The following is a 113932-nucleotide window of genomic DNA, read 5'->3' on the forward strand; positions in this document are numbered from 1 at the left end:
TGCCGCGCAGCACGATTTCTCCCATGCTTTCCCCGTCGGCGGGCACGTCGTTCATGTCCAGGTCCACCACGCGCGCGGATTCGGCGGTGATCATGCCGACGCCCTGGCGGGAGAGCCGCTCGGCGCGCTCGGCCGGCGCCAATTCGTCCCAGGCGTCCTGGTATTCGCAGATGGTGTACGGGCCGTAGACCTCGGTCAGCCCGTAGACGTGCACCACCTCGATGCCCAGCTTCTGCAGCTTGGAGATGATGGCAGGCGAGGGCGGGGCCCCGGCGGTGGTGATGCGCAGCGGCTCGGCCAGCTCGTGGGCGCGTTCGGCGTCGGCGATGATCGAGCAGACGGTCGGGGCGCCGCACAGGTGGGTGGTGCCCAGGTTCTCGATGGCGTCCCACACCGAGTCCTCGCGCACCGCGCGCAGGCACAGATGGGTGCCGCCGGCGGCGGTGACCGCCCACGGGGTGCACCAGCCGTTGCAGTGGAACATCGGCAGGGTCCACAGGTAGCGGGTGGCGGAGTTCATGCCCTGGTGCATGGCCTCGCCCAGCGAGTTCAGGTAGCTGCCGCGGTGCGAATAGAGCACGCCCTTGGGTTTGCCGGTGGTGCCGGAGGTGTAGTTCAGCGTGATCGGCGCGCGCTCGTCCTCGACGGAATAGGGCAGCTTCACTTCGCTGGCCTCCGCCAGCAGCTCGTCGAGCACCGCGTCCACCGCCACGTCGGGGCGCCGCCCGGTGAACTGGTCGTCGGTGAGCTCGATCAGCGCCTGCAGCGTGGGGTTCTCGGCGCGCAGCATCTTGGTGTTGCCCAGCAGCTCGGTGTCGGCGAAGAGCAGCTTCGCCTCGGAGTGGTCCATGATGTACTGCAGCTCGTGGGCGGACAGCCGGGTGTTCAGGGCGATCAGCACGCCCCCGGCCAACGGCACGGCATAGTGCGCCATGAGCATCTCAGGGGTGTTGGGGGCCAGCACGGCCACGCGGTCGCCGGGGGTGATGCGCTCGCGGATGACCTGGGCGAAACGATGGATCCGGGCTTCGAGTTCCGCGTAGGTGTAGCTGCGGGTACCGTGCAGGACTGCCTGCTTGGACGGGTAGACCTCGGCGGAGCGCTCCAGGAAGCGCAGCGGGGTCAGCTCGGAGTGGTTAGCGTGAGTCATGGCCATGGGGGTGACGTCCTTTGATCTCTGTACCTGTCACGTAGCACCGCCCGCGATCCTGTGAGCTGGCGCACGTCCAACAAATATCGTGGCATGAAACGCAGGTTCAATTCAAGAAACGTAGTTTCATGTCGGTAAGCGGAGGCAATGCCGCGCCGAACGCACCACCGCGCTCTGGGCGCTATGGAAGCAATGCCGCGCCGAAAAACAAGTCTTTTCCTGCGCATGAATGCGTGTCATCCTCTATGAATGACACCTGCCCGCCCTCCGGCCGCTCCGAGCCTTCAGGCAGCGCTTGGCGCCGGCGTGGATCCGCTGGGTTACGCCCGCCAGCTGCTGCCGCTGCACCGCAGCTGGTCCGAAGGAGCGCGCATCCAGCGCGAAGTTCGCCCGGTCATCGCGCGCTCCTGGGAGCGGGCGCAGGGCCGCGGCGGCGAATCCCGCCCGTTGCCGAGCGGCGAGCTGGCAGCGCGCCAACGGGAGAATAATGAGCTGTCGATCCTCGGCGAGCTGCTGAGCGACCGGCTGCTGCCGATGGCGGGTCAGGCAGAGAACCAGCTGGTCATCGCCGACGGCGAGGGCTACATCCTCACGGTGCTCGGACCCCGCGCGGTGCGCAGGCAGAGCGATGGGATCGGATTCGTGGCTGGCGCGCGCTGGCGTGAAGCGGATGTCGGGACCAACGGCATCGGCACCGCCATGGCCGAGCGGATTCCCGTGCAGGTTTTCGGCCCGGAGCACGCCCGCGAGGAACAGCATGCCTGGGTGTGCACCTCGGCGCCGATCGTCAGCCCGGCTACCGGAATGCTCACTGCCACCGTCACACTAGCCGGTTCATTCCGCACTGCGCACCCGCACACCCTCGCGTTGGTGTCCGCGACCGCCCGCGAGGCGGAGGGTGAGCTGCTGCGCGTGCACCAGTTGAAGCTGAACGAACTGCGCGACGCAGTGGACCAGCCGGCCGATAACTACGTGCTGGTTGACGAGCAGTACGCGGTAGCTGCCAGCCGTGGTTTCGACTGCCCGGTGCGGCTTTCGGCGATCGGCGGATTGCACGAGGGAAGCGTCTGGGTGCGCGGGCTGGGCGCCATGCACGCGGCACCGGTGCCGGGCGGATGGATGTTGCGCCCCATCGCCGAGCAAACCGTCTTGGAATTGTGTCCCAGCCCGATGCCGCGCGCGGTGATCTGGGTGGGATCAGAGCGTACCGAGGTGCCGCTGAACTCCCGGCATTGGCGGATCCTGCAGCTTCTGGCCCGCCGGGAGCAGGGGGTGGATGCGGCCGGGTTGCGCCAGCTCTGGCAGGAACCGGTAACCCCGGTAACCGTGCGTGCCGAGGTCTCGCGGCTGCGGGCCAAGCTCGGCGGGATCATCGCCGCGCGCCCTTACCGGCTGACCGTTCCAGTGGTTTTACCTGGTTGAGAAGAAGTTGGGATCGTACCTGCCAGCCGCGGCCGCGATCGGATGGGTGGTCGCTTCAGGCGCGGGAGAGCCGGTTCCGACCGGCTCGCAAGTCGGCCAACGAAACTGCTGGCTATCTGGGCATGGGCCGCAACCGGGGGAACAAGATGTCTACCTGTTGGCGTTCGCAGCGGTTGATAGTGACGCGTTCCGTCTTATCGGCAACGGGTAGCAAGCAGCTACGGTGTTTTGAGGCCGCATCGCGGCGCGCGTTGGGTCCTGAGGGCGAACGCCGCGGAGCGTGGATCCGTCGTCGGCTCGGGGGCTGGTCACAGGGTTTCGCAATCATGGAAGACATTTGGTTGCAGCAGAAATCGGCGTATTTTTCCTTAGACTGCTAGGGGATCGCTTGCTTATAGGATGGTGCTGGGTAAATCCTGAAATCCTTGACCTATACCCATTGCCGAGGAGTAGGGTCGAAGGGACTTGCTATCTAGTGAACAATCCTGAAACTTATGACAAATAGACCTCGTAAAGACATCCATCTTTCCCTTACTGGCGACCAATATGACGATCTGACTAGTGCCTTAGAAACACAGAGGAACAGCTTTGAGCAGTTCGCTACCGACGCGAATAACGGATTTGGGTATCTTGATACCGCGTATTGGACTCAGCGGGTTACCGAGGTGCAACAATTGCTTGATACAGTTCGCCGGCTGGCCCTGGGGGCGAATCCGGAGGTCGTGAGGCACGAGGCGCAAGAAAACGCGACCAAGCACGCGAGTCCGGATTCCGGGACCGAGATCGGCCCGCAAGGCTAGAGGCTAAGGACGGTGGCGGGGAATACTTACCGCCAGCCAGCCTGCAAAGCTGCGAGGGGGTAGCGCATGGGGCCGGCATTCCAGCACCTCGCGGTAATTGCCATGGCAGAACCGATAACAAGTCTTGATGTCCGCAGGCATAAGTGTCGCAGTTCGCAGGCTTTTAACTGCCTTGGTGACTAACCACTGAAACGGTGTGCGTAGGTGGGGCTCTCGGTGGCCGGACGGAACGCAGGGATCGGGTGCGCCACTGAGCTCGCATCCCAGTACTTGGCTCGGAAGGTGACTAGCCCATCTTCTTCGGCGCGCTCGAACAGATCTTGGATGTGGGTCGAATCTTTCTCGACCGCGGCGTTTCGCAGGGCTGGGTTGGGGGTCGAGACGTAGAGGAACTTCAACTCATCGAGCTTGGCACTGAGCATGGCTACCAAGACCGGGCGGCCGTGCATGGAGACTAGGCCCATAACATCATTGAGAGGCTCCGTGGGAATCGACATCACTATTGGCATTCCCTGGACCCATCCGTAGTTCGTCAGGTGTTGGCGCCCCTCGCGGGAACCGAGCAGTTCACTCACGCGCTCGGCGGTTTTGGTGCGTACGATACGTCCTGGCATTGGTACTACCTCCACTGTGTTCTTGAGTCTTCCGAGTGATCCCCATCAACTTGGAACAAGTCACCATGCAAACCGGCTACCTTTCATCCTGCCTGTTTGCGGTGTTATTTCTACCCTAAAAGATTAGGCCACTGAAGGATAGTTCGGCTTTATCGCTTAATAAGCATTCGTGAATGCGCCAAGGATCTTCCGTGGCCATACCGCTTTAAGAATGGAGGAGTCCCTGGTTTGATCGACGCGCGTAGCGCCTAGTCAGTAGATACTTCAGAATATGAGAGGCTTACGGATTAGGGGTGTGGTTTTACCATTCTTACGCGGCGCAACCCTTATCAGGATTCGCGCAGGTTAGGAATGATTTCGTTCTTCGTAATCTAATTGTGATAAGACGAAATTAATTTCCGCAAGTCATGTCAATTGGTATAGGGATGGAGTGGAATTTCATGGATGGCAGCACTGTGTGACCAGAATGCCACCCGGAACGGAGTGAGCCGGCTTTTGGGATGTCTGACGCAAAGGTCTTGAATTGTCGACTCAGGAGAGACCGGCTCCACGCGCGTGAAGATCGGACTCGGCACACTGATGTGCCATAACTGCAGATCATTGTTTTGGCCATCAATGCGTACCAGAAGTACAGCGCGCCCGTGCACGGAGACTAGCCCCATGATGTCTTCCACACGTTCACAGGCGTGGGCGAAAACTACTGGCATGCCTTCCATCCATCCATATGAGGTGAGATGCCTCCTGGCTTCGGGGCATCCGAAGAGTTCTTGCATGCGCTGGGCAGCAGGGGTGTGAAGTTCTGGGATATTCATTTGTTCCTCCGCCGACGGCAGCTTGCCGAGAAAGTGGTCGTTCACGAAGTCCGCTGTGAAGTTGCGGAAAGGTTCCCCGTGTTTCGCTTTTCGGCGCTCGGTGATCATCGTGGAGTTTCTCTCTGAGGGTACCGCTTAAGTTTATAAAATGAGATACCACGCCCTGGTGAATCACCTATGCCGTCTTGCCCGTAGGGCTCCGTCCTTTCCTGTAATACTGGGCGGTGGCGACGTGACGATGCCACGCAGGCCGAAGCGAGAATATACGCGGCGTAGTTGCCATCTGTGCACCCCGTCACCGACCGTGTCCAGCGCGGCTATCACGGAATTTTTCAATGCCTCAGCTGGCAGCGCGGCAGGGGTCTTTCGGCAGACTCCATCACCGTCACCCCGTGGCCCGCGATGATTGCATGATCTGTGCCTGCGCCCTCTTCGGGCCCTGGATTTCTGGTATCAGTGCTGGCGGCGTATTTGCGATGATCAAACTCCGTCCGGGCGAGATGGTCATTCCGGCGAAGCCAGGGCTGAAATCCCGTGGGCGAGCGCCCTGATCCACGCTCTTGCGGTTTCCTGCGCGCCGTCACGTTGCTTGGGGCAGACCGTGGATCCGCCGGAGTCAGATTGGCGCCCGGCCAGGGGCGCCAGTTGGCTGTGGAAAGTAAGCCGAGACCGGCTCTGGCGGCCCCGGGGCATTCAGCATCCGCGAGTACTGCCGGTTTTTCCAAGTCCTTGAATCCTTGGCGTGGCCATCGTTTTGGCCGGAGGAGCCACGCGACTGCTGGTGTCATGATTGTGCGGCCAAACGACGAGCAGCATCGCGGTCACTGCGCGGGGCAACACTGGCCCCGCGGGCGGTGTTCGCGCTCCGCCGACGAGCAGGAAACTGCTTGATGGATCTAGGGTGCCCTGTACCCGACCCGTCGGTGCTGCGTCGTTGGCTGCATGGTTTTCTGCGCTTGAACGAGACCAACGATTTGCCATCCATGAAGCCAATGGTCGCGAACGAGAGCCCTTCGGCGCGGTTGCAACCTTTTGCAACCCTTTCGAATTGTGATCCACCTCATATTCTGGATTCCACGCGGCACAGCTGGCGCCGCACCATCCCAATGGTTCCAGGAAGAAATGAAGTGATGACGATGGCTGAGAACTCCCCGGAAGTCCAGGCGCAAGCATGGCTGTCCAAGTTGCAGCAGGCGCTGGAGGCCGACGATTCCGCCGCCGCGGCGCAGTTGTTCGGCGAGGAATCCTATTGGCGCGATCTGACCGCGCTGACCTGGAATCTGCACACCGCCGAGGGGCGCGACGGCATCCAATCCATGCTGCTGGGCATCGACTCTGGCGCCTGGCCGCGCAACCTGCAGGTCACCGGAGCTTCGGAAGCCGACGGCATCATCGAGGCGTGGTACACCTTCGAGAACAACGCGATGCAGGGCAAGGGCCTGTTCCGGCTGCGCGACTCGCTGGGCTGGACTATGCTTTCCACCGCTCAGAGCCTGCGCGATTTCCCCGAACCCTCCGGCCCGCGCCGCACACTGGGCGCGGACCACGGCGCGGCCATGGTCTCGGAGAACTGGCTTGACCGGAGAAAGAAGGCGCAGCAGTCCCTGGGCGTCACCGAGCAGCCCTACGTGCTGGTCATCGGCGGCGGCCAAGGCGGCATCGGCCTGGGAGCACGGCTCAAGCGCATGGGCGTGCCCGCGCTGATCATCGACAAGCACCCCAAGCCCGGCGACCAGTGGCGTTCGCGCTACCACTCCCTGGCCCTGCACGACCCGGTCTGGTACGACCATATGCCGTACATCGAGTTCCCCGACCACTGGCCGGTGTTCACGCCGAAGGACAAGATGGGGGACTGGCTGGAGTGCTATACCAAGCTCATGGAACTGGACTACTGGTCCCTGACCGAGGCCGTCAGCGCGCGCAAGGACCCCGAGTCCGAAGGCTGGATCGTCCAGGTTCTCCGCGACGGTCAGCCGCTGACCCTGCGCCCTACGCACCTGGTCATGGCCACCGGCATGTCAGGCATCCCGAACCTTCCGCAGTACCCGGGCCAGGAGATCTTCGCCGGGGAGCAGAACCACTCCTCGACCCACCCGGGCGGCGAGTCCTACCGTGGCAAGAACGTCGTGGTGATCGGCGCGAACAACTCCGCTCACGACATCTGCGCGGACCTGGTCCACAACGGCGCCAAGCCGGTGATGGTCCAGCGTTCCAGCACGCACATCGTGCGCTCCGAATCGCTGATGAAAACCGTGCTCGGGCCGCTGTACTCGGAGGAGGCGCTGGCCAACGGGATCGATACCGATACCGCGGACCTGATCTTCGCCTCGATCCCGTACAAGGTGCTGCCCGAATTCCACAAACCCGCCTTCGCCCAGATCAGGGAGGACGACGCGCAGTTCTACCAGTCGCTGACCGACGCCGGGTTCGACCTGGACTTCGGCGACGACGACTCGGGGCTGTTCCTGAAGTACCTGCGCCGCGGCTCAGGCTACTACATCAACATCGGCGCCTCGGAGCTGGTGGCCGACGGGTCCATCGCGCTGGCCAAGGGCGAGGTCTCGCACCTAACCGAACATTCAGTGGTGCTGGCCGACGGCACCGAGCTGCCCGCCGACGCGGTGGTCTACGCGACCGGCTACGGCTCCATGAACGGCTGGGCCGCGCAGCTGATCTCCCAGGAAGTCGCCGACGAAGTGGGCAAATGCTGGGGCCTAGGCTCGGGCACCACCAAGGATCCCGGGCCGTGGGAGGGGGAGTTGCGCAACATGTGGAAGCCGACCAGGGTCAAGAACCTGTGGTTCCACGGCGGCAACCTGCACCAGTCCCGGCACTACTCCAAGTATCTGGGGCTGCAGCTCAAGGCACGCTACGAGGGGTTGGACACTCCTGTGTACGCGCTCGCCGAAAGCTTCCACCGGCTCTGACGCGGGGATGCGTCTGGAGGGTCCTCGGCCCGCCCGGTTCGATGGTGCGACCGGGCGGGCCGAGGGCTGCGTGCCAAAGGTCTGCGGGCTTATTCGGTCAGGGCGTCCTGATTCGGAGCCTGAGCCTGATCCCGTGTCGTGTCCTCCGGTCTCGGTCGGATCTCGCTGAGCAACGTCCCGGCCACGATGACCGCCGCGCCGAGCAAGGCCAAGGCAGGCATCCGGTCACCGGCCATGCGGCCGAAGATTCCGGCCCAGACCGGTTCCCCGGCATAGATAATGGTGGCCCGGGCGGGGGAGACGGACTTCTGCGCCCAGTTCATGGTCGCCTGGATCAGGAAACTTGCGGCTCCCAGGCCAATGGCAGGGGCGGCCCAGAGCCAGGAGAACTCGGGGACGGATTCACCGGCTGCCGGCATGGCGGAGAATCCGAGGCCGCCGGCAACAAGCAGCTGGATGACGGTGACCCTGCCCAGGTTGACCTTGCCGGCGTAGAAGCCAATCAACAGGATTTCTGCGGCCATAGGCAGGGTGCTCGCCAAGGTTGCGATCTCTCCAGGGCCCAAGCCCAGGGTGACGGCACCCGGTCCAGCCAGCAGCAGTAGTCCGACAAAGGCGAGACCCGCCCCGAGCAAAACCATCGTGTGGGGGCGCTGGCGAAAGACCAGCCATTGCAACAGCGGAACCATCGGCACGTACAGCGCTGTCAGGAACGCCGAAGTGCTGCTATTGATGGTTTGAAGCCCTTGGGTCTGCAGCCCATAACCCAGGAAGATCATCACGCCGATGGCCGTTCCGGCCCATAACTCCCTGCCGGTGATCCTGCGGAGCGACTTCGAGAAAATGGCCGCGGCGACCAAGCCTGCGATGACAAATCGGACGCCGACAAAGAACATCGGTCCGCTGTGGCGCATGGCCAAGTGAATCAGCAGGAAAGTTCCGCCCCAAACGGACGTGATGGCAAGGAGGGCGGCTTCTTGCCTGCTGAGTGAAAAATTTTCCCGTATGGCAGAAATGTGCACCATTCTGCACATCATATAGTGCAGAATAGTGCACATGCAAGATTCCAGTGACTCTCCGGTTCTCCGCAACGTTGGATCCAATCTCCGCGACTTCCGAAAACGCGCGGGACTGAGCCAGGCAATTCTTGCGCAGCGCTCGGGGGTCAGCCGACGCACGATCATCAACCTCGAAGCCGGCGAGGCGAATATCAGCCTGGCGGGACTCGACCAATTGGCGGAAGCGCTGGGAATTCGCTTCGTTGATCTGGTGACCGCGCCTACTGCGGCCCGTTCCGAAATCAATGAACTGGCGTGGAAGGGGAGTAGTCCGCAGAGTCGGGCGATGCTGCTGGGGTCGGCCCCCGCCAGCGAAGAGGTGCAATTGTGGACGTGGGTGCTTGCGCCCGGCGAACGATATGACGCCCAGCCCGATCCCCAAGGCTGGTCGGAAATGATCTTGGTAGTTCACGGCAAGCTGCTCATTGAGTTCGCCTCGACGGTCCTGGACCTGAACGCGGGGGAACATGCAACCTACCCCAGTTCGCAGTCCTATTCCTACGTGAATGCCGGCGCGGAACCGGTGAAGTTCGTTCGAAACGTCATTTCGTGACGGGCGGGCTGGCCGCCAGCGCGGCGGTACTTCTGGCGGAAGAATCGCTGTGGACCGCCCGGGGGTGTCCGGGGAGTCGGGTTCTGCAAGTCTGTGGGGGCTTGGGCGACGCCTGCCCTCGGCATGGCAGATGTACGAAGCCAGCGGCTTGATTGCCTTGGCCCGCTGCATTCTTTGAAATCAAACCGCACAAGTTGGCTGGAGATGCGTGCAAAATGACTGAAACTTCCGAATAAAAGGATGATCGAAACACGGAAATTACCGAAGGAGTCGAACAATTTCTTGAATATTGCGATTTGAGAAGTGAAATGTTTGACCGTGCGGCGTAACGAGCAATATGGTTTTAACCAGAATCAAGAGCGTCAGCTATAAGCCCTGGCTTGCTGGCCGGCAACCCTCTCAACGGTAGTGGGGTGCTCCAGGTGAGGATTCGGTCCCACGCAAGAACGCGTGGCACAAGTACCGCACATCGAGTGTGCAAACATCTGGCAGCGCGCAGAAGTGAACTCCACGGGCTGTTGCCGGACGTTCCCGCTCGTTGGGCACGACCCGAAGGAATCGAGCCATGTCTTTGAATCAGGATCTTGACCCGCTGACCCTGCGCAAGGTTTTCGCGCAGCACCCATCAGGCGTCGCCGCACTCTGCGCCGTCATCGACGGGGAGAAAACCGGCCTCGTCGCGTCGTCCTTTACCGTCGGAGTATCGCTGGAGCCAGCCCTGGTCATGTTCGCGGTGCAGAAAACCTCCAACACCTGGCCCAAGCTGCGTGCCGCGGAGCGTATCGGCGTCTCGGTGCTCAGCGAGCGCAACGACGGGATTTGCGGGCAGATCGCCTCAAAGCACGGCGACCGCTTTGCCGGCGTAGATACCCATGAGACTGAGCAAGCCGCACTGTTCATCCAGGAATCCACCCTCTGGCTGGAGACCTCGATCTACAACGAAGTGGAAGCCGGCGACCATTGGGTGATCTTCCTGGAGGTCCACGGTCATGACTTCTCCAACCATTCCCCGCAGATCTTCCACGATTCGCGATTTCACTCACTGCCAGTGCCCGAACTCGTTTAACTGACATCACCAGACGCTGCGGCGCGAAGAATCATCCTTCGCGCCGCAGCGTTTTTAATTCCAAACCGCGCAGCTTCGGGCCCGGATGCCCGGTATCCATGGACTGGAGTTCGCCGACCTGCGGGTTTCCACCGCTCATCACGCGATTATGACGGAGCTGCTATCCACAGCACTATCCACAGCTTTGTGGATAGCCTGTTGATTGGGGTTGATAACTTGTGAAAAACACCTTGATTCCGGGATTTTGGCTGTTGATAACGCTTTCGGAGCCTGTGTGCAGTGGAAAAAATTAACTCTCTATCCACAGCTGTGAAAACATAAATACCCAAGTCAAGTTCTAATGTCTGGCATTTAAGTGGGGTAATCCACAGGATTATCCCCACGTAGTGAACAGGGGAATCCACAGGAGGTTGTAGGTTATCCACATATTCTGTGGATATCAGGGTTTACCTCTGTTAATAACCCACCTAGTGTTGGCACTGGGAAAGACTATCCACAAGGGCTCCGGGCCCAACTGTCGGTTGGTGCTGACACGATGGACAGTTGCCGACATGGCAAAAGTGGTTTCCCGGCGGTTACATAGGGGATGGAAGTGTCTGTAATGAGCGCAGAGCCGATCTACGAAGAGCGAGCATCGGATGCGGGGCGCAAGCCGCCGCAGGATATCGAAGCCGAGATGTCGGTTCTTGGCGGCATGATGCTCTCCAAGGACGCCATTGCCGATGTCGTCGAAGTCCTTCGCGGCACCGACTTCTACCGTCCCGCCCATGAAGCAATCTACGAGGCGGTCATCGACCTGTACGGCCGCGGCGAGCCCGCGGATGCCGTGACCGTGGCCGACCTGCTGACCAAGCGCAACGAGATCGCTCGCGTCGGCGGAGCCGCCTACCTGCACAATCTGATCCAGCAGGTGCCGACCGCCGCGAACGCCGGCTACTACGCGGAAATCGTGCGCGAACGCGCCGTGCTGCGCCGCCTGGTGGACGCCGGAACCCGTATCGTCCAGATGGGCTACTCGCCCGACGGCGAGGTGGATGCCATCGTCAACGAGGCGCAGGCCGAGGTCTACAAGGTCTCCGAGAACCGCGGCAGCGAAGACTACGTGCGGCTGTCCGAAATCATCGAGGGTACCGTCGACGAGATCGAGAACGCCGCCAACGCCGGCGACGGCATCACCGGCGTGCCCACCGGCTTCTACGAGTTCGACGAGCTGACCCAGGGCCTGAAGGGCGGCCAGATGATCATCATCGCGGCCCGCCCCGCCGTGGGCAAGTCGACGTTCGCGCTGGACTTCGCCCGTTCCGCGGCTATCAAGCACAACATGGCCACCGTGTTCTTCTCCCTGGAAATGGGCCGCAACGAGATCGCAATGCGCCTGCTCTCGGCGGAAGCATCCATCCAGCTGCAGGACCTGCGCAAGGGCTCGGTGGAGGACGCGCAGTGGACCAAGATCGCGACCACCATGGGCCGGCTGAACGAGGCCCCGCTGTTCATCGACGATTCGCCGAACATGTCCATGATGGAAATCCGCGCCAAGTGCCGACGCCTGAAGCAGCGCAACGAGTTGCGCATGATCATCCTCGACTATCTGCAGCTGATGAGTTCGGGCAAGCGTGTGGAATCGCGCCAGCAGGAAGTCTCCGAGTTCTCGCGTAACCTCAAGCTGCTGGCCAAGGAGCTCGACGTGCCGCTGATTGCGCTGTCGCAGCTGAACCGTGGTTCCGAGCAGCGTACCGATAAGCGGCCCATGGTCTCGGACCTTCGCGAATCGGGCTCGATCGAGCAGGACGCCGACATGGTCATCCTGCTGCACCGCGACGATGTGTACGACAAGGAGAACCGTCCGGGCGAAGCCGACGTGATCATCGCGAAGCACCGTGCAGGTCCCACCAAGACCATCACCGTGGCATTCCAGGGACATTACTCGCGCTTCAGCAACATGTCCTCGGAAGGGTAGCCCCGGCCGGCATTTCCAGGGCACCTACTGGGTTGGCTGACCGCCAACTATAGTGGGTGTCATGTTCGTCTCCCTCCAAGCGTTGCTCTGGGGAACCGTGGCCGGATCAGCGCTGCTGATCGGGGCCGTAGCGGCCTGGTGGCTGCGAATTCCCCGGGTCTGGGTCTGCGCCGTCATGGCGTTCGGCGCCGGCGTGCTGGTCAGCGCGCTGAGCTTCGAGTTGGTGCTGGAGGCCTTCACCATGGGCGGGCTGGCGGCCACGGCCGCCGGGGTCGCTGCCGGCGCCCTGCTCTACTTCGGCGCCAACGCGCTGCTGGCCAAGCGCAGCCGCAAGAGAAGCCGCACCCAGGCAGGCAGCTCCGGATCCTCCTCCGGATCAGCCATCGCCGTCGGCGCGCTGATCGACGGCATCCCGGAATCCGTGGCGCTGGGCCTGGGGCTTGTCGCGGGAGCCAGCGTGAATCCGACCATGCTGATCGCCATTTTCGTCTCCAACATTCCCGAGGGGCTGGCTAGTTCGGCGGATATGAAGGCCTCCGGGCGCAGTAGCCGGTCTATCTTCGCCCTGTGGGGCTCGATCGTGCTGGCCAGCGGTCTGGCCGCCTTCATCGGGGCGATTGCCTTGGAGGGCATGCCTGCCGAGGTGCTGGCCTTCACCACCGCCGTGGCCGCGGGAGGCATCCTCACGATGATCGCCGACACCATGATTCCCGAGGCCTACGCGGTGGACCACGACTACACCGGGCTGCTGGTCACCGCCGGATTCCTCAGCGCCTTTTCGCTGCACGCACTGGGCGGATAGCCGCCGATCCCACGGGTGGACTGAAGCCGCCGCGGTTCTGCGAGAATGATTCCATGCCCCAGAACAAAAGCTCTCGTACCGGTGCGCCCGGCGTCGAGACCATCTACGCGCCGCAGTACCTGTCCACGACTCTGGGCATGTTCATCCTGGTGTTCCTGGTCGCGTTCGAGGCCATGGCGGTGACCACGGTGATGCCGCTGGTCAGCGAGGTGCTGGACGGGAAGCGGCTGTTCGCCCTGTCCTTCGCTGCGCCCATGGCCAGCGGCATGCTGGGCATGGTGGCGGCCGGCGAAATCACCGACCGCTGGGGGCCGAAGATTCCGCTGTTCGCCTCGGTGGCGGTATTCCTGGCGGGCCTTCTGGTGTGCGGCACCGCGGGCAGCATGGAGATCCTGATTTCAGGGCGCATCCTCCAGGGCATCGGCGGCGGCGCGATCACCGTGGCGATCTACGTGCTCATCGCGCGCGCGTACCCCGGCAGCCTGCATGCGAAGATCTTCGCGCTCTTCGCCACCGCCTGGGTGTTGCCCGCGCTGATCGGCCCCTGGCTGGCCGGGCTGATTGCGACGTTCATCGGCTGGCGCTGGGTGTTCCTGGGTGTCATGGGGCTGGTTGCCCTCGCCTTCTGCGCCATCATCCCGGCGCTGGACCGGCTGCCTCGGGAGTCCCACTCCGAGCTGGGCCCGGTCTCCTGGAAACGCCTGCTGCTGGCCGGGTTGGCCGGAGCGGCTGTCATCGCGATGAACCTGCTGGGCAACAGCGGCGGCGCCTGGTCGCTGCCAGCCCTGCTCGCGGCCTTGCTGCTGGCGCTGCTGACCATCCGCCCGCTGTTGCCCAAGGGTACCTTCAGCGTGCGCCGCGGGCTGCCCGCCACCATGAGCACACGCACGCTGGTCGCCGGCGCGTTCTTCGGTGTCGAGGTGTACCTGCCCTACCTGTTGCGCGAGGACTACCAGCTGAGCCCGGACCGGGCCGGACTGGTGCTGACCGCTTCGGCGCTGAGCTGGTCGGTGGGTTCGTGGCTGCAGGGCAAGCTGGGCGACAAGCTCTCGAATTCGCACAGCATCACCCTCGGAGCCCTGGCCAGCACGGTCGCGATCTCCACGGCGCTGCTCACCGCGGTGTACCACCCGCCGGTGGCGGTGCTGATCTGCGGCTGGGCCGTGGGCGGCTTCGGCATGGGGATGATCTACCCGCGCCAGAACGTGAATATGCTCAAGCTCTCGGCCGAGCATGAACAGGGATTCAACTCCTCGGCCATGACGCTGGCCGATTCGCTGGGTACCGCCGGCGCCACGGCGCTGGGCGGCGTCATTTTCGCCACGGCGGCCGCAGGGTGGGGCTTCATCTCGGTGTTCAGCTTCTGCCTGGCCCTGGCGCTGGTCCTCATCATCGTTTCGCCGCGCACCAAGCCTGCTGCCCGGCCAGCGGCTTGACTACGCTGGGGGCATGGATACGCAGCTTCCGAAGACCAGCAATCCCGCCGTCAGGGCTTTCGAGCAGGCCGGCATCACCAGCCTCGAGCAGGCGGGGCAGGCCGGCGCCGCCGCGCTGCTCGCGCTGCACGGCGTCGGACCGAAAGCCATTCGCATTCTCCGCGAGGAGCTGGCCGCGCGCGGCCTGGAGATGAAACCCTGAAATCCCCGGTTTAGCTGCGCGGAAGGATTTCCAAGTGGCTCGGGGTCGGCTGCACCAGATGCGCCTGGTATTCCGGATGCTTCGCGACATATCCCTTGACGTACGGGCAGACTGCCACGATCTTCGCGCCGCTGGAGATGGTGTTGTCCAGCGCGAACTTCACCATGACGCTGGCCAAGCCCTGTCCGCCGTACTCCTCGTCCACGGTGGTGTGGAAGAAAATGCGCTCCACGCCGTCGGTGCCGTCGTAGTCGCGGTAGTGGGCCGCGCCGATGCGCTTGCCGTTGTCGTCCAGGGAGAAGCGCTGGCGCTCGGGGAGGAATACCGGCTTGATCTCACTCATGTTCATGTTTCCTTTGCAGATGTACTAGGACGGGTTGACGCGCGGGCGCAGCTTGACGGTCGGCAGCGCTGGCGCCGGCAGCGCCGCGGGGGTGTTCGGAGGGAACGGCCCGAAGCGGTCTTCGCTGGCATCGCCGGGTTCGGCGCCGATTTCCGCCTGCCACTGGGCGCGGAAGGCCAGGACCTCCTCGTGGGACCGTCCCACGAAATTCCACCACATCAAGATGTCTTCATTCAGCGGTTCACCACCGATAACCAGGGCGAGGACTGGTTCATTCCCGGCCTTGAGGCGCAGGCACCTGCCGCCGGCCCGAACGTAGCCCAATTCGCGAGCCTCCAGCTGGTGCCCGTTGACTTCCAGGCTTCCGGAATCCAGCAGCACGCCGTGTTCGTGATGCTCCGGAACCACGATCTCGATCTCGGCGCCCGGTGCAAGGCGCAGCTCCGCGCCTGACAGCTCCGTGTGGGTCTTGACCGGCGAGGTCGAGCTCTGCGATCCGACGGCGAGACTGCCCAGGAAGACCGACAGCGACCAGCCATCGCCGTGCATCGGCTCCGGGCGGTAGTTCTCGAAGGTCGGCTCCATGTCGCGCGCGCCGTCTGGCAGCGCGGTCCACAGCTGGGCGCCATGCAGGATCGTGGTGCCCTCGGTGAGGATCTCCGAATGGCTGATGCCGTGACCTGCGGTCATCAGGTTCACTTCGCCCGGGCGGACGGTGGCCGCGAAGCCTGCCGAGTCAAGGTGGTTGATGGCCCCGGTGAACAGCCAGGAGACGGTTTGCAACCCGGTGTGCGGATGGCGCGGGACGTTCATGCCTCCGGTGATCGTGATGTCGTCGGGGCCGTAGTGGTCGAGGAAGCACCAGGCGCCGATGAGGCTGCGCTGCTTCTGGGGGAGCGTGCGGAAAACGGTCATGGCCCTCAATCCGCCCAAGGGGACCTCGCGCGGTTCGAGGATCTCAATTTCGGAGGGGGATTGACCCGCACAGCAGTCGATTTCTGCCGGCGCCTGCTCAAGGTTGCTCATAGGCACAAGGCTATGCAGTGCAACCGGGTTTCGCTACCTATTCCGCGGCGGCGTGGCGGATGAAGCCGGTCGCCGGCGAGGAAAGCCCTCGGCCGCCAAAGTCCGGCAACAGCGTACGATCAATAGGAGGACAGCATTGCGACGAGAAGAAGTAGGGGCCGTGGAGAGCATGAATCTGCAAGACGAAGAACTGCTGCAGCTGGAGAAGCAGGTGTGCTTCGGATTGGCGGTAGCCTCACGTACGGTGATCTCGGCCTACAAGCCGGTTCTCGACCCCATGGGGCTGACGCATCCGCAGTATCTGGTCATGCTGGCGCTCTGGGAATTCGCGCCGATGAGCGCGCGTGAACTGAGCGACCAGCTGCACCTGGATCCGGGAACGCTTTCCCCGCTGCTCAAGCGCCTGGAAACAGCCGGCCTGATCGTCAAGACCCGCAATCCGCAGGATGAGCGGGCCATTGTCATCACCACCACCGAGCAGGGGGCGGCGCTGCGCACCGAGGCCGTGAAGGTGCCGAAGGAAATGATGAAGCGCCTGAACCTGAGCCTGGAGGACGCGGTGGAGCTCCGCACGATCCTAGACCGGATGATTGCCGCCGGTTCGGCCGCGCCGAAGGGTTGAATCATTAATTAGTTGGTGCACCAACTAATATCGTAGACTTGGGGTTACCAGGGGATGCCGACTGCATGTCCGATAACACCGAAGAGGAAAGACCATCATGGATGAGTCACCGCTGCCCATCATCGAAGACACCACTGGCCTGGGGCTGGGTTATCGGGCACTGTGGCGCCTGAAGTACCTCGGCCTGAGCATCTTCGGCCCGGCGGAGCGCAACCTCAAGGACAGCCCCCGCGAACGCCACAAGTGGGACCGCGCCTACAAGGTGCTCAAAGCCCATGAGGCGGCCGGCACCCAGGCTGACGAGTTGACCGTTTATACCGCCAGCCGCATGGAACCGCGCCGCCGTCCGCAGCAGTAGATCTCACATCGACCCGGGCGGCCCGGACGCGATAATCTACTAGGCATGGATTCGATGACTGAACTGGTTATGTCCCGCCAATTTTCCGCACCGCGCACCGCGGTCTGGGCGGCATTCGTGGAACCGGAAATCATCTCCCAGTGGTGGGGCCCGCACGGCTGGGCCATCGAAGAGGACTCGATTGTCTTCGAGCCCATGGTCGGCGGCCGCCATGAATTGACCATGGTCCAGGTCGACAACCCGGAAGCCAAGGTCCCGCTGAAGGCGGTCATCACCGCCTTTGACGAGTACACCTGCCTAGTCAGCGACGACGGGCCGCATGAAATGACACTTGAACTGGTGATCACCACCCGTGTCGACTTCCAGGAATTCGCCGGGAAAACAAGCATCACGCTGACGCAGAGCCCGCTGCCCTACGAGGTCATCGAATCCAGCACCAAGGCCTGGAATTCCGCGTTCTCCAAGCTCGAGAACCTGCTGTCCGAGTTCTTCTAGGCCGCGCCGGATCGGACCAGGCAGGCCGTGGCGCTAGCCCCGCCCGATGTACGGCATGCCGCCGGCGGTGATGGTGAACTGGTTGATCGAGGTTCCCAGCGGAATGCCCGCGATGTAGGCCACTGCATCCGCCGCTTCGGCCAGCGGAAAGGTCGGTTCAACCAGGCGTTGGCCACTGGGCTGCAATGCCCCCTGCGTCGCCCCGAAATCATCAAGCAGGTCGCTGGCGGTATTCCCGATGTCCAGCTGGGTTGCCCGGATGCGGTACGGGCGCCCGTCGAGTTCCAGAGATTTCGTGAGGCCCGCGATCGCGTGCTTGGTCACCGAGTAGGCGACCGAATTCACCCGCGGAACCTGCGCGGAGATCGAGCCGTTGTTGATGATGCGTCCGCCGCCGTGCAGCTTGAAGTGCGCGAAGGCGGCCCTCGCCGCATTCATCGCGCCGGTGAGGTTGATGCTGCAGACCTCCTCCCATGCCTGAGGGGACAGCTCGTCGATGGGCACCGCGGGGCCGAAGACCCCGGCGTTGTTGAACAGCACGTCCACCCGGCCGAAGCGCTGCGCCGCCCGGGTGAAGAGCGCATCGACGGCATCCGGGTCCGTGACATCGGCGGGAACCACCAGGGCCTTGTCATGGCCGTCGGAGGCTTGGGCCAGCGTCGCTTCGGTGCGCCCGGCGAGCACCACATTCCATCCGCGGGCCAGCAGCAGCTGCGCGGTGGCCTTGCCGATGCCGGATCCGGCGCCGGTAATCACGATGGTGCGGGCGGCCGACGGGTTCTCAGGTGCCGAGGTCATCAATTCTCCTTGGAAGATTCAGCGGGTCATTGGTGAGGCGTCTGCTCCCATCCTAGGAACCGCGGCGGCCAGCTCCCAGAAACGCCCGGGATGTTTCGCCCGTCCGGTTAGACGGCCGTGCCCCGGGGGAAGTCCCCGGGGCACGGCTGGCGTTGAGGCGGCTAGACGCCCAGCGCGTCCTTCTCGAGCTCGTCATCGGCCAGGTGGCTGGCCTCATCATCGATCTCATTGGCGGATTCGGCGGCCAGGGCGGCCTTGTCCGCCGGAGTCTGGCCCCTGAGCTCGGCCAGCACCTCCTCAGGCACCGGATGCATGTGGCCGCGAACCGGCTTGATCTGGTCCAGGACCATGACCACGGCCAGGCTGATCAGGCCCCACAGGGCCAGGGTGATCAGGTGGGAACCGACGCCGACCGAATCGAAGTAGAGGATCGAGCGGATGGATTCTGTGGCGGCAGGCATCGGCAGGATCTCATGCAGCCATCCGAAGGCCTGCGGCACCATGTAGATCGACAGCGACGCATTGGAGGCGGGAACACCCAGGAACATCACCACTGCCAGGATCGGCAGCATGGCGAGCATGCCCATCAGGCGGCTGAAGATCGTGCTGAACAGCGCCACCGAGAAGATGGCCAGTGCTCCGGTGCCCAGCAGGGCCCAGAAGTGCCCGTGGACCGCACCGGTGAACGGGCCGGCAATCAGGTAGAGCACGGCGGACATGAAGACCGAGTAGCCTGCCAGCAGCGGCAGCAGGTTCTTCAGCCGGCGGGCGTGCGGGGCGGCGGTGTCGCCGACGATGATCACCATGAAGCCCGCCATGATCCAGCCCATGCCAAGGTACATGGCGGTCATGCCGACATTGTCACCCTCGGGCAGCGGAGCCAGTTCCTGGTGGTCAAGCGGCAGCTGCTGCGCGCCGGCCACTTGGCCGAAGACGGTGCTCAGCACCTGGACGTTGGAGTTGCCCGAGGCCTGGGCCGTGTACAGCACGGCCTGCGGGTTCTCCGCGGTGGGCAGCACAAATGCGCCGGCCAGGTCCTGCTGGGAGATCAGGGACTTGGCCTCTTCGGGGTCATCCAGCACGGTGAAGTCGAACATGCCCTCCATGTCGCCTTCCAGTCCCGCGGCGGTCTGCTCGGCCTGCTCGATGGTGGAACCCACCACGGCCACCGGCATGTCGCGCACGGTCGGGGACTGCATGGCGCCGAGCATGAAGGTCAACATGACGCCGACCATGCCCAGCGGGATGGCGCCCAGGGTGATGTAGCGCCAGGCATTGCTCTTCGGGCGCGGGCCGCCGTGCAGGCCTGCCACGTTGATCTCGGTGGGAATGGTGCTCTTGCCCTTGGCGGTGCGGGCGTTGTCGATCACCTGGGTCAGCAGCAGCGCGGCTACGGCGCCGATGGTCAGGATCAGCAGGTGGATTGCCGCCCCGTCGCCGTTGAAGTACATCACCGAGCGCAGGGCCTCGCCGAGGGCGGGCATCGGCAGGAACTGGTGCAGGAAGGTGTAGAACTCGGGCAGCACGTGGATGGACATGCCCAGGTTGGAGGCCGGCTGGCCGAGCACCATGAACAGGAACATCCCCGGAATCACCGCCATCGCGCCGAACAGGCGGGTCAGCAGCAGCTGACCGGCGCCCACGGCGAATACGCCGAGCGCAAGCACACCCATGACCTGCACGCTCTGCGCGCCGTCAAGCACACCCAGGATCGGTCCGGCGATCAGCGCGCCCAGCGCGGACATCAGCAGGGACCAGCCCGCCAGCAGCGGCAAGGCGCGGCGGCGGCGCAGCAGCTCGGGGGCGTTTGAGAAGGCCATCGACCACGGCATGTAGCCGGCGGTGACCATCGCGGTGGCCAGGAACATCGCGCCCATGCCGCTCGGGTCGTTCGCCGGAAGCGGGGCGACATCCTCGGCCGAGATCTTCAGGTCCTGCTCGAGCATCACCGGGGTGATCACTGCCTGGATGGAGGAGGCGGCTGATACGCCGGCACCGCCGGCGGTGTAGAAGGTGGCGTTCTTCCCGTCCAGGAAGACCGCGGCGCTGGCGTCGCGGTCGTAGACCTCGTCGCGGGCCTCGCGCTGGGAGTCGACAATGCTGATTTCCACTGCCTCGGCGTTGGCCTGCTCCAGCGCGGCGGCGAAGTCCTCGGCCTGAGCGGTGCTGGTTGCTGCGATGGCCACCGGCATGTCCCGGGCCTCCTGGTGGTGCATGGCACCGAGGTAACCCCAGATCATCATGCCGACGATCAGCAGCGGCATGATGAAAACTGCCGCGGTGCGCCCGATCTTCTCCGCCTTGGCGCGTTTGGCCGCGAGTGCCTGCGGATCGAGGGGTTCCCCCTCCGTCCTGGACTTCCGCCGGGGCGGAGCCTGGTGTCCGGGGCCGGTGGTGTGGTTGCTCAAGCTGTCGTGCTCCTCGATATTGATCTGTTTAAACTGCATTCGAAAAATGCCTTCGTTGCAGTCTATCAACTAATTTACGCCACATGGCGTAAAATTACCTGTGAAGGTCATGAGGATAGACTTGGCGACCGAAGCAAGCGGCACGGAGGAAGGGTCGTACGGGCATGAGCAGGCATAGCGACAAGGCGCGGGAGGCGCTGATGGATGCGGCGGAAGAACTCTTCGCCATCCATGGAATCGATGGCGTCTCGAACCGGAAGATCACCGAACATGCCGGCACGGCGAACCATTCGGCGATCAAGTACCATTTCGGGACCCGCGACGACCTGCTCAATGCGCTGATCCGCCGCGCCATCACCGAAGTTTCGGAATTCCGGGAGGCCCTGCCGGTCAGCGAGGACCTCGACGGCGGCCTGCGCGAAGTGGTAACCCATCGGGTGCTGCCGTGGATCTACTACCTGGCCGCCCAACCCGAGCCATTCTGCCGGGCGCAGTTCCTCTATCAGGTGCGCGGCTACCCGGGCCTGTCCGGAATCGGCGCAGAAATGCTCCGTGGTGATGAGCTGCAGGCCGATCTGGTGGGCAGGACGCGCCACGAACTGCGCGGCATTCCCGCTTCGGTGCTCCGAGCCCGCGCGGGAATCCTCGGCTATATGGTGCTCGGGATCAGCGCGGAGTTCGAGCGCCAGGTGGCCGAGGGGGAGCATGCGGCGACCTGGGAGGAGCTCGGCTACTTCCTGGTCGACTCCATCGTGGGCATGGTCGCCGCCCCGAGCACCGCGAAATCCGAGTTCCTCGATTTCGGCGGGCCATCCCGCGGATAGAAGCCGAGGACAATCCGCAGATCAACCGACGTATCGAAGGACACCATGAAAAGCAACGGAAAATCCCGAAGCGATGACCAGCCCTCGCCCCAGGAGATGGCCAGCAGGCTGAAGGAGCGCGTCTACGTGACCTTCACCGCGCTCGCGGTGCTGCTGGCCATGAACCTGCACAGCCATGACCCGAAACCCGGGGCATCGGCCGTGAGCCTGCTGGTGACCGTGGCCGCGATCCTGATGGCAGGACTGGTTGCCGACCTGATTTCCCACTCGACGGTCCACGCGTCGCTGCCCACACGCGCAGAGCTGCGCCACCAGCTGGAAGTCGCGTGGGGAGCTGGTGGAGCCATTGTCGGTCCGCTGATCCTGTTGGGTCTCAGCGCGCTCGGGGTCTTCTCCACGTCCACGGCGCTGATCGGGGGGCAGTGGATGCTCGTGGCGGCGTTGGCATTCTTTGCCTGGCTCTCTTTGCGCCGGAGCAAGCTCGGCTTCTGGCGCACCCTGTGGCTGATGCTCGTGCTCGTCCTGGTCGGCGTCGTGGTCATCGCGTTGCAGCTGCTGGCCCATTCCTAGGCGCCCTCGGGTGCGATATGTCTCGGTGTCCGGAGGGTGGATCGGCGTGAATTCCTTGACCAGCACCGAACTGCAGGACATGCTGTAAGCCAAGGTGCCGGGCGGAGTCTGACCTGCTCGGGGCATTGACGGCAGTATCGCCTGCGGAATGGGGATGACATGAAGAAATTTTCACTTGCGGCCATTGCGCGCACTGAATTGCGCGAAGCAGTGAACGCCAGCAACGGTCGTGCGGCGCGCACGGTCTTCGGCGGGCACGAGCACGTCATGCGGCAAACGGTGATGGCTCTGGCGCGGGGCACCGAGCTGCAGGAGCATGAAAACCCGGGCGAGGCCACCATTCTGGTGATTTCCGGAAGGATCCGCATCAGCTCGGGCGGCGAGCAGTGGGAAGGGCGCAGCCAGGACCTGCTGGTCCTTCCCGACGGCCGCATCCAGGTCACCGCGCTGGAGGAATCGAGCATTCTCTTGAGCGTGGCCAAGAACGGGCGGTGACTTCCCGTTAAATAACGCAGAGACCATGCCCGACGCCTCAGGAGAATGGTCTCTACGCAGTTTGTGGGTGCACCTAGGTGCAGTGCTGGTTACCGGCCGAAGAGCTTGGTCCAGATGCTGGGCGCCTGCGGGGTGATGCGGATGCGCGGAGCGATGTCGGGGTCCAGGTTCTCGATCGGTTGAAAGAGCCCTGTCCGCAGTGCCTCGGTGGCCGCGACCAGACGCTGTCCCTCCGGTGAGCAGTTGAAGTTGGCTGGATTGATAGCGGTCATTGCGACCCTCCTTCAGATGGTTCAACTTCCGAATTATGGAAGTTTTATTTTGCTTTACGAAACTAGTATGGGGGTCTCACTGCACTGATGGCAATAGTCCCGGGCAAAAAAACTTATCCATGGTGCGGAAAAAACCCTAAAGTCTGACTTATCCAAGTTTTTTTGGAACACGACTTGACGGCCATGGTGTGAACTGGCTTACAGTGGTGAACAAGTTCCACGGAGCCAACATCTAGTCGAAGCCGAATTTTTCGGTGGTAAGGGTGTTCAGCTAAAGCTCCCTGGGTTAACCCTTGAGCTAGAAATGAGCTGAGCACCCGATGCACCTCAACGTATTCAATGAAGTCTCCGCCGCCGAAGCGGCCGAAATTCTGCGTCCGTGCATCGATGTTGAGCGCTGGATCAATGATCTGGTTTCTGCTCGCCCCTTCTCCTCACTGGCTGCCCTCCACGAGTCCGCAACCCGCAGCGCCGCACCATTCAACCGCGACGAAATCGCCGCGGCCTTGGCTCATCACCCGCGCATCGGAGAACGAGCCGGCGGAAACAGCCAGGAAGCAACCCTCTCCCGCGGAGAGCAGGCGGCCCTGGACCTCAATGCGGACATCATCGAACGCCTTGCCGCGGCCAACCGGGCCTATGAACAGCGCTTCGACCGCGTCTTCCTCATCCGCGCCGCCGGGCGAAGCAGCGAGGAAATCCTCGCCGAATGCCAGCGACGACTGGAAAACACCGACGAGGCGGAGCTGGCCGAAGTAGCCGACCAGCTGCGCCAAATTGCCCTGCTGCGACTGCAGGACGCGGTCAAGAACTAACTTCCAGAGCACCTTCCCTCCAGCGACCGACTCATTAGTCAGGAGACGAACACATGGCAGATGCCAGCGCAGAGCGCAGCCACATCACCACCCACATTCTCGACACCGGGACCGGGAGGCCATCCTCCGGTGTCAAGGCCACGCTGGAAGCCAAGACGGCATCCGGCTGGCAAGAAATCGGCTCGGGGATCACCGATGCGGACGGCCGCATCAAGAACCTCGGCCCGACTCAGGTTGAAGCAGGCCACTACCGGGTTTCATTCGAAATCGGGGACTACTTCGGGAAGCAGGGAACGGAAAGCTTCTTCCCCGGGGTAACCATCGACTTCTACGTCAACAACGTCGATGAGCACTACCACGTACCTCTTCTTATCAGCCCGTTTGCATATTCCACGTACCGAGGGAGTTAGAACAATGACTACCGAAATCACCGCCCCAGCATCCACCGGAATCGTCCTTGGCGAGAACCAGTACGGCAAGGCCGAGGTCCGCCTGGTCAAGATCACCCGCGACACCGCCCGCCACCAGATCGAAGACCTGAACGTCACCAGCCAGCTGCACGGCGACTTCACCGAAGCCCACCTGGAGGGGGACAACGGCAAGGTCGTCCCGACCGACACCCAGAAGAACACCGTCTACGGCCTGGCCCGCGACGGTGTGAACAGCCCGGAGGAATTCCTGCTCCGCCTGGGCGCCCACTTCACCGGCGAGTTCGAGTGGATCACCGGCGGCCGCTGGGCGGCCCAGCAGTACTTCTGGGACCGCATCAACGACCACGACCACGCCTTCTCGAAGAACAAGAACGAGGTCCGCACCGCGGTGCTGGAAATCGCTGAAGACGGCTCCAAGAGCATCGTCGCCGGTCTGGAGGACCTGACCGTCCTGAAGTCCACCGGCTCCGAGTTCCATGGTTTCCCGGTCGACCGCTACACCACCCTGAAGGAAACCAGCGACCGCATCCTGGCCACCGACGTGACCGCCCGCTGGCGCTACACCTCGGAAGCCATCGAGGCGGGCATCGACTTCAACGCGGTCTATGCCTCGGTGCGCGAGCAGCTGCTGACGCTGTTCGCCAACACCCACTCGCTGGCGCTGCAGCACACCATGTTCGAGATGGGCAAGGCCGCGCTGGAGGCCAACGAGCAGATCGCCGAGATCAAGTTCTCGCTGCCGAACAAGCACCACTTCCTGGTGGACCTCGAGGTCTTCGGCCAGGACAACCCGAATGAAGTGTTCTTCGCCGCGGACCGTCCATACGGCCTGATCGAAGCCACCGTGACCCGTGAGGGCGGCGCAGCCAAGCACCCGATCTGGTCGAACATTCCAGCATTTATCTAATTTTGATAAGCGGCGAGGGTGTGCCGATGCGGACACATCGGCACACCCTTGGCAGCGACTGACTTAGGAGGTCAGCCATGAGCGCTACACAAGATGAATCTATCAAAGGGACGCGTCCCGAAGATGCCAAGTTACCACTAGGCAAGACTTTTGCCTACGGTTTGCAGCACGTCTTGACCATGTACGGCGGCATCATCGCACCGCCGCTGATTATCGGCAGCGCAGCCGGTCTATCACCCGAGGAAATCGGCCTGCTCGTCGCCAGCTGCCTGTTCGTGGGCGGCCTGGCCACCATCCTGCAGACCATCGGCATCCCGTTCTTCGGCGCGCAGCTCCCGCTGGTGCAGGGCACGTCCTTCGCCTCGGTGGCCACCATGGTCGCCATCGTCAACGGAGGAGGCGGCATCCAAGCGGTCTTTGGCGCGGTTCTCGTGGCGTCGCTCATCGGCTTCCTCATTGCCCCGTTCTTTGCGAGGGTCATCAGATTCTTCCCGCCGGTCGTCACCGGCACGGTCATCACGATGATCGGAATCTCCCTGACTCCCGTGGCCGCCAACTGGGCCATGGGCGGGAATGCCAAGGCGGATGACTACGGGTCGCTGGCCAACATCGGCTTGGCCGCCGGCACCCTGCTGGTAGTCATCCTGCTTTCGAAGATCGGCAATGCCGCGATCTCCCGCATGTCCATCCTGCTGGCGATCGTCATCGGCACCGTCGCCGCCGCCCTGCTGGGCATGGCGGACTTCTCCAAGGTCGGCAACGGCTCGATCTTCGCCTTCCCGCAGCCGCTGGCCTTCGGCATGCCGATCTTCGAAATCGGCGGCATCATCTCGATGACCATTGTGGTGCTCGTAATCCTGACCGAGACCACCGCAGACATCCTGGCCGTCGGTGAAATCGCCAATACCAAGGTCGACTCCAAGCGCATCGCCGACGGCCTGCGTGCCGACATGGCCTCCTCCGTAATCGCTCCAATTTTCAACACCTTCACCCAGTCCGCCTTCGCGCAGAACGTCGGCCTGGTCGCCATCACCGGCATCACCAGCCGTTTCGTGGTCGCCGCCGGCGGCGGCATCCTGGTGGTCCTCGGCCTGCTGCCCGTCCTGGGCCGCGTGGTGGCCGCGATCCCGACCCCGGTCCTGGGCGGCGCAGGCATCGTCCTGTTCGGCACCGTGGCCGCCTCGGGCATCCGCACCCTGTCCAAGGTCAAGTACGACGGCAAGAACCTGATCATCGTGGCGGCCTCCATCGCCTTCGGCTGCGTGCCGATCGTAAAGCCGGATTTCTACGAGAGCTTCCCGGTGTGGTTCCAGACCATCTTCCACTCGGGGATCTCCTCGGCCGCCGTCATGGCGGTGCTGCTGAACCTGCTATTCAACGTCCTGCAGGCCGGCAACACCAAGGACAACTCGGTCTTTGCCGCGGCCCCGCCGCGCATGGTGAAGGAAGAGGAAGTCTGCGGCCTGATCGAAGGAGACCACTTCGAGGGCGGCAAGCTGATCGACAAGGACGGCTACGAGATTCCCGTGGTCACTTCCGAAGACTACGAGAAGATCCAGACCGGAGCGATCCAGATGCCTGCACCCAGGCTCGCCGGGAGCTCGGAGCACTGAGTCTGACCCGGGGGATCCCGAACAAAACAAGAACGACCGCGAAGAGATGGACAAGGATCCATCCTGAGCGGGCTCAACGCCCGCAGGCCATGCGCCTGCGGGCGTTCGCCCGTGTTGGCGGGAGGAATGGTTTGCAATAATGACGGATGTGAATACTGTTCAGCCCACTGAAGGGCCAGCCGCGCACCGTCCGCCGTCCATGGCCGACGTCGCGGCGGTGGCCGGGGTATCCCATCAAACCGTCTCCCGGGTGCTGAACGACCACCCCAACGTCCGCCAGGGAACCCGCGAACGCGTGTTGGAAGCCATCGAGCAGCTCAGCTACCGCCGCAACCGCGCGGCCCGCACGCTGGCCACCTCCCATTCGAGCATCGTCGGGATCCTGACGGTCGGCAGCGAGTTCTTCGGACCGCAGTCCACGGTGCTGGCCATCGAGGCGGCCGCCCGCAGCAAGGGATACTTCGTGACCGTCACCGCGCTGGACCGCTACGACGTGCGTACCTCCATGGCAGCGCTGAACCACCTGATCGACCAAGGGGTGGACGGGGTCGTCGTGGTTGCGCCGTTCGAGAAGATCACCGATGCCATCGATGCAGCGAACTTGAAGGTGCCAGTGGTCGTGGTGGCCGCGCGCACCTCCGTTCCGGACGACGACCCGGCGCGCTACGTGTACGTCGACCAGCGAGAGGGCGCCCGGCAGGCCACCCGCCACCTGCTGGCGCTGGGCCATCGGAAGATCGCCCACGTCTCGGGCCCCACCGGATGGTTCGATGCGGTTGAACGCAAGATCGGCTGGCGCGAGGAGATGTCCGCCGCGAAGGCCCCCGCCATCGAGGTTCCGGCCGAATCATGGCTGTCTCCCAGCGGCTATGAAGCCGGCCAGCGCCTTGTGGAGCAGGTGCGCGCCGGCGAGGTGACAGCGGTGTTCGCCGCCAACGACTACCTGGCCATCGGCCTGCTGCGCGCCTTCTGGGAGGGCGGCGTGAACGTGCCGCAGGACGTGTCGGTCGCCGGGTTCGACGACCTGCAGGTATCCAACTACCTGATTCCGGCGCTCACCACGGTACGCCAGCCCTTCGAAGAGGTCGGCCAGGCGGCCCTGAACGAGCTGCTCAGCCCCGACCAAGGGAATTCGCTGCCGCGCGTGACCGCCCCGACCATGGTGATCAGGGCGAGCACCGCACCGCCTCCCTCCGCATAGGTTCCAGCCGCCGCGGTCTGAGCAGAATAGCTCCGAATGTATTGCGCATCTCATTTTGTTAGCGCTAACATTAAGTCCAAGTTCCCGTCAGCCCCCGTTTTCGCTCCCGAGGGGTTGACGCTGTAAAGACGCTGCCCCGCACCGGGGCCGAGGATGGAGTACCCATGGCTGTTGTGCCGACCGATCGCGCCGCGCGCGACTGCATTGCCGCCGGGCAGGCCGTATTGGGCATTGAATTCGGATCCACCAACATCAAGGCGAGCCTCATCGGGGCGGACCATGAGCAACTGGCCAGCGGCAGCCACGCCTGGGAAAACCAGTACGTGGAGCGCACCTGGACCTATTCGCTCGAAGCTGTCGCCTCCGGACTCCAGGAGGCAGTTGCCATGCTGCTGGCCGACGCCGAGAAGCGCCATGGCGTACGACCCCAGCAGTTCGCGGCCATCGGCATTTCCGCGATGATGCACGGCTATCTCGCCTTCGACCAGGCCGGCGAGCTGCTGGTACCGTTCCGCACCTGGCGCAACACCTCCACCGGGCAGGCCTCGGCGGCCCTGACGGAAGCCTTCGGCGTGAATATCCCGCTGCGCTGGTCGGTGGCCCACTACTACCAGGCGCTGCTGGATGGCGAGGAGCACACTTCGCGCATCGGGCACCTGACGACGCTCGCTGGCTACGTCCACCAGAAGCTGACAGGTCGCCGGGTCTTGGGGGTCGGCGACGCGTCCGGGATGTTCCCGATCGACAGCGCGACCGGCGGCTACGATGCAGCGCTGGGGCGGCGCTTCGACGAACTCGCTGCAGCCAGCGGAGCCAGCGGGCGGCTGTTCGACCTGCTTCCGCAGGTGCTGCCCGCCGGGCAGGACGCGGGGAGGCTGAGCCCCGAAGGGGCGAGGCTGCTGGATCCGTCCGGAACCCTCCAGCCAGGGGCCGCCTTCTGCCCTCCGGAGGGCGATGCCGGAACCGGCATGGTCGCCACCAATTCCACGGCCCCGCGCACCGGCAATGTCTCGGCCGGCACCTCCATTTTCGCGATGGTGGTGCTCGATGCCCCGTTGGCCTTCCCGCACCAGGAGATCGACCTCGTGGCCACCCCCGCCGGGGATCCGGTGGCCATGGTGCACTGCAACAACGGCGCCAGCGAACTGGCGGCCTGGGCAGGGGTCTTCGGCGAATTCGCGGCCGCGCTGGGTTCCCCGGCGGCCTCCGAGAAGGTGTTCTCGACCTTGTTCGCCGCCGCGCTGGAAGGCTGCCGGGACGGCGGGGGACTGCTGGCCTACAACTACCTTTCCGGGGAGCCGGTCACCGGGCTTCAGGAGGGCCGTCCGCTTCTCCTGCGCACCCCGGATTCTTCGCTGAACCTGGGCAACCTGATGCGCGCCCACATCTACGGGGTCTTCGCCACCCTCAGCCTGGGCATGCGGATCCTGGCTGCCGAACACGCGGCGGTTGAAAAAATGTATGCCCACGGTGGCATTTTCCGCACTGCCGGCGTGGCCCAGCGTTTCCTGGCGGCGGCACTCGACGTCCCCGTCGCCGTGGGGAGCACCGCCGGACACGGCGGTGCCTGGGGCATCGCGGTACTCGCAGCCTACCGCCTGGCCCGCGCGGAGCAGCCGCAGCTGGAACTGTCCGACTATCTCGCGGACCGCGTTTTCGCGGGTGCCGCAGTCAACACCGTCCTGCCCGACCCAACGGACGTGGCCGGCTACGCCGCCTACCTGCGCGCCTACGTCGACGGGCTGTCCGTCGAGCGCGCCGCCATCCACGCCATCTGAAGGAGCCATCGATGAGTTCAAGCCGTACCCTCCAGGACTACCCGGAGGCCATGCGCGATCAGGTGCGGCGCGTGAGGGAGGTCGTCGCGGGCCTGCACGCCGAGCTGCCGCGCTACGAACTGGTGGTCTGGACCGCCGGCAACGTCTCCCAGCGCGTGCGCCACCCTCAGGTGGCTGACGGCAGCCAGGACCTGTTCGTCATCAAGCCCTCGGGGGTCTCCTATGACGAGCTGACCGCCGAATTAATGGTGGTCTGCACGCTGGACGGGCAGCTGCTGGACGGCACGCGGGCCCCGTCCTCGGACACCGCGGCCCATGCCTACACCTACAGGCACATGCCCCACGTGGGCGGCGTGGTGCATACGCACTCCACCTACGCGACCGCCTGGGCTGCCCGCGGGGAACCGATCCCGTGCGTGCTGACCATGATGGCCGACGAATTCGGCGGACCCATCCCGGTGGGCCCCTTCGCGGTGATCGGGGACGACTCCATCGGCCGGGGCATCGTGGACACGTTGTCCGGCTCGCGCAGCCCCGCGGTGCTGATGGCCAATCACGGGCCGTTCACCATCGGCCCGGATGCCCGCGCCGCGGTCAAGGCCGCGGTGATGTGCGAGGAGGTGGCCCGCACGGTCCACATCTCGCTCCAGCTGGGCGAACCTACGCCTCTCGACGCCAGCCATATCGACTCGCTCTACGAGCGCTACCAGAACGTCTACGGACAGTAAGGACATCATGACCAAGGCCTATGACACCAAGGAGATCTGGTTTTTCACCGGCAGCCAGGACCTCTACGGCGAGGAGACGCTGCGCCAGGTGGCGCAGCAGTCCACCGAAGTCGCCGAGGCGCTGGACGCCTCGGCCCAGGTTCCCGCCCGCATCGTGTGGAAGCCGGTGCTCAAGGACTCCGACTCCATCCGCCGCGCCATGCTCGACGCCAACTCGGATGACAATGTTCTGGGCGTGATCACCTGGATGCACACCTTCAGCCCTGCCAAGATGTGGATCACCGGCCTGAAGGCGCTGGCCAAGCCGCTGCTGCACTTGCACACGCAGGCAAATGTCGAGCTGCCCTGGGAATCGATCGACTTCGATTTCATGAACCTGAACCAGGCGGCCCACGGCGACCGCGAGTACGCCTATCTGGCCACCCGGCTGGGCGCCGCGCGCACCACCGTGGTGGGCCACGTATCCAACCCGGCCGTGGCCAAGCGTGTTGGCGCCTGGGTGCGCGGCGCCGCCGGATGGGATGCGGTGCAGGGGTTGAACCTGGTGCGATTCGGCGACAACATGCGCAATGTCGCGGTCACCGAGGGCGACAAGACCGAGGCGGAGATCCGCTTCGGGGTGTCGGTGAACAGCTGGGCGGTCAACGACCTGGTCGACGCCATGGCCGCGGTGGACCAGGCGCAGGTCGACGCGCTGGTCGCTGAATACGAGCGCGACTACGACGTCGCGCAGGAGCTGCGTGCGGGAGGCGCGCGCCATGAATCGCTGCGCTATGCCGCGGCGCAGGAGATCGCGCTGGAAACATTCCTGCGCCAGGCCAACGCCTGGGCCTTCACCACCAACTTCGAGGACCTGGGCGGGCTGCGGCAGCTGCCCGGCCTAGCGGTGCAGCGCCTGATGGCCAAGGGCTACGGCTTCGGCGCCGAAGGCGACTGGAAGACCGCAGTGCTGGTGCGCGCGGCCAAGGTCATGGGTGCAGGGCTTCCCGGCGGCGCTTCGCTCATGGAGGACTACACCTACGACCTGACCCCGGGCAGGGAACTGATTCTCGGTGCGCACATGCTGGAAATCTGCCCCTCGCTGACCACCGTAAAACCCCGCGTGGAAATCCACCCGCTGGGAATCGGCGGGCGCGAGGACCCGGTGCGCATGGTCTTCAACGCCGGCGCAACCGAGGGAGCGGTGGTCGTATCAATGGCTGACATGAGAGAACGCTTCCGCCTGACGGCAAATGTGGTGGACGTTCTCGCGCCGCCGGCCGACCTGCCGAACCTGCCGGTGGCACGGGCGGTGTGGCGTCCGCGTCCGGACTTCAATACCTCGACCGAATCCTGGTTGGCTGCCGGCGGAGCGCATCACACCGTCATGTCCACGGGTGCGGGAATTGAAGAATTCGAAATCTTCGCCGAGATCGCGGGCACCGAGTTGCTGGTCATCGACGAGGAAACCACCCGGCGCAACTTCGCCCAGCAGATCCGGGTTAACCAGGCGTATTTCCGGCTGGCCCAAGGTTTCTGAAACTTCAGGCGGCATCCGGTATTCCCGGCTACCGGCAATCACCGCTACGCATTACGCGACAGTAACATCAGGTCACGAGATGGTTGGGCTCCACGACCTGCGCGTAATGTCGTGGATCACATTCGTTGCCTCGAACCCGGAAAGATATTTTTGTAAGGAAGGGTGGCTCATATCACTTGTTAGCGCTAACATAGTGTGAGCCGGGTCCCATTTCCGGGCGAGGCGGACTTTTCAAGGAGGAAAAATGGCATGGAATAACTGGGCCCGCAAGGCTGCGGCAACCCTCGGATCCGTCGCACTGGTCACGACCCTCGCCGCATGCGGCGGCAGCGGTGCAGGCGGCGGCGCCGGAGCCGGCAGCGGAGAATCCACCGCACCGGAGGACATCCAGGTCGGCGTGGCAATGCCCACCGAAACTTCGGAACGCTGGATCGCCGACGGCGATGCCGTGAAGTCGCAGCTGGAGGAAGCCGGTTATTCGGTGGACCTGCAGTTCGCCAACGACGACATCCCGACCCAGCAGCAGCAGATCGACCAGATGATCACCAAGGGCGCGGATATCCTCGTTGTCGCCTCGATCGACGGCACGGCGCTGTCCAACCAGCTGCAGGCCGCCGCGGACCAGGACATCCCGATCATTTCCTACGACCGGCTGATCAACGGCACGGAAAACGTCGACTTCTACGTCACCTTCGACAACTACAACGTCGGCGTGCAGCAGGCGACCTCGTTGCTGACCGGCCTGGGCCTGCTGGATGCCGACGGCAACAAGACCGACAAGAAGGGTCCGCTGAACATCGAGCTGTTCGCCGGATCGCTGGACGACAACAACGCCCACTTCTTCTGGAAGGGCGCCATCGACACCCTGCAGCCGTACCTGGATGACAAGACCCTGGTGGTCAAGTCCGGGCAGACCAAGATCGAGCAGGCAGCCACCCTGCGCTGGAGCCAGGAAGAGGCCCAGAGCCGCATGGAAGACCTGCTGACCGCGCACTACGCCGGCGGCAAGACCCAGCTGGACGGCGTCCTCTCGCCATTCGACGGCATCTCCCGCGGCGTCATCACCGCCCTGAGCAACGCAGGCTACGGCAAGGACATCAAGGCCGGGCTGCCGGTCGTCAGCGGCCAGGACGCGGAAATCGCCTCGGTGAAGCTGATCGATGACGGAGTCCAGTACTCCACCATCTTCAAGGACACCCGCAAGCTGGCCAGCCAGGCCGTCGACGCGGTCAAGGCCTACGCCGGCGGCGGCGAGCCGACCGCCAACGACACCGAGTCGTACAACAACGGCGTCAAGGCAGTTCCTTCCTTCCTGCTGGAATCGGACATCGTGATTGCTGACAACATCCAGAAGCTGCTGGTTGACTCCGGTTACTACACCGCGGACGAAGTGAAGTCCGGTCAGAGCAAGTAGCGCTCCTACCGGCTGGGGGGTGGCGGGCCGGCACGGCCCGCCAACCCGACGCATCGACCAAAGATCACAGCAAGGACCTGGGTACCCATGGACACCACTATCCTGCAGATGCAGGACATCACCAAGACCTTCCCCGGCGTCAAGGCGCTGGACGGCGTCAACCTCACCGTGCAGCAGGGAGAAATCCACGCCATCTGCGGTGAAAACGGCGCCGGGAAATCCACCCTCATGAAAGTGCTCTCCGGGGTCTACCCGCACGGCAGCTACGAGGGACGGATCCTGTTCGAGGGCCAGGAGCTGAAAGCGTCGAACATCAAGGATTCCGAAGCGCAGGGCATCGTCATTATCCACCAGGAGCTGGCCCTGGTGCCCTACCTGTCCGTGGCGGAGAACATCTTCCTGGGCAACGAAACCCAGCGCGGCGGCTTCATCGACTGGAACGAAACCAACCAGCGCGCCGCCAAGCTGCTGGCCCGCGTGGGACTGGACGAACTGCCGGTCACCCCGGTCGGCCAGCTGGGCGTAGGCAAGCAGCAGCTCGTTGAAATCGCCAAGGCACTGAGCAAGAACGTGAAACTGCTGATCCTCGACGAGCCCACCGCGGCCCTGAACGACGAGGACTCCGCCCACCTGCTGCAGCTGCTGCGCGGGCTACGCGAGCAGGGAATCACCTCGATCATCATTTCCCACAAGCTCGGGGAGATCGAAGACATCGCGAACACCACCACCATCATCCGCGACGGCCAGTCGGTGGAAGCCCTGGACATGTCGGACCCGGCCTCCACCCAGAACCGCATCATCCGCGGCATGGTCGGCCGCGAGCTCTCCGCCCGCTACCCGGACCGAACCCCGCAGATCGGGGAGGTCGTTTTCGAAGTCAAGAACTGGTCGGTGTACCACCCGACCCAGCAGGACCGGAAGGTCGTGGACAACGCCTCGCTCCAGGTGCGCGCCGGGGAAATCGTCGGCATCGCCGGGCTGATGGGGGCCGGGCGCACCGAACTGGCGATGAGCGTCTTCGGGCACAGCTACGGCCGCGCCATCACCGGCGAGGTCCACATGGACGGCCGGAAGGTGGACACCTCCACCGTCGGGAAGGCCATCAAGGCAGGCATCGCCTATGTCTCGGAGGACCGCAAGAAGTTCGGCCTGAACCTCATCGAGGACATCCGCGTGAACACCACCGCGGCAGGACTGGCAAAGATCTCCTCCAACGGATTCGTGGACGGCAACAAGGAAATCCAGATCGCCGAGCACTACCGCAAGTCCATGCGGATCAAGACCCCGAACGTCATGGCCAAGACCGGGAACCTTTCCGGCGGCAACCAGCAGAAAGTCGTGCTGGGCAAATGGCTGCACACCGCGCCGGAGCTGCTGATCCTGGACGAGCCCACCCGCGGCATCGACGTCGGGGCCAAATACGAGATCTACACGATCATCAACGAACTCGCGGCCGCCGGCAAGGCGGTGCTGGTCATCTCCTCCGAGCTGCCGGAACTGCTGGGCATCTGCGACCGCATCTACACACTCGCCTACGGCCGGATGACCGGCCAGCTGCCACGAGCCGAAGCCACCCAGGAACGCCTCATGGAGCTCATGACCATTGAGAGGGAGAGCGCCCGATGACGATCTCATCCGAGCTGAAAGACATCTTCACCAAGAACCTGCGCACCTCGGGCATCTACATCGCCTTCGTGCTGATCGTGCTGCTGTTCACCGTGCTGACCAACGGGCTGCTGCTCAGCCCGACGAACATCACCAACATCGTCCTGCAGTACTCCTACGTGCTGGTGCTCGCGCTGGGCATGATCATCGTGATCGTCGGCGGGCACATCGACCTGTCGGTGGGATCGCTGGTCGCGCTGACCGGCGCGGTGTCGGCGGTGCTGGTCATCAAGGGCGGAATGCCCTGGTGGGTCGGCATGCTCGCCGGCATCCTCACCGGCGCGCTGTGCGGGGTGTGGCAGGGTTTCTGGGTGGCGATCGTGGGGATCCCGTCCTTCATCGTGACCCTTGCCGGCATGCTGCTCTTCCGCGGCCTGACCTACGAGGTGCTGAACAACATCTCGCTCTCGCCGTTCCCCGCCGGATACCAGAAGATCGCCGGCGGCTTCCTCAACGGCCTGCTCGGCGGCTACGGCTTCGACACCTTCACCCTGGTCATCGGCGTGATCGCGGTGGCCGGCCTGGTCGTCTCGGCCTGGCGCACCCGTCAGGGGCGCGTGAAGTACGGCCAGCAGGTCGAGTCGATGGCGATGTTCCTGGGCAAGAACCTGCTCTCCGCGGCGATCATCCTGTGGTTCTTCTGGCAGATCGCCACCAGCCGCGGCATGCCGATCGTGCTGATCATCCTGGGCGTGCTCATCATCGCGTACCACGTGCTGACCACCAAGACCGTGTTCGGACGCCATGTCTACGCGATCGGCGGCAACCTGTCCGCGGCGAAGCTCTCCGGCGTGAACATCAAGAAGATCAACTTCTGGATCTTCATCAACATGGGCATGCTCGCCGGCGTGGCCGGCGTGGTGTTCTCCTCGCGCTCCAACGGCGCCCAGCCGGGCGCCGGCAACATGTTCGAGCTCGACGCGATCGCCGCCTGCTTCATCGGCGGCGCCTCGACCACCGGCGGCGTGGGCCGCGTGACCGGCGCGATCGTCGGCGGCCTGGTCATGGCGGTGCTCTCCAACGGCATGCAGCTGATGGGCGTGGGCGCCTCCGCCCAGCAGATCGTCAAGGGCATCGTGCTGCTGCTGGCAGTCGCCTTCGACATCTACAACAAGCGCCGCGTGGGCCAGGGCAGTTGAGCCCGGACGCCATGCGCACCACCGCGAACGGAAAAATCGCCACGCTGGAAGCCCACGGGTTCACCGCGCGCATCGCCAGCGTGGGCGCCGCCTTGGCCGGCCTGGAATTCCGGGGCAGGCCCTTGGTGCGCCCCTTCGACACGGATAGGGCGCGCCCGGTCTACTCCGGGGCGCTGCTGGCCCCCTGGCCCAACCGGGTGGTCGATGGGCGCTACGGCTGGCAGGGCCGCGAACACCAGCTGGCGCTGACCGAGCCGGCGCGCGGGCATGCGCTGCACGGGCTGGCGGCGAATACCGATTTCACCGTCACCGCCGAGGACGCCTCGTCCCTGCGGCTTGCGGCGCTTCTCCCGGCGCAGGAGGGATACCCCTTCGCGCTGGAGCTGGCCGTCGAATTCCGGCTGGATCAGGACGGGCTGCGCACGCTGGTGACCGCCGCCAACATCGGCCGGGACACCGCGCCGCTGGGCTGGGGGTCGCACAGCTACCTGCTCGCCCCCGGCCGGCCGGAGGACTGGGTCCTTACGCTGCCCGCCGCCGCCGTGCAGGAAACCCGCGGCGAGCGGCTGCTGCCCGGGCGGCTGGTGCCGGTGGAGCAATTCGATCACGGGGCGCTGGATTTCCGCGCGCCGCGGGCGCTGGGGCAGACCTTCATCGACCACGCCTATACCCGCCTGCAGGCGGATTCCTCCGGCCTCTTCCACGCCAGCGTCACCGACGCCCAGGGGGTCGGCGCCCAGATCACCTGGGACGAGGCCTGCCGGTGGGTCCAGGTGCATACCGCCGACCGCCCGGAGCCGGAACTGGACCGTACGGGACTGGCGCTGGAACCGATGACCTGCCCTCCTGACGCCTTCAACAGCCACCAGCACCTCATCGCGCTGGAACCCGGGGCCAGCCACCAAGCATCCTGGCTCATCGGCCCGGTCCAGCCGCGCTGAGAACCGCCACCACACCGTGCACCGTCAATGGGAGAACACGCCATGCCGCAGGGCACCGCACCTCACGAACACCACCACCGCGTCCACCACCTGGCCGACGGCCGCGAGGCGATCTTCTTCGCCGATGCCGGAAACCTGCCGCCCCGCCAGGTGCACGACCTGCGCCCGCTGGATCCGCGCGGCGAACCGGGCCAGCTGCGCTACGACCGGCTGACCGGGGACTGGGTGGCCGTCGCGGCGCACCGGCAGTCACGGACCTACCTGCCGCCGAAGGAAGAATGCCCGCTGTGCCCGAGCACCGGCGGAAGGCTGAGCGAAATCCCGGCCGAGCAGTTCGACGTCGTCGTGTTCGAAAACCGCTTCCCGTCGCTCGGGCCGCTGCTGGGGCAGATCCCGCCGGAAGCCTCCGCCGCCGTGCCCGAAGCCGCGGTCGGGCGCTGCGAGGTCGTGGTGTTCACCCCGGACCACGAAGGATCCTTCGGCTCGCTGGACGAGCGGCGCGCCCGCACCGTGGTGGAAGCCTGGGCGCAGCGCACCGCGCAGCTGACGGCCATGGAAGGAATCAAGCAGGTCTTCGTCTTCGAGAACCGCGGGCAGGACATCGGGGTGACGCTGCACCACCCGCACGGCCAGATCTACGCCTACCCGTACCTCACCCCGACCGCTCACAAGATGGCGCAGCAGGCGCAGGCGCACCTGGCGCAAACCGGCCGCACCCTGATGGGCGACATCCTGGATTTTGAACAAAAAAACGGTTCACGGATGGTCGAGCAGGGCGAGCACTTCTCGGTTTTCGTGCCCTACGCGGCCCGCTGGCCGCTGGAAGCGCACCTGGTGCCGCACCGCCACGTCGCGGATCTCGCGGCGCTGTCCGAGGAAGAAAAGGACGAGCTGGCGCTCATGTACCGCGGCCTGCTGCGGCGCTTCGACGCGCTGTACCAGACTCCGACCCCCTATATCGCCGCCTGGCACCAGGCCCCGCTGGTCGACGGCGCCCGCGAGGCGTCGCGGCTTCACCTGCAGCTGACCAGCCCGCGGCGCGCGGCTGACAAGCTCAAGTACCTGGCCGGCTCCGAAGCGGCCATGGGTGCGTTCATCAACGACGTACCTGCAGAGCAGACCGCCGCACGGCTTCGCGAGGTGGGATAGTGAGCGCCAGCAACTCCCGCCGGACCGCTGTGCGCATCCAGGCCCTGCGCGCCGGCTTCGCGAAAATCTACGGCCAGGAACCGGAGGGCGTGTGGCGCGCGCCGGGGCGCGTGAACCTGATCGGCGAGCACACCGACTACAACCTGGGTTTCGTGCTGCCCTTCGCCATCGACAAAAACGCCCTGGTGGCAGTGCGGCGCCGCGATCCGCAGGGCGCGGATCCGCAGCTGCTGCAGTTCGCCTCCACCTTCGGCGGCGAGCAGGTGACCAGCGTGCGGCTCGAAGACCTCGCCCCCGGGGCCGTGCCGGGGTGGGCCGCGTACCCGGCCTCCGTGGCCTGGGTGCTGGGGCAGCAGGAAAACGTCGAGCTGACCGGGTTCGACTTGCTGGTCGACTCGGACGTTCCGGTGGGCTCAGGGCTGTCATCCTCCCATGCGCTGGAGGTCGGGACCATCGTGGCGCTCAACGACCTGCTTGGGCTGCAGCTGGAGAAGACCGGCATGGCCCGGCTGACCCAGCGCGCGGAGAACGAGTTCGTCGGCGCCCCGACCGGCATCATGGACCAGAGCGCCTCGCTGATGTCCCATGCGGAGCACGCGCTGTTCCTCGACTGCCGCAGCCTTGAATCCACCGCGGTGCCGCTGCCGCTGGAGCACTGGAATGCGGTGGTGCTGGTCATCGACACCCGGGTGGAGCACTCGCACATCGACGGGGGCTATGCGGCCCGCCGCGCCAGCTGCGAGCAGGCAGCCGCCGCCCTGGGGGTCGCCTCGCTGCGCGAGATCAGCTCGGTGCCGGAGCTGGAAGGGCTGGATCCGTTGGTCAAGCGCCGGGCCCGGCATATCGTCACCGAAAACCGCCGGGTGCTGGATGCCGTGGCCGCGCTGCGGGACTCGGATCTGCAGGAGGTGGGCCGGCTGCTCTACGAATCCCACGAATCCATGCGGGACGACTACGAGATTTCCGCGCCCGAGCTCGACGTCGCGGTCCAGGCGGCGCGTTCCGCGGGCGCCGTCGGGGCGCGCATGACCGGAGGGGGATTCGGCGGCAGCGCCATCGCGCTGATCGACCGGGGGAAAATCCAGGAAACCAGCGAGGCGGTGTACCGGGCGTTCAGCCGGGCCGGCTTCCAGCGGCCGTCGATCTTCACCGTCAGCGCCGACGAGGGGGCGGGCAGGGCATGAGCTGGCTGGTGACCGGCGGCGCCGGATATATCGGATCCCACGTGGTCCGCGCGCTGGATGCCGTGGGGCTGGCCCCGGTGGTGGTGGACTCGCTGTCCAGCGGGCTGCGCGAATTCGTCCCGGACCACGTGCCCTTCATCCAGGCGAGCATCCTCGACGAGGACACGCTCACCGCGCTCCTGGTCGAGCACCAGGTGGCCGGCGTGATCCATCTGGCCGGCTACAAGTACGCGGGGGAGTCGGTGTCGCATCCGCTGCTGGCCTTCGAGCAGAACGCCACCGGCACCGCACGGCTGCTGGCCGCCATGGAACGGGCTGGCGTGGACCGCATGGTGTTCTCCTCTTCGGCCGCCGTCTACGGAACCCCGGGCGAAGCGCTGGTCACTGAGCAGACCGGCACCTTCCCCCAGTCCCCGTACGGGCAGAGCAAGTTGATCGGCGAGTGGCTGATCCGCGACCAGGCGGTGGCCGCCGGACTGAAGCACACCTCGCTGCGCTACTTCAACGTGGTCGGCTCGGGCAGCGAGGAGCTGTTCGATACGAGCCCGCATAACCTGTTTCCGCTGGTATTCCGCGCGCTGAACTCGGGCCAGGCCCCGAAGATCTTCGGCACCGACTACGACACCGAGGACGGCACCTGCGTGCGGGACTACGTGCACGTCGCGGACCTGGCCCTGGCGCATGTCGAGGCGGCGAAGCAGCTGGCGGCCGGATCCGGGCTGGAGCCGGTGTACAACCTGGGTTCCGGCGACGGGGCCTCGGTGCGCCAGATCATGGATGCGGTCGCAGCGGTCACCGGCATCGGATTCACCCCGCTGCTCGAGCCGCGGCGCCCTGGGGACCCCGCGCGCATCGTGGCCGACGGCACGCTGGCCGCCCGGGACCTGGGCTGGAGAATGCGCCACAGCCTGCAGGACATGGTGGACAGCGCCTGGCGGGCTTCGCGCGCCCGGTAGGCACGCGGCCCGCCCCGGGGCTTACCGGCCGGGCAAAGGCTGCGGTGGACTATTCCATCGAGGTGCTCGAAGGGTCCGGAACCATTTAGCCTCGGGCCGGTCGAGGAGGAATCGGGTCCGGGCGACCGGCGTTCAGCTTTTGCCCGGTAGCGCGTATCGCCCGTTGCATGCACCAAGCGGCGACCGCTGAGCCCAAGGCGACGAGCGCCGCGGCCGGCAGCAGGTACCCTGCGCCTTCCCAGCCGGCGAGCCCGGTCGTCATCAGACCCGCAGGAATGCAGAGGACCGCCGCAGTTGCGGCGGCTGTCGGAACCAGCCGCTGCATGACGCCCCCGGGCCTGCGCCGATGCCCGAAGGCGAGCACGGCGTAGACCCCACCGGCAACCAGCAGTCCGTACAGCGCACGAAGGGTACGCCATACAGGAATGTGATGACGGTATACTCACGCAACTCAAGAATCACGATGCACAACACAGCGACGGCAACACCGGCAACGGTTCCGCGGGTCAAGAGCGCGAACAGCAGCTCCGAAGGATGCGTCAGGCGAAGGCGGGTCATCTGCCCAGACTAGGCCATCACGCCTCCGCGATGCGCGCTCGCCGGCAGGCTGCCTGCCTGCCGTTGCTCAGGCGGTCAGCAGCGGGTCGCCGGCGTTGACCGGCTGCCCGTCGAGGTACGTTCCCAGCACGTCGACCGTGCACAGCTGCTCGGGAGCCAGCGAGAGCGGATCTTCCGCGAAAACTGTCAGGTCCGCAGGCGCGCCGAGCACGATCCGCCCGCCAACAGCACCGGTGCTGGCGTGCACGTTCACGGTGTACCCCTCCAGGGCCTCGCGTGCGCTGAGCTTGTGGCGGGGCTGGGCCGAATCGCTGCCCGGCACCTCGGTACGCCGGCGGGTCTGGGCGTCGGCCAGGATCAGGCGCGGATCGTACGGCGCGATGGGCCAGTCGGACCCCAGGGCCAGGACCATGCCTGCGTCCTGCACATCGCGCAGGCGGAAGGCGAACGACGCGCGGTGGCCGCCCAGCCGGCGGGACCAGGCGTCGGAGCCGTCGGCGCGCACGAAGTGGGTGCAGTGGGTCGGCTGCATGCTCACCGTGGCGCCGCTGGACTTGAGCGCGGTGAAGTCTTCGTCGTTCATTTCCTCCAGGTGCTCGATCCGGTGCAGGACCCCGTTCCCAGGCAGCTCGCTGATGGCCTTGATGACGAACCCGATGCCTTGGTCGCCGATGGCGTGGGTCGTGGTGGTGATGCCGGCTGCGGCCAGCGTCCGCAGGTTGTCGACGTACCGCTGGGGCTCAAGGTACAGGGACTCCGTGGACTCGCCCTCGGTGTCCGGTTCGTAAAGCCAAGCGGTGCCGTTGTCGACGGTGCCGTCGATCATCAGCTTCACGCCCCGCACCTGCCAGCGCCTGCCGTGCTGTCCTTGCAGCTCGATCAGATGCCGCAGTTGTTCGGGAGCGTCGCTGGCCATGATCCAGGGAGCGACTCGCAATTTGATCGGCAGTTCCGTGCGTTCTTCGAGCCTGCGCAGGATCTCCAGCGAGTCGGGATCCGCCAAATCCAGCATTTCACCACCGGTCAGGCCGCTGGCGGCCATGCCGCGCAACAGGCGTTCCAGTCCGTCGACCTTGCCCTCGATGGTCAGCGGCGGCAGGGCCTCTTCCACCAGGGCCATGGCGGAGAATTCGCGGATGAAACCCGTAGGCCGGCCCTCGGAATCCACCACGATGCTGGAGGCGTCGTCAAACGTCTCCGTGCCGGTGATGCCGGCTGCTGCCAGCATGGGCTGCGAAGCCAGCGCCGAGTGTGCATCAAAGCAGGTGACGTAGCTGGCCCGGCCGGGAGCTGCCTCGTCGAGCAGCCCGCCGTGGGGTTCGGCTTCGCCGAAGACCGCTACGTTCAGTCCGTAGCCGAGCACCGGTGCATCTGCAGGCTGTGACTCGGCATGGCGGGCGAAGATCCTGCGTGCGTCGTCCAGGTCCTTGGCATCGCCCAGGAATACTCCGCGGGCGACCGACTGGCCGAATATCGGATGAATGTGCGCATCGACGAGGCCGGGAGTGATGGTTGCCGTCCCGTGGTCGATCACCTTGGTATCCGGTCCTGACCACTCCGTTGCCTCGGAGCGGGAGCCGAGGTGCGTCACTACTCCCGCGGTGATGCCTATGGCGGTGTACTGCTTTTCACCGTCCAGGCTGTGAATGGTGTCCGCGAAGATCACGGTTTCGGGCGTCTGCATCAGCTCGACTCCTAAATGAATAGTGTTAATTATCGTTGAGTCTAACCACTGGGCCCTCTACTGTCCATGATTGGATAGGAAATAACCAAGGGAGTTAGTGCATGTCTTCTACGCCGCATCGTGTTGCCGGACGCCCGGCCACGCCGATCCTCACTCAGCAACGCATCGTCGAGGCCGCCTTCTCGCTGCTCGATGAAGGTGGGGCCGAAGACTTCTCGATGGGTAAGCTCGCCCGTTCGCTGGGCGTGCGGACTCCGGCGCTTTATAACCACGTGGACAACCGGCAGCACCTGATTAACCTCATGCGTCGCGACATGATTCGCTCCATTGACCAGAGCCTGATCGCCGAGCTCCCGTGGCCAGAAGCACTGCTCCATTTCGGCCAACTGTTCCGTGACGCCTTGCTGCGGGTTCCTGCGGCCGTCGAGCTGATCGTGGCCACGCCGATCACGGAAGAATCCGAATCAGGGCTCATCTATGAGGAGCTGGGCGGCATCCTTCGCAGGGCAGGGGTGGCCGTTCCCCGGATACTCATGATCATGATTGCCTTTGAGTCCCTCGTGGTTGGCGCAGCCTTGGACATCGTGGCTCCCGGAGCCCATGTTGCCGTAGTGCCCGAGGGGGATTCGGGGGCCCGCCAGACCCGCCATGTGGAAGTCCTGGAGCTGGGGGAGAAATTTGCGCGGCAAGCGCGCTCGACAGTCAGCGAGCAATCGTTCGACTTCGGGCTGCGCGCCATCATCGCGGCCGTTGAGCGAGAAGTGGGACAGCGCGATCACGTAGGCATGTAACACCAATGTTGCGTGGAAATTAACAATATAAATTTCCTTTTGCGGCCGAACATTCGATGTCCACCGGCCGGTTCGAGTGTCAACAATCCCCTGTTTCGCCTAGTGGGGGGCTCTTTTGCCTTGCAATTAAAGCCTTGCTCGCGATGTCAGGCGGGCTTTTCGGCGCCCTTTGCGCTGGCGGTTGCGCCAGCCCGCCCCTTGCGCCAAGTGACTCCAGTCACTACCTTTAGTGAACGTTCTTCATTTAAATCTGGCCCTTGGCTTCCAGCCCCTGCACCTCTGGCAGGTGGATTATGCCGGGTAGCGGACGGAAAGGTGCTCATCATGTCGAAATCTCCACTCAAGCCACCGGGTGGCGCAGTGCTTGCCACCGACCAGATGAACCGGGTCCTGGGCCTGCCCAATCTGGTGCTCTTCGGCATGGTCTACATGGTTCCGCTGACTATTTTCAGCACCTACGGCATCGTCACCGAGATTACCGGTGGGCGATTGCCGCTGGCGTACCTGATTACCATGGTGGCGATGATCTTCACCGCACGCTCCTATGGGCTGATGTCGCGGGCTTTCCCGGTGGGCGGGTCGGCATATGTGTACACGCAGCGATCCTTCGGCCCGAATATAGGGTTCATGGCCGGCTGGGCGCTGCTGCTGGACTACCTCTTCTTGCCGATGATCAATTACCTGCTGCTCGGGATCTACATGCATGAGTTCTTCCCGGCGATCCCACCATGGGCGTTCATGCTGGCTGGAATGGTCGTGGTGACGGTGCTGAACGTCGTTGGAATTGTCTCCGTGGCGCGGACGAACATCGTGATCATCGGCTTCCAGTTTCTCTTCATCATCCTGTTCGTCATTTTTTCGGTGGCCTACCTCAAGGAGCAGGTCTCCGTGGATCTCTGGGCACCGTTCCGGGGGAACGGAGAGCCCGGCGGCTTCGCGCCACTGGCTGCGGGAGCGGCGATCTTGTGCCTGTCGTTCCTCGGGTTCGACTCCATCACGACCTTCGCCGAAGAAGCACGCAACCCGAAACGGGACATGCCGCGGGCAATTCTGCTGACCACATTGATCTGCGGACTAATGTTCGTGGGCCTGGCTTACCTGTCTCACTTGGTATACCCCAGCCACGAATTCGAAAATGCTGACTCCGCATCGATCCAGGTGATTTTCGCGGCGGGCGGAGATTTCCTGGCCATCTTCTTCACGGCAGGATTCATCTGCGGCGCACTCGGATCCGCCCTGATTTCGCAGGCATCGGTGGCGCGTATTCTCTACAGCATGGGCCGGGACGGAGTTCTGCCGCGCAAGGTGTTCGGCTATCTGCACCCGCGATTTAAGACACCGACCTTCGTGATCCTGATCGTCTCGCTCATTTCGCTCACGTCCTTGTTCGCCAGCCTGGAAATGGTGTCGGCGATGATCAGCTTCGGCGCTTTGGTGGCATTCTCCGCAGTCAACCTTGCCGTGATCAAGTACTACTTCCTAGCCCACCGTCAGCGAGGTCTGGCGTCGACCGTGAACTACCTGTTGCTGCCGCTGGTCGGCCTATGCCTGACCATCTGGCTCTGGACCAGCCTGAGCCCGTTGTCGCTCCAGATCGGCCTGGCGTGGATTGTATTGGGTCTTGCCTACCTCGGCTACGTCACCGGCGGATTCAAGCGCAAGGCGCCAATGCTGGATCTATCCGAGTAGCGGGAGCGCATCGCCTGCCCGGGTAAGGCCAGACCGGGGATCCATGCAGCGCTATTGAGCAGGCACTTGGCAATCGCCGGTGCCCGCTCCGCGGTGTTGTCCAGGGGTTCTGAGCGAGCGAGCCTAGAGGTCGACGGCGTTGGCCAGCACCGGAAGCTTCCTGCGGGCTTCCTCGATCAGGCCCAGGTCCAAATCCACGATCAGCAACTCGGGCGCGGGTCCTGCCTGAGCGATGACGCGGCCCAGCGGGTCGACGGCCATCGAGTAGCCCACGCCCAGCGGAGCGGCACCCTTCAGCGGCCGGCCGACGCTTTCGGGATCGGCCTGGTCCACGGCGATCACGAAGGTGGTGGTGTCCAGTGCGCGGGCCTGGGCCAGCGCCTTCCACTGCTCGGCCTTGCCCTCGCCGCCGCCCCAGGACGCGGTCACGATGTTGATCTGGGCGCCGGCGCGGGCATGGCGCACAAACAGCTGCGGGAAGCGCAGGTCATAGCAGATGGCCATGCCGATGGTGGCTCCATCTAGCTCGAACTGCACCGGGGTGTCGCCAGGGGTGACGGCCTCCGACTCCAGATAGCCGAAGGCGTCGTAGAGGTGGATCTTGTCGTAGTGCGTGTCCACGCCGCGGCCCACGACCAGCAGGGTGTTGCGCACCCGGCCGCCCTCGCCGGGGGTGAACATGCCCGCCGCGATGGCGATGCCCAGGTCGCGGGCCTGCTGGCGCAGCAGCCCGGCCCAGCGGGCGTTGACCGGCTCGGCGAACTTTTCCACGGGGTTGCCGAAGGCAACCTGCATAGCTTCGGGGAAGACGATCAGCGATGCGCCAGCCTCGGCGGCCTGCTTGGCATGGTCGCGGATGATCGCCAGATTGCGCTGGGGATCGCCGGTGCTCAATACCTGTGCCAGCGCGATCTTCATGATGTTCCCGTCCCTTCGCCGGCGGCGCGTGGAGTACGCCGCATCTACGTCGACTCTACGTAGGCGGGCCAAAAAATGGCAATGCGGCCGGTCGCATGCGTCTGATACGGCCTTATGATGAATGCACGCAGTTCAAACCCGTTGCAGGGAGGTGGTACCCGATGTCCGCACGATCGACCGTGGGCGCACCCCTGTCCCGTACGACGGCCCGGAACTCCTAGCCGGCCTGCGGGTGAGCCCGAGGAATTCTTCCGAAAGGCACCCGCCATGAACTCATCCTCCTATCCGACCTCCCGCGTCAGCACGGCGTATCCCTATCTTTCCGGCCTGCCCAAAACCACCGGCGCCCGAGCCCTGGTGCTGGGCGGCGGAGGAGCCACGGGGAACGCTTGGCTGATCGGCGTGCTCGCCGGGCTGGCCTCCGAAGGCCTGGACGTCAGCGCGCCGCAATTGACGGTGGGAACTTCCGCCGGCGCCACCGCGGCCGCCCAGCTTGTCGGCTCCACCCCGACCGAGCTCTACCAAGCGGTCATCGCCGCACCGGCGCCTCCGGCAGCTGCCCCTCGACCTGCAACCGCACCGGCTGCGGCCCGAGTTCCCGACCAGCTGTCCCGCATCAGGTCCATCAGCTCCGCTTCCTCCGGACCGGAGGACATGCACCGGAGGATGGCTGCCGCCGCGCTGGATCTGCCCGGTGCCTGGGACAGGGAGCTGAGCGCCCGGTGGAGATCCATCGTGCAATCACGCATGGCGCAGGCCGACTGGCCGCAGCGGCTGGTCTATCTCACCGCAGTGCAGGCGCAGGACGGCGAGTCGGTGGTCTTCGACAAGTCCAGCGGGGTTCCGCTGGTCGATGCCGTGGCCGCCAGCTGTTCCAGCGGCCCGCCGTATTGGCTCGGGGAGCGCGCCTACATCGACGGCGGCTACCGCCGGAATGAAAACGCAGATCTGGCGCAGGGATACGACAAGGTGCTGGTGCTGTCTCCGCTGGGCGGTCGGAGCCTGCACCCGGAGAGCTGGGGCATGCAGCTGTCGGCGCAGGCGGACCAGCTTCGCGCGTCCGGAAGCAAGATCCAGATCATCGTGCCGGATGCCGCCGCCGAAGCCTACGTGGGCGTCAACGCCATGAACCAGTCCCTGCGCTCGACGGCTGCCCGCGAGGGATTCCGCCAAGGCCGGGAACAGGTCGGAGAGATCCGGGAGTTTTGGCGTTGATCCGTCGCGGTTTCCTGCTCCGTGCGGGCTGATTCTCCTCGCGGTCCCTGACGGCTGACCAGGTGTCCTTCCGGCACTCGCCATCCATCCGGATCGCGAGCGTCCGGGTTTCCGAGGCGTTGGATGGACGGGGTCATCTTGCGCGGCAAGTCGTCGATATACGAAGAGGATCAGCCGGAGGCTGCCTGCCATAGGTGCATGGAGGCATAGGAGCGCCAAGGGGACCAGCGCCGGGCGTACTCTTCGAGCAAACGGTGACTGGCGCTTTTCGAGGTCTGCGGCTCCAGAATGCCGAGCCGCACTGCTCCGGAGACCAATGCAACATCGCTGCGCATCCAAGCGTCGGGATCACCAAGCACGCGCATTGCGAGGTAGGCGGCGGTCCAAGGCCCGATTCCAGGTGTTCGGAGCAGGCTCTCTCGCAGCAGCTGGGGATTGCTCTCGAAGCCGACCTCCAGTTCACCGCTCTGAAGTGCAATGGCTGCACTTCGAAGCGTAGAGATCGAGCGGCGGGGGAGCTTCAGGACGCGATCGGGATCCAGCGGTAGATCTGCTCCGGGGTCGTGCACGGTTTCAATGATGTCCGCCGGAGCGGGAAAGATCCTGTCCAAACCGGTAAAGCTCGAAGTGTAGGCGGCTCCGGCCTGAGCTACGAGTCGGGAAAGATGGGTTCGAGCGGCCTTGACCGAAATCTGCTGGCCGATGATGGCCCGGATGACCAGCTCATGAGGGTCGACTGCGCCGGGCACCCGGATGCCCGGGGTTCGAAGGATACTCGCTTCCAGTGCCGGGTCTCTGGACAGGTTGAGATCGATGGCGCTTGAGTCGGCGTCCAGATTCAAGAGGCGCCGTATCCGGAAAATTGCGGCAGCTTGATCGCGCAAATTGTGGAGTTCAAGCTGAGCTTTCAGGACCCAGCTGGCGGATCCATAGTTACGAGCGATAAGCCTAATAGCCCCTGGCCCACTTGGGAACATGAGTGTTCGGGCATATATCAGCCTGTCTTTCTGCGAGAGATCTGTGGTCTCTACGCCGGCAATCGCCCTTGCTTCCAGAAACGAGAAAATGCCTTGGGCGTCAAAGGGGTGCTGGATCGGCAAGTCGATGTTCAGAACTATGGGGGACTGTTTGCCGAAACATCGCGTCCCGAAAGGAGTCGGTGAACTTGGGTGCTTCTGGTTGCTTCCTGCACTCATGTTGTCGCCCCAATCATCCGACGAAGTTTCGAAGTCACCTTGAGTGTAACTAATTGATCGAAAGACTGATTCTGACGCGAAAGCGCCACTAGAAATTAGATGAAAATTCAGAATGAAGCACACTCGGCCGTTCTGAATTCAGCATACGCAAGAAGCTGCTCGCATTAGACGTGACCGAAATTCCGTCCATGGCACCTGCCGGTCTCGCGAACGACCTGAAATGAACAAATTTATTGATCGTAGAACGCCTCGTCTCGTGGAGCTCGTGGAAGTCTCATTCGCAGTGGAGATCCGCAAGCGGAAACTGAAACTGAACAAGTTTTTTGATCATTTTTCCGCAGACTATCGTTCGGCGCGACGGTACCCGAGCGCTCGCGATACTGCCGCCCGTGGAAGCTGTGGGTGCCCCGGTGAGGTCTCATCTGAACAAATTTTTTGATCAATTTGCCGATCGGGTCTTGCCGGGCATCAAGAAAATGTATTCGGGGAGACTGCCAGGAACCATGAGAGGATGAACAAATTTTTCGTTCAACTTCGCATGGCGGCCTCAGTCCTATGGTTGCGGTGAAGGGTTGATATCGATCGAATCCAAGTTCGCGCGGTCACCCAGGGAAAGCGCGGTCATTAGAGCCTCGGCAATCTGTTCGGGGCGGACCCAGTTTTCCGCATCGTAGGTTTTCTCTTCCCAAGAGTGCAGCTGTTCCTGCATCGGCGTGGAAACGCGCCCCGGGTGGATGGAAGTGACCTTGATGCCGTTCGAAGCTTCTTCGATCCGGAGGGCGTCGGCGAATGCCTTCATGGCGAATTTGCTGGCGCTGTATGCGCCCGATCCCGCAATGGTGCGGTGCCCGAGACCTGAATTGATCATGAACACGTGGCCACGTGCCCGGCGCAAGGCAAGCAGCATGGCGCGGGTGAGCTCCACCGGAGCCAACACGTTGATCTGCATGCTCTGTGCCCAATCCTCCTGGCTAGTCTCCTCCACGGTGCCCATGCGGAGTATGCCGGCGCTGTGCACCAGAACATCGAGTGCGGGGATCTGCGCGGCAAGGTCGCCCATGCGGCCGGGGGACCCAAGGTCGGCGAGCAGCGGCGTGGCGGATCGAAAACCTTCTGCGGCGCGTTGCAGCGGCTCGAAGTTTCGCCCCACCAGAAATAGGTGATGGGTTGGCGCCAAGGCCTCGGCTATGGCGCGGCCAATGCCGCCGGTGGCTCCGGTAATCAGTGCGCTGGGTGTCATGTGGTCATCCTTGCTTGTCTGCTCGGTTCGAATCAGGGATCAGGGAACGAGCGCTACTGCGTGCTTTGCTCGGGAGCGGGGACTTCGGTGAGGTTGCCGCTGGTCTTGCGCGCTCCGTCCCATTGGGCAGCGGCGCCGGCGGTCACGACGATGACAACGCCGACAGCCTGGAAGACCGACGGGGCTTGGCCGAGGACCAGAAGTCCGATGAGCACGCCGAAGGCCGGTTCGACTGACAGCAGCGTGCCGAAGGCCGTGTGGTTCATGCGCTTGAGGGCCAGCATCTCCAGCCCGAATGCGATGACCGGGGTGATCAAGGCGATGCCGGCTGCCGCAGGCAGGACCCACCAAGCGAGGTTGCCGTTGATCACCTGGGGGAGCCCGACGGGCATGGTAGCCAGTGCGGCGATGGGGATGGTCAGCGACAGGCCGCTGATGCCGGCGAAACGGTCGCCGACACGCTGGGTGAGGACGTTGTACGAGGCCCAGCATGCGCCTGCTGCCAGCGCCAGCCCGACGCCGATGGGGTCGAAGGATCCGGACCAGGGTTCGGTCAGCAGGACGATGCCCGCCAAGGCCATCGCGGGCCAGGTCAGCGCCCTGCGGTTGCCGCTCATGAGGCCGGCGATAATCAGTGGACCGAGGAACTCGATGGCTACCGCGGTGCCCAGTGGAATACGCTCCACGGCGCCCAGGAAGAACACTGTCATGAAGCCGGTGACCATGCCGAGGATAAGCAGTGAGGGGAGATCCCTGCGGCGGATGGACCGGATCGCCGGACGGGAGATGATCCAGAGGAACACCACTCCGAAGCAGAGGCGCAGCCATGCGGTGCCCGCCGGGCCGACTTCGCGCAGCACTCCCACCGACAGGGCGTTGGCCACCTGGATGGACAGCATGGCCGCGATGGCCATGGTCCATGGAGGAAGGCTGGTGCCGGTGAGGGGGGCCGTCATTGGGGTCTCCTTGGGCGGTTCTGGGCTGAAGTCGGGGTGTGGCTAGTCGGCTGGAGCATCGGATTCTAGCTGGCGATGGGACGTTCCGACGCCCGGTTCGAAGACGGCCAGCGTAAAACGCAGCGGCGCATCTGAATTGTTCTCGTAGGAGTGGGGCTCATCGCCCGGGAAACACAGTGCGTCGGACTCGGACAGCGCGTAAATTTCTGCGCCGACCTGGACCGTGAGTTCGCCTTCCAGCACCTGGAGGAGTTCTTCGGTGCCCGCGACGTGCGCGTCGCTGCCGTGGCGTTCGCCCGGCTTGAGCGTCCAGTCCCACAGTTCGATGACATTGGGGGAGCGGGTGCCGCCCAGTAGCACGCCCCGGCCGCCGTGCTTCCCGCTCCATAGCTCGGCGCCTTCGCCCCGGCGGGTGATCTTGACGGCCTTGGCGGTCGGCGGTTCGACCAGCGCGGGGAGGCCGACTCCGAGGGCGTCGCTGAGCCGAAGCAGCGTGCCGATGCTGGGATTCACGGCTCCCTGCTCGACGTTGACCAGCATGCGTCGGCTGATTCCGGCATGCTCTGCCAGCTGATCCAAGGTCCATTGGAGGCCCAACCGCTCCTGCTTGACCCGCGCGCCGATGGAATGTGCAAGGATCTGGGTATTTTCGTCCACAAATGCATAATAGTGCACTAGTGGTGCACCGTTCTACACGCCTAGCGTGCTCGATCGCTGCGGACGTGCGGCATTTCCGTGCGTCTGCCAATATTTACATAGCCAACCTATGTAAATAAATGTATAGTGGGACTATGCAATAACGCGTGGGACCGAGTGCTCCTGCGAGTTGCAGATCCCCGAACACCGTGAAGCTGCCAAGCGGATTGCAGCGATCGCGCGGCCGGATCGTCCCCCCGGGGCATCCGTTCGGCGTGGCCGCATCGCGGGAGGACAGGCGTTTGCCACGAGTATCTACGAAGAGCGCAGACTACGCACAAAACATCGCACCAGCAAGAAATGAGAACGATCGAATGACGCAAGCCGGAAACGTACAGACATCGCTGTTGAAACAGCCTGGCTCGGTCTGGGCCATCGCCTTTGCCTGCATGGTCTCCTTCATGGGCATTGGCCTGGTCGACCCCATCCTTCCGGCCATCAGCCGAGCGCTGGAGGCAAGCCAGTCCCAAACCATGCTGCTCTTCACCAGCTACCTGTTCATCACCGGCATTGCGATGTTCTTCACCAGCTGGGTTTCCGGGCATTTGGGTGTGAAGAAGACCCTGGTTATCGGCCTGGTCCTCATCGTCGCCTTCGCCGCGCTTGCCGGTGCCAGCTCCAACGTCAACGAGATCCTGGGCTTCCGCGCCGGCTGGGGATTGGGAAATGCCCTGTTCATCTCCACCGCCTTGGCGGCCATCGTGGGCGCCGCCAGCGGCGGAAGCCGGCAGGCCATCGTCCTCTATGAAGCCGCGCTAGGTGTCGGAATGGCAGTTGGGCCGCTGGTTGGCGGCGTCTTGGGCAATCTGTCGTGGCGCGGACCGTTCTTCGGCACCGCGGTGCTCATGGCCATTGCCCTGGTGGCGATCCTCGCCTTCCTGAAGCTCCCGGCCGGGGCGCCGGCGCCGGCCAAGATCTCCATCGCTGCCAGCTTCAAGGCGCTGCGCAACCCGGCCCTGCTGGCCCTGTCCGTCACGGCAGTGTTCTACAACTTCGGTTTCTTCATCCTGCTTGCCTACACTCCCTTCCCGCTGGAGGCCGCGGCGCATGCGGCGGGGCTGGACTTCGGCGCCACCGAACTCGGGCTTGTCTTCTTCGGCTGGGGATTGGCGCTGGCGATTACCTCGGTGCTGGTGGCGCCGCCTGCGACCCGCACGTTCGGGCTGCGTCCGGTGCTGTTCACCATGCTGGGCCTGCTGGCCGTGCTGCTGGGTGCGATGGCGGTCTTCCACGAGCAACTGAAGGTCCTGATCATTCTGGTCGTCGTCGCCGGCCTGGTGCTTGGCGTCATGAACACCGCGCTGACCGAAGCGGTCATGGAAGCCACCGACTTGCCGCGCAATGTCGCCAGCAGCACCTATTCCGGCGTGCGCTTCCTGGGTGGTGCGGTGGCCCCTGCTGTCGCGGGTCCGCTGGCCGCCGCACTGGGCGCTGCCGCCCCGTACTGGCTGGGTGCCGGGGCGGTAGTGGTGTCGATCCTGGTGCTGGCTCTCGCGGGGCACAAGCTCAGCCACATCGGCGCTGCCCACGAGACGCCGCAAGAGATCGCCGAGGACGTGCTGCTCGGCGAAGCCTAGTGCGTTCTGCTGGCTGACTGTCATGGATTCACGGCGTATCGGAACACTGGCGTGGAGGCGCAGTCCGAGGACCTCGGTGGGCAGTCCACGCAGGGGCCGGCAGAAGCTGCAGACCTTTGTGCGATTCTGCCATCCCAGCACCCAGTGCCGTCGAGCACCTGAGCGCAGTTCCCACGTTGGGTGGGCGGCTCTGCCCCGGACTCGACGCGGGCCGCACCATGGAATGAGGGCCTGCCTACGTACTCTCCCGCTTGCTACTTGGCCTCATCCAACGGGTGGGGAAGCTCTGAAACGGTGCCCGCCAACGGCTTCCCCTCGCGGAGCAGCGCGCGCTTGCGCAGGTGCCAGAAGACCGCCAGGATAATGAACCACACCGGGGTCGCCAATGTGGCCCAGCGGGTGCCGTCACTGTAGAGGAACGTGCAAATTAGGAATACAAAAAATACGAGAACAACCCAAGGCGCCAAGCGGGCGACGGGTACTCGGAACTTTGATTCCTGGTGGCGTTGCGGATGCTTCTTCAGAAAAACGATGTAGCTGACGACTATCGAACCCCAAGTGAACAAAACCATCGTGGCGCACATCGTCGAGACGAACCCGAAGGCCGTTGCCACGTCGTCTCCAGCGTAAAGCAGCGGGACTGCGGTGAACAGAAGCACCGCGGTAGCGAATACGGCCCGACGTGGAACGCCGCGTGAATCGGTGAACGCGATCTTGCGTGGAGCGTGGCCGTCTTTGGCCAAGCCGAACAGCATACGCGTTCCGGAGTAGACGCCGGAGTTCGCGCTGGATGCCGCGGAGCTGAGCACCACGAGGTTGATCACCAGCGCGGCCGGGACAAATCCGGCAAGCAGGAAAGTCTGCACGAATGGGCTCTTGCCCGCTTCCAGCGCTGTCCACGGCGAAATGCTCATGATCACGGAGAGCGAGAGGACGTAGAAGACAAGAATGCGGACCACGATCGAATTGATGGCCTTGGGCAGATTCTTCCGCGGGTTTTCAGCCTCAGCGGCGGCGGTGCCCACCAGTTCAACACCGATGAACGAGAATACGCCCATCTGGAAACCGAGCACGAAGCCGCTGATCCCCATGGGGAAGAAGCCCCCTTGGTCCCAGAGGTGGGTGATTGAAGCCTGGAATCCATCATGGGTGAACCCGGTGAAGATCAATACCGCGCCAACTGCAATCAAGGCCAGGATCGCGACGATCTTGATGATCGCAAACCAGAATTCCATTTCGCCAAACCAGCGGACGGGCTGCAGGTTCAACACCAGCAGGAAAAGGGTCGCGGCGAGGGCCGGTAGCCAAAGGGGCACTTCTTCCCAGAAAAACTGGGTGTAGGCAACGATGGCGGTAATGTCGGCGACGCAGGCAACCACCCACGAAAACCAGTAGTTCCATGACACGAAGAAGCCGGCCCAAGGCCCGAGGAAATCCTTGGCAATATCGCCAAAGGTTTTGTAGTGGAGATTGGACAACAGCAGCTCGCCGAGCATGCGCATGACCAGGAAAACGAAAAAGCCGATGATCGCGTAGACGAAGATGCTCGAAGGCCCGGACACCGATACGATCTGGCCTGAACCCATGAATAGGCCGGTGCCGATAGCACCGCCAATGGCGATCAGCTGAAGATGGCGGTTTTTCAGTCCGCGCCGCATTTCTTCCGATGCCTCGGGCACCGCAGAATGGTCCTGCTGCGGTGGTTTGGGTGATTCCGGGGCCACGGAGCTCTCCTTTGGTATACGGTGCTTTCCGTTTTCATGCACATCGAACAACCCTAGTCGTGATTTGGCGGGTGATTCGATCCAGGACGTCGGCACGGTGTGGTGAAAGGCGGACCGGACAAGCGGCCATGTGACTCGACTCATGCCGGACGCCGGTTTTTCCAGTGCGGTCGATCAGGAGCGCAGGCGGCCGGCCTCGGAAGCCAGGGAAGGCGCCGATCTCGCGACAGGTGCAGGGATCACTGTTTCCCGAGCACCGGAAAGCCCTGCGAGACAGGGCTGCTGCAGATGGACATTCGCCCACACAAGCATGGCCTGCATTTTGATGAGGCAGGGTTTAGTCCTTGTCCGCAAAGCCGCCAGCAATGCTCCACGCCAGACCACCTTGGCAGAGCAGCGTCGTTGCGCTCGCCGGGGCGGAAAAATTGTACATCCCACGCGGCCAAGGCGGCCGGACCAAACACAGGTTTTCCACACCGGACGTGGAATATTTGCCGCCGAGCTTCGTATTCTTGAGCAACAGATACTTTTTAGACTCAGGAACGAAGCGTGGTCGCCGTGCAGGACAACCATCCCTACGCCCCGGGCAAACTGCGGGTGAAGCGCATGCGCCCGAGGGATCCCTCGGAGATCTTCAGGTCTTCCAGTCCGCTGGAACTGTTCTTCGACCTGATTTTCGCGGTATCCGTCTCGCTGGCCTCCGCCCAGCTGGTGGCCGCCGAAACCCACGCCGATATCGCCGGCGGGCTGCGGGCCTACCTGATGGTATTTTTCGCGGTGTGGTGGGCCTGGATGAATTTCACCTGGTTCGCCAGCGCCTTCGACGCGGATGACTGGCTCTACCGGGTGCTGGCGCTAACCCAGATGGCTGGCGTGGTGATCCTGGCGGTGGGAACCACCCCGGCGATGGCCGACGGGAATTTCCACCTCATCATCGCCGGATACGTGGTGATGCGCCTGGCGCTGGTCGTGCAGTGGATCCGGGCCTCGCGCAGCCATGCCGGGCTGCGGAACACCGCCTTGAGCTACGCGGTGGGCATCGCAGTGGTGCAGGTGTTCTGGGTCTGCTATCCGCTGGCTCCCGCCGGATGGGCCGTACCGGTGTTCCTCCTGTTGGTCGCCTTGGAGCTGCTGGTGCCGTTGATCGCCGAACGGAGCGGCCAGACGCCATGGCATCCGGAGCACATCGCCGACCGTTACGGATGCTTCACGCTGATCGTGCTGGGCGAATCGGTGCTGGCCTCCACCATCGCGGCGGCCAACGCCGTCGAGAACGCCAACCAGCTGCTCCAGTTTTCGCTGCTTGGCGTGGGCGGATTCATCCTGGCCGCCGGCCTGTGGTGGGTGTACTTCTCTTCGAACGCCAGTGCCTGGCTGCGCAGGCGCCGGGCGCCGATGATCTTCGGCTACGGCCACTATTTTGTCTTCGCCGCCGCCGGCGCGTTTTCCGCCGGAGTCAAGGTGCTGCTCGACCACGAGGCCGGCAGCTCGGGGCTGAGCTCCGCCGCGGCGGTGGCCACGCTGAGCATTCCGGTGTCGGTTTTCCTCCTGGGCGTCTGGGTGCTGATCCTGCGACTGTGCCTGCGCGGCGCGTACAAGTGGCTGTTCCCCGTGGGCGCGTTGCTGATCGGCTGCGCTCCGCTGCTGGCGCAGCTGACGCCCACCGCCGAATCCGACGTGCAGATTGCGGTGATCTCGGTGCTGGGCGCCGCGGCCGTCATGGTGCTGCTGGTGGTGCTGATCGAGGCCTCCGGGGTCCGCGAACAGGAGGAGCCCGGCACGGCCCCAGCGGCCGGGTAGCGCATCAAGAACGTCCTCCGCTTTCCGGGATGGCCGCGGCCGGGTTTATGCTGTGTGACTATGCAACCCTCCGAACCTTCCATCGGCGTCGACATTGGCGGAACCAAGATCCTGGCTGCACTGGTGGACGCCCACGGCGCCGTCACCAGGCAGATCCACCGCCCCGCGCCCGCCCGTGACGTGGCCGCCACCGAGCGGGCCATCGTGGAGCTCGTCCGGGAGCTGGACGACGGCGGCCTGCACTGCCCCGTGGGCGTGGGCGCCGCCGGCTGGATGAACCGCGACTCAAGCCGGGTGCTGTTCAGCCCGCACCTGTCCTGGCGCGACGAGCCGGTGCGCGATCGGCTGGAAAGCCAGCTGGGCCGGCCGGTCACCCTGGTCAACGACGCGGACGCGGCGGGATGGGCCGAATACCGCTTCGGCGCCGCCCGCGGAGTCAACGACGTGGTCTGCCTGACCCTTGGCACCGGGATCGGCGGGTCGATTATCCTCGGTGGCGAAATGTACCGCGGGAACTCGGGCATCGCCGGCGAATTCGGCCATCAAGTGATCGTGCCCGGCGGGCACCGCTGCGCCTGCGGTAACCGCGGCTGCTGGGAGCAATACGCCTCCGGCAATGCGTTGGGCCGCGACGGCGCGGAGCTGGTGCGTTCCAAGTCGCCCATCGCCCACAACTTGCGCGAGGCCTGCAACGACGACCCTGCAGCGGTGACCGGCGCGCTGGTCACCGAGCTGGCAGCAGCCGGGGACTCGGCCTGCCGCGACCTGATCGAGGAGATGGGCCAGTGGCTGGGCCTGGGCATCTCGAATCTGGTCTCAGTGCTGGATCCGGGCATGGTGGTCATCGGCGGCGGTTTGGGCTCCGCGCAGACCGAGCTGCTGGCCGTCGCCGAAGCGCACTACCGGCGCACGCTGTCCGGGCGCGGATACCGCCCCTTCGCGCAGGTCTGCCGCGCACAACTGGGGCCTTCGGCGGGACTTATCGGGGCTGCGGACCTGGCTCGGGTTGCTGCTTCAGCGGCATGAAAACGTGCCGAGACTCCGTAGCGAACTGGAACATGGGTCTCGGCGCGCGGCTTGTGCGGTTGTCAGCGACTTGTTGGCAACGGGGTTTCGCGGCGCTTGCTGGAATCTCAGGCGTTGATGGCGCAGCGCTGCAGCACGGGGAGGACGACGTGGTCGATGAGCGAGGTGATGTAGGCGCGGTCCACCGGCAGCCGTTCGACCGCCAAACGGTGGAAGACCAGTCCCGGGATGATGCCGCGGGTTCTCTCCACGGCGGCCGTCGTGGCCAGCTCGCCGCGGGCCGCCGCCTGGTCGAGGACCTGCTTCACCAATTCGGCCCGCGGTCCGGCGAGCTTGGAGATGTAGAGCTCGTGCAGCGTATCGTCCTGCGGCAGCGCCGCGAGCAGGTTCACGAAGATCGCATCGCGCTGCGGGTCCTCGGCGAACCATACGTCGGCCAACGCAATCAGGTCGGCGCGCAGGCTCCCGGTGTCCGGTGCCTTTGCGGACCACTCAAGGGTGCTGATGGCCTCGGACAGCAGCTGCGTGCGGGAGGACCAGCGGCGGTAGATCGTGGCCTTGGAGGCCCCGACGCGGGTGGCCACGGCGTCCATGGTGAATGCCGCGAATCCGCATTCGGCCAGCAGCTGCTGCGCTGCGCCCAGGATCTGCTCGTTTTTCCCCGCCTGCCGGGGGCGGCCGCGTTTGGCGGGGGCCGGTGCGCCAGTGCTGGATTCTTGGTCGTCGCTCACCCGCACCAGTCTATCCAGAGTCAGTGCGCCGTGGTTCAAGCCAGCTGCCGCGGGTCGAGCTGCACCCGGCGCAGCAGCTGCGCGTTCAGTGCGACGACGATGGTCGACAGCGACATCAGCACCGCGCCGACCGCCGGGGAGAGCACGAAGCCGGCCGGCGCCAGCACGCCCGCGGCCAGCGGCACGGAGAGCACGTTGTAGCCGGTGGCCCAGGCCAGGTTCTGCAGCATCTTGCGGTAGCTGGCGCGGGACAGGTCGATCATGGAGAGCACCGCACGCGGATCGCTGCCCGCCAGCACCACGCCGGCGGATTCCATGGCCACGTCGGTGCCGGCGCCGACGGCGATGCCGACCTCCGCTCGAGCCAGCGCCGGGGCGTCGTTGACGCCATCGCCCACCATGGCCACCTTGTGCCCGCGCTCCTGCAGGGCGCGGACCTTGGAGTCCTTGTCCTGCGGCAGCACGTCGGCGAAGACCTCGTCGATGCCCAGGTCCGTGGCGACCGCCTCGGCCACCTGGTGGGCATCGCCGGTAATCATCGCCACCTTCACGCCGCGGGCGTGCAGTTCCCGGATAGCGGCCCGGGATTCGGGGCGCACCTGGTCCTCCAGCGCCAGCGCACCGATGATTTCCCCGTCGCGCAGCACGTGCAGGATGCCCGCTCCGCGCTGCATGAACTGCCCGGTCTGCCCGGCCAGCTCGGCCGGAGGCTGCAGCTGTTTCTCGTGCAGCAGGTTCGGGCCGCCCACCTCGATCAGCGAGCCGTCGACCTCGGCGCGCACGCCGCGGCCCGTGGCCGAGCTGAAATCGCGTCCGGCCAGGCCCAAGGACTTCGCCTCGGGATCCTCGTTCGCTGCGCGGACGATGGCGCGGGCCACTGGGTGCTCGCTGTCGGATTCAGCTGCTGCGGCCAGCGCCAGCAGCCGGGTGCGGGGCATGCCCGCGACGGCCGCGATGCCGGTCACCGCGTGGGCGCCCTCGGTGAGGGTGCCGGTCTTGTCGAATAGCACCACGTCGACGGTGCGCATGCGTTCAAGCGCCATGCGGTTCTTGATCAGCACGCCGGCCCGGGCCGCGCGCTCGGTGGAAATCGCGATGACCAGCGGAATGGCAAGGCCCAGGGCGTGCGGGCAGGCGATGACCAGGACGGTGACCGTGCGGATGACGGCATCATCCGGGGCGCCGAGCAGCATCCAGGTGATGAAGGTGATCACGCCCGCGCCCAGCGCGAACCAGAACAGCCAGGCGGCGGCACGGTCGGCCAGCGCCTGCGCCTTGGAGGAGGAGGACTGCGCCTCGGAGACCAGCCGCTGGATTCCGGCCAGCGCGGTTTCCTCGCCCACCGCCTCGACCCGGATGCGCACCGCGTTGTCGGTAGCCACGGTGCCGGCCACGACCTTGTCCCCGGCCGAACGCGCGGCGGTCTTGGATTCGCCGGTGATCATCGATTCATCGAATTCGGCGCCACCCTGCTCGATGGTGCCGTCGGCCGGAACGCGGGCGCCGGAGCGGACCAGCACCAGGTCGCCGGCGGCCAGCTCGCCCAGCGAGACGGTTTCCGTGCCGGACTCGGTGACGCGTTCGGCCTCGTCGGGCAGCAGCGCTGCCAGCGCATCCAGCGCCCCGGAGGCCTGGCCGAGCGCCCGCATTTCCATCCAGTGGCCCAGCAGCATGATGACCACCAGCAGCGCCAGCTCCCACCAGAAGTCCAGCATGAACCCGCCGATGCCCAGGCTGGTCACCCAGGAGGCCGCAAACGCCACGGTGATGGCCATGGAAATCAGCAGCATCATGCCTGGCCGGCGCGAGGAGATCTCGGAAACGCCGCCGGCCAAGAACGGCCAGCCGCCGTAGAAGTAGATGACGGTGCCGAGGACCGGTGGAATCCAGGCGGCGCCCGGGACTTCAGGCAGGTGGTAGCCGAGCATGTGCGAAACCATGGGGCTGAAGAACACCACGGGCAGCGCGAGGACCAGGCTCAGCCAGAACTTGTTCCGGAAGGCGGCGGCATGGCCGCCGTGCCCGCCGTGTCCCGCGTGGCCGGAATGCGCGGAGTGATCTTCGTGCATCTGATGGCCTTGGTGCTCCCCGTGGCCTGCGGGTGTTCCGTGCCCATGGGATGCGCCGTGCTTCCGGGGCGCTGGATGCTCATGTCCGGGGTGCTGGTCGTGCTCCACGGGATGCCCTGAATGCCGTTGGGTACTCATGATGTCCTCCCTTGCTTGTAATTTCGGATGGGTCGGCAAATTCCGAGAGGTGCTCGGATCCGCCGTTCAGCATCGAGAATATACCCCCCGGGGGTATAAGTCTAGGGTGTATGCCGATCTTTCCGGAGAGGTCAAGATTTGAGATCGGCAATCCGGGCGGCGTAGGGGAGGCTGCGGCGCGCGGGGGACTGCAGTCCAGGGTGCTGCTCCGGGGGTGCTGGCAGTTGGCCTCGCCATGCGGCGGAATCCAGCAGGTCGGACGGATTGCCTTCGAGGTACCATGCTGCGCGGCGGAGGCTCCGGGCTTGCGGGACGTCCGGAAACTCGGCCGGTAACGGTTCTGGAGGCGAGGGCCGCCGCCTAAGCTGACCCTAGCTGGAATCAGCTGCCTGCCAGCTGGCACCATGGGCAGGTAGGTTGCAGCATTCGCCCGAGTAGGAACGCGAGAAGACACAATGAGCATGGAAAATGCCGCCTGGCATTCCCTCTGGAAGCTGTCGGGGGACAAAGGCAAGGCCTACGCGCCGACAACACCCAAACGCGTTCTGCAATTCGCCGCAGGCTACAAGACCCGGCTGCTCATCTTCGTGCTCTTCTCCATCTGCTCGGCGGTGCTTGCCGTCATCACCCCGGTGCTCGCCGGCCGGATCGTGGATGAAATCGTCGCCCGCAGCGGCATCCGGATCATCGTCAACCTGGCGCTGGTCATCGCGCTGGTGGCGGTGCTGGACGCGATCGTTTCCGTCGTGGTCCGCTGGTTCTCCTCCAAGCTCGGCGAGGGAATCATCTACGACCTGCGCACCGCGGTGTTCGACCACGTGCAGAAGATGCCGGTGGCATTCTTCGCCAGAACCCGCACCGGGGCGCTGGTCAGCCGCCTGAACAACGACGTCATCGGCGCGCAGGCGGCCTTCGCCGGGACCCTGTCCGGGCTGGTGTCCAACACCGTGGCCCTGATCCTCACCGCGGCGGTCATGTTCACGACTTCCTGGCAGGTCACCGCCATTGCGCTCGTGCTGCTTCCGGTCTTCCTGCTGCCGGCGCGGCACTTCGGCAAGTCGGTGGCGCTGCTGCGCAAGGAATCCGCGGATCTGAACGCCTCAATGGGGACGCAGATGACCGAGCGCTTCTCGGCGCCCGGAGCGACGCTGATCAAGCTCTTCGGCCGGCCCAAGGACGAATCCCACCAGTTCGCGCTCCGCGCGGGCCGCGTGCGGGACATCGGCATCAAGGTCACCATGCGCCAGTACTACTTCGTCGCGACCCTGACCCTGGTCGCCGCACTGGCGCTGGCCTTGGTATATGGCCTTGGAGGCATGTATGCGGTGCGTGGCGACCTGGCCGCTGGCGACGTGGTGGTCCTGGGTATGCTGCTGACCCGGTTGTATGCTCCGCTGACCGCGCTGGCCAATGCCCGCGTGGAAATCACCAGTGCGCTGGTCAGCTTCGACCGCGTGTTCGAGGTGCTGGACCTCCAGCCGCTGATCACCGATGCGCCCGACGCCCGCCGCCTGGAACCCGGGCCGGTGCCCGTGAAGTTCTCCCACGTGAACTTCTCCTACCCGAGCGCTGACAAGGTCTCGCTCGCGTCCCTGGAAGAGGTCGCGGTGCTGGATACCCGCGGCGGGCAGGAAGTCCTGCATGACATCGATTTCGAGGTGAAGGCAGGGCAGACCGTCGCCCTGGTCGGCTCCTCGGGTGCCGGAAAGTCGACCATCGCCTCGCTGCTGGCCCGGCTCTACGACGTGGATTCCGGAGCCGTCGAGCTGGCGGGAACCGATATCCGCGAGCTGAAGCTCGACTCGCTGCGCGAAACCGTCTCCATGGTCACCCAAGACGGGCACTTGTTCCACGAGTCGATCCGCTCCAACCTGCTGCTCGCCCGACCCGGGGCCGACGATACGCAGATCTGGGAAGCGCTTGAACGCGCGCGGCTGAAGCCGGTCATCGCCGCCCTGCCCGACGGGCTGGACACCGTGGTGGGCGAGCGCGGCTACCGGCTGTCCGGCGGCGAACGCCAGCGCATGACCATCGCCCGGCTGCTGCTTGCCGCCCCGCAGGTCGTGATCCTGGACGAGGCCACCGCCGCGCTGGACTCCGCCAACGAGGCAGCAGTCCAGGCGGCCCTGACCGAGGCGCTGGAGAACCGCACCGCGCTGATCATCGCGCACCGGCTGTCGACCATCCGCTCTGCGGACCAGATCCTGGTGGTCGAGGGCGGGCGCATCATCGAGCGCGGAACGCACAGCGAGCTGCTGGGCCTGGGCGGGAAGTACACCGAACTCTACGAGACGCAGTTCGCCCAGTAGCCGCAGGCACCGTGGTGGACCGGTGCACGGTTCCTCCTAGACACAGACGGCCGCGCCAGGCTGGGGCGGCGGCAGTGGGCGGATCCGAAGGATCCGGTGTTCACTGCTGCCTGTCCAGCCGGCGCGGCCGCGGTCTCGGAAGGTAACGAAGGCTAGGCGCTGCGGACCAGTTCGCGGGCCTTCTGCGCTGCATGGGTGGCGATGATGGTGCCGAAGACCAGCCCCTGCCCAATCGTGGCGCCGGCACCCGGGTACACGTTGCCGAAGATGTTCGCGGCGGTATTGCCCTGGGCGTAGAGCCCCTCGATGACGTCGCCGGAATTGTCCAGCACGCGGCCTTGGGCGTCGGTCATTACGCCGCCGCAGGTGCCCAGGTCCGATAGCACGATCTTCACCGCGTAGTAGGTCTTGCCGTCCAGCGCGCGCAGGTTCGGGTTCGGATTCTGGGTCGGGTCGCCGTAGTAGCGGTCGTAGGCCGACTCGCCGCGGCCGAACTGGTCGTCGATGCCGGTTCCGGCGCCCTCGTTGAATGCCGACAGGGTCTGTTCCAGCGCCTGCGCGGGAACCTCGATCTTGTTCGCGAGCTTGCTGATCGAGGACGACTTGTGGGCGATGCCCGCCTTGTACCAGGACTCGGGCAGGGCCATGCGCGGGTAGCACTGCCCGGCGAAGATGTAGCTGTCGCGGTAGGTCTGGTCGAAGATGAGCCACATCTCGCCCACCGGATCGCCGTCCGCCTCGCGGCGCAGGATCTCCTGGCCGAAGCTCATGTAGTCGGTGGACTCGTTGATGAAGCGGCGTCCCGACCGGTCCACCATGAACGATCCGGGCAGCGAACGCTCGGCCAGCAGGATCTTGGCTGAGCCGCCGGGCTTGAGCGGCGACACGGCCGGGAACCACCAGGACTGCTGCATGCTTGCCAGCTGGGCGTTGTGCTTCTGCGCCAATTCGATGGCATCGCCGTGGTTGCCCTTGGCGCCCAGGCTCAGGTCCTCGACCAGCGAGGGGCTCTGGTGCTCCTGGCGCATCTTCATGTTGTGGTCGTAGCCGCCGGCGGCCAGCACCACGCCGTACTTGGTGCGCACGCTCACGCGTTCGCCTGACTGTTCCAGGACCGCCGCGGTGACAACGCCATCGGTGAATTCAAGGTCGACCAGCTTCGCTTCGGTCCAGACGGGAATGCCGGCATCAAGGGCCCCGGCATACATGCCGCCGGCGATGGCCTGGCCTCCGGCGCTGTAGTTGCGGCCGAGAAGCAGTCCGCCGGCGCCCTGGATCAGGCGCTTCGCGATCAGCGGGAATGCCTTGTGCGGCGCCTTGGCAATGAGGTTCATCCACTTGTAGTCGGCGCCGGTCACCGGCATTGGCATGGGCGCTGCCATGGTGGCCGGCTGGAAGCGGCCGAGCTGGTCGCCGAGCTTGTTCAGGTCGAAGGGGCGCGATTCGACCGAGCGTCCGGCGGCGCTGCCGCCCGGCTTTTCGGGGTGGTAGTCGGAGTATCCCTTGGACCAGAAGAAGTTCAGCTGGGTCATGCGTTCGAGCATCTTGACGGTTTCGTCGCCGTATTCCAGGAAGGCCTTCCAGCGCTCCGCCGGGCCCGAGCCGTCCACGACGGATTCGATGTACTTCTCGCCGCGGTCCAGGGAATCAACGGCGCCGTCGCGCTTGAGCACCGTGTTGGCGGGAATCCAGAAGGCGCCGCCCGAGCGGGCGGTGGAGCCGCCCACGTACTTGGTTTTCTCGGCCACGGCAACGTTGAGGCCGAGCTCCTTGGCGGCCAGCGCAGTGGCCAGCCCGGTGCCGGAACCGATGACCAGCAGGTCGACTTCGAGCTGATCGATTTTGACGGGTGCAAGAACGGTTTTCGATGCCATGAAGCGGTCTCCTATGAACGACGCCGGGAAGTGGGTCCTGAGTTAGATCATGCTAGCCAAGCCGCAGCCCTGTCCGTCGCGCAGTCCCGATAACAGGGATCTGCAGCCTGATGGCCGGGGAACTGTCCTATAGGGGTGCGGCGGCGCTTCCCCGGCGGGGACCTGGCTTGTTGGCCGGGGACTGGTTAACGTGCGGTAGCGCGAAGATCACGATTCCCGGCCAGGGGTTGTAAACATCGATAGATTAATGAACCATGGGCGGAACGGACCTAATCCGATATTTATGGAGGTAATCCATCCATGCCACCATCGACTCGAACAATCCGTCCTCCGACCGTTATCGCAGGAATATGCGGACTTGGACTCGTCCTGGCCTCCTGCTCCAGCGGAGTAAGTGGCGTGGAGCAGTCTGCGGAAGCCTCGAATCCTCCGCGCGTTTCTTCCAGCGCTTCGGGCACCTCGACGACGGAGGATGCCAGCCAGCCGGCGGCTGAACGGCGGCGCCAGATCGAGGGTCTGAGCTGGGCGGATGGCACGACGGTTGAGGCTTCCGTTGTTTCAGTGGGGGACGCGGTGAAGCCGCCCGGCGACGCCATCTCCGATCGCGCAGCGCACGATCTTCCCGAGGGGGAGCAACTGCTGGGCGTCTTGAGTGATGCCCGACCCGTCGTACTGAGCAAGGGCCTGCCGTACACCGTCGACGAAACAGGGAAGTACTCGCTGTACTGGGCCGATTCCAAGCGGGACGCCGCCACTGACGACACCTCCTGGTCCATCCACGGCGATACCGTGGTGGCTACGGTCCGCGGAGTCGACGGCGGAAGCGCAACCACCCTGATGGCCTACGACGACAAGGACGGGATCCAGGAGATCAAGGACTTCCAGAAGGCCAGCGACTCGAACAGCGAGTCCCTCGTTCTGGACGGCGGCAAGGTGTACTGGAGCGAAGCGGACGCGAAGAGCCGCCGGGTGGTATCGATCCCGTTGGCCGGCGGAAGCAAAAAAGTGGAAGCAGAGAACGCGGGGGCCGTCTACCGCACCGACCGGGGTGTCGCCGTGCTCACGCAGGAAGATCCTCAATCCGAGGACACAATGAACCAGATCGGCGGCGTGCAGCTGCTCGACGGCACTGAATTGCTCCACGCCACGGAAGAGTTCGAACTGGGTGGATTCAGCGGCGATCCGTATAGCCCGAGGCCGATCATGAATGGCGGTTCCACCCTGAGCTTCAACCTTGACAGGGGCGAGAACAGCTTCAACGTGGCCGTGCTGAATTTCGAGACCAAGCAGGCTTGGCTCATCGAGATACCGGATGGCCGGATCCCCTTCGGGCAGTCAACCTCGGGATCCTACTCCTTCATTGCCTGGTCTGCGGAGCAGATGGAGGAACTGGGGTCTCTTGGCAACGAAGCGGTAGCTCTCGATGCGTCGACGGGCGAGCTGTTCGCCTTCAGCCCGGAAAACAACTTCGAGAATATTTTCGGCAACGACAAGGCCCTGGCGTGGAGCACCAAGACCAGCTCGGGCTCAGTGAGCTTTGCCAGCGAGATCCTCGAATAGCGCGCATCAAGCTCCACGCCTATTAACAAGAAACTGCCCGGGCGCCGCATGATGACATGCCGGCGGCCCGGGGCAGCAGGGCTTGAATGGCTAGTCGGCGGCGGCCACCAGTTGGCGGCCGAGCTCGCGCGCGGCTTCCTGCAGTTCCGGGACCGCATGCTGCATGAATGCCTCGTCGACGCGGGTGACGGGGCCGGAGACCGAGATGGCCATCGGAGTTGGCGCTCCGGGCACCGGGACGGCGATGCAACGCACGCCCAGCTCCTGCTCTTCCTCGTCGATGGCGTAGCCGCGCTCGCGGGTCGCCTCCACATCGGTGAACAGCTTGCCCAGGGTCGTGATGGTGTTGGCGGTCTTCGGCGGCATGCCGGCCTGGGCCACGAGGCGCTGGACGCGCTCGTCGTCCAGCACCGAGAGCACCGCCTTGCCGACGCCAGAGTTATGCAGCATGGCGCGGCGTCCCACCTCGGTGATCATGCGCATTGAGTGCGGGGACTGCACCTGGGCGATATAGGTGACCATGTCGCCGTCCAGCACGGCAATATTCGCTGATTCGCCCAGCTTGGCGACCAATTCCTTGAGCACCGGCGAGGCCAAGGCGCCCAGCTGGCGATTGGCGACCTCGCCCAAGCGGATCAGGCGAGGGCCCAGCGAGTAGCGGCGGTTGGGCAGCTGGCGCACATAGCCCACGCCCACGAGCGTGCGCAGCAAGCGGTGGATGGTCGGCAGCGGCAGCGGGGTGTCGGCGGCCAATTCGCTCAGCGCGGCTTCGCCGCCGGCTCGGGCGATGACTTCGAGCAATTCAAAGGCGCGCTCGACGGACTGGACGCCGCCGGTGGTCGACTTGCTGGTTGTCTGCGTCATATACGACTCCTCGGTGCCTCTGAATCGTGGAAGTTGTCGGCACTTAACTTCTGCGATGCGAAATCTTTTCTCTAAGAATAGCCCCATGATGAACAGAGATTCCATGATGCGAGAAAAATTAGTGTGAAAAGTTGTGTCATACTGCACAAAATGGCCTTGCGTTTTCATTTTGAGGATATTAGTATCCACTATACGGAAACTTTTACAGGAGGACCTCATGGCAGCACCTAGCCCGGGATATTCATTGACGCTTCGCGTAGAGACCCCAGCGTCGATTACCGCGACCAGCGAACTGGCTGCAGCGGTTGGCTCGGCTGGTGCCCACATCACCGCCCTCGACGTGACCGAATCGCACCACACCCACATGGTGGTCGACGTTTCGTGCAACACCATGGATGTCGCCCACGGCGAGAAGGTCCGCGACGCGCTCAACGGGCTGGACGGCGTCAACGTCCGCAACGTCTCGGACCGCACCTTCCTGATGCACCTTGGCGGCAAGCTCGAAGTCGTCCCGAAGGTCGCCCTGCGCAACCGCGACGACCTCTCCCGCGCCTACACCCCGGGTGTGGCCCGCGTCTGCATGGCCATCGCGGAGAACCCCGCCGATGCCCGCAACCTGACGGTCAAGCGCAACACCATCGCCGTGGTCACCGACGGCTCCGCCGTGCTGGGACTGGGCAACATCGGCCCGGCGGCGGCCCTTCCGGTCATGGAAGGCAAGGCCGCGTTGTTCAAGCAGTTCGCCGACGTCGACGCCTGGCCGGTCTGCCTGGACACCCAGGACACCGACGAAATCGTCAAGATCGTCAAGGCGCTGGCCCCGGTCTACGGCGGCGTGAACCTTGAAGACATCGCCGCCCCGCGCTGCTTCGAGATCGAAGCCCGGCTGCGCGAGGAACTGGACATCCCGGTCTTCCACGACGACCAGCACGGCACCGCCATCGTCACCCTGGCCGCCCTGGCCAACGCGCTGAAGGTCGTCGAGAAGAAGATCGAGGACGTGCGCATCGTGGTCTCCGGCGTGGGCGCCGCAGGCAACGCCATCATCCAGCTGCTGGCGGCCCGCGGAGCGAAGAACATCATCGCCTGCGGCCGCAACGGCGCGATCACCCGCGACGAGCAGTACTCCGACGAGCACCGCGTGTGGCTGGCGCAGAACACCAACCCCGAGAATTTCTCCGGATCGCTGAAGGAAGCCGTGGTCAACGCCGACGTCTTCATCGGCGTCTCCGCCCCGAATGTCCTGGACGAAGCCGACATCGCCGCAATGAACGAGCGAGCGATCGTCTTCGCCATGGCCAACCCGGATCCAGAGGTGGATCCGGAGGTTGCAGGTCGTCACGCGGCGGTGGTCGCCACCGGACGCAGTGACTTCCCGAACCAGATCAACAACGTCCTGGCCTTCCCGGGCTTCTTCCGCGGCCTGCTGGATGCCGGCGTCGCAGACATCACCGATGAGATGCTGCTGGCCGCCGCAGACGCGATTTCCGCCCGGGTAACCGACGATGAGCTGAACCCCGGCTTCATCATCCCTTCGGTGTTCGACCCGCAGGTCGCCACCGACGTGGCCGTCGCGGTGGAACTCGCCGCGGCAAAGGACTAACCACAACCCGGGGCTAGTCACCCCTGGCCCTTTCGGGCCGCATCACTGGAACAGAGCACAGAGGTTAAGGAGCAACCCACATGAGCATTTCACTATCCCGCATTCCGGAGTTCGACGGCGCGGCAGACATCCTCTCGGATGACGCGCTGGCATTCATCGAGAAGCTGCACCAGAAGTTCGCCGGAACCCGCAACGAGCTGCTGGCCGCCCGCGACGTGCGCCGCAAGCAGTTCTCCGATGCCAAGGCCATCGACTTCGACCCGGCCACCGAAGAGGTCCGCAACGGCGACTGGAAGGTCGCCGAGGCGCCTGCAGCGCTGCAGGACCGCCGCGTGGAGATCACCGGCCCGGCCACCCCCGCCAAGATGGCAATCAACGCACTGAACTCCGGCGCCAAGGTGTGGCTGGCGGACCTCGAGGACGCCTCCACCCCGAGCTGGAACAACGTTATCGACGCGGTGAAGAACCTGTCGGACGCCGCCCGCGGCAAGCTGGCCTTCACCGATGAGAAGACCGGAAAGTCCTACGCACTGCGCACCGATGCGCCGCTGGCCACCGTGGTGGTCCGCCCGCGCGGCTGGCACCTGCCGGAGAACAACGTGCTGATCGATGGCAAGCCGGGCGTCGGCGCGCTGGTCGACTTCGGCCTGCACTTCTTCCACAACGCGAAGGTGCTCGCCGAATCCGGCCAGGGACCGTTCTACTACCTGCCGAAGATGGAGCACTACCTGGAGGTGCGCCTGTGGAACGAGGTCTTCACCTTCGCGCAGGCCGAACTGGGCATCGAGTACGGCACGGTGCGCGCCACCATGCTCATCGAGACCATCCCTGCCGCCTTCCAGATGGACGAGTTCCTCTACGAGCTGCGCGACCACGTTTCGGGCCTGAACGCCGGGCGCTGGGACTACCTGTTCTCCATCATCAAGACCTTCCGCGAAGCCGGCGACGCGTTCATCATGCCCGACCGCGCGGATGTCTCGATGACCGCGCCGATGATGCGCGCCTACACCGAACTGCTGGTCAAGACCTGCCACAAGCGCGGCGCCTTCGCCATGGGCGGCATGGCGGCCTTCATCCCGAACCGCCGCGAACCTGAAGTCACCGCCGCGGCCTTCGAGAAGGTGCGCGCGGACAAGACCCGCGAAGCGAACGACGGCTTCGACGGCTCTTGGGTTGCCCACCCGGACCTGGTCGGCACCTGCATGGAGGTCTTCGACTCCGTGCTGGGGAGCAAGCCGAACCAGCTGGACAAGCAGCGTCCGGAGGTCGAGGTCACCGCGGAGCAGCTGCTGGACATCGCCAGCGCCCCGGGCTCGGTCACCGAGGCCGGCGTGCGCCTGAACCTCTACGTGGCAGTGGCCTACACCGCCGTGTGGCTCTCGGGCAACGGCGCCGTGGCAATCCACAACCTGATGGAGGACGCCGCCACCGCGGAAATCTCCCGCTCGCAGATCTGGCAGCAGATCCGCAACAAGGTCGTGGCCGCCGACACCGGCAACACCATCACCGCCGAACTGGTGGCAAGCATCCTGGACGAAGAGGTAGAGAAGCTGCGCGGGGAGGTCAACGACGCCGAGCGCTTCGCGAAGTACTACGAGCCGGCCGCCACGCTGATCGGCACCCTGGTCTCCGGACGCGACGAGGACTTCGCAGACTTCCTCACCACCGGCGCCTACGAACTACTGGAAAAGGAATACGTGACCAAGCCATGAGCAACGTCTTCGATGAGTCAACGCTCGCCGCGGTAGAAGCCAAGCTGGCCGCTACCGACCAGCTGCTGGAATCCGCCTACCCGGGGGATACCGGCGTCCGCCAGCCCGTGCACACCGTGTACGTGCCGGGGGACAAGTTCACCATCGGCCTGCCGGAGGCCTGGGGCTCCAACGCCCTGGCCGCCGCCGGCAACGCCGCGGGGCTGGCCAAGCTGGCCGCCAAGCTGAACCTGGCCGAACCTGCGCGCCTGGGCGACCTGGTGGCCGCGAAGCTGGCAAGCGAACCCATCGAAGACCTGCGTCTGGACTTTGAAGACGGCTACGGCAACCGGCCGGATGCCGAGGAGGATGCAGCGGCCTTGGCCGCCGCCGACTCGGTATCCGCCGCCGTAGCCGCCGGCAAGGCCCCGGCCTACATCGGCATCCGCTTCAAGTGCTTCGAGGCCCCCACCCGGGCCCGCGGCATCCGCACCCTGGACCTGTTCATCTCGCGGCTTCTCGCCAACGGCCCCCTTCCCGAGGGGCTGCGCCTGACGCTGCCCAAGGTCACCACCGTGGACCAGGTCGAAGCCATGGTCTTCCTGGCCGAAAAGCTGGAGGAAGCGCACGGCCTGGAAGCCGGGCGCATCCGCTTCGAGGTCCAGGTCGAGACCCCGCAGGTGATCATCGCCGCGGACGGCAGCCACCCGGTCGCCGCCCTGATCCACGCCGGCCAGGGACGCGTTTCCTCCCTGCACTACGGCACCTACGACTACTCGGCCTCGCTGGGGGTGGCCGCCGGCTACCAGTCCATGGAACACCCGGCGGCCGACTTCGCCAAGGACGTCATGCAGGTCGCCGTGGCCGGCACCGGCGTGGAACTGTCCGACGGCTCCACCAACATCATCCCGGCCGGCGACCCGGAGAACATCGCCGCCGCCTGGGCGCTGCACGCCCGCCTGGTCAACCGCCACCTCACCCGCGGCATCTACCAGGGCTGGGACATGCACGAAAACCACCTGGTGACCCGCTACCTGGCCACCTTCGCCTTCTTCCGCGAAGGGCTGGAAGCTGCCGGCACCCGGCTGCGCAACTACGTGCACAAGATCGAATCGGCCATCATGGACGAGCCCGCCACCGCCCGTGCCCTGGCGCGCTACATCCACCGCGGCGTGGCCTGCGGCGCGGTGACCGCCCAGGAAGTCACCGATCTTGCCCAAATTACACTTGCCGAACTGGAAGCGATCGCGCTGAATCGCTCCCACGCAAACTAGGAGATTTTCCCATGACCGTTCCAGCCCAGGTCAAGAGCGCGTACTACAACACCTACGGCGGCCACCCGCCGCAGACCGACCTGCTGACCGACCGCGCGATCGTCACCGAGGCCTACACCGTGATCCCCAAGGGTGTGCTGCGCGACATCGTCACCAGCGTGTTCCCGGAGTTCACCGACACCCGCGCCTGGGTGCTGAACCGCCCGGTCGCCGGCGGCCCCACCACCTTCTCCCAGGTGATCGTCGAGATCGCCCCGGGCGGCGGCGCCGCCAAGCCGGAACCTCAGGCAGGGGTCTCCAGCTTCCTGTTCGTGGTCGGCGGCGCGCTGACCCTGACCCTCGACGGCGAAGAGCATGTGCTGGACGAGGGCGGCTTCGCCTTCGTTCCGCCGAACGCCGTCTGGTCGCTGAAGAACAACGAGTCCGAGATCGTGACCTTCCACTGGATCCGCAAGCGCTACGAGGCGCTGGACTACGTGCCGGCACCGAAGGCAGTGGTCGGCAACGAGAAGGACATCGAGCCGGGCCACATGCCGGACACCGACGGCAAGTGGCGCACCACCCGCATGCTGGATCCGCAGGACCTGGCCTACGACTTCGGCGTGAACATCGTGACCTTCGAGCCGGGTGCATCCATCCCGTTCGCCGAAACCCACGTCATGGAGCACGGCCTGTACGTGCTGGAGGGCAAGGCAGTCTACCGCCTGAACGACGACTGGGTCGAGGTCGAAGCCGGCGACTACATGGCGCTGCGCGCCTTCTGCCCGCAGGCTTGCTACGCCGGCGGACCGAGCAACTTCCGCTACCTGCTGTACAAGGACCAGAACCGCCAGATCACCTTGTAATCGATAGCTTTTCAGACCGCCGGGGCCAGCACCCGCGAGAACCCGCCGCTCGTCGGCGCACCACGTCCACCTCATGTTCCAGTGATGTTTCTTTTGCTCGGGCATGGTGAATCGGAGTACGGGTTGTCGCAGGGTGCTGGCCCCGGTTTTTCCGTCGCGGACGGCGGCGCTGTCCACCCAGGGTAGGACAGCCACCCGGAACAGTTGGTACTTGGCGCCGATGTTCGAAACATCGAGTCTTCATAGGGTTGATTCATGCTCAAGAAAAAGTTTGTGATTGCCGGACTTCTGGCCCTGCCGCTGGCTGCGGCGCTGACCGGCTGCGATGTAGGGGAACTGGCCCAAGACCGTCTCGATGAATCGACCACCCGCAGTGCTGCCACCTCGGAACAAGCAGTCAAGGAGGGCATCCTGCCGGGCTGGGTTCCCGCCGGCGGAACCGCTGTGGAATTAATCCAGCGCAACACCGGCAGTGAACGCATTTTCGTCATGGACTATGACGGGGAGCTGCCGAAGAAATCCTGCATTCCGGTGAAAACCACGGGCGCTCCGAGCGCCGAGGAACTTGCCGCCGCCTACGCCTCCGACGAGCGTGTCAAGCGAATGGACCCCGAAGAGATCTCAACAACGCGGACCTTGGACGCCGAATGGTGGCCGGAGGAAACCCAATCCCGCACCACAGATTTGTGCGGACGGTTCTGGGTCAGCCAGAGCGGCGGCAAGCTCTATGCCTTCGCGCCGGATGCGATCGGCACGGTGGAGAAAATCCAGCAGGAGCGCGAAGCAAATTCGTGATGACGAGCTGCCGATGCATCGCTTAGCTTGATCACTACTCGTCGACACAACCCCTGCCGTTCGGGCGTGAAGGGAGCATGGCAAATGGGTCAGAGAACTTTTCATGAGAGTAGCCTTCTTCGGCCCGGCAAGAAGCGCTTAATCTGGCCGGCACGAAAGCTGGATTTTAGACGGTACCTAACCAACCTCTAATCATCCAAAGACGCTACTTAGCTGTTGAAATTCATCCGGCACTGCTGTCCGCATCCGTACGGTTAATATTGCCGAGAAGTTGAAGAGCCCAAAATGTCAGCTACGACACTTTGGGCTCTTTGACTATTTGTTTCTGTAGAAAGCCACAATATCTGACCGGATATGTGGTCTACTCGAAGAAATCCTCATCGATGTCTACCACATCGTAGCTTTGCTTCACCTGAACCCCCACGCGGTACTTGATCATGAGTGATACTAGCCGCTTACCGTCGATGAGGACGATACGATTTTGAATGGCTGCTGCGTATTCGCGGGCATGCTGGGTGAAATGGCTGGTCGTGATGAACACGCCCCGGCTGGCGCCGAATCCGTGAAGTGCGCCAATGAAAGCTTGAATTGTTTCCCGGCTGATCGACTTACCTTCGGCGTAGCGTTTGGCCTGCACATAGATTTGGTCAAGACCAAGTGCGTCCTGGTCAATGACTCCATCCACTCCACCGTCACCCGTGCCACCAATTCTCCGGCCGCGTTGTTCCGCTCCTCCGTAGCCCATCGCAAGTAGTAGTTTGACGACTGCTTCCTCGAAAAATTCAGGGTGGCTGTCTCGTAGGCGTATTAGCAGAGCATCGCCGACGTCGGATGAAATGCGATTGATTCCCTCTTCGATTAGTTCGATCGGATCAGTGGACTCCTTATCCGGGCCCTCAGTTTCGGCTGGAGCGGAGTCTTTTTGGGCCTGTGGCCAGTACGCAGCAAAGGTCCGTTGGGCAACGGCGAAGCTGGAAATGCCGTCGGGATGATCGCCGAACCATTTTTTGCCAGCTTCAGTAATCCGATAATTCGCCCGGACAGGTCGCTCTATCCATCCAGCCTTGAACAGATTGCTAATCGCCCATCCAAGACGTTGCTCTGATCGTAGGCCGCCTGAATTCAGCGTTTCTTCTCGTGCTGAATTCGAGAGTTGAGCGGAGTCGATGGCTCTGCTGACGAGGTCACGACGGTGCAGAGTACTTCCATCAGACAACACAGACAGAACGTGGCGCACGAAGACAGGCCAAATCGGAACTTCTGATTCGAAAGCCTCCGTTGTTGGAGCTTCGCTGCTTGTCGTCATCTATTGTTCTCCTTTGAAAATGCATTCCTGCAAAGCCAGGACGAAGTTATCGAGTCCACTGATCCCGAAGAAATAGCTCGATTTGTGGTATTCAATTTTGGCAACGAGGTTCGCAAACTTTCGTTCGGTTTCCTCAGTCGCATTGACAATCTTTAATTGTCTCATGCCATACGAATCTTGGCATTCCGTACCGCGAGCGGTAGTAGTAGCTTCACGGAGTCTACTGTGGTTTTGAGAATCGAAAGTGGGTGCAACAACCAATCTGGCTGTAGCTCCCAGTGCCTTGCAACTGGCAGCTCTGCGAATGTCATGAAGTCGCTTGAGGAAAAATGGTGTGTGGTAGGCGCGGCGTCCTCGATCATTGTCCGAGGAGTCCTCGGTAAAAGATTCCGGACACGGCCAATCTGCTTCCCCTGTCTCGTGATGATTATGATTTCGATCGTTATTTTGGTCCAGCAGGAACCCATAGCGTGTGAAAAACTCGGTACCTATACCGCCATTTCGTTCCGCTCGGGGATGCCAGACCAACAGATAGGCTGGGCAGGTCCGTTCAGCATATCCACGACCAGTTAAGCGAGTATTCGATGCTTGAAGATCCCGAACAGCAGAAGTTCCTGGATGGGCTGACGCGAGATTTGTTCCAGCTTTCCATCGGTGACCTGCGTCAAGGAATATTGGACTATGCGCAGAAGATGGAGGCGTCCCAACGAAATGGCTTTGCCGAGGTATTTGCCCATGCTTCCGGATCGCTGGGGTATCAGCCTCTAGCGTCACGAATAGCATCTGGAAATTTACTCGAAGACATCGCCGGGCTACATAGCCGACTCGAACAGGGGGAGTACTTCGACGGCTTCGGATGGGATGAAGATATCTACGATGAGCGGTCCTTCGGCGATGAATCTTGGGCGGAGGAATTGACTGACCTGTTCAGCATGACTAGCGAGCTGTTCAGTACCGGTGAACTGGACAAAGCGAAGGAAGCCTATGAACGACTTTTCGCAATCCTCGATCTGGATGGCGAGATTGGAATATTCAGCGGGCCATTGTGTGCTGCGGACATGCTCGATCTAGACCTTGCCATCAACCGGACACAATATCTGAGGTGCGTCTACGAACTGACGCCAGAAAACACACGCGCTTCAGAAGTTGCCCATGCATGGTTTGAAAACACGGACTTCGAAGATGCGATAACTCTGCAAGATGTTGACCGATGCCGTGAGTCTGATCTTGTGGATATGGATACCTTCTTGCCTCGTTGGATCAACGAGCTGCAAGCGCGAATGCAGGAACGCCCTAATAGTCGCGTTCGCAAGCTGTTAGTTGAAGCAACCTTGTTCAGCGGCGGACTGGACTCATTGGCCGAACTTGCCCGGAATGCAAGAGTTGCACAGGCAGAGCTATACCGAGATTGGGTCGTGTTGGTGCAGTCATTGGGGAAGGACGAAGTGGCCGTTGCAACCGCGCGTGAAGCATTGGACATCCTCGCCGAACCCGGAAGGACCAGGGCCGAAATCGCCGATATTCTGGCGACCTTGAGCAGTTGCGACCAAAGCCAACGGCTGATGGCCAGGCGAGAGGCCTTCAGATCGGATCCGAATCTATGCCGCTTAGTAATTCTCCATACGGAAGAAGCAAAGCGTACGAATCCGGCGCAAAGCATGCGCAATGAGATCGACTTCTTCCGTTCAGAAAGGCGTGCGACTGAAATTTCGCCTGCAACGTACTTAGCATTGCTGATCCTCGCGGGTCAGGTGGAAGAAGCTATAAATGTTGTCGAGGCAATTCCGGGTGCTGGACGAAATATTGAAGCTGGACAGAAAATTCTCCTGCCATTCTTGTTGCTTTCCGTACTGGAGAAACCGAGTGTACTTCCCACTACAGGCAGCTGGCTGGCACAGTTGTGGACTGGAATTGACCAAATTGATTCTTTTCTTTGGAACCTTCAAAGCACTGATTTTTTCGATTCTTCGAGTGAGGTAGCAAAATTAGATCGTAATAACGATATGTCGCTTGCCGCGATTCTTATGGAGAGAATTAAAGTTGAACAGCTCTCCGAAGAGCAGCGTGCGGCGCGAATTCGAGCAGCCGAGTCATTGATTGAACGGAGCGTAGTACAGGTTGTCGGCGGCCGGAATCGCCCACTCTATGCGTCGGCCGCAAATCTGATCACTAGCCGTTTGGAAGTCGGCTATTTGACTTCGGACCAGAGCGGAGCTGAACACTTCGCAACGATGCTCGTTTCCAGGTTTCCACGACACCGGGCGTTTCAACAGGAGATGAAACGTTCCCGCCAGAATTCGAAGATCCTCCAACGCTAACGGAAGCCAAGCGCCGGACTACGGCAGGTATTCGTCGAGGGCTTTCACCATGTCCTCATACCCCCGCTGTTTTGCCAAATCACGTGGCGAAACCCCGTTGTCATCCGGGATGCCGGGATCCGCACCGCCAGCCAGCAGCAAACGCACCGCCTCGACCTGTCGCGGGCCGCCGTCGCCGAGCACGATGGCCTCGTGCAGGGCGGTCCAGCCCAGGTTGTTGATGTGGTCCACGGGAACACCGGCTTCCAGCAGGATCTTGATGGTTTCTGTATGGCCGTGTTCCGCGGCGGGAATCAGCGCGGTGCCGCCGTAGCGGTTGGTGCAGGCGACGTCGGCCCCGTGCGCGATGGCGAGCTCGAGGATCTCGTCCAGGCCCTCGGCTCCCGCATAGAGGAAGGCCGAATCCTGAATGGGATCCTTGGCGTTCACGTCCGCGCCGGCTTTGACTAGTACCGCAGCCATCGAGGTATCCTCGTTTTTCACCGCGCGCACGAGCAACGGCGTCTGGTCCGCGAAGCGTGCGTTGGCATCCGCTCCGGAAGCGATGGCCGCCTGCGCCGCCGCCAGGTTTCCGGAATCCACCGCTGTCTGAAGTGCGGCCGTCTGGTCGTGGGCACCCGCGGACCCCTGCCCGCTGTCGGCAGGCGGAGGGGTCGCGGCGGGGGTACAAGAACCGAGCAATAGCACCGCACCCAGCGCCAGCGAGGGCAGCAAGGCGTGCCACGCGGAGCGGCGGAGCCTGATTTCGGTCATGCTTCCAGCTTGCCAGCAGTCAGCGGTGCGCCGCATCAGCCCTACGTGTCTTTCTGGACAAAAAGACGCTCCCCGAGGCCTGGCTGTTTCCAGCCCGGCTCCGGGGAGCGTCATGCGCGTCTGCGATTAGTTCGCCGCGGCGACTGCTGCCGGCGGCTCGAAGGCTGCCAGCGGTTCGGCGCCCTCATGCGAGTGGCCCCAGTAGCTCTCGGCGGTGATTTCCTCGGAGGTGTAGTAGGACTCGTCGACGAGCATGCCGTCGGTGCCGTACTCGATGTCCCAGCCGCCCGGTGCGCGGACGTAGAAGGAAACCATGTGGTCGTTGGTGTGGCGGCCCAGCGATGCGGTGATGTTGAAGTCCATCTGGCGCACCTTGTCGTAGGCGCGGCCCACGGTGTCCAGGTCCTCGACCTCCACCATCAGGTGCACCAGGCCCGGAGCCTCGCCGTGCGGGGCCGGTCCCATGGCCAGCGAGTGGTGGCGCTGGTTGCAGCCGTAGAAGCGGAAGCGGGTTGCAGGGCGCTGCGGGCCCAGGCGGACGGCGCCGCGCGGCAGGAAGCCGAGCACCTCGGTGTAGAAGGAGGTGGTTTCCTCCATCTTGGTGGTCGGCAGCACGACGTGGCCCATGCCCTGCGCGCCGGTGATGAACTTCTGCGCGTAGCCGGTGATCAGCGGGGTGTGGTCCATGCGCGGGCCGAAGAAGATCTCCACCGGGTGGCCGGCTGGATCGGTGAACGTGATGACCTGCTCCAGGCCGCGCTCGTCGTTTTCCTCTTCGGTCAGCCAGGTCACCGCGATGCCTGCGGCCTCGACGTCCTTGGCCACGGCGGCCAGGGCGAACTGGTCGCGGACTTCCCAGCCCACTGCGACAACCTGGTCTACGTCGCCCGGGAGCACGATCAGGCGGGCTTCGCGCTCGTCCATGCGCAGGTACAGGCCGTCAGGGTTCGGGCCGACGGTTTCTGCGAAGCCCAGGGCTTCGACGGTCAGTTCGCGCCAGCGGGCAATGTGCTGGGTCTGAACTTTCAGGTATCCAAGTCCACGGATGTGAGTCATTGTCTGTTCCTTGTTTGTATCTAGTGAGTTCCCGGGCGTCGCCCGGTGCTCTTGGTGATCTGGTCCTAGACTGCCGCGGGCAACCTTAAGTTCATTGGCGGGTCGGCAATCGGGCGAATGGTGAATCCCATGCTCTTATCAATCAGAATGCGCTGCTGGAAGCGTTCCGCTTCCAACCAAAGCGCTTCGTCCGAGTCAAGAACATCCTTGACGAAACCTGTACGGACCAACTGTCCATCTTTGCGCAGTTCCACGTGTTTGCCCGAGAACTGGCTCCAGCTGGCTTTGCGTGCCATTGCGTCTCCTTTCGCTTGCGGGCTGTATGGCTAGACTGCCCAGACCAGGTTGGCCGCCGGTTCCACACCGATCTCTGTAAGGATTGCTCCGTGGTAGCTGGGGCCTGGGACGTGAATCGCGTGGGCCAGGCCCATATGGGCGTCGCGCCAGAAGCGCTGCACCGGGTTGTTCAGGCGCAGGCCGTTGCCACCCGAGCGGGAGAGGATCATGTCAATCGCATTGGTGGCGCGCCATGCAGCCTGGATCTGGGTGCGGCGGGCGACGGCACGCTGCTCCAAGCTGATCTCGCCGCCGGCTGCCACGGTGTCGTACAGGCGGTTGATGCTGGCCAGCAGGGTGTCTCGGGAAGCGCTGATCTCGCCGGCCGCCTCGCTGACCGCGTACATGGTGTACGGATCCTCGACGGACTTGAAGCCGTTGATCTGCACACGCTCGCGCTGGTAGTCCATGTGGGCCTGCAGCGCGCCCTCGGCGATGCCGATGACGGCGGAGGTCAGACCTACCGGGAAGATGCTGTAGAACGGCAGGCGGTGGATCGGCTCGGTCTTGCCCGCTTTGCGGGCCACTTCGCCCGCGAACAGCTCGGCTTGGTCGAGGGCGCGGTACTCGGGAACGAAGACGTCATCGATGACGACGTCCTTGCTGCCGGTGCCCTTCAGGCCCACGACATTCCAGGAGTCATCGATAATGGTGTAGTCCTTGCGCGGAACCACCACGTGCAGGAAGCGGGGCGGCTGGACCGGCTTGCCCTCGGAGTCGCCCAGGAAGGCCCCCAGGATGACCCAGTCCGAGTGGTCGGTGCCGGTGGAGAACTGCCAGTGGCCGGAGAAGCGGTAGCCGCCCTCGACTGGGGTCGCGGTGCCCATCGGTGCATATGGCGAGGAGACCCAGACTTCGTCGCTTTCGCCCCAGATTTCTTCCTGCAGCTTCGGGGACATGAGTTCCAGTTCCCACGGGTGCACGCCGACCACGCCGGCAACCCAGCCGGCGGAGCCGTCCAGGCTTGCGAGCTTCATGACGGTTTCGGCGAATTCCACAGGGTGGGCGCGGGTTCCCCCGTACTCCACCGGAGCCAGCAGCTTCATGACGCCGGACTCGCGCATGATCTGCACGGTCTCGTCGCTGAGCTTGCCCAGTTCTTCGTTGACGGAGGCCAATGCGCGCAGCTCATCGGCACGGGTGGTGAGGACGTCGCTCACGGTGGTAATCGTCATGGAATTCTCGCTTCCTAATCAAGCTCGTCAAACTTTGCTGCTGGCTAAAATCTAGGCAAAGAATCGGCTTAACGTGACCTATGTCTCAGCCATCGGGATTGTCGATTTCGACTCGATTTCCCGGGCTGGAATGCGGCATCCCGGTCATCGGGATCCGCCCTGTTTTGGCTCGCTCCACCGCAATAAGGTTCACCAAAGACCAATTTGTATCCGCAGATCGAGGAGCCAATCAGATGACTACGGAACTTCGCAATGCGCCGGGCGGATCGCCTGCAGCCGGCGCCGACGCAATCCTGCGTGAACTGCCCACCGAGCAGGGAACGCTGCGCTACTGGGAAGCCGGCCAGGGCCGCCCCCTGGTGTTCCTGCATGGATCGGGACCGGGCGTCAGCGGATGGCAGAACTTCGGCGACGTGCTGCCGGCCTTCGCCGAGCACTTCCACTGCTACGTGATTGAATTCCCGGGCTTCGGCGTCAGTGACCCCACCGACAAGCACCCCATGCCGGCGGCCAGCCAGGCGGTCATCGACCTGCTGGACGGGCTGGGCCTGGACAAGGTCGACATCATCGGCAACTCCATGGGCGGCATGGTCGGCACCCTGTTCTCCATGAGCCACCCCGAGCGCGTGCGCCGCCTGGTGACCGTGGGCGGCCTGGGCCTGAATGCCTTCGCGCCGTTCCCCGCCGAGGGAATCAACCTGCTGATCGCCTTCACCGAGGACCCGACCCGCGAGCGGCTGATCCAGTGGCTGCGCTCCATGGTGTTCGACGAGGAAACCGTCACCGAGGAACTGATCGAGAAGCGCTGGGCCCTGGCCACCGAGCCGAAGACCCTGGAAAGCGCGCGCCGCATGTACAGCTCCGCCGCCATGAAGGCGCAGATCGCCGCCCAGGCCGAATCCGATGATCCGCCGGCATGGTCCATGCTGCACAAGGTCAAGGCCAAGACCTTGATCCTGTGGGGCCGCGATGACCGCGTCACCCCGATGGACGCCTCGCTGATCCCGATGCGCACCATCCCGGACGTGGAACTGCACGTGTTCCCGAAGTGCGGGCACTGGGCCATGATCGAGCAGAAGGCCGCCTTCGAAAGCGTTGTCGTTGAATTCCTGAACCGTGAGGAGAGCACGTCATGACCAGCATCGTCAGCACCCCGCGGATCACCGCGCTGCAAACCCGCGTCGTCGAGGTCATCAAGGAAACCCACGACGCCCACACCCTGGTGCTGGAGCCTGCGGCCGAGCAGGCCGACAGCTTCCGCTACCGCCCGGGCCAGTTCCTGACCCTGCGCATCCCCAGCGACCGCGACCAGGACGCCGCGCGCTGCTATTCGCTGTGCAGCTCCCCGGAGCAGGACGAACGCCTGAAGGTCACCATCAAGCGCACTCGCGACGGGTACGCCTCGAACTGGATCTGTGACAACGTGGAAGCCGGCCACGTGCTTGAGGTGCTCAAGCCTGCCGGAACCTTCGTCCCGTCCTCCCTGGACACCGACTTCCTGCTGTTCGCTGCAGGCAGCGGCGTGACCCCGGTGCTCTCCATCCTGAAGTCCGCGCTGATCGCCGGCACCGGGTCGATCACCCTGATCTACGCAAACCGCGACGAGCAGAACGTGATCTTCAAGGACGAGCTGGTCGCGCTGACCAAGGCCTACTCGGGCCGCCTGCACGTGATCCACTGGCTGGAGAGCGTCCAGGGCATCCCTGACCTCGCCTCGATGACCGCGCTGGCCAAGCCCTACGCGCAGCGCGAAGCGTTCATCTGCGGCCCCGGCCCGTTCATGGACTGCATCGAGACAGTGCTGCAGAACCTGGGCGCCGCCCCGGAGCGCATCCACATCGAGCGCTTCAACTCGCTGGAGGCGAACCCGTTCGCCCCGGTGGACCCGCTGGTGGTGGACGCCGACGGTGAAACCGCGCAGGTCGAGGTGGAACTGGACGGCAAGACCAGCAACGTTGCCTGGCCTGCCGGCAACAAGCTGCTCGACGTCCTGCTGAACGCGGGAATCGATGCGCCGTTCTCCTGCCGCGAGGGCGCCTGCAGCGCTTGCACCTGCATCGTGCTGGAAGGCGAAGTGGAGATGGAGCGCAACGAGGTGCTCGAACCGCAGGACCTGGAAGAGGGCCTGATCCTGGCCTGCCAGGCCAAGGCGCTGAGCCCGAAGGTGAAGATCACCTACTAAGGCTAGAACCACCAGCAGATGCCCCGCCAATGGCGGGGCATCTGCTGTTTTTGGCTGAAATTCTTCTATCGGGATTCCCGCAACATTCCCCGCTGTTGTGCAGTGCATGCAAGGAGAGGGTTCCAATGACCTCGATGCCCCACGTGCTGTATGCGCTCGAAAAGAAGATTCGTGATGATGCCGGGACCCTCGGGGATCGCATCGACACCGCAGGATTTGCCTGTGAGGAGCGGAAAGTTCGGGATGAGGGGCTTCGCGGCATAAAACTCGACGTTGCGCGGGCATCTGCAAAGAATGGCGTCGCTCGCGCCCAATTCTTGGATTCCACCCTCTCGGCCCGGGAAACAGCCGAGCTGCTTGGCCTGGTCTGGCCGCGGTTAGGCGCTGCAGCGCAGCCGGGGCTCTCCTACGTGATGGCGCCACTCCCGGTGGGAATCCATCCGCAGGCGACCGAAGGGTTCTTCACGTCGGAGAATACGGAACTGGTGGCAGGAGGGCAGCGCTCCACTCCGGCGCAGTGGCTCACCAGGGGAGGGAACCGTGACCCGTCGCCAGGCAGAAGGCGGCACTGGGGCTGTTGGTGTGACTTCGGGTTACAGCGAGCCCGCAGGGGCAGGCCGGGGCAATCCCCGGGCAACCGCAGCAGCTGGGCCCGGTCAGGAAGCCGCGGCCCGATCTGCGAGCTTGAGGTTGCCCTGCACCGTCTCATCGCGCACCGCCGCGCGCAGGGTCTCGCAGCCCACGAACTGGTCGCGCGGCAGGTTGCCCGTAGCGCGGGCGGGGCGCTCGCGGCACAGGTCCAGCGCCTCGTCGGTCCACTGGACGCTGGTCTGCTCCCACGCGCTCTTACGCACCTGCACCTTGGCCAGGCATTCGATGCAGCGCACCTGCTGCATTGCGGTGTCTAGTTCTTGCTCGCGGTTCGACATTACGCCAGCTGCTTTCCGTTGACTCGGCGGAGGATCAGGTTGCGGGCCGAGGACCTGGTCCACAGGTCCATCGGCATGGTGGTGTCCACCTCGTACTCGAAGCGCTCGGTCATCTGCGGGGAAACGTCCTGCTCGTCGACGAAGAACTGGGAGTACCAGCGGTGCAGCGCCGCGACGGGGCTACTGGCCCCGCATGCGGCCCTGCAGCCCGTTGCGGCCGCGTCGTCCAGCTGCGCGCGCACGGCCCCGGTGATCGAGCGCAGGATCTGCGTGGCGTGCCCGGCGGCGGCGGTCTTCAGTTCCGGGGCCGGGGGCTGCTCGGTGCGGACCATGACCCCGGTCATCAGCACCAGGTGCTGCTCGTCGATGGGGTAGTGCGCGGTGAGCACGATGGCGTCGAGATTGCGGTCTTCCATCACGTAGTCCAGCTGCGCGATCATGACGGCCGGCCCGTAGTAGCCGGCCACCGAGTCCGCCAGCTGGATAGCCGCAGCATTCTGCCCCGGATCCTGCAGCTGATAGCTGTGGTGCAGCGGCCCCTCGAAGTACTGCGTGGCCAGCTGTCCTTCGAAAACATTCTTGAAGTACAGCTGCTCGCTTTCGGTGACGTGGGGCGAATCGGCCAGATGCACTACGTGCTCCATGACCTGGCCGGTGCTGGCGGCGAGCGTGGTTTCCTTCCACGCCCAAGCCGACCATTCAAGGTCCTCGTCGTCTTCCGCGCCGGTGCCGCTGCGCAGCCGGGGGATTGTCAGATCCTGCGGCGGCGGATTGCCCTGCGGGTCGTGCCACACATAGAACAGGCCGTCCTGCTCGAGGCAGGAGAGGTCCTGCGGGGAGTGTCCGGCCTCAAGCCGGGCGGTCAACTGGTCCTGGCCATCTGCCTGAACCTGCAGCGTCACGCCGAAGGCGGCGAGGCGGTGCACGCCGCCGTCGCGGAATCTGTGGGACAGGCCAAGGCAGTGCCAGCCTCGTGCGTAGCGCGCGGGATCAGCGTGGGGCGACTGATCGCCAAGCGGCTGCGGATCGACCCGAACCATGTGCATCCCATTCCTTCGTCACACCTGACCTGGAGACGCTCTTTCCGGAGACCGATCCCGGAAGAAGGCGTAAATCTATATCTAGCCATAAATTTCCGTTTTGGAAACGGTGAATCCCGGTGTGCGGGACGTCACAGAAACCCTCGAAGCGGGTTTGTTCCGAATTGTCCTACTGGGTGGGATGCGGCGTCCGGGCACCATGCCGAGTCTGATTGGGTAGCGCTCACACCCATGTGGACGACAAAGGAGAAACTATGTCCAACAACCAGGCTTGGGACGACGAATACGAGGTCGTAGTCGTCGGTTCCGGCGCTGCGGCCCTGGCTGGCGCCTACAGCTCGGCCCGGCGCGGTCTGAAGACCCTGCTCGTGGAAAAGACCAACCTTCTGGGCGGCGCTTCGGCCTACTCCGGTGCTTCCTGCTGGCTGCCCGGAACGCAGGTGCAGCAGCGCGCCGACGTCGAGGACTCCAGCGAGTCGGCCAAAGCCTACCTGAAGGCCGTCATGGGTGACCACGAGGTGGAGCGCCGCGAGGCCTTCGTGGATACCGCCCCGGAGTTGGTCGAGTTCTTCGAATCGGATCCGGCCATCGAGTTCTACTGGACCGCATTCCCGGACTACTTCAACGCCCATGAGAGCAAGCCGCTGGGCCGCTCCATGATGCCGGTGGACCTGCCGCGCGAGGAAATCGGTGAGCTGGCCGACCTGGTGCGTCCGCTGGTCGAATACGACCGCTACAACCAGCCGCACCCGGAGGGACCGTTGACCGCAGGCCAGGCTCTCATCGGCCGCCTGCTGCTGGCACTGACCAACACCGGCAACGGCACCATCCAGCTGGAAACCGAGCTGGTGGACCTTGTCACCGAGGACGGCCGCGTGACCGGCGCGATCGTCAAGGACGCCGAGGGCATCCGCCGCATCCACGCCACCGAAGGCGTCATCCTGGGCGCCGGCGGCTTCGAAGCCAACCAGGACCTGCGTACCGTGAACGGCACCCCGGGCAACTCGGGCTGGACCATGGCTCCGGCCGGCGCCAACATCGGCACCGCCATCCGCGCCGGCCAGAAGGCCGGCGGCGCGGTGGAGCAGCTGCACCAGGCTTGGTGGTGCCCGGGCGCCGCACAGCCAAAGGGCAACGCGGCCTTCGCGCTGGGCTTCCGCGGCGGCGTGTGGCTGGATGCCAACGGAAAGCGTTTCGCCAACGAGTGCCTGCCCTACGACCAGATGGGCCGCGTGCTGGCCGCCGCGCCTGAGCGCATCCCGTCCTGGTTCATCTTCGACTCGCGCTTCGGCGGCCAGATGCCGGGCATCATGCGTCCGTTCAACACCTCCCCGCAGGAGCACCTGGACGCCGGCACCTGGGTCAAGGCCGACACCCTGGAAGAGCTGGCTGCCGCCACCGGCCTGCCGGCCGACGCGCTGCAGGCAAGCATCGAGCGCTTCAACGGCTTCACCGTCACCGGCGTGGACGAGGACTTCCACCGCGGCGAGAACCCGTACGACCAGTTCTTCGCGGATCCTGAATACGGTCCGGGCCCGACCCTGATCCCTGTGGACCAGGCGCCGTTCTACGCCGCCCGCATGGTGCTCAGCGACCTGGGCACCAAGGGCGGCCTGCGTACCGACGTGGACGCCCGCGTGCTGCGCGAGGACGGCACCGCCATCGAGGGCCTGTATGCGGTGGGCAACACCAGCGCGTCCTTCTCCGGCGGCTTCTACCCGGGTCCGGGCACCCCGCTGGGTTCGGGCATGGTCTTCGCCTACCGCGCTGCCCAGACCCTGAAGGCACCGGCCCAGGCGCAGTCCGTCTAGGACCGCCCGCCGGGAAGTCCACAAGCCGAAGCCGGCTGGCGCACCGCAAGGTGCGCCAGCCGGCTTCGGCTATTTTGCTGTTCTCTGTTCTCTGTTCTCTGTTCTCAGTTCTCTGCGTTCTGCGCCCTGCGTGCGCCGTTGCCGGGTTTTTCACAGCGCAACGCAGCCCGGGCCGCATCCATGATGGAGGCGGCCCCGGCTGGGTGGTGCTTCTTATGGTTTGGCGGCGTCTGTCCCTAGCGGGAGCCGGCCAGTGCCCCAGCTGGCCGGTGCGGCAGCGCCAGGGCCTTCACGGCGTCCGCGTACATGATCTCCTTGACGGCGCCCAGGGTGTCCGGGTGCTGCGGCGTGTTCTCGGAAACCAGCTGCACGGCGCGCTCGACGAGCTGTTCCACCGGGACGGCCTCGTCGACCAGCCCGGCCGCGGCCGCCTGATCCCCGTCGAAGCGCCGCCCCGTGAGCATGGCGTCGCGGGCCTGGACCGCGCTGAGCTTGGACTGCACCAGGGCCGCCATGCCTTCGGTGAAGGCGATGCCGATGTTCACCTCCGGGAAGCAGAAGAACCCGCGTTCGGTGCGCATCAGCCGGTAGTCGTGGGCCATGGCCAGCAGCGCGCCGCCGCCGAAGGCGTGGCCGTTGACGGCCGCCGCCGTGGGCATCGGCAAGGTCAGGAACCTTGCGTACACCGCCTGCAGCTCGCGCACGTAGTCCGGGTCCAGTTCCACCGGGCCGTCGGCCTCGGCCACGTCCAGCCCGTTGGAGTAGAACTTGCCCGAACCGATGGTGACCAGGGCGGTGGCTTCGCCGGCGAGCACCTGGTCCAGCAGGTCGTTGACCTCCTGCAGCCAGGCCAGGGATTGGCGGTTCTCGCCCCCGCCCAGGTCCAGGATCGCGGTGCTTGATTCAAGTCGCAGGCTAGGCATTGGCGCCTGCCGAGGTGGGTGCGAGCGGGCGGATGTTGCGCTTGAGGATCTTACCGGCCGCGTTGCGCGGCAGCTGGGCGGTGATTTCCACGGTGCGCGGCACCTTGTAGTTGGCCAGCCATTTGCGGCAGTGGGTGATCACGTCCTGCTCGGTGAGCTGCGAGCCCGGCAGCACCTCGACCACCGCGTGCGCGACCTCGCCCATGCGGTCGTCGGGCTGGGGGAGCACTGCGCAGGCGGAGACCCCGTCCAGCGATCCGATGGTGTTCTCCACCTCGGCCGGGTAGACGTTGAACCCGCCTACGGTGAACATGTCCTTGATGCGGTCCACGATGCTCAGGTAGCCGTCCTCGTTGAGCTTGCCCATGTCCCCGGTGTGCAGCCAGCCATCGGCGTCGATGGCCTTGGCGGTGGCTTCCGGGTCGTCCAGGTAGCCGAGCATGACGTTCTCGCCGCGGACCAGGACTTCGCCGGCGGTGCCCGCCGGGACGTTGCGTCCGGCGGTGTCCACGACACGCACCTCGAAGCCGGCGGTGGGCCGGCCTGCGGTGCTGGTGACGGTGTGCGCGCTGTCGCCCGGACGGCACATGGTGACCACCACGGCCTCGCTCAGCCCGTAGGCGGTGGTCAGCTGCTGGACCCTGGCCTCGGTGCGCAGGCGCTCAAGCAGCCGGTCCGGGACCATGGCGGAGCCGAGCACGGCCAGGCGCCAGTTGGTTTCCTCGGCGGCAGGGAAGTTCGGGTGGTCGAGGATCGACTGGTGGATGGTCGGGGCGCCGGGGATCACGCTGATCTTCTCCTCGCGCAGCAGCCGGACCGTTTCATCCAGGTCGAAGGTCGCCATGGGGTAGATGGCCGCGCCGGTGGCCAGGCAGACCAGGATGCCGACCTTGTAGCCGAAGGTGTGGGAGAACGGGCTGACCACCAGGTAGCGGTCCTCTTCGGTGATCTGCGCGTGGTCGGCCCAGGCGTAGCTGACGCCCAGGGACTGGCGGTGCGCGGAAATGACGCCCTTGCTGCGCCCGGTGGTGCCGGAGGTGAAGATGACATCCGCGATGTCCTCCGCGGTAACCTGCGCGGCGCGTTCGGCCACCAGGGCCGGGTCCGCGCCGAGGCCGGCCGCCAGGAAGTCGTCCCAGCCGGACAGCGGGAGCACCGCGGTGTCCACCGGGGCGCCGGACTCCCCAGCTGGCAGGCTGACAAGGGTTTTCAGTTTCGGCAGGCCCGGGACCACGTGGGCCTCGTCGGTGTAGCCGAGCTGTGCGGCGCCCTCGACGAGCAGCCGGGTGTAGGAGGTGTCCAGGAAGCCTTCGGCCACGAACAGGACCCGGGCCTCGGCCCGGGAGAGGATCTGGTGCGCCTCGATGCCGCGGTAGCGCGAGTTCAGCGGAACCATGGCCGCTCCCACGCTGGTGGCCGCGAGCGCGGCGATCACCCAGCGTGCGGTGTTCGGCGCCCAGATGGCGACCTTGTCCCCGTGCTTCACGCCGCTGGCGATCAGCGCCGCGGAGGTCCGGCGGACCTGCTCGGCCAGCTCGGCGAAGCTCAGGCGCACCGGCCCGTCGACCAGTGCTTCCCGGTCGGTGAAATGCTCGGCGGCGTAGGCCACCAGGGCGGGGATGGTTTGCGGTTGCTCATGGCTCTGCATGCACGTGGCTCCCTTGTCTTTTCGCAGCACCGTCCTCAACTGTTGGGACGCTCTGTATTGGCGTAATCCAGCTGGAACTTCACCCCGGGCAAGCCTGTCGGGGCGTGCGCGGGGGAAATAGTTTGAGGCTACTGAGGTTGGGAATGCAACGCGGGAGCTGTCCCGGTGGGCGGGAGTCGGGCAAACCGCGGTCCGGCTGTGCAAGCAATGCCGGCCGATGATTCATCCAGCGGAGCTTCGGAGAGCGGACCTATTTCAGCAGGCCCTTGTTTCCGTGGAGGGTGCCGGTCGGGAAACCCAAGGTGACCGGTTGCGGCGACGCGCAGCAGGATTCGGGCTCCGGCTGGCCAGTTTCGCAGCCCGAGGCGTCCTGGGCCGGGGCATCGCAGGATCCGCCGAGATCCGTGGAGCAGACCCCGGTCTCCGGCAAGGAGAGCTGGACGCTCGCGGCGGCCTGCAGGTCGCCGGCCAGATGGGCGGCGATGGACCGGATCTGTTCGTAGCCAGTGGCCATCAAGAAGGTCGGGGCGCGGCCGTAGCTCTTCATGCCGGCAATGTAGAAGTTCGGCTCCGGGTGGGACAGCACGCGCTCCCCATGCGCGCTGACGGTGCCGCAGCTGTGGAACTCCGGATCGATCAGCGGCCCGAGCTCGCGCGGGGCTTCCACCGCGGGGTCCATCTCCAGGCGCAGCTCGGAGAGGATCGACAGATCCGGGCGGAAGCCGGTGGCCGGAACGATGTAGTCCACGTGCAGTTCCCGCCCGTCGGCGCCTACGACCAGGGTGCGCTCGCCATTTTCCAGGCGCACGATGGAGAGGTTTTCAATGAGGTCGACCTGCCCGGTATCGACCAGGCGGCGCAGGCTGGTGCCCAGCTGCCCGCGGGCCGGGAGCTGGTCCGCTGCGCCGCCGCCGTAGAGCTTGACCGGGTTGGCGGTTCCGCGCAGTCCCCACAGGATCTTCGTGTCCGCGTGGGCGCTCTTCAGCCGGCCCAAGGAAATCAGGGTGTTCGCCGCCGAATGCCCGGCGCCGAGCACCAGCAGCGTTTTGCCTGCGAAGGCGTCCCGGTCCGCGCCCAGCGGATCGGGCAGCGGCGAGGTGATGGCGCCGCGGGCGCGGGCTTCTGCCTCGCCCGGGGCTTCGAGCCCCGCGCGTCCGACGGGATTGGGGGTATTCCAGGTGCCGGAGGCGTCGATCACCGCACGGGCGGTGACGTCGCGGATGCCTTCGGGGGACTGGGTGCGGACAAGGAACAGCGCCTGGTCGCGACCTGCCGTGCGGGTCTTGTCCAGGCCGATCCCGTCGTCTAAGACGCGCGAAACGCCGATGACGCGGTGCAGGTAGCGGATGGAGGGCGCCAGGGCGGGGTGCGCGGCCAGCGGCAGCAGGTAGTGCTCCACCAGTTCGCCGCCGGTGGGCAGGGAGGTTTCCCGCGGCATGGCCCAGTCGCCCAGGCAGTTTCCCGCCGGGGTTTCCAGCAGCCGCCGGGCGGCCGCGTCGACATTGAATTTCCACGGGGAGAACAGCTTGATGTGCGCCCATTCGCGCATGGACGCCCCGGCAGCTTCGCCTGCCTCGAGGACTAGGAACTGTTCTCCGCGCTCGCTGAGGTGCGCGGCGGCGGCCAGCCCGATGGGACCTGCGCCGATGATCACGATGGGATGGCTGTTCTTCATGGCGGGTTCCTAACGCTGCGGGAGAAGTTCGCTGATGAGATGTTCGATGCGGGTGCGGATCTCGTCGCGGATCTTGCGCACCGGCTCGATGCCCTGGCCTGCTGGATCATCCAGCGTCCAGTCCTCGTAGCGCTTGCCGGGGAAGATGGGGCAGGTGTCCCCGCAGCCCATGGTGATGACCACATCGGAGGCCTGCACAGCCGCCGTAGTCAGGATCTTGGGGGTCTGGGCGGACAGGTCGATGCCCTCTTCGCGCATCGCCTGGACGGCGGCCGGGTTCACCTGGTCGGCCGGGGCCGAACCTGCCGAGCGGACTTCGATCCGGCCTTCGGCCAGGTGCTGCAGGTAGGCGGCGGCCATTTGGGAGCGTCCCGCATTGTGCACGCAGACGAACAGCACCGAGGGCTTGGTATTCATGGGTCAGCCTTTCAGCGGCGAAGAAGCGGCGGGGAAGAATTTGCGCGAGAAGAGCGCCACGTAGACCAGGGCGACGAGGATCGGCACCTCGATCAGCGGGCCGACCACCCCGGCCAGGGCCTGGCCGCTGGTGGCGCCGAAGGTGGCGATGGCGACCGCAATGGCCAGCTCGAAGTTGTTGCCGGCGGCGGTGAAGGCCAGGGTGGTGGTGCGCTCGTAGCCCAGCTTCAGGGCGCGCCCGATCAGCATCCCGGCGCCGAACACCACAACGAAGTAGATCAGCAGCGGCAGGGCCATGCGGGCCACGTCCCAGGGGTTGCTGATGATCGCATCCCCCTGCAGCGCGAAGAGCAGCACGATGGTGAACAGCAGCCCGTACAGCGCCCACGGGCCGATCTTGGGAAGGAAGACGCCCTCGTACCAGTCGCGGCCCTTGGCCCTTTCGCCCACGGCGCGGGTGAGGAATCCGGCCAGCAGCGGGATGCCCAGGAACACCAGGACCGAGAGCGTGATCGCGCCCACGGAGAACTCCGCACTGGTGGTCGGCAGTCCCAGCCGGGCGGGGAGGACCTGCAGGTAGAACCAGCCCAGGACGCCGAAGGCGACGACCTGGAAGATCGCGTTGACCGCAACGAGCACGGCGGCGGCCTCCCGGTCGCCGCAGGCCAGGTCGTTCCAGATCATCACCATGGCGATGCAGCGGGCCAGTCCCACGATGATCAGCCCGGTGCGGTATTCGGGCAGGTCGGGGAGGAACAGCCAGGCCAGAAGGAACATGAAGGCCGGCGCCAGCAACCAGTTGAGCACCAGCGAGGTGATCATCAGCTTCTTGTCGGCCAGCACGCGCCCGGTTTCGTTGTAGCGAACCTTGGCAAGGACCGGGTACATCATGACCAGCAGTCCCAGCGCGATGGGCAGCGAAACGCCGGCGACCTGGACGGAATCCACGATCTGGCCGAGCTGCGGGACCAGCCGGCCCAGGCCGAGGCCCAGGGCCATGGCCAGCAGGATCCAGACCGCCAGGTAGCGGTCCAGGGTGGAGAGCTTCCCCGGAGCCCGGCGCGCAGCGGGAGTTGTCGTTGGTGGCACGAAGCATCCTTAGGCAATATTGATGTTCATCGATATATGTTTCCGGTTCGAGTATGATGACTTATATCGAAGAATGTCAATTTAGGTAGGTGCTCCAGATGACGGCAACCCCGGTGGCGGACGACGCCGCGAGCGCAGCCTGCTGTGCCACCTGTGCCGCGCCGGCGCTGGCCGAAGCCGCGGCGCGCGAGGCCGCGCGGCTGCTGAAGGCGATTGCCGACCCGAACCGCCTGCGGCTGCTGTCCATCGTCAAGCACGGGCCCGCGGACGGCACCTGCGTCTGCGATCTGACCGAACCGCTGCAGCTGGGCCAGCCCACGGTCTCGCACCACCTGAAGATCCTGGTGGATTCCGGGCTGCTCGCCCGCGAGAAGCGCGGGACCTGGGCCTATTACACCCTGGTTCCGGGGTCGTTGGACAAGGCCGCCGCGCTGATCACGGAGCTTTGAGCGTGAAGCCGCCCGCCGGCGTCCAGCTGCGCCCGATGGCCGCTGGGCAGTGGCCGGGCGTGGAACGCATCTACCGCCAGGGCGTCGCCGGAGGACTGGCCACCTTCGAGAGCGCCGTCCCTTCCTGGGAGGACTTCTCGGCGCGAAAAATTGCACAGCTGGGCCTGGTCGCGGTCGACCGGGACGGTGCCGTGATCGGGTGGATTGCCGCGTCGCCGGTGTCCGCACGCTGGGCCTATCGCGGCGTGATCGAGCATTCGGTATACGTCGACGCCGCGCAGGCAGGCCGGGGCGTGGGCACCGCCCTGCTCGGAGCGCTGGGCGCACGGGCGCGGGCGCGGGGTTATTGGACGATCCAGTGCGCCATCTTCGCGGAGAACCACGCGAGCAGGACGCTGCACCGCAAGGCGGGATTCCGCGAAGTGGGCTACCGGGAGCGCATTGCCCAAGCGTCGGCAGGCCCCTTGGCGGGCCAGTGGATCGACACGGTCCTGTACGAGCTGCGCCTGGAGTCGGGCGCAGCAGCGGAAACCTAGGCCACGATTCCGTCGAGGAACAGCGCGCTGCAGTCCTTGGTCAGCTGGTCCAGCGTGTACTTCTTGGACGGGGAGAACCAGCGGGCGGTCAGCCACAGGGCGTCGCGGACCAGGCGGTGCACCACGTGGGCATCCAGGTCCTTCTTGAACACGCCGGAGGCGATGCCCTGCTCGATGACTTCCACCCAGAGCTTGGCGATGTCGCTGCTGATGGCGCGCGCACCGGTGGACTTGGGCAGCTTCTGGATGTACGCAACCTCGTTCTGGTAGATCTGCGTGGCGTACGGGAAGTCGCGGATGATTTCCAGGGTGATGCGGATCAGCTGGTTCAGCGCTTCGCGCGGTTCGGTGCCCGAATCGGTGACGCTGCGGTAGCGGCCCTGCAGCTCCTCGAGGAACTCGGTCAGGATCTCCTCGACCATTTCGTCCTTGGAAGCGAAGTGGTGGTAGAGGCTGCCCGAAAGCATGCCCACCGAGGCGGAGATTTCGCGCACCGAGGTGCCGCCGATGCCCTGCTCGGCGAAGAGCCGGGCAGCGTTGTCGAGGATGACAGTCCGTCGGGCCGGGGCGGTCTTTTCAGCCATATGTCGCTCTTTCGCAGAAGGTGCAGGTGCAGGAGGTTCCGGGTATTCGCCGCGCGCCGGGCGCTGCGGAGTCGAATTCCATCCTAACAACTAACCAAGCGCTCGTTATTGGCGCGGGGCGCGTCCCGGCCACCGGGATGCGCCGCTCGGCCCGCCATGGCGCCGGGATGTAATGGTGGGCGGCGTGAACCGACCGCCGCCGATTTCTTTTCCCGAAGGAGCAGCCCATGAGGAACTGGACCCACCATTACGCCCGGATCAACGGCATCCAGATGCACTACGTGGAAGAAGGCCAGGGCCCGCTGGTTCTCCTGCTGCATGGTTTCCCACACACCTGGTTCAGCTGGCGGCACCAGATCACCGCGCTCGCCGAGGCCGGCTACCGCGTGGTGGCTCCGGATCTGCGCGGCATGGGCCAGACCGAGGCGCCCGAAGAGCTTGCGGCGTACCGGGCCGATGTCATCACCGCGGACCTGGTGGGCCTGCTGGACCACCTGGGGGAGGAACAAGCGGTGGTCTCCGGCATCGACTACGGCATGTTCGCCGCCTACGACCTGGCCGCCGAACACCCCGAACGGGTGCGCGCGCTGATCGGCCTGCAATACGCCGGCCTGCCGCACTACGACGCGCTGCCTTCGCTCACCGAAATCGAGCGCGGCAAGGAAGCCTTCAACCACATGGCCTACTACCACGTGGACCCGCAGGGCGCCCGAGCCGACTACGACGCGAACCCGCGCGAGATCATCGCCAAGATCTTCCACGTGCTGTCCACCGACGGCGACTTCGGCGCGGTGTACGCCAACCCGCCGGGAACCCCCTACCGCCAGGCGCTGCCGCAGCCGCCGGCCCTGCCCTGGTCCTGGCTGGATGAATGGGAGCTGGAAACTTATGTCAGCGACTTCTCCCGCAGCGGTTTCGGCGGCGGCATCAATTGGTACCGGGTGGCGGATTTGAACTGGGAATACCGCAATGCCCGCGCCGCCGGACGCACCAATGTCCCGTACTACTTCCTGGGCTCGGAGACCGACCTGCAGCTGGCCGAACAGTACGGCGACGGCATCCAGGCGCAGCTCGACGCACAGCACGAGGACGTGCGCTCGGTGCAGACCGTGCCCGGGGGCGGCTACCTGATCGCCATGGAGCGCGCAGCGCAGGTCACCGACAAGTTCCTTGAATTCCTGCACGACATGGACCGGGTGAACGCCTGAGGCTGAAGCGCACCTAGAATTGCCGCAGGGGCCGCATTGCGGTCTGCGAGGACGGCAATGAGGAGTTTGCGTGCAGTGGATTGAGGCGGCATTCGTCCGCGGCGGAACCAGCAAGGGCCTGTTTTTCGCTCAGGACTGGCTTCCGGAGGATGAATCCGACCGGAACCGGGTCTTCGCCGAGGCGCTGGGCTCCCCGGACCGCTTCGGCCGCCAGCTGGATGGCCTGGGCGGCGGGATCTCCTCGCTGTCCAAGGTCATGGTGGCTTCCCGCTCGCAGCGCGAAGGCGTGGACCTGGACTACACCTTCGGGCAGGTCGCGGTGGATACCGGTGAAACGGACTACGCCGGGAACTGCGGCAACTTGTCCTCCGGCGTGGTTCCCTTCGCCCTGGAAGCAGGGCTGGTCCAGGCCCCGGACGGCCGGCAGGAATTCACGCTGTACAACACGAACACCGCGAAAATCGTCCGGGTGGTCCTGACCGTCATTGAAGGACGCGCCGCGGTAGGCGGGAAGCTGTCGCTGCCCGGGGTGCACGGCACCGCCGCGCCCATTGAACTGAGCTACCCCGACCCGGCGGGAAGCCGCAGCGCGGGGCTGCTGCCCACCGGCAACCCGGTGGATACGCTGCGCGTCGAGGGGCACGACTACCCTGTCACCCTGGTCGACGCCGCGCTGCCCACGGTGGTCATCGAGGCGTCCCGGCTGGGGTTGGAAGGCACCGAAAGCCCGGAGCAGATCGACGCGAACAAACCGGTGATGGAACTGCTGGAGAAGATCCGCCGGGCCGGCTCCGCGGCCATGGGGCTGTGCGCGACGTCTGAAGATGCCGCGTTGGTGATGCCGAAGATCGTGCTCGCCGCGGCTCCCGCTCCCGCGATGCTGCTGGACGGGACGCTGAGCGATGCCGCGGAGTCGGATCTGGTGATCCGGGTGATTTCCATGGGGCAGACGCACAAGGCGGTTCCGGGCACCGGGGCCATGTGCTTGGCGGCCGCGGCGCAGGTTCCCGGCAGCATCCCTGCCGCGCTGGCCAGCGGCCGGCAGGGCGAGGTCATCCGCCTGGGCACGCCGTCGGGCTCGGTGTCCGCCGCCGCGCACTTCGACAACGCGGGAAAGCTGGCGCACACCTCGCTGCTGCGCACCGCGAGGGTCTTGATGAAGGGCTTCGTGCAGCTGCCGCGGTAGGAATCCCGCGGCAGCCGCACGATGCTTTCAGAGCGGGCGGTTAGCCGACGCTGCTCAGCGGCAGCAACCGCTCGCGGTCCGCCGCGTACGGCGAGTCGGCTTCCGGCAGCGCGCCGTGGTGGCTGTTCGGCTCCATGACGCAGTGCGTACGCCCGTAGACCGTATACATGCACTTGTTGCAGTGGATGCAGCGGCTGGTGACCGTGGAATCCTCGCGGATGCGGTTGACCAGGTCGGGCTCGCGCAGCAACCCGCGGCCCATGGCCACGAAGTCGAAGCCCTCGCGCATGCCGGTGTCGATGTGTTCGCGGTTGTTGATGCCGCCGAGCAGGATCAGCTTGGTGTGCTTCATGGCCGGCACGAACTGGCGCGCCGCGTCCAGCATGTACAGGTCCTTGTACGGGAAGCTGCCCAGGGCGAACTTGCCGAACAGCCGCACGCCGGTTTTCATCGGTTCCTTCACCACCGCCGCGAAGTCAGAGACCGGCACGTCGCCGCGGAACAGGTACATCTGACGGATGATCGAGGACCCCTGGGTCAGCTCGATCGCGTCAAGGTTGCGGTCCTCGTCCAGCAGCTGCGCGGTGCGGATCGAGTCGTTCAGCCAGATGCTGCCCGGCAGCCCGTCGTCCATGCTGATCTTGGCGATGACCGCGATCTTGCCCCCGACCTCCGCACGCACGCGCTGGGCGATCTCGCGCACGAAGCGCGAACGGTTCTCGATGCTGCCGCCGTATTCGTCCTTGCGGCGGTTCAGCAGCGGGGAGAGGAAGGAGCTGGGCAGGTAGTTGTGCCCGAAGTGCAGCTCCACGGCGTCGAAGCCGGCTTCCACCGCGATCCGGGCGGCCGCCCCGAATTGCTCGATGACCATGGTGATTTCCTCGCGCAGGATGGCGCGGCAGTATTCCATGGAGGAGGGGTTCACGAACTTGCTCGGCCCCATGGAGGTCACGCCGGTGATCTTCTTGGAGGCGACCATGCCCGCGTGGCCCAGCTGCGCGGAGATCGCCCCGCCCTCGGCGTGGATCGCGTCGGTGAGCCGCTTGAGCCCTGGCAGCGACTTCTCGCTCATCAGGATCTGGCCCGGCGCCGAGGCGCCCTCGGGGGAGACGCAGCAGTAGGCCACCGTGGTCATGCCCGCGCCGCCGCGGATGAAGTCCAGGTGGAAGTCGATCAGGTCGTCGGTGACCAGGCCCTTGGGGGAGCGCCCCTCGGAGGTGGCGGCCTTGATGATGCGGTTGCGCAGCGTCACCGGGCCCAGGGTGACCGGGGCGAACGGATCGGGAATTGTCGTGGTCATGCTCATCCTTTTCGCGGCACGAGGCCGGGTGGTGGGATAGGGGATAACAAACAGAGACAAGGGGCCCCCACCATGGTGCGGACCGTGGTGGGAGCCCCTTTGCCGGGTGCGCCGCCGAAATTCCTAGAGGGCGTCGGCGACAAGCGCGTCGCCGATGACCGGCTCCACGCGGGACTTGATAGGCAGGCGGCCCTCGCGCACCGCGTCATCGATGCTCTGGCTCAATGACGAGCAGCTCAGTGCGGTGGTGCCGCACACGCTGTCCCGGGCATCGGCCGTGGCTTCGGCGAAGCGGGGGCACGAGGTCGCCGCATCGCTGACCCACTGCACACTGGTGTGCGGGATGCTGAACTTCTCCACCAGGACGGCGGTCCCGCACTGCTGGCAATCGATCTGTTTCATGAGGTGCTCCTCGCTGGCCCGTTTCCGGGCCGATAGTACTTTTCCCCTGCATCGATGCGCCGGGTGCGTGGTTAGTCGGTAAAGGCTAGGCCTTGGCCTTGGTTGGATCCTGTTCCGGAACCATGCCCTTGGCCACGTTTTCAGCGACCTCGACCTTCCAGGTCTCCAGTGCCTTGGTGGTGTCCACTTCGAACTCGAAGCGGGCGACCATGTCCTCGGTGATGTCCTCGACATCCACGAAGAACTGCTCGTACCAGCGGCGCAGCTGGTAGACCGGGCCGTCTTCGGCGGTCAGCAGCGGGTTCTCGATGCGGGTCTTGTGCTTCCAGATCTCCACGTCCTGCTTGAACTGGGTCTCGACGCCTTCGGTGAACATGTCGGCCATGGCGTTGGCCTGCTCCTGGGTGACGCCGTCGATGGTGTGCACCGAGGTGCCGAACATCAGCACGAACGAGTCCTGCGAGATCGGGTAGTGGCAGTTGACCAGCTTGGTTTCAACGGTGGTGTCGCCGGCAACGGTGTACACGGTGTCCAGCATGAAGGACGGGCCGTAGTAGGCGGCGTCGGAGATGGTCTCCGAGTCAGGCATGTCCAGCTGCACGCCGGTGTGGATGTCGTCGCGGCCGGTCGAGCGCATGTGCTGCGCGGCGATGTGGCCCTCGAAGATGTTCTTGAAGTACTGCGGCATCTGGTAGTGCACGTAGAAGAAGTGCGCCATGTCCACCACGTTGTCCACGATCTCGCGGCAGTTCGAGCCCTCGACCAGGAAGGTGTTCCAGGACCAGTCGCTCCACTCGTCGGTGCCGAAGCCCGGAATCTCCGGGATGGTCACGTCAGCCGGAGGAGGGTTGCCCTGCGGGTCGTTCCAGACGAACAGCAGGCCGTTGACCTCCATGGTTTCCCAGGCGGCGGTGCGGGCGCGCAGCGGCACGCGCTGTGCGTACGGCACGTCCTTGCACTTGCCGTCGCCGCCCCAGCGCCAGTCGTGGAACGGGCACGAGATCTCGTCGCCCTTGATTTCACCCTTGGACAGGTCGCCACCCATGTGGCGGCAGTAGGCGTCCAGCACGTTGAGCTTGCCCTTGGTGTCGGCCCAGATGACGACCTTGGTGCCGAAGACCTTGATGGTGTGCGGCTTGCCGTCGCGGAAGTCCTTGGAGCGGCCCAGGCAGTGCCAGCCGCGGGCGAAGCGGGTCGGGTTGCTGCCCGCGTCGATCAGGCGGACTTCGTCGAACTGCTCGGAATCGGTGATTTCGGTCATGTCAATGGACATGGCTTCTCCTTTGCGTTGGTGTGGTGCCGGCGATCCGTAAGGTGCCGCCGAAGGGTAGCTGCGCACCGATGGCAGGGCCATCATCGGTGAAGGCCTGTTTGGTGCAGCGAGCTGGGGGTCTTGCAGGGTTGCTCAGCGCATGAGCACTTGCCCGCCGTCCACCGGCAGGGAATGCCCGGTGATGTAGCGGGAGTTTTCCGAGCAGAGGAACACGACCGCCGGGCCGATGTCCTTCTCGGTGTCACCCATGCGCCCCAGCGGAATCGTCGCGATGTACTCGCGGGCTTCCTCCGGGTTGATGCGCTCCCAATGCTCAAGGGAGGGCGAGGTGGCCAGCGGAAGAATTGCGTTGACCCGGATGCCGTCGGCTGCCCATTCGCAGGCGGCCGTGCGAGTCAGCACGCGGATCGCTTCCTTGGCGGCCGCGTAGCCGCCGTAGCCGGTCGGGTTCCACCGCACGCCCGCGGCCGAACCCAGGTTCACGATGGCGCCGTCATTGCCCTGCATATGCGGGTGGCAGGCGCGCATCAAGCGCCAGGTGGCCAGCGGGCCGGATTCCATGCCGCGCAGGTAGTCCTGCTCCGCCAGGTCCAGCAGCTGTCCGTGCACGGTGGTCTGCGCGTTGTTGACCAGGATGGACAGGGAGCCGAAATGCTCCACCACGTCCCCGACCAGCTTTTCGATCTGTTCCGGGTCGATGACGTCGCACGTGAACGCATGGGCGTCTCCGCCTTCCGCGCGGATCTGGGCGGCCGTGTCTTCCACCTTCTGCGCGGTGCGTCCGGCGAGCGCTACCCGCGCTCCTTCGAACGCCAATGCGCGGGCGATGCCGCGGCCTACGCCCTGCCCCGCTCCGGTGATCAAAGCCACCCGGCCGTCGAGTACACCCATGCCTGCTCCTATTCGTTGCCAACGCTTCAGCACTCAGTGTGCCAAGCGGATGTGACGAGGATCTCCTCTTATCCCACTGTCTGGGACTTTGCGCGGAGCGGTTTTCGGATCGGCAACATACTGATTTCACGCTCGCGCAGGGCGGCCGGCATCCGGCCCCCGATCCACGCAGTTAACTGCGTCGCGCAGGACGCTTGGCGATCCGCGCACTCCCGGGAAGGAAGCCCCGGGAACCACCGATGCACCGCGGGCGTACATCACTCACACCGCACAGAAAAGGAAGCGCCATGGCGTCCTCCGGGCAGCATGCCTCACCGAAAACGGCCAAGTTCCCTGGCTACGCGAAAATTGTCAGCGTCCTGCTGGTCGCCGAATTCGTCGGCACCTTTGAATCAGCGATGATCTTCATCGCGCTGCCCAGCATGATGCACGAGTTCAACGTCGACGCAGCCGCCATCGGCTGGGCCGCGACGGCCTTCCTGCTGGTGGCCGCCGCCTCCGCCGCGGTCTGCGGACGACTGGGCGACATGTACGGGCGCAAGAAGCTGCTGGCGATCGTGCTGGCGATCTCCGTGGTCGGCTCGATTATCAGCTTCACCTTCGGTTCGCTGGAAGGCGTGATCCTGGGCCGTGCGCTGCAGGGCGTGGCCGGGGCGACGCTGCCGCTGTGCCTGGGCCTGGCCCGCCAGGAACTGCCCAAGGAAAGGGTGCCGAACGTGATCGCGCTGATCGCCGGGTCCTCGTTCCTGGCCGGCGCCGGCGGCAACCTGATTGCCGGCGTGCTGCTGCAACTGGGCAACTGGAAGGCGCTGTTCATCGTTTCCGGCGCCATGGGCCTGATCGCCGCGCTGATGGTCATCACCATGCTGAAGACCTCCCCGGTGGCCCGCGGCGAAGTCCGCGGCATCGACTACGTCGGCGGCCTGCTCTTCGCGCCGGCCGTGGCCCTGGTGCTCTACGGCCTGACCAACGCCAGCGCCTGGGGCGTATTCAGCGGACGGACCCTGGGCTTCGTGCTCGGCGGCCTGGCAGTGGCGGCCCTCTGGGTCGCGTGGGAGCTGCGCGTTTCCAACCCGATGATCAACCTGCGCCTGCTCAAGGCCAACAAGATGGCCTTGACCCAGCTGTGCACCGCGGTGCTGGGCATCGGCCCGCTGGTGGCGGTGGGCATCCTGACCCCGCTGATCCTGCTGGCCCCGGCCACCGACCCGGCCGGCCTGGGCGTCTCGCCTGCCGTGGGCGGCCTGATCATCTTCAGCGCCGCGACGCTCAGCTTCGTCGGCTCCCCGTTCAGCGGCAAGGTCGCCGCGGCCGTGGGCGCCAGGCGTGCGCTGCTGATCGGCATCGTGATCAGCTTTATTGGCTACTCGATGATGTTCTGGGCCGACAACAACCTGCTCACCTTCATCATCAACACCTACGTGATCTCCATCGGCGTCATGTTCTCCTACACCGCGTTCCCGAACCTGGTCGCCGAATCGGTGCCGCTGGAGAACACCAGCGAGGGCATGGGCATCAACACGGTGACCCGCACGATCTTCATGGCCGTGGGCACCACGGTGCTGACCGTCGCGCTGGCCTCCTCCACCGTGGAGGGAACCATGGTCTCCACCGAGTCAGCGTTCAACACCGCCTACATCATCATCTGCGCTTCCTGCGTGATCGGCTTCCTGCTGGCGCTACGCATCAAGGATGCGCCGCGCACCGACGCCGCGGATCCGCAGGATTCCACCCTGAGCGTCCAGGGACGCTAGGCCCCGCGCGCAGCGGGTCCGGCACCACCCGGACCCGCCATATTCCACCCGCCCCGGCTTGCTCGACGCATCGAGCGGTCCGGGGCGGGGACCCGTCCGCCGGTGGCGCATCCCAAATCTCGCGCGCCGTTCCGGACTTTCTTTCAGTACGCATTACCCAGCGCCCGGTTCCCCGGGCGCTGTCGCAACCATGCACTGACAACAGCAAAGGAAACACGATGGCGTCGTTTCTAGACAAACAACAGGCCGGGGCCACCCGGTCCAGCTATGCAAAGATCATCACCGTGCTGATCGCCACGGAACTGGTCGGCACCTTTGAATCCGCGATGATCTTCATCGCCCTGCCCAGCCTAATGGCCGAGTTCCAGACGGACGCGGCCACCGCCGGCTGGGCGGCCACCTCCTTCCTGCTCGTCGCCGCGGCCTCCGCCGCGATCTGCGGCCGCCTGGGAGACATCTACGGACGCAAGAAGATGCTGGTGATCGTGCTGTGCATCTCGGTGGTCGGCTCGATCATCAGCTTCACGGCAGGCTCCATCATCGGGGTCATCATCGGCCGCGCATTCCAGGGCGCGGCGGGCGCAACGCTGCCGCTGGGCCTGGGCATCGCCCGTGCGGGCATCGAGAAGGACAAGGTCCCCGGTGCCATCGCGCTGGTCGCCGCGGTATCCTTCATCGCCGGCGCCGGCGGCAGCCTGGTGGCCGGCGTGCTGCTGGACCTGGGCAACTGGCACGGCCTGTTCATGGTCTCCGGCATCCTGGGCCTGATCGCAGCGGTCATGGCCATGACCATGCTTGACCGTTCCACCGGACTGAGCAAGGACGACCGGAGGATCGACTACATCGGAGGCTTGCTCTTCGCCCCGGCCGTGGCACTGGTGCTCTATGGCGTTTCGAACGCGGCCGCCTGGGGCATCACCAGCGCCCGCACCTTGCAGTTCGTGCTCGGCGGCCTGGCCCTCGCCGCGATCTGGATCTGGTGGGAACTGCGGGTCCAGAACCCGATGATCAACCTGCGCCTGCTGAAGACCAACAAGATGGCGTTGACCCAGCTGGCCACCGCGATCCTGAGCGTGGGCCCGCTGGTCGCCGCGCAGATCATCGGCCCGATGATCATGCTCTCCCCGGCCGGTTTCGGCGTGGGCCTGGGTCTGTCGCCGACCATGGGCGGACTGGTCATCTTCGGCGCCGCGTCCGTGGCGTTCATCTGCTCGCCGATCAGCGGGAAGATCGCCGCGAAGGTGGGTGCCCGCCGTTCGCTGCTGATCGGCGTGGTCATCTGCGTGATCGGCTACGGGGCGCTGTTCTGGGCGCAGTACAGCGTGCTGAGCTACATTATCGCGATCAACGTGGTGTTCATCGGCACCATGTTCGCCTACACCGCGTTCCCGAACCTGGTCGCCGAGTCGGTGCCGGTGGAGAACACCAGCGAGGGCATGGGCATCAACACGGTCACCCGAACCATCTTCATGGGCGTGGGCACGACCGTGACCACCATGGCGCTGGCCTCCTCCACCGTGGAGGGCGTTGGCGTTCCGTCGGAATCCGCCTACACGCTGACCTACACGATCGTCCTGGCCACCAGCCTGATCGGCTTCGTGGTTTCCTGGCTGATCCGCGACCGGAAGAACGGGAAGCGTGCCGCCGGCACTGCTGCCGCCGGTAACGAGGATCTGGTCGGAGCCGTCGAAAGCTAAGCCCAGCGGGCAGCAGGCAACACAGGCAAGAGGCCGGGGAGGGACCCAGTAATCGGTGTCCCTCCCCGGCCTCTGTGCCGTGCGCGGGGTGCGGCGCGGATCAGGCGCCGGTGCGCTTGATCAGCGCGGCCAGCGCCTGGCCGCCGCCGATGCACATGGTGACCACCGCGTGGTCCAGGTCCCGGCGCACTAGGTCCTTGGCCGCGCGCAGTAGCAGGATGGCGCCGGTGGCGCCGATCGGATGGCCCAGGGCAATGGCGCCGCCGTAGGGGTTCACGCGTGCAGGATCCAGCTTCGCGTCCCGGATGACTGCCAGCGCCTGCGCGGCGAAGGCCTCATTGACCTCGAAGGTGTCGATGTCCTGCGGGGACAGGCCGGTTTCGGCGAAGAGCTTGTGCAGGGCCAGCGTCGGGGCGTAGCCCATGTAGGCAGGATCCAGCGCGGCGGTGGTGACATGCTCCAAGGTGGCCAGCGAGCCCAGGCCGAGCTCCTGCACGGTCTGCTGCCTGGCCAGCAGCACCGCGGCGGCGCCGTCGTTGATGCCCGAGGCGTTGCCTGCGGTCACGCTGCCACCGGCCCGGAAGGCGGGCTTCAGCAAAGACAGGCTTTCGGCGGTGGTGTCCGGGCGCGGGTGCTCGTCGACGCTCACCGTGGCCGGCTTGCGCCCGCCGGTGGTCACCGCGGTAATCTCCTCGGCGAAGGCGGCCAAGGCTTCGGCGGTGCCCGAGCGGCGTTGGCTTTCGGCGGCGAATTCGTCCTGCTGCTCGCGGCTGATGCCGTACTTGTCCGCCACGTTTTCAGCGGTGACGCCCATGTGCTGCTCGGAGAACGGGTCGGTGAGCATGGCTACCGTGCCATCCAGCACGGTGCGGTTGCCCAGCCGGGAGTTGCCGCGGGAGTCGTAGTCCAGGAACGGCATGCGGGACATGGATTCGGCGCCGCCGGCGAGGATGAATTGCGAGCCGCCCCAGGCCAGCTGCTGGGCACCGGACCAGATGGCCTGCAGCCCGCTGCCGCACAGGCGGTTGACGGTGAACGCGGGAGTGGATTCGGGCAGCCCCGCGCCGAGGGCCACTCGCCGGGCAAGATACGCGTCCGGGCCGACCTGGCCCACGCAGCCCATGATGACCTCGTCGACCTGTTCCGGGGCGACCGAACTGCGGGACAGCGCCTCGCGCGCGGCAATCTGGCCCAGCTCATGGGCCGGCACCGAATTCAGGCTCCCGCCGTAGCGGCCTACGGGGGTGCGTGCGCCGTCGAGAATGGCGATCTTTTCTGTAGACAAGTCGGCTTCCTTAGATCCTGGTAGTTAATGCAGGCCCACGGCCATGCCACATGCCTGCCACGTTACAAAAAAGTCCTAGTGGCGGGCCTGAGATGATCCCGTTCTCCGGGATCCTTCCGGCGCGGCCCGCCGCCGTTGCGCGAGCATGGAGGGCGGGGACCCTCACCGGGTCCGCGCGGCGACCCGGAAGCTTCCGGAGCAAGGATTTTCATGTTCTCCGATTTGGCGTTCTTCTCCTTCGTCCAGCTGGACGATGCTTCGCTGCATGGCGCGTACAACCGCTGGCACCAGCTGGATCACCGCCCCGAGAACCTCGCCTTGCCCGGCGTGGCCTGGGGAGACCGTTGGGCCCGGGTCCGTGAAGAGGATCCGGCGCATGCCGCCGACTCGGCGTTCGCGGACACCGATTTCGTGGCGATGTACTGGTTCCGGGATCCAGTGGAGCACAGCGTCGATGCCTGGGACCGCCTGGGCGAAGCGTCATTCCAGTGGGGTCGCGGGCCCATCATTCCCGGGGTCGAACGCAAGCTGCTGGCGTTCTTCCGCCCGGTCAAGGGCTACTCCGCGCCGCACGCACTGGTCAGCCCCGACGTGCTGCCGTTCCGCCCGAACCAGGGCCTGCACATCACGCTCACCCGCTACCCGGAACCGCACGGTCTGGACGCACACGACAGCTTCCGTTGGGAAGACACCGAGCTGATGCCGGAACTGCTGAAAGTCCCAGGGGTCGCCGGAGGCTGGACCTTCTCCTTCAGCCACGCGCAGAAGCACAGCACGCTGCCTTTCGCGGACACCGTCAGCCACCGGCCGAGCGAACTGCGGATCCGATTGCTGTACGTGGACGGGGAACCGGAGAGCACCGGTGCAGCGATCCGCGGCACCGAACAGCAACTTGCCGCCGAACCCTCGGCGCCAAAGGCCGGAGAAGTCCTCTTCTCCTCGACACTGAGCACAATCGTTCCTTGGAGGGACTGGTGAAAAACATTGAAGAGCGCCTGCAGGCGCTGGAAGACCGGGCTGAAATCCTGGACCTGATTGCAAGCTACGGACCCTTCGCCGACTCCGGCAACGGGCAGGCCATCGAGCGGCTCTGGGCCGAGGGCGGGACCTACTCCTTCGACACCACCACGCTGCAGTACGAAGACCTTGCGGGGCTGGTCGAATTCGACACCCACAAGGACTTCATGGCCGCCGGGTGCGCGCACGTCGGCACTGCCCCTTCGCTGCGCATCGATGGGGACACCGCGGTGGCCACCAACCATTCGCTGGTTTTCGCCCGCCGCGGCGAGCCTTGGACCGCCGAGCGAGTCAGCGCCAACCGCTGGGAGCTCACCCGCACCACCGAGGGCTGGAAGGTATCCAAACGCGAGAACCGCCTGCTGACCGGCAGCGAATGGGCGCGGCAGCTGTTCAGCAACTAATGGTGCGCCTCGGGCTCTATCGTGGAATAAGGGGCACGACACGGGACGTCACTCGACTTTAGCCGATGGAACACTCGGCGAACTCAAGGTCCTCGACGAGAAGAACAGTGATGCCTTAAATAGCAGCATCGAGTGACTTGGAAACTGGAAATCGGTGTATGCGAGTTGAGTTAGCCGAGACCGAACGAGCCTATAAAGTCTTTGGGAAATTCGGCCAGTAACGGCGCGTGACCGAACTATCAAGGCGAGCCACTGTTTGGGCCTGTCTCTGTGGATGCAATACTTCGCCTTAGCGTCAAAGTCTGAAACTGCGATGGGGCGGGTAATCGAAATAACGTGAACGAAGTGGAGACCCCCTCGGCGGCCTGCCTTGACTCGGTGAGCCTGCTTTAACGCAGAAAATCGGTGATCGAGAGTTTCGCAAGAACCTCCCAACCACCGATTACTCGTGTACGAGCTAGCTTAGGGACTTCGCTACCCCTGCCTTCCCGTGCACTATGGCCAAAGCTACCCATAACAGCACTGGGACGACGGCGATTGTTGCCACGATTGCAAAGGGCAATTCGGTACTCGCAGTCAGGACGAATGCGGTACCTAACACTGAGAACACACTAGCCATTATTCCGACAATGAATCCTGCTTTCCCGGCTTCTCGGCTCACCTCAGCTACAGCCGTAACACCTGCAATGACAGCAGCGAGGGCCGAGAGTAAGGAAACCCCGGTCAAACCATTCGCTCCGGTGAAAATTGATCCGACGGTGAAACATGCCGCCACCGTAATTTTCAGGCTTGTGGACATCCTGAACATTCCTTCATTTTGCATTGAGATCACCTTCTGAAAGAGAACGGATTACTTAGCCCAAGGTGTCGCGCACCAAGCGCCAGCTGCTGCGAGCGAGGCGGCTAGGCCTACAACTCCGCCCTTAACAGCCTGCTTGCCCAAGAACTTCACCATAGTTTGAGCCGCCTTATTCCAATCCTTGCGATTGATGTATCCCAGGATCGTTCCTTCAGAAGCGCCGAAGAGGGCCCCGAACCCGGTGAAGTTCAAGACGCACTGACCGTAGCTTGCCGTCGATGCTACTGGAAGATTTCCGGTATGAGTTTGTGGCACCTGGGCACGGAACTGGGCAATAATCTGTTGGCCTTCGGCCTCGCCAAAGTGCCCGATGATGCTCTGTTCATCTACACGGAACGACCCATCTTCGTTCTGGGTGATTCCATGGGTGAATAGGGCGTCAAGGTCCTTAGCCAATTTTTCCACTTCGGCATCCGACACCGATGCTTCAGCAAGTTTTGTACCTGCTGGATGGACCTGGGTGGGCGTTGACGCTGACGCGGGAAGTGCGGTGAAGGTCAAGCCGCAAGCCAGGAAGGCAGCAATAGAAGCGTTCACAAGCTTATTCTTCATTCTTTGTTCTCCAAATGAGCGTGAACTACCCCAACTGGTCTCTGGGGTATCTGCACTTAAACCGTATCTAACTCATTTGGCTTAAGCTAGGCCAAATCAAAGGTGCTATTGTTAACAGTCATCCTACTTAAGTAGGATGGTGGCATCTTTGAAAATGTGTTATGAAACGTCCATCCATGTCCACTCTTGCAGCCCTAGCTGCGGCTCTTATCTCTGTATGTCGGACGTTCAGGAACGTCGACAAGTACGCCAGCGAACGGCTTCGTATCGGCGCTGAAACCGACTCCGTTGACCTACATTTGACCTGCCCGCTCCGTGCCTCCTCATGTTCGCTTGGAATTGTCGCTCCAATACCCATCTCCTGCTTGAGCCTGTGTTAGTGGCTTAATCCAGAACGCGCCAACAAATGTCCGATTACGTTTCCTGTCGGTTTCAGGCTCTAGTGGGCGCTGCCAACGGAGCGCTGCTTCAATGATGAATTCTCGCTGCAAGTTCCAATGCTGGGCCGAATCGCGCTAGGGACACCGTGAACCATCGTCTCGAGGTCTGATTTGCCAGGGCAGTCAACGACGGGCATTCGTATTAAGCAGGTGATGCTTCTGGTTTTCCAGGAGCATCACAAGTATTAGCCGAGTTTCGCTAGGCGCCGCTGTACTGCTCGAAGCGCGTCAGCGGGGTTTCCCCGGACTCCTCCAGTCGCTGCAGGGTGGACAGGCGCGGGCCCAGGGCGCTGCCGAAGCGCTGGTCCCAGTGCTCGAACTCGTCGGTCGCCAGCGCGCGCCGGGCATGGTGCACCCAGTTCGGGTTGTCCAGCATCTCGCGTCCCAGCAGCACGATGTCCGCGTCCTGGTCTTCGATCATCCGGCTGGCCTGCTCCGGATCCACGATGAAGCCCACGCAGGCCACGACCGCGTCGGTTTCCGCCTTGATGGCCCGGGCGAAGTCCGCATGGAAGCCGAAGCCGCGGCGCACGCGGGTGTCGCTGGAACGGTCGGTGGTGATGCCCCCGGAAGAGGTGTCGATGACGTCCACGCCGGCGGCGTTCGCATGCCGGGAGAACTCGACGATGTCCTCGATGCCCAGGCCGCCGTCCAGCACGCCGTCCACCGAGGACACCCGGTAGGCCAGGATGATCTCGTCGCCGATAGCCTTGCGGATCGCGCGGATGACCTCCAGCGGGTAGCGGATGCGCCCGGCGGTGTCCCCGCCGTAGCCGTCGGTGCGGGTGTTGGAAATGGGGGAGAGGAAGGAATGCAGCAGGTAGCCGTGGGCGCCATGCAGCTCGATGTAGCGGAAGCCCGCCTCGGCGGCGCGGCGCGCTGCGGATGCCCACTGGGCTACCGACTCGGCGATCTCCGCCTCGCTCATCTCGGTCGGCACCGGCCAGTTCGGGCCGGCCGGCAAGGCCGAGGGGCCGACGGTCTGCCACGGCGGGTTGCCCGCCAGGGCGTCCGTCTCATCCAGCGGGGCGCCGGCATGCCACGGCTCGCGCACCGAGGCGCGGCGCCCTGCATGGCCCAGCTGGATTCCGGGGACCGAACCGTGGGCGTCGAGCAGGCTCGCGATGCGGGTCATGCCCTCCACATGGGCGTCGTCCCACAGGCCCAGGTCGAAATGGGAGATGCGGCCGCGCGGCTCGATGGCCGTCGCCTCGACGATGACCAGCCCCGCGCCGCCCAGGGCGAAACGCCCCAGATGCGCCAGGTGGAAGTCGCTGGCGAAGCCGTCAACCGCGGCGTACATGCACATGGGCGAAACGCCGGCCCGCAACGGCAGCGTGGTGCCGCGGATGGTCAGGGGCGTAAAAAGCGCCCGGTCCTCGGTGCTTGCTGTGCGCGCATCAATAGTCATGCCAGCACTCTATCGAGCAGCCGCAGCGCCCGGGCGGCCAGTCCCACTTTCCGGAACCGGCGCGATCAACGTTCCGTTCCGCGCGGAGAAGCCGGCAGCAGCAGGGCCAGCACCGAGGCCAGCAGGCAGCTTGCGGCGACGCCGCCGAAGGCGAGCGACAGCCCTGACTGGGTCAGGAACTGCGAGCCGCCCGCGGAGACCGCGAAGCTCGAGAGCAGGAAGGCGAACACCGCGCTGGTGGCCGCCCCGGAGAAGGTGCGGATCAGCGAATTGATGCCGTTGGCCGCCGCGGCGTCCTGCGCCGGGCTGTATCCCATAACCAGCGCCGGCATGGCCGCGAAGCTCAGCGCCGTGCCCACGCCCACCAGCGCCGCACCGACCACGATGACTGCCAGCGAACCGTGGGTGAACAGGCGGAACACGAAGGCCAGCGACATGACCAGCGCGCCGAGGGCCAGCACCTTGCGCGCGTCGATGCGGTTGAGCAGCATGCCCGCCACCGGGGAGAGCCCGGCCATGGTCAGCGAGGCAGGGATCATGACCAGTCCCGCCTCTACCGGGCTGAGCCCCAGCCCGGATCCGATGCCGGCCGGGGCCTGCACCTCGTGGGCTGTCAGCAGGTGGTTGGCGAACATCCCCGCGGTGGCGAAGAAGGTGGCGATATTGGTCAACAGCACCGGGCGGCGGAAGGCGGTGCGCAGGTCGATGACCGCACGGGCGCTGCGTAGCTGCAGTGGAACCCACAAGCAGGCAGTGAGCACCCCGAGCCCGGAAATCACCGCCAGCGGCAGCGGGTTCGTGCCCCACCAGCTGGACCTCGAGATGACGAACAGGGCGCTGGCCAGCACCACCGACAGGCCCAGCGCGCCGAGCATGTCGAACCGGCCGCCCGGATAGGATCCGGCATCGCGGACCAGCAGCAGCACGCCGCCCAGGGCAAGGACCCCGCCGATGGCGGAGAATACGAAGATCCCCGCGGTGCCGAGCCCGCTGCTGCCCAGCACCCCGGAGAGCAGCAGCCCGGTGGCCGAGCCCAGTCCGACGGTCGCGCTCATGACGGCAATTGCGGTGCCTGCGCGCCCGGCCGGCATCATGTCGCGCAGCAGGCTGATGCCGATGGGGACGATGGAGGAGGCGCAGCCCTGCAGGGCCCGGCCCGCCAGCACCCAGCCGAAGCCCGGCCCCAACGCGGCGGTCAGCGAGCCGGCCACCAGCAGTCCTAGGGTCACCAGCAGCAGGCGCCGCCGGCCGTACATGTCCGCCATGCGCGAGAGCACCGGGGTTCCCACCGCCCCGGCAAGCAGCGTGATTGTCACCAGCCACGAAGCATCCTCCGCCGAGGCCCCGAGGTCTTCGGAGAAGCTGGGCAGCGATGGGACGATCAGCGTGAACTGCATCGAGGAGAGCATGCCGCTGACGGCAAGCAGGATGACGGTGGGCCACCGGGAGCTCTTCGGCATGAGCCGGAGGTCCTCCGATTCGGCGTTACGGGTGAGGCTCATGGGAGCATCCTGCGCTCGCTGGCGGGCGGGCAAAACGAAGCGATGGATGTCATTGGGCCGCGCCGGATTCCAGGAAGGTGAGGAACACTTCCGGCAGCCGGATGGCTTTCTGATCCGGGCTGACGGTCACCAGCCAGTTGGAGGCCGTTGCCACCAGGGTCTGGTCGCTGCGCCGCCACATCTGGAAGTCGAAGCGAACCGAGCAATTCCCGATTTCCCCGACGCGCAGCTCAATGGTGATTTCCTCGAAGAGCCGCGCCGCTTGCAGGTAGTCGCAGTGGGTGGCCCGGGACACCGTCCACCAGCCGAAGCGTTCGAGCAGGGTGTCCTGGCGGAATCCGTTCAGCAGCAGCCATTCGGTCTGCAGCGCTTCCATGCGCGGGAACCAGGTGGCGTAGTAGAGGATTCCGGCGGGGTCCGTGTCCGCGTAGCTCAATCGTTGGGTGTGCTCGTGCACCGGTGTGGAAAGTTCAGTATCAAAATTGAGCGACATTGCTGGAAGTCCCGCCTGAATTCGATTTGTATGGAGCGCAAGCAAACATTACCCAGCATTTGCACGGGGCAGTTTGCCGGATCCGAGTGAACGGGAAGAATCGATCCTAGACGCTATATCCGCCGTCCACGTTCAGCTTCTGGCCGGATATAAAATTTGCCTTTTCTGAAACGAGGAAGGCGACAGCCTCTGCGATATCTGCCGCAGTGCCAAATCTTCTCAAGGGGATGTTATCCATGGTGACCTGGAGGGCGTTGCTATCCAGTTCGCCAGTATCAATCAGCCGCGCAGCCATCCCGTCACTCAGCATGCCCGGAGCAACGGAGTTTGCTCGTACACCGTAGCGGCCTTCTTCGGCAGCCAATGCGCGAATCATGGTCTCGACTCCGCCTTTGGGAATCGCCGAAAGGCCGTCCCTTTTGGGGTAACGAGCAGTGGCTGCCGAAGTTACAGCGGTGATCGATCCAGATGTGGTTCGGAGGGAAGGAAGAACTGCATGAATGATGTTGAAGAATCCAACGAGATCAGCGTTGACTTGATCGGCGAAATTTTCAGGTGAAACTTTCGAAAGGTGCACCATTGGGACGTGCGGTCCTGCGGCGTGGATGAAGTTTTCAATTGCGCCGTGCTGTGCAATGAGGTCGTCGGCTAGCTTCCTGCAAGCCTGGGGATCTTGGAGGTCAATGCGGTGCGCTGTCGCCTTGTTGCCCATTTCTTCCACGAGCGCAGAGGGGTCAGATTGCTGGAAAGTGAATGCAACCTTTTTCCCACCCCTAACCAAGCGGCGGACAATCGCTGTACCGATTCCTCCGGAGCCTCCCGCGACGAGTGATATTCCCGATTCCTTGATGCCGGCGGCAGCTTTTTGTGTCATGCCGTGCAAGCTATCAGCTTTAGACGAAGAATTCCAAGCAAGCGATCGCTTGGTTTCTGCGATGCTAGGCCTTATGCTCAATGTAGCAAGCGTTAGGTTGTTAATTATCTGATTGTTATGTAAGGAGAGCGCTATGCGTTTTGGCAAGGCAAAATCGTTGGTTGCATCCATGGCAGTGCTAGGTTTGGCGCTCACTGGCTGCGCGAATTCGGCATCTTCTGCCGAAGGTGCAGGCGACGGAGACGGTTCGCTGAAGGTGCTGGTTCTGGGAGGCCTTGGCGCTGAAGGCATCCTTGCGAACAATGCAGCGACATCGGTTACTGCTGCGGAAGCATCCGTTGCAGCCGTGAACGAAGCCGGCGGAATCCTGGGCAAGAAGCTTGAGATCGAAGTGATTGATGATCGCGCGGACCCTACTGTGGCTGTGACAAAATTGCGTGAGAAGCTTGCTGAAGGCGAAAAGCCCGTTGCAGTCATGAACTCCGGTCCGTCAACGGTAGCGGAAGCAATCTTGCCCGTCCTGATGCAGAAGCAGATCCTCTCGTTTAACATCGGCCCAACCGAAACGTCGACCGACCCATCGGTCAACCCACTCAACTTTGATCTCTCGCCGAGTGTGCAGGACTATATTGATGGCTTTGTTCCGGAAATCCAGAAGAAAAAGTATGAAAAAGTTGCAGTTCTTCATGGCTCCAGTGCGACAGGCGAGCTATTTGGCAAACTTACCGAAGAAGCGTTCACATCTTCGGGATTGAAGGTCACGGGCAACGAGGGCTATGACAACGCGGCCCTGGACATGACGCCCCAGCTGGAGAAGCTCAAGAGCAGTAATCCGGATGCATTGGTTCTTGACTCCTACGGTGCGCCACTTGCATATGTGCTGCAGGGAATCGAAAAGCTTGGCTGGGATATTCCAGTAATTGGCAACAACTCGGTATCTGCCACCAGCCTGGTAGCCACGGACCCGCCTGCTGGTGTCCTAGGTACGTCCCAGGTCAAAAACCTGACAATGCAGGTCTTTGAGAGCACCAAATTTGATCCAAAGAACGAAAAGCTCAACGCAGCGGTAAAGCTGATGGCCGAGACGGGCACCATCGGCTCCTCGCTTATTCTTGCTTACAACTACGACGCGATGTGGCTGCTGAAGTCGGCTGCGGAGTCCTCGAACTCCCTTGAGGCCAAAAACATCGCCGAAGCACTTTTGGACAGCAAAGTCCAAGAAGCCGCGCAAACGCAGATTCTGCCCAAGTACGCATTTACGAGCGAGTCCCACGCCCCGCATATGGAACCAGAACATCTGATCTTTATCTCCCCGTCAAAAATGGTCAACGGCCAGTTCCAGTAACGATTCAAATCGTCAGGGGCCACGCTGAAAAAATGGCGTGGCCCCTGCCTGATCCGGTTTTAGAACAGGAGCGCTCATGACAATCATCTGGTCGGGTATGGCGATTGGTGCCGTTTATGCACTGGTTGCCATCGGATACAACATTGTTTTTATTTCACAAAAAACATTCAACTTTGCTCAAGCTTCCCTCATGATGCTCGGTGCCTTCATCACCTATGTAGGCATCGTAGTAATGCAGCTTCCATGGTGGTTGGTTGGCATCATGGCGGCAATCATAGTTGGACTTATAGCGGCCCTTGAAGAGCGGATTGCGATTCGTCCTGTGAAGGACATGCATAACCTGTTGGTGACCACTTTGGGTGCATCAATCATTCTGCAGGGAGTTGCGCAGCTGATTTGGGGCGGAGAGCCCTACCGAGTTCCCTTCTTCGCAGGTGATCAGGTCATCAGCTTGTTTGGCGGCAACGTTTACCCCGTAGAACTTGTGCTGGTTGCAGTGGTGATTCTCCTGGTTATCGGCCTGAACCAATTCTCCAAGC

Annotated in this window: 100 protein-coding genes and 1 riboswitch (2 of these 101 only partly in view); of the genes, 57 read left to right on the forward strand and 43 right to left on the reverse strand. The window is 64.5% G+C overall.

Features of this window, described 5'->3' with window-relative positions:
- Positions 1-1156: the 5' portion of an AMP-binding protein gene (locus C1H84_RS09930; protein ID WP_047120532.1), read on the reverse strand. Its footprint begins 449 nt before the window's first position; 1156 of the gene's 1605 nt are visible here — the first part of the coding sequence; the start codon lies at positions 1154-1156; its stop codon lies off the left edge, out of view.
- Positions 1157-1399: 243 nt separating this feature from the next.
- On the opposite strand from C1H84_RS09930, the gene C1H84_RS09935 reads away from it, so the two are divergent.
- Complete coding sequence (locus tag C1H84_RS09935; RefSeq protein ID WP_047120531.1) at positions 1400-2572, forward strand: helix-turn-helix domain-containing protein; 1173 nt, start codon at positions 1400-1402, stop codon at positions 2570-2572.
- A 979-nt stretch (positions 2573-3551) separates the two neighbouring features.
- Here C1H84_RS09935 and C1H84_RS09945 read toward each other — a convergent pair.
- Both C1H84_RS09945 and C1H84_RS09950 read right to left on the reverse strand, forming a co-directional pair.
- Positions 3552-3986: a hypothetical protein gene (locus C1H84_RS09945; RefSeq protein WP_047120529.1), complete on the reverse strand. Its 435-nt coding sequence runs from the start codon at positions 3984-3986 to the stop codon at positions 3552-3554.
- Between the two features lie 410 nt (positions 3987-4396).
- Positions 4397-4906 (reverse strand): protein kinase family protein, encoded by a 510-nt coding sequence (locus C1H84_RS09950; protein ID WP_047120528.1) that lies wholly within the window; start codon positions 4904-4906, stop codon positions 4397-4399.
- 1028 nt (positions 4907-5934) lie between these two features.
- Between C1H84_RS09950 and C1H84_RS09955 the strand changes: the two genes are divergently transcribed.
- A complete protein-coding gene (locus tag C1H84_RS09955) occupies positions 5935-7725 on the forward strand; it encodes an NAD(P)-binding domain-containing protein (RefSeq protein WP_047120527.1) in 1791 nt (596 codons plus the stop codon).
- Between the two features lie 89 nt (positions 7726-7814).
- Here C1H84_RS09955 and C1H84_RS09960 read toward each other — a convergent pair whose 3' ends face one another.
- Positions 7815-8783 (reverse strand): DMT family transporter, encoded by a 969-nt coding sequence (locus C1H84_RS09960; RefSeq protein ID WP_231735869.1) that lies wholly within the window; start codon positions 8781-8783, stop codon positions 7815-7817.
- On the opposite strand from C1H84_RS09960, the gene C1H84_RS09965 reads away from it, so the two are divergent.
- From C1H84_RS09965 to C1H84_RS09990, 6 genes are all read left to right on the forward strand, one after another.
- Entirely contained in the window at positions 8782-9336 is a 555-nt protein-coding gene (locus C1H84_RS09965) for a helix-turn-helix domain-containing protein (RefSeq protein ID WP_047120526.1), read from the forward strand. The two genes, C1H84_RS09960 and C1H84_RS09965, sit on opposite strands and share 2 nt — an antisense overlap.
- A gap of 351 nt (positions 9337-9687) precedes the next feature.
- Positions 9688-9804: riboswitch (SAM riboswitch) on the forward strand.
- Between the two features lie 97 nt (positions 9805-9901).
- Positions 9902-10402: a flavin reductase family protein gene (locus tag C1H84_RS09970; RefSeq protein ID WP_047120525.1), complete on the forward strand. Its 501-nt coding sequence runs from the start codon at positions 9902-9904 to the stop codon at positions 10400-10402.
- A 601-nt stretch (positions 10403-11003) separates the two neighbouring features.
- A complete protein-coding gene (gene dnaB / locus C1H84_RS09975) occupies positions 11004-12359 on the forward strand; it encodes a replicative DNA helicase (protein WP_113607317.1) in 1356 nt (451 codons plus the stop codon).
- A gap of 61 nt (positions 12360-12420) precedes the next feature.
- On the forward strand, positions 12421-13161 hold the full coding sequence (locus C1H84_RS09980; RefSeq protein WP_113607318.1) for a ZIP family metal transporter: 741 nt from the start codon (positions 12421-12423) through the stop codon (positions 13159-13161).
- 53 nt (positions 13162-13214) lie between these two features.
- A complete protein-coding gene (locus C1H84_RS09985) occupies positions 13215-14597 on the forward strand; it encodes an MFS transporter (protein ID WP_113607319.1) in 1383 nt (460 codons plus the stop codon).
- Between the two features lie 13 nt (positions 14598-14610).
- Entirely contained in the window at positions 14611-14799 is a 189-nt protein-coding gene (locus C1H84_RS09990; RefSeq protein WP_113607320.1) for a helix-hairpin-helix domain-containing protein, read from the forward strand.
- A 10-nt stretch (positions 14800-14809) separates the two neighbouring features.
- Here C1H84_RS09990 and C1H84_RS09995 read toward each other — a convergent pair whose 3' ends face one another.
- The gene (locus tag C1H84_RS09995) at positions 14810-15142 is read right to left on the reverse strand and encodes a GNAT family N-acetyltransferase (protein WP_053799510.1); all 333 of its coding nucleotides are present in this window, start codon (positions 15140-15142) and stop codon (positions 14810-14812) included.
- Positions 15143-15166: 24 nt separating this feature from the next.
- On the reverse strand, positions 15167-16168 hold the full coding sequence (locus C1H84_RS10000; protein ID WP_113607321.1) for a pirin family protein: 1002 nt from the start codon (positions 16166-16168) through the stop codon (positions 15167-15169).
- Positions 16169-16337: 169 nt separating this feature from the next.
- Between C1H84_RS10000 and C1H84_RS10005 the strand changes: the two genes are divergently transcribed.
- The 3 genes from C1H84_RS10005 to C1H84_RS10015 all read left to right on the forward strand — a co-directional run bounded on the left by C1H84_RS10005 (position 16338) and on the right by C1H84_RS10015 (position 17643).
- Positions 16338-16790, forward strand: coding sequence for a MarR family winged helix-turn-helix transcriptional regulator (locus C1H84_RS10005; protein WP_047120521.1), 453 nt, complete (start codon positions 16338-16340; stop codon positions 16788-16790).
- Between the two features lie 97 nt (positions 16791-16887).
- Positions 16888-17148, forward strand: coding sequence for a hypothetical protein (locus C1H84_RS10010; protein ID WP_047120520.1), 261 nt, complete (start codon positions 16888-16890; stop codon positions 17146-17148).
- A gap of 54 nt (positions 17149-17202) precedes the next feature.
- Entirely contained in the window at positions 17203-17643 is a 441-nt protein-coding gene (locus C1H84_RS10015) for an SRPBCC family protein (RefSeq protein WP_047120519.1), read from the forward strand.
- 33 nt (positions 17644-17676) lie between these two features.
- Here C1H84_RS10015 and C1H84_RS10020 read toward each other — a convergent pair whose 3' ends face one another.
- Together C1H84_RS10020 and C1H84_RS10025 are read right to left on the reverse strand one after the other, a co-directional pair.
- Positions 17677-18441: an SDR family oxidoreductase gene (locus C1H84_RS10020; protein ID WP_047120518.1), complete on the reverse strand. Its 765-nt coding sequence runs from the start codon at positions 18439-18441 to the stop codon at positions 17677-17679.
- A gap of 161 nt (positions 18442-18602) precedes the next feature.
- Positions 18603-20888, reverse strand: a complete 2286-nt coding sequence (locus tag C1H84_RS10025; RefSeq protein WP_113607322.1) for an ABC transporter permease — start codon at positions 20886-20888, stop codon at positions 18603-18605.
- A gap of 125 nt (positions 20889-21013) precedes the next feature.
- On the opposite strand from C1H84_RS10025, the gene C1H84_RS10030 reads away from it, so the two are divergent.
- The 3 genes from C1H84_RS10030 to C1H84_RS10040 all read left to right on the forward strand — a co-directional run bounded on the left by C1H84_RS10030 (position 21014) and on the right by C1H84_RS10040 (position 22738).
- Positions 21014-21673 (forward strand): TetR/AcrR family transcriptional regulator, encoded by a 660-nt coding sequence (locus C1H84_RS10030; RefSeq protein WP_047120516.1) that lies wholly within the window; start codon positions 21014-21016, stop codon positions 21671-21673.
- Between the two features lie 45 nt (positions 21674-21718).
- Complete coding sequence (locus C1H84_RS10035) at positions 21719-22243, forward strand: hypothetical protein (RefSeq protein ID WP_052772551.1); 525 nt, start codon at positions 21719-21721, stop codon at positions 22241-22243.
- A 159-nt stretch (positions 22244-22402) separates the two neighbouring features.
- On the forward strand, positions 22403-22738 hold the full coding sequence (locus C1H84_RS10040) for a cupin domain-containing protein (protein ID WP_047120514.1): 336 nt from the start codon (positions 22403-22405) through the stop codon (positions 22736-22738).
- 89 nt (positions 22739-22827) lie between these two features.
- Here the strand turns inward: C1H84_RS10040 and C1H84_RS10045 are convergent, their stop codons facing one another.
- Positions 22828-23010, reverse strand: a complete 183-nt coding sequence (locus C1H84_RS10045; RefSeq protein ID WP_047120513.1) for a hypothetical protein — start codon at positions 23008-23010, stop codon at positions 22828-22830.
- A 320-nt stretch (positions 23011-23330) separates the two neighbouring features.
- Here C1H84_RS10045 and uraD point away from each other — a divergent pair, with 320 nt between their 5' ends.
- The 15 genes from uraD to galE all read left to right on the forward strand — a co-directional run bounded on the left by uraD (position 23331) and on the right by galE (position 40450).
- Entirely contained in the window at positions 23331-23825 is a 495-nt protein-coding gene (gene uraD / locus C1H84_RS10050; protein WP_047120512.1) for a 2-oxo-4-hydroxy-4-carboxy-5-ureidoimidazoline decarboxylase, read from the forward strand.
- Between the two features lie 53 nt (positions 23826-23878).
- Positions 23879-24235, forward strand: coding sequence for a hydroxyisourate hydrolase (gene uraH / locus C1H84_RS10055; RefSeq protein WP_047120511.1), 357 nt, complete (start codon positions 23879-23881; stop codon positions 24233-24235).
- 4 nt (positions 24236-24239) lie between these two features.
- Positions 24240-25163: a factor-independent urate hydroxylase gene (gene pucL, locus C1H84_RS10060; RefSeq protein WP_047120510.1), complete on the forward strand. Its 924-nt coding sequence runs from the start codon at positions 24240-24242 to the stop codon at positions 25161-25163.
- 77 nt (positions 25164-25240) lie between these two features.
- Entirely contained in the window at positions 25241-26776 is a 1536-nt protein-coding gene (locus tag C1H84_RS10065; protein WP_113607323.1) for a nucleobase:cation symporter-2 family protein, read from the forward strand.
- Between the two features lie 139 nt (positions 26777-26915).
- Entirely contained in the window at positions 26916-27977 is a 1062-nt protein-coding gene (locus tag C1H84_RS10070) for a LacI family DNA-binding transcriptional regulator (protein WP_113607324.1), read from the forward strand.
- A 164-nt stretch (positions 27978-28141) separates the two neighbouring features.
- Positions 28142-29755 carry a xylulokinase gene (locus tag C1H84_RS10075; protein ID WP_113607325.1) on the forward strand — a complete coding sequence of 538 codons (1614 nt, stop codon included), beginning with the start codon at positions 28142-28144 and terminating at the stop codon, positions 29753-29755.
- A gap of 11 nt (positions 29756-29766) precedes the next feature.
- Positions 29767-30483 carry an L-ribulose-5-phosphate 4-epimerase gene (locus tag C1H84_RS10080; protein WP_113607326.1) on the forward strand — a complete coding sequence of 239 codons (717 nt, stop codon included), beginning with the start codon at positions 29767-29769 and terminating at the stop codon, positions 30481-30483.
- A gap of 7 nt (positions 30484-30490) precedes the next feature.
- On the forward strand, positions 30491-32002 hold the full coding sequence (gene araA / locus C1H84_RS10085; protein ID WP_047120505.1) for an L-arabinose isomerase: 1512 nt from the start codon (positions 30491-30493) through the stop codon (positions 32000-32002).
- A 244-nt stretch (positions 32003-32246) separates the two neighbouring features.
- The gene (chvE, locus tag C1H84_RS10090) at positions 32247-33416 is read left to right on the forward strand and encodes a multiple monosaccharide ABC transporter substrate-binding protein (protein ID WP_047120504.1); all 1170 of its coding nucleotides are present in this window, start codon (positions 32247-32249) and stop codon (positions 33414-33416) included.
- Between the two features lie 87 nt (positions 33417-33503).
- Positions 33504-35042, forward strand: a complete 1539-nt coding sequence (mmsA, locus tag C1H84_RS10095; RefSeq protein ID WP_047120503.1) for a multiple monosaccharide ABC transporter ATP-binding protein — start codon at positions 33504-33506, stop codon at positions 35040-35042.
- Positions 35039-36220: a multiple monosaccharide ABC transporter permease gene (mmsB, locus tag C1H84_RS10100; protein ID WP_047120502.1), complete on the forward strand. Its 1182-nt coding sequence runs from the start codon at positions 35039-35041 to the stop codon at positions 36218-36220. The genes mmsA and mmsB overlap by 4 nt, the downstream gene beginning before the upstream one ends.
- Positions 36221-36231: 11 nt before the next feature.
- On the forward strand, positions 36232-37161 hold the full coding sequence (locus C1H84_RS10105) for an aldose 1-epimerase family protein (RefSeq protein ID WP_047120501.1): 930 nt from the start codon (positions 36232-36234) through the stop codon (positions 37159-37161).
- 42 nt (positions 37162-37203) lie between these two features.
- The gene (gene galT, locus C1H84_RS10110) at positions 37204-38310 is read left to right on the forward strand and encodes a galactose-1-phosphate uridylyltransferase (RefSeq protein ID WP_047120500.1); all 1107 of its coding nucleotides are present in this window, start codon (positions 37204-37206) and stop codon (positions 38308-38310) included.
- Positions 38310-39494: a galactokinase gene (gene galK, locus C1H84_RS10115; protein WP_047120499.1), complete on the forward strand. Its 1185-nt coding sequence runs from the start codon at positions 38310-38312 to the stop codon at positions 39492-39494. Before galT ends, galK begins: the two co-directional genes overlap by 1 nt.
- A complete protein-coding gene (gene galE / locus C1H84_RS10120; RefSeq protein ID WP_113607327.1) occupies positions 39491-40450 on the forward strand; it encodes a UDP-glucose 4-epimerase GalE in 960 nt (319 codons plus the stop codon). The genes galK and galE overlap by 4 nt, the downstream gene beginning before the upstream one ends.
- A 625-nt stretch (positions 40451-41075) precedes the next feature.
- Here galE and C1H84_RS10125 read toward each other — a convergent pair.
- Entirely contained in the window at positions 41076-42692 is a 1617-nt protein-coding gene (locus C1H84_RS10125; protein ID WP_113607328.1) for an amidohydrolase, read from the reverse strand.
- Positions 42693-42793: 101 nt separating this feature from the next.
- On the opposite strand from C1H84_RS10125, the gene C1H84_RS10130 reads away from it, so the two are divergent.
- A complete protein-coding gene (locus tag C1H84_RS10130) occupies positions 42794-43483 on the forward strand; it encodes a TetR/AcrR family transcriptional regulator (protein WP_113607329.1) in 690 nt (229 codons plus the stop codon).
- A gap of 324 nt (positions 43484-43807) precedes the next feature.
- Positions 43808-45172 carry an APC family permease gene (locus C1H84_RS10135; protein ID WP_047120495.1) on the forward strand — a complete coding sequence of 455 codons (1365 nt, stop codon included), beginning with the start codon at positions 43808-43810 and terminating at the stop codon, positions 45170-45172.
- A 123-nt stretch (positions 45173-45295) separates the two neighbouring features.
- On the opposite strand, the gene C1H84_RS10140 is transcribed toward C1H84_RS10135, so the two are convergent.
- Positions 45296-46090 (reverse strand): carbon-nitrogen hydrolase family protein, encoded by a 795-nt coding sequence (locus C1H84_RS10140; RefSeq protein ID WP_047120494.1) that lies wholly within the window; start codon positions 46088-46090, stop codon positions 45296-45298.
- Positions 46091-46357: 267 nt separating this feature from the next.
- Here C1H84_RS10140 and C1H84_RS10145 point away from each other — a divergent pair, with 267 nt between their 5' ends.
- A complete protein-coding gene (locus tag C1H84_RS10145; protein WP_244910875.1) occupies positions 46358-47305 on the forward strand; it encodes a patatin-like phospholipase family protein in 948 nt (315 codons plus the stop codon).
- A gap of 170 nt (positions 47306-47475) precedes the next feature.
- Here C1H84_RS10145 and C1H84_RS10150 read toward each other — a convergent pair whose 3' ends face one another.
- The 4 genes from C1H84_RS10150 to C1H84_RS10165 all read right to left on the reverse strand — a co-directional run bounded on the left by C1H84_RS10150 (position 47476) and on the right by C1H84_RS10165 (position 51354).
- Positions 47476-48405 carry a DNA-3-methyladenine glycosylase 2 gene (locus C1H84_RS10150; protein WP_220124900.1) on the reverse strand — a complete coding sequence of 310 codons (930 nt, stop codon included), beginning with the start codon at positions 48403-48405 and terminating at the stop codon, positions 47476-47478.
- A gap of 649 nt (positions 48406-49054) precedes the next feature.
- Positions 49055-49741: an SDR family oxidoreductase gene (locus C1H84_RS10155; protein ID WP_113607331.1), complete on the reverse strand. Its 687-nt coding sequence runs from the start codon at positions 49739-49741 to the stop codon at positions 49055-49057.
- A gap of 53 nt (positions 49742-49794) precedes the next feature.
- The gene (locus C1H84_RS10160) at positions 49795-50697 is read right to left on the reverse strand and encodes an EamA family transporter (protein WP_244910876.1); all 903 of its coding nucleotides are present in this window, start codon (positions 50695-50697) and stop codon (positions 49795-49797) included.
- Positions 50698-50739: 42 nt separating this feature from the next.
- Entirely contained in the window at positions 50740-51354 is a 615-nt protein-coding gene (locus tag C1H84_RS10165; RefSeq protein ID WP_047120491.1) for a helix-turn-helix domain-containing protein, read from the reverse strand.
- A 353-nt stretch (positions 51355-51707) separates the two neighbouring features.
- On the opposite strand from C1H84_RS10165, the gene C1H84_RS10170 reads away from it, so the two are divergent.
- A complete protein-coding gene (locus C1H84_RS10170; RefSeq protein ID WP_047120490.1) occupies positions 51708-52970 on the forward strand; it encodes an MFS transporter in 1263 nt (420 codons plus the stop codon).
- Between the two features lie 254 nt (positions 52971-53224).
- Here the strand turns inward: C1H84_RS10170 and C1H84_RS10175 are convergent, their stop codons facing one another.
- Positions 53225-54694, reverse strand: coding sequence for an amino acid permease (locus tag C1H84_RS10175; RefSeq protein WP_244910877.1), 1470 nt, complete (start codon positions 54692-54694; stop codon positions 53225-53227).
- Between the two features lie 549 nt (positions 54695-55243).
- Here C1H84_RS10175 and C1H84_RS10180 point away from each other — a divergent pair.
- Positions 55244-56494, forward strand: coding sequence for a low temperature requirement protein A (locus C1H84_RS10180; RefSeq protein WP_220124901.1), 1251 nt, complete (start codon positions 55244-55246; stop codon positions 56492-56494).
- A gap of 60 nt (positions 56495-56554) precedes the next feature.
- Positions 56555-57520 carry an ROK family protein gene (locus C1H84_RS10185; RefSeq protein ID WP_113607332.1) on the forward strand — a complete coding sequence of 322 codons (966 nt, stop codon included), beginning with the start codon at positions 56555-56557 and terminating at the stop codon, positions 57518-57520.
- A 107-nt stretch (positions 57521-57627) separates the two neighbouring features.
- On the opposite strand, the gene C1H84_RS10190 is transcribed toward C1H84_RS10185, so the two are convergent.
- Positions 57628-58251, reverse strand: a complete 624-nt coding sequence (locus tag C1H84_RS10190) for a TetR/AcrR family transcriptional regulator (RefSeq protein ID WP_181728103.1) — start codon at positions 58249-58251, stop codon at positions 57628-57630.
- 35 nt (positions 58252-58286) lie between these two features.
- Positions 58287-60458, reverse strand: coding sequence for a copper-translocating P-type ATPase (locus tag C1H84_RS10195; RefSeq protein ID WP_113607334.1), 2172 nt, complete (start codon positions 60456-60458; stop codon positions 58287-58289).
- 455 nt (positions 60459-60913) lie between these two features.
- Here C1H84_RS10195 and C1H84_RS10200 point away from each other — a divergent pair, with 455 nt between their 5' ends.
- Positions 60914-62767, forward strand: coding sequence for an ABC transporter ATP-binding protein (locus C1H84_RS10200; protein ID WP_113607335.1), 1854 nt, complete (start codon positions 60914-60916; stop codon positions 62765-62767).
- Between the two features lie 152 nt (positions 62768-62919).
- On the opposite strand, the gene C1H84_RS10205 is transcribed toward C1H84_RS10200, so the two are convergent.
- A complete protein-coding gene (locus tag C1H84_RS10205; RefSeq protein ID WP_047120485.1) occupies positions 62920-64641 on the reverse strand; it encodes a 3-ketosteroid-delta-1-dehydrogenase in 1722 nt (573 codons plus the stop codon).
- Positions 64642-65040: 399 nt separating this feature from the next.
- Between C1H84_RS10205 and C1H84_RS10210 the strand changes: the two genes are divergently transcribed.
- Positions 65041-66201, forward strand: a complete 1161-nt coding sequence (locus C1H84_RS10210) for a hypothetical protein (RefSeq protein ID WP_113607336.1) — start codon at positions 65041-65043, stop codon at positions 66199-66201.
- 90 nt (positions 66202-66291) lie between these two features.
- Here the strand turns inward: C1H84_RS10210 and C1H84_RS10215 are convergent, their stop codons facing one another.
- Positions 66292-67065 carry an IclR family transcriptional regulator gene (locus C1H84_RS10215; protein WP_047120483.1) on the reverse strand — a complete coding sequence of 258 codons (774 nt, stop codon included), beginning with the start codon at positions 67063-67065 and terminating at the stop codon, positions 66292-66294.
- 217 nt (positions 67066-67282) lie between these two features.
- Here C1H84_RS10215 and C1H84_RS10220 point away from each other — a divergent pair, with 217 nt between their 5' ends.
- The 5 genes from C1H84_RS10220 to C1H84_RS10240 all read left to right on the forward strand — a co-directional run bounded on the left by C1H84_RS10220 (position 67283) and on the right by C1H84_RS10240 (position 73273).
- Entirely contained in the window at positions 67283-68668 is a 1386-nt protein-coding gene (locus C1H84_RS10220; protein WP_047120482.1) for an NAD-dependent malic enzyme, read from the forward strand.
- 80 nt (positions 68669-68748) lie between these two features.
- Complete coding sequence (aceB, locus tag C1H84_RS10225; RefSeq protein WP_047120481.1) at positions 68749-70380, forward strand: malate synthase A; 1632 nt, start codon at positions 68749-68751, stop codon at positions 70378-70380.
- On the forward strand, positions 70377-71633 hold the full coding sequence (locus C1H84_RS10230) for a DUF6986 family protein (protein ID WP_113607337.1): 1257 nt from the start codon (positions 70377-70379) through the stop codon (positions 71631-71633). Before aceB ends, C1H84_RS10230 begins: the two co-directional genes overlap by 4 nt.
- An 11-nt stretch (positions 71634-71644) precedes the next feature.
- Complete coding sequence (locus C1H84_RS10235) at positions 71645-72478, forward strand: bifunctional allantoicase/(S)-ureidoglycine aminohydrolase (protein ID WP_053799164.1); 834 nt, start codon at positions 71645-71647, stop codon at positions 72476-72478.
- 255 nt (positions 72479-72733) lie between these two features.
- Positions 72734-73273, forward strand: coding sequence for a hypothetical protein (locus C1H84_RS10240; RefSeq protein ID WP_113607338.1), 540 nt, complete (start codon positions 72734-72736; stop codon positions 73271-73273).
- Positions 73274-73634: 361 nt separating this feature from the next.
- On the opposite strand, the gene C1H84_RS10245 is transcribed toward C1H84_RS10240, so the two are convergent.
- Positions 73635-74579: a restriction endonuclease gene (locus C1H84_RS10245; RefSeq protein ID WP_113607339.1), complete on the reverse strand. Its 945-nt coding sequence runs from the start codon at positions 74577-74579 to the stop codon at positions 73635-73637.
- 584 nt (positions 74580-75163) lie between these two features.
- Between C1H84_RS10245 and C1H84_RS10255 the strand changes: the two genes are divergently transcribed.
- The gene (locus C1H84_RS10255) at positions 75164-76897 is read left to right on the forward strand and encodes a hypothetical protein (protein ID WP_113607341.1); all 1734 of its coding nucleotides are present in this window, start codon (positions 75164-75166) and stop codon (positions 76895-76897) included.
- Between the two features lie 18 nt (positions 76898-76915).
- Here the strand turns inward: C1H84_RS10255 and C1H84_RS10260 are convergent, their stop codons facing one another.
- The 4 genes from C1H84_RS10260 to C1H84_RS10275 form a co-directional block, all read right to left on the reverse strand.
- On the reverse strand, positions 76916-77650 hold the full coding sequence (locus C1H84_RS10260) for an ankyrin repeat domain-containing protein (protein WP_181728104.1): 735 nt from the start codon (positions 77648-77650) through the stop codon (positions 76916-76918).
- Positions 77651-77776: 126 nt separating this feature from the next.
- Positions 77777-78706: a VOC family protein gene (locus C1H84_RS10265; protein ID WP_113607343.1), complete on the reverse strand. Its 930-nt coding sequence runs from the start codon at positions 78704-78706 to the stop codon at positions 77777-77779.
- A gap of 65 nt (positions 78707-78771) precedes the next feature.
- Positions 78772-79002 carry a hypothetical protein gene (locus tag C1H84_RS10270; protein WP_047120476.1) on the reverse strand — a complete coding sequence of 77 codons (231 nt, stop codon included), beginning with the start codon at positions 79000-79002 and terminating at the stop codon, positions 78772-78774.
- A 30-nt stretch (positions 79003-79032) separates the two neighbouring features.
- Positions 79033-80217, reverse strand: a complete 1185-nt coding sequence (locus C1H84_RS10275) for an acyl-CoA dehydrogenase family protein (protein ID WP_113607344.1) — start codon at positions 80215-80217, stop codon at positions 79033-79035.
- Between the two features lie 233 nt (positions 80218-80450).
- Here C1H84_RS10275 and C1H84_RS10280 point away from each other — a divergent pair, with 233 nt between their 5' ends.
- Positions 80451-81353, forward strand: coding sequence for an alpha/beta fold hydrolase (locus C1H84_RS10280; protein ID WP_047120474.1), 903 nt, complete (start codon positions 80451-80453; stop codon positions 81351-81353).
- Positions 81350-82399, forward strand: a complete 1050-nt coding sequence (locus C1H84_RS10285) for a ferredoxin--NADP reductase (protein ID WP_113607345.1) — start codon at positions 81350-81352, stop codon at positions 82397-82399. Before C1H84_RS10280 ends, C1H84_RS10285 begins: the two co-directional genes overlap by 4 nt.
- A 656-nt stretch (positions 82400-83055) precedes the next feature.
- Here the strand turns inward: C1H84_RS10285 and C1H84_RS10290 are convergent.
- Both C1H84_RS10290 and C1H84_RS10295 read right to left on the reverse strand, forming a co-directional pair.
- Positions 83056-83328, reverse strand: a complete 273-nt coding sequence (locus tag C1H84_RS10290) for a ferredoxin (protein WP_113607346.1) — start codon at positions 83326-83328, stop codon at positions 83056-83058.
- Positions 83328-84368: a 3-ketosteroid-9-alpha-monooxygenase, oxygenase component gene (locus tag C1H84_RS10295; protein ID WP_146956020.1), complete on the reverse strand. Its 1041-nt coding sequence runs from the start codon at positions 84366-84368 to the stop codon at positions 83328-83330. Before C1H84_RS10295 ends, C1H84_RS10290 begins: the two co-directional genes overlap by 1 nt.
- A 254-nt stretch (positions 84369-84622) precedes the next feature.
- Between C1H84_RS10295 and C1H84_RS10300 the strand changes: the two genes are divergently transcribed.
- Positions 84623-86179 (forward strand): FAD-dependent oxidoreductase, encoded by a 1557-nt coding sequence (locus tag C1H84_RS10300; RefSeq protein ID WP_113607348.1) that lies wholly within the window; start codon positions 84623-84625, stop codon positions 86177-86179.
- Positions 86180-86415: 236 nt separating this feature from the next.
- Here C1H84_RS10300 and C1H84_RS10305 read toward each other — a convergent pair whose 3' ends face one another.
- The 5 genes from C1H84_RS10305 to arsB all read right to left on the reverse strand — a co-directional run bounded on the left by C1H84_RS10305 (position 86416) and on the right by arsB (position 91931).
- A complete protein-coding gene (locus tag C1H84_RS10305) occupies positions 86416-87102 on the reverse strand; it encodes an enoyl-CoA hydratase/isomerase family protein (protein WP_113607349.1) in 687 nt (228 codons plus the stop codon).
- The gene (locus C1H84_RS10310; RefSeq protein ID WP_113607350.1) at positions 87095-88750 is read right to left on the reverse strand and encodes an AMP-binding protein; all 1656 of its coding nucleotides are present in this window, start codon (positions 88748-88750) and stop codon (positions 87095-87097) included. The genes C1H84_RS10305 and C1H84_RS10310 overlap by 8 nt, the downstream gene beginning before the upstream one ends.
- Positions 88751-89000: 250 nt before the next feature.
- Complete coding sequence (locus C1H84_RS10315; RefSeq protein WP_113607351.1) at positions 89001-90425, reverse strand: FAD-dependent oxidoreductase; 1425 nt, start codon at positions 90423-90425, stop codon at positions 89001-89003.
- A gap of 9 nt (positions 90426-90434) precedes the next feature.
- On the reverse strand, positions 90435-90842 hold the full coding sequence (locus C1H84_RS10320) for an arsenate reductase ArsC (protein WP_113607352.1): 408 nt from the start codon (positions 90840-90842) through the stop codon (positions 90435-90437).
- 3 nt (positions 90843-90845) lie between these two features.
- Positions 90846-91931, reverse strand: a complete 1086-nt coding sequence (gene arsB, locus C1H84_RS10325; protein ID WP_280524259.1) for an ACR3 family arsenite efflux transporter — start codon at positions 91929-91931, stop codon at positions 90846-90848.
- A 98-nt stretch (positions 91932-92029) separates the two neighbouring features.
- On the opposite strand from arsB, the gene C1H84_RS10330 reads away from it, so the two are divergent.
- Positions 92030-92380: an ArsR/SmtB family transcription factor gene (locus tag C1H84_RS10330; RefSeq protein ID WP_113607353.1), complete on the forward strand. Its 351-nt coding sequence runs from the start codon at positions 92030-92032 to the stop codon at positions 92378-92380.
- 2 nt (positions 92381-92382) lie between these two features.
- Entirely contained in the window at positions 92383-92916 is a 534-nt protein-coding gene (locus C1H84_RS10335; RefSeq protein ID WP_425323564.1) for a GNAT family N-acetyltransferase, read from the forward strand.
- Here C1H84_RS10335 and C1H84_RS10340 read toward each other — a convergent pair.
- Entirely contained in the window at positions 92913-93500 is a 588-nt protein-coding gene (locus C1H84_RS10340; RefSeq protein ID WP_047120462.1) for a TetR/AcrR family transcriptional regulator, read from the reverse strand. The genes C1H84_RS10335 and C1H84_RS10340 overlap by 4 nt on opposite strands.
- Positions 93501-93727: 227 nt before the next feature.
- Here C1H84_RS10340 and C1H84_RS10345 point away from each other — a divergent pair, with 227 nt between their 5' ends.
- On the forward strand, positions 93728-94708 hold the full coding sequence (locus C1H84_RS10345; protein ID WP_113607354.1) for an alpha/beta hydrolase: 981 nt from the start codon (positions 93728-93730) through the stop codon (positions 94706-94708).
- Between the two features lie 70 nt (positions 94709-94778).
- The gene (locus C1H84_RS10350) at positions 94779-95894 is read left to right on the forward strand and encodes a PrpF domain-containing protein (protein ID WP_113607355.1); all 1116 of its coding nucleotides are present in this window, start codon (positions 94779-94781) and stop codon (positions 95892-95894) included.
- Positions 95895-95934: 40 nt separating this feature from the next.
- On the opposite strand, the gene C1H84_RS10355 is transcribed toward C1H84_RS10350, so the two are convergent.
- The 4 genes from C1H84_RS10355 to C1H84_RS10370 all read right to left on the reverse strand — a co-directional run bounded on the left by C1H84_RS10355 (position 95935) and on the right by C1H84_RS10370 (position 99760).
- Positions 95935-97194 carry an NADH:flavin oxidoreductase gene (locus C1H84_RS10355; RefSeq protein ID WP_113607356.1) on the reverse strand — a complete coding sequence of 420 codons (1260 nt, stop codon included), beginning with the start codon at positions 97192-97194 and terminating at the stop codon, positions 95935-95937.
- Positions 97195-97317: 123 nt separating this feature from the next.
- Positions 97318-97596, reverse strand: coding sequence for a hypothetical protein (locus C1H84_RS10360; RefSeq protein ID WP_047120458.1), 279 nt, complete (start codon positions 97594-97596; stop codon positions 97318-97320).
- An 85-nt stretch (positions 97597-97681) separates the two neighbouring features.
- Positions 97682-98869 (reverse strand): 3-ketosteroid-9-alpha-monooxygenase, oxygenase component, encoded by a 1188-nt coding sequence (locus C1H84_RS10365; protein ID WP_181728105.1) that lies wholly within the window; start codon positions 98867-98869, stop codon positions 97682-97684.
- Positions 98870-99001: 132 nt separating this feature from the next.
- The gene (locus tag C1H84_RS10370) at positions 99002-99760 is read right to left on the reverse strand and encodes an SDR family NAD(P)-dependent oxidoreductase (protein ID WP_113607357.1); all 759 of its coding nucleotides are present in this window, start codon (positions 99758-99760) and stop codon (positions 99002-99004) included.
- A 287-nt stretch (positions 99761-100047) separates the two neighbouring features.
- On the opposite strand from C1H84_RS10370, the gene C1H84_RS10375 reads away from it, so the two are divergent.
- A complete protein-coding gene (locus C1H84_RS10375; protein WP_047120456.1) occupies positions 100048-101514 on the forward strand; it encodes an MFS transporter in 1467 nt (488 codons plus the stop codon).
- Between the two features lie 218 nt (positions 101515-101732).
- Positions 101733-103211: an MFS transporter gene (locus C1H84_RS10380; protein ID WP_052772545.1), complete on the forward strand. Its 1479-nt coding sequence runs from the start codon at positions 101733-101735 to the stop codon at positions 103209-103211.
- A 100-nt stretch (positions 103212-103311) separates the two neighbouring features.
- Here C1H84_RS10380 and C1H84_RS10385 read toward each other — a convergent pair whose 3' ends face one another.
- A complete protein-coding gene (locus C1H84_RS10385) occupies positions 103312-104496 on the reverse strand; it encodes a thiolase family protein (RefSeq protein ID WP_113607358.1) in 1185 nt (394 codons plus the stop codon).
- Positions 104497-104706: 210 nt separating this feature from the next.
- On the opposite strand from C1H84_RS10385, the gene C1H84_RS10390 reads away from it, so the two are divergent.
- The 3 genes from C1H84_RS10390 to C1H84_RS18270 all read left to right on the forward strand — a co-directional run bounded on the left by C1H84_RS10390 (position 104707) and on the right by C1H84_RS18270 (position 106756).
- Positions 104707-105474 carry a hypothetical protein gene (locus C1H84_RS10390; protein WP_113607359.1) on the forward strand — a complete coding sequence of 256 codons (768 nt, stop codon included), beginning with the start codon at positions 104707-104709 and terminating at the stop codon, positions 105472-105474.
- Positions 105471-105917 carry a nuclear transport factor 2 family protein gene (locus C1H84_RS10395; protein WP_181728106.1) on the forward strand — a complete coding sequence of 149 codons (447 nt, stop codon included), beginning with the start codon at positions 105471-105473 and terminating at the stop codon, positions 105915-105917. The genes C1H84_RS10390 and C1H84_RS10395 overlap by 4 nt, the downstream gene beginning before the upstream one ends.
- Before the next feature lie 497 nt (positions 105918-106414).
- Positions 106415-106756, forward strand: coding sequence for a hypothetical protein (locus tag C1H84_RS18270; protein ID WP_181728107.1), 342 nt, complete (start codon positions 106415-106417; stop codon positions 106754-106756).
- An 11-nt stretch (positions 106757-106767) separates the two neighbouring features.
- On the opposite strand, the gene C1H84_RS10405 is transcribed toward C1H84_RS18270, so the two are convergent.
- From C1H84_RS10405 to C1H84_RS10425, 5 genes are all read right to left on the reverse strand, one after another.
- Positions 106768-107328, reverse strand: a complete 561-nt coding sequence (locus tag C1H84_RS10405) for a hypothetical protein (RefSeq protein WP_244910879.1) — start codon at positions 107326-107328, stop codon at positions 106768-106770.
- Positions 107329-107967: 639 nt separating this feature from the next.
- Positions 107968-109179, reverse strand: a complete 1212-nt coding sequence (locus tag C1H84_RS10410) for an NADH:flavin oxidoreductase/NADH oxidase (protein ID WP_113607361.1) — start codon at positions 109177-109179, stop codon at positions 107968-107970.
- A gap of 65 nt (positions 109180-109244) precedes the next feature.
- On the reverse strand, positions 109245-110681 hold the full coding sequence (locus C1H84_RS10415; RefSeq protein ID WP_113607362.1) for an MFS transporter: 1437 nt from the start codon (positions 110679-110681) through the stop codon (positions 109245-109247).
- A gap of 49 nt (positions 110682-110730) precedes the next feature.
- The gene (locus C1H84_RS10420) at positions 110731-111174 is read right to left on the reverse strand and encodes an acyl-CoA thioesterase (protein ID WP_082124026.1); all 444 of its coding nucleotides are present in this window, start codon (positions 111172-111174) and stop codon (positions 110731-110733) included.
- 106 nt (positions 111175-111280) lie between these two features.
- On the reverse strand, positions 111281-112219 hold the full coding sequence (locus C1H84_RS10425) for an SDR family NAD(P)-dependent oxidoreductase (protein ID WP_220124902.1): 939 nt from the start codon (positions 112217-112219) through the stop codon (positions 111281-111283).
- Here C1H84_RS10425 and C1H84_RS10430 point away from each other — a divergent pair.
- Both C1H84_RS10430 and C1H84_RS10435 read left to right on the forward strand, forming a co-directional pair.
- The gene (locus C1H84_RS10430; protein WP_113607364.1) at positions 112182-113393 is read left to right on the forward strand and encodes an ABC transporter substrate-binding protein; all 1212 of its coding nucleotides are present in this window, start codon (positions 112182-112184) and stop codon (positions 113391-113393) included. The two genes, C1H84_RS10425 and C1H84_RS10430, sit on opposite strands and share 38 nt — an antisense overlap.
- A gap of 76 nt (positions 113394-113469) precedes the next feature.
- Positions 113470-113932, forward strand: partial view of a branched-chain amino acid ABC transporter permease gene (locus C1H84_RS10435; protein WP_113607365.1) — the 5' portion only. It continues 395 nt past the right edge of the window; 463 of the gene's 858 nt are visible here — the first part of the coding sequence; its start codon is at positions 113470-113472; the stop codon falls past the right edge of the window.

The sequence above is a fragment of the Glutamicibacter soli genome, assembly GCF_003309065.1.
Lineage (GTDB): Bacteria > Actinomycetota > Actinomycetes > Actinomycetales > Micrococcaceae > Glutamicibacter > Glutamicibacter soli.

What these genes read in the sequence shown, in the direction of transcription:
- C1H84_RS09970 (WP_047120525.1), top strand. Translation starts at nt 9,902, where the DNA reads ATGTCTTTGAATCAGGATCTTGACCCGCTGACCCTGCGCAAGGTTTTC.
- C1H84_RS10380 (WP_052772545.1), top strand. Translation starts at nt 101,733, where the DNA reads ATGGCGTCGTTTCTAGACAAACAACAGGCCGGGGCCACCCGGTCCAGC.
- C1H84_RS10065 (WP_113607323.1), top strand. Translation starts at nt 25,241, where the DNA reads ATGAGCGCTACACAAGATGAATCTATCAAAGGGACGCGTCCCGAAGAT.
- C1H84_RS10105 (WP_047120501.1), top strand. Translation starts at nt 36,232, where the DNA reads ATGCGCACCACCGCGAACGGAAAAATCGCCACGCTGGAAGCCCACGGG.
- C1H84_RS10410 (WP_113607361.1), bottom strand. Translation starts at nt 109,179, where the DNA reads ATGACTATTGATGCGCGCACAGCAAGCACCGAGGACCGGGCGCTTTTT.
- C1H84_RS10275 (WP_113607344.1), bottom strand. Translation starts at nt 80,217, where the DNA reads ATGACGATTACCACCGTGAGCGACGTCCTCACCACCCGTGCCGATGAG.
- C1H84_RS10130 (WP_113607329.1), top strand. Translation starts at nt 42,794, where the DNA reads ATGTCTTCTACGCCGCATCGTGTTGCCGGACGCCCGGCCACGCCGATC.
- C1H84_RS10300 (WP_113607348.1), top strand. Translation starts at nt 84,623, where the DNA reads ATGTCCAACAACCAGGCTTGGGACGACGAATACGAGGTCGTAGTCGTC.
- C1H84_RS09960 (WP_231735869.1), bottom strand. Translation starts at nt 8,783, where the DNA reads ATGTGCACTATTCTGCACTATATGATGTGCAGAATGGTGCACATTTCT.
- uraD (WP_047120512.1), top strand. Translation starts at nt 23,331, where the DNA reads ATGCACCTCAACGTATTCAATGAAGTCTCCGCCGCCGAAGCGGCCGAA.
- C1H84_RS10235 (WP_053799164.1), top strand. Translation starts at nt 71,645, where the DNA reads ATGACCGTTCCAGCCCAGGTCAAGAGCGCGTACTACAACACCTACGGC.
- C1H84_RS10285 (WP_113607345.1), top strand. Translation starts at nt 81,350, where the DNA reads ATGACCAGCATCGTCAGCACCCCGCGGATCACCGCGCTGCAAACCCGC.
- C1H84_RS10030 (WP_047120516.1), top strand. Translation starts at nt 21,014, where the DNA reads ATGAGCAGGCATAGCGACAAGGCGCGGGAGGCGCTGATGGATGCGGCG.
- C1H84_RS10330 (WP_113607353.1), top strand. Translation starts at nt 92,030, where the DNA reads ATGACGGCAACCCCGGTGGCGGACGACGCCGCGAGCGCAGCCTGCTGT.
- C1H84_RS10145 (WP_244910875.1), top strand. Translation starts at nt 46,358, where the DNA reads ATGAACTCATCCTCCTATCCGACCTCCCGCGTCAGCACGGCGTATCCC.
- C1H84_RS10080 (WP_113607326.1), top strand. Translation starts at nt 29,767, where the DNA reads ATGAGTTCAAGCCGTACCCTCCAGGACTACCCGGAGGCCATGCGCGAT.
- C1H84_RS10370 (WP_113607357.1), bottom strand. Translation starts at nt 99,760, where the DNA reads ATGGGTGTACTCGACGGCCGGGTGGCTTTGATCACCGGAGCGGGGCAG.
- C1H84_RS10345 (WP_113607354.1), top strand. Translation starts at nt 93,728, where the DNA reads ATGAGGAACTGGACCCACCATTACGCCCGGATCAACGGCATCCAGATG.
- C1H84_RS10125 (WP_113607328.1), bottom strand. Translation starts at nt 42,692, where the DNA reads ATGCAGACGCCCGAAACCGTGATCTTCGCGGACACCATTCACAGCCTG.
- C1H84_RS10260 (WP_181728104.1), bottom strand. Translation starts at nt 77,650, where the DNA reads ATGACCGAAATCAGGCTCCGCCGCTCCGCGTGGCACGCCTTGCTGCCC.
- C1H84_RS10045 (WP_047120513.1), bottom strand. Translation starts at nt 23,010, where the DNA reads ATGACCGCTATCAATCCAGCCAACTTCAACTGCTCACCGGAGGGACAG.
- C1H84_RS10240 (WP_113607338.1), top strand. Translation starts at nt 72,734, where the DNA reads ATGCTCAAGAAAAAGTTTGTGATTGCCGGACTTCTGGCCCTGCCGCTG.
- C1H84_RS10290 (WP_113607346.1), bottom strand. Translation starts at nt 83,328, where the DNA reads ATGTCGAACCGCGAGCAAGAACTAGACACCGCAATGCAGCAGGTGCGC.
- C1H84_RS10140 (WP_047120494.1), bottom strand. Translation starts at nt 46,090, where the DNA reads ATGAAGATCGCGCTGGCACAGGTATTGAGCACCGGCGATCCCCAGCGC.
- C1H84_RS09980 (WP_113607318.1), top strand. Translation starts at nt 12,421, where the DNA reads ATGTTCGTCTCCCTCCAAGCGTTGCTCTGGGGAACCGTGGCCGGATCA.
- C1H84_RS10035 (WP_052772551.1), top strand. Translation starts at nt 21,719, where the DNA reads ATGAAAAGCAACGGAAAATCCCGAAGCGATGACCAGCCCTCGCCCCAG.
- C1H84_RS18270 (WP_181728107.1), top strand. Translation starts at nt 106,415, where the DNA reads ATGGCCAAAGCTACCCATAACAGCACTGGGACGACGGCGATTGTTGCC.
- C1H84_RS09995 (WP_053799510.1), bottom strand. Translation starts at nt 15,142, where the DNA reads ATGAGTGAGATCAAGCCGGTATTCCTCCCCGAGCGCCAGCGCTTCTCC.
- C1H84_RS10010 (WP_047120520.1), top strand. Translation starts at nt 16,888, where the DNA reads ATGGATGAGTCACCGCTGCCCATCATCGAAGACACCACTGGCCTGGGG.
- C1H84_RS10295 (WP_146956020.1), bottom strand. Translation starts at nt 84,368, where the DNA reads ATGGTTCGGGTCGATCCGCAGCCGCTTGGCGATCAGTCGCCCCACGCT.
- C1H84_RS10195 (WP_113607334.1), bottom strand. Translation starts at nt 60,458, where the DNA reads ATGAGTACCCAACGGCATTCAGGGCATCCCGTGGAGCACGACCAGCAC.
- aceB (WP_047120481.1), top strand. Translation starts at nt 68,749, where the DNA reads ATGAGCATTTCACTATCCCGCATTCCGGAGTTCGACGGCGCGGCAGAC.
- C1H84_RS10390 (WP_113607359.1), top strand. Translation starts at nt 104,707, where the DNA reads ATGTTCTCCGATTTGGCGTTCTTCTCCTTCGTCCAGCTGGACGATGCT.
- C1H84_RS10425 (WP_220124902.1), bottom strand. Translation starts at nt 112,219, where the DNA reads ATGGATGCAACCAACGATTTTGCCTTGCCAAAACGCATAGCGCTCTCC.
- chvE (WP_047120504.1), top strand. Translation starts at nt 32,247, where the DNA reads ATGGCATGGAATAACTGGGCCCGCAAGGCTGCGGCAACCCTCGGATCC.
- C1H84_RS10340 (WP_047120462.1), bottom strand. Translation starts at nt 93,500, where the DNA reads ATGGCTGAAAAGACCGCCCCGGCCCGACGGACTGTCATCCTCGACAAC.
- dnaB (WP_113607317.1), top strand. Translation starts at nt 11,004, where the DNA reads ATGAGCGCAGAGCCGATCTACGAAGAGCGAGCATCGGATGCGGGGCGC.
- C1H84_RS10015 (WP_047120519.1), top strand. Translation starts at nt 17,203, where the DNA reads ATGACTGAACTGGTTATGTCCCGCCAATTTTCCGCACCGCGCACCGCG.
- galT (WP_047120500.1), top strand. Translation starts at nt 37,204, where the DNA reads ATGCCGCAGGGCACCGCACCTCACGAACACCACCACCGCGTCCACCAC.
- C1H84_RS10135 (WP_047120495.1), top strand. Translation starts at nt 43,808, where the DNA reads ATGTCGAAATCTCCACTCAAGCCACCGGGTGGCGCAGTGCTTGCCACC.
- C1H84_RS09955 (WP_047120527.1), top strand. Translation starts at nt 5,935, where the DNA reads ATGGCTGAGAACTCCCCGGAAGTCCAGGCGCAAGCATGGCTGTCCAAG.
- galE (WP_113607327.1), top strand. Translation starts at nt 39,491, where the DNA reads ATGAGCTGGCTGGTGACCGGCGGCGCCGGATATATCGGATCCCACGTG.
- C1H84_RS10005 (WP_047120521.1), top strand. Translation starts at nt 16,338, where the DNA reads ATGAATCTGCAAGACGAAGAACTGCTGCAGCTGGAGAAGCAGGTGTGC.
- C1H84_RS09985 (WP_113607319.1), top strand. Translation starts at nt 13,215, where the DNA reads ATGCCCCAGAACAAAAGCTCTCGTACCGGTGCGCCCGGCGTCGAGACC.
- C1H84_RS10265 (WP_113607343.1), bottom strand. Translation starts at nt 78,706, where the DNA reads ATGACTCACATCCGTGGACTTGGATACCTGAAAGTTCAGACCCAGCAC.
- C1H84_RS10170 (WP_047120490.1), top strand. Translation starts at nt 51,708, where the DNA reads ATGACGCAAGCCGGAAACGTACAGACATCGCTGTTGAAACAGCCTGGC.
- C1H84_RS10415 (WP_113607362.1), bottom strand. Translation starts at nt 110,681, where the DNA reads ATGAGCCTCACCCGTAACGCCGAATCGGAGGACCTCCGGCTCATGCCG.
- C1H84_RS10160 (WP_244910876.1), bottom strand. Translation starts at nt 50,697, where the DNA reads ATGACGGCCCCCCTCACCGGCACCAGCCTTCCTCCATGGACCATGGCC.
- C1H84_RS10070 (WP_113607324.1), top strand. Translation starts at nt 26,916, where the DNA reads ATGACGGATGTGAATACTGTTCAGCCCACTGAAGGGCCAGCCGCGCAC.
- C1H84_RS10270 (WP_047120476.1), bottom strand. Translation starts at nt 79,002, where the DNA reads ATGGCACGCAAAGCCAGCTGGAGCCAGTTCTCGGGCAAACACGTGGAA.
- C1H84_RS10405 (WP_244910879.1), bottom strand. Translation starts at nt 107,328, where the DNA reads ATGAAGAATAAGCTTGTGAACGCTTCTATTGCTGCCTTCCTGGCTTGC.
- C1H84_RS10375 (WP_047120456.1), top strand. Translation starts at nt 100,048, where the DNA reads ATGGCGTCCTCCGGGCAGCATGCCTCACCGAAAACGGCCAAGTTCCCT.
- C1H84_RS09950 (WP_047120528.1), bottom strand. Translation starts at nt 4,906, where the DNA reads ATGATCACCGAGCGCCGAAAAGCGAAACACGGGGAACCTTTCCGCAAC.
- C1H84_RS10360 (WP_047120458.1), bottom strand. Translation starts at nt 97,596, where the DNA reads ATGAAACAGATCGATTGCCAGCAGTGCGGGACCGCCGTCCTGGTGGAG.
- mmsA (WP_047120503.1), top strand. Translation starts at nt 33,504, where the DNA reads ATGGACACCACTATCCTGCAGATGCAGGACATCACCAAGACCTTCCCC.
- C1H84_RS10430 (WP_113607364.1), top strand. Translation starts at nt 112,182, where the DNA reads ATGCGTTTTGGCAAGGCAAAATCGTTGGTTGCATCCATGGCAGTGCTA.
- C1H84_RS10365 (WP_181728105.1), bottom strand. Translation starts at nt 98,869, where the DNA reads ATGTCCATTGACATGACCGAAATCACCGATTCCGAGCAGTTCGACGAA.
- C1H84_RS10205 (WP_047120485.1), bottom strand. Translation starts at nt 64,641, where the DNA reads ATGGCATCGAAAACCGTTCTTGCACCCGTCAAAATCGATCAGCTCGAA.
- C1H84_RS10280 (WP_047120474.1), top strand. Translation starts at nt 80,451, where the DNA reads ATGACTACGGAACTTCGCAATGCGCCGGGCGGATCGCCTGCAGCCGGC.
- C1H84_RS10000 (WP_113607321.1), bottom strand. Translation starts at nt 16,168, where the DNA reads ATGAGCAACCTTGAGCAGGCGCCGGCAGAAATCGACTGCTGTGCGGGT.
- C1H84_RS10200 (WP_113607335.1), top strand. Translation starts at nt 60,914, where the DNA reads ATGAGCATGGAAAATGCCGCCTGGCATTCCCTCTGGAAGCTGTCGGGG.
- mmsB (WP_047120502.1), top strand. Translation starts at nt 35,039, where the DNA reads ATGACGATCTCATCCGAGCTGAAAGACATCTTCACCAAGAACCTGCGC.
- pucL (WP_047120510.1), top strand. Translation starts at nt 24,240, where the DNA reads ATGACTACCGAAATCACCGCCCCAGCATCCACCGGAATCGTCCTTGGC.
- C1H84_RS10155 (WP_113607331.1), bottom strand. Translation starts at nt 49,741, where the DNA reads ATGACACCCAGCGCACTGATTACCGGAGCCACCGGCGGCATTGGCCGC.
- uraH (WP_047120511.1), top strand. Translation starts at nt 23,879, where the DNA reads ATGGCAGATGCCAGCGCAGAGCGCAGCCACATCACCACCCACATTCTC.
- C1H84_RS10230 (WP_113607337.1), top strand. Translation starts at nt 70,377, where the DNA reads ATGAGCAACGTCTTCGATGAGTCAACGCTCGCCGCGGTAGAAGCCAAG.
- C1H84_RS10245 (WP_113607339.1), bottom strand. Translation starts at nt 74,579, where the DNA reads ATGACGACAAGCAGCGAAGCTCCAACAACGGAGGCTTTCGAATCAGAA.
- C1H84_RS10305 (WP_113607349.1), bottom strand. Translation starts at nt 87,102, where the DNA reads ATGCCTAGCCTGCGACTTGAATCAAGCACCGCGATCCTGGACCTGGGC.
- araA (WP_047120505.1), top strand. Translation starts at nt 30,491, where the DNA reads ATGACCAAGGCCTATGACACCAAGGAGATCTGGTTTTTCACCGGCAGC.
- C1H84_RS10310 (WP_113607350.1), bottom strand. Translation starts at nt 88,750, where the DNA reads ATGCAGAGCCATGAGCAACCGCAAACCATCCCCGCCCTGGTGGCCTAC.
- C1H84_RS10255 (WP_113607341.1), top strand. Translation starts at nt 75,164, where the DNA reads ATGCTTGAAGATCCCGAACAGCAGAAGTTCCTGGATGGGCTGACGCGA.
- C1H84_RS10355 (WP_113607356.1), bottom strand. Translation starts at nt 97,194, where the DNA reads ATGACCACGACAATTCCCGATCCGTTCGCCCCGGTCACCCTGGGCCCG.
- C1H84_RS10020 (WP_047120518.1), bottom strand. Translation starts at nt 18,441, where the DNA reads ATGACCTCGGCACCTGAGAACCCGTCGGCCGCCCGCACCATCGTGATT.
- C1H84_RS09965 (WP_047120526.1), top strand. Translation starts at nt 8,782, where the DNA reads ATGCAAGATTCCAGTGACTCTCCGGTTCTCCGCAACGTTGGATCCAAT.
- C1H84_RS09990 (WP_113607320.1), top strand. Translation starts at nt 14,611, where the DNA reads ATGGATACGCAGCTTCCGAAGACCAGCAATCCCGCCGTCAGGGCTTTC.
- C1H84_RS10075 (WP_113607325.1), top strand. Translation starts at nt 28,142, where the DNA reads ATGGCTGTTGTGCCGACCGATCGCGCCGCGCGCGACTGCATTGCCGCC.
- C1H84_RS10040 (WP_047120514.1), top strand. Translation starts at nt 22,403, where the DNA reads ATGAAGAAATTTTCACTTGCGGCCATTGCGCGCACTGAATTGCGCGAA.
- C1H84_RS10025 (WP_113607322.1), bottom strand. Translation starts at nt 20,888, where the DNA reads ATGCAGTTTAAACAGATCAATATCGAGGAGCACGACAGCTTGAGCAAC.
- C1H84_RS09935 (WP_047120531.1), top strand. Translation starts at nt 1,400, where the DNA reads ATGACACCTGCCCGCCCTCCGGCCGCTCCGAGCCTTCAGGCAGCGCTT.
- C1H84_RS10220 (WP_047120482.1), top strand. Translation starts at nt 67,283, where the DNA reads ATGGCAGCACCTAGCCCGGGATATTCATTGACGCTTCGCGTAGAGACC.
- C1H84_RS09945 (WP_047120529.1), bottom strand. Translation starts at nt 3,986, where the DNA reads ATGCCAGGACGTATCGTACGCACCAAAACCGCCGAGCGCGTGAGTGAA.
- C1H84_RS10185 (WP_113607332.1), top strand. Translation starts at nt 56,555, where the DNA reads ATGCAACCCTCCGAACCTTCCATCGGCGTCGACATTGGCGGAACCAAG.
- C1H84_RS10320 (WP_113607352.1), bottom strand. Translation starts at nt 90,842, where the DNA reads ATGAATACCAAGCCCTCGGTGCTGTTCGTCTGCGTGCACAATGCGGGA.
- C1H84_RS10315 (WP_113607351.1), bottom strand. Translation starts at nt 90,425, where the DNA reads ATGAAGAACAGCCATCCCATCGTGATCATCGGCGCAGGTCCCATCGGG.
- C1H84_RS10215 (WP_047120483.1), bottom strand. Translation starts at nt 67,065, where the DNA reads ATGACGCAGACAACCAGCAAGTCGACCACCGGCGGCGTCCAGTCCGTC.
- C1H84_RS10420 (WP_082124026.1), bottom strand. Translation starts at nt 111,174, where the DNA reads ATGTCGCTCAATTTTGATACTGAACTTTCCACACCGGTGCACGAGCAC.